Source organism: Ruegeria sp. AA3 (assembly GCF_056542905.1).
Genome location: NZ_JBQGAQ010000006.1, coordinates 55,285 through 169,496 on the forward strand (window position 1 = coordinate 55,285; position 114,212 = coordinate 169,496).

General features: G+C 57.1%; 109 protein-coding genes, 1 tRNA gene and 3 pseudogenes (1 of these 113 running past the window's edge). 81 read left to right on the forward strand and 32 right to left on the reverse strand.

The window, feature by feature from the left end; all coding sequences use genetic code 11:
* Positions 1-34 precede the first annotated feature (34 nt).
* Both ACR0JR_RS12015 and pepN read right to left on the reverse strand, forming a co-directional pair.
* A complete protein-coding gene (locus tag ACR0JR_RS12015) occupies positions 35-421 on the reverse strand; it encodes a hypothetical protein (protein ID WP_480456329.1) in 387 nt (128 codons plus the stop codon).
* A 38-nt stretch (positions 422-459) separates the two neighbouring features.
* Entirely contained in the window at positions 460-3,012 is a 2,553-nt protein-coding gene (gene pepN, locus ACR0JR_RS12020) for an aminopeptidase N (RefSeq protein ID WP_480456331.1), read from the reverse strand.
* 205 nt (positions 3,013-3,217) lie between these two features.
* Here pepN and ACR0JR_RS12025 point away from each other — a divergent pair, with 205 nt between their 5' ends.
* The 3 genes from ACR0JR_RS12025 (at position 3,218) to ACR0JR_RS12035 (ending at position 6,814) form a co-directional block, all read left to right on the forward strand.
* Entirely contained in the window at positions 3,218-5,392 is a 2,175-nt protein-coding gene (locus ACR0JR_RS12025; RefSeq protein ID WP_480456333.1) for a malate synthase G, read from the forward strand.
* A gap of 81 nt (positions 5,393-5,473) precedes the next feature.
* The gene (locus tag ACR0JR_RS12030; RefSeq protein WP_010442816.1) at positions 5,474-5,899 is read left to right on the forward strand and encodes a GlcG/HbpS family heme-binding protein; all 426 of its coding nucleotides are present in this window, start codon (positions 5,474-5,476) and stop codon (positions 5,897-5,899) included.
* Positions 5,900-6,034: 135 nt separating this feature from the next.
* The gene (locus tag ACR0JR_RS12035; RefSeq protein ID WP_029622151.1) at positions 6,035-6,814 is read left to right on the forward strand and encodes a gamma-glutamyl-gamma-aminobutyrate hydrolase family protein; all 780 of its coding nucleotides are present in this window, start codon (positions 6,035-6,037) and stop codon (positions 6,812-6,814) included.
* A 39-nt stretch (positions 6,815-6,853) separates the two neighbouring features.
* On the opposite strand, the gene ACR0JR_RS12040 is transcribed toward ACR0JR_RS12035, so the two are convergent.
* Both ACR0JR_RS12040 and ACR0JR_RS12045 read right to left on the reverse strand, forming a co-directional pair.
* The gene (locus ACR0JR_RS12040; protein ID WP_480456335.1) at positions 6,854-9,094 is read right to left on the reverse strand and encodes a xanthine dehydrogenase family protein molybdopterin-binding subunit; all 2,241 of its coding nucleotides are present in this window, start codon (positions 9,092-9,094) and stop codon (positions 6,854-6,856) included.
* 3 nt (positions 9,095-9,097) lie between these two features.
* Entirely contained in the window at positions 9,098-9,562 is a 465-nt protein-coding gene (locus ACR0JR_RS12045) for a (2Fe-2S)-binding protein (protein WP_170476616.1), read from the reverse strand.
* Positions 9,563-9,661: 99 nt separating this feature from the next.
* On the opposite strand from ACR0JR_RS12045, the gene ACR0JR_RS12050 reads away from it, so the two are divergent.
* Positions 9,662-10,240: a TetR/AcrR family transcriptional regulator gene (locus tag ACR0JR_RS12050; RefSeq protein ID WP_480456337.1), complete on the forward strand. Its 579-nt coding sequence runs from the start codon at positions 9,662-9,664 to the stop codon at positions 10,238-10,240.
* Here ACR0JR_RS12050 and kynU read toward each other — a convergent pair.
* Positions 10,233-11,426, reverse strand: a complete 1,194-nt coding sequence (gene kynU, locus ACR0JR_RS12055; RefSeq protein ID WP_480456339.1) for a kynureninase — start codon at positions 11,424-11,426, stop codon at positions 10,233-10,235. The genes ACR0JR_RS12050 and kynU overlap by 8 nt on opposite strands.
* A gap of 218 nt (positions 11,427-11,644) precedes the next feature.
* Between kynU and ACR0JR_RS12060 the strand changes: the two genes are divergently transcribed.
* From ACR0JR_RS12060 to ACR0JR_RS12085, 6 genes are all read left to right on the forward strand, one after another.
* Positions 11,645-12,094, forward strand: coding sequence for a methyltransferase family protein (locus ACR0JR_RS12060; protein ID WP_480456341.1), 450 nt, complete (start codon positions 11,645-11,647; stop codon positions 12,092-12,094).
* A gap of 132 nt (positions 12,095-12,226) precedes the next feature.
* Positions 12,227-13,798, forward strand: a complete 1,572-nt coding sequence (locus ACR0JR_RS12065; RefSeq protein ID WP_480456342.1) for a Re/Si-specific NAD(P)(+) transhydrogenase subunit alpha — start codon at positions 12,227-12,229, stop codon at positions 13,796-13,798.
* A gap of 13 nt (positions 13,799-13,811) precedes the next feature.
* Complete coding sequence (locus ACR0JR_RS12070) at positions 13,812-15,266, forward strand: NAD(P)(+) transhydrogenase (Re/Si-specific) subunit beta (protein ID WP_170476605.1); 1,455 nt, start codon at positions 13,812-13,814, stop codon at positions 15,264-15,266.
* A 160-nt stretch (positions 15,267-15,426) separates the two neighbouring features.
* Positions 15,427-15,783 (forward strand): VOC family protein, encoded by a 357-nt coding sequence (locus ACR0JR_RS12075; protein ID WP_170780611.1) that lies wholly within the window; start codon positions 15,427-15,429, stop codon positions 15,781-15,783.
* A 106-nt stretch (positions 15,784-15,889) separates the two neighbouring features.
* Positions 15,890-17,167 (forward strand): DUF3422 family protein, encoded by a 1,278-nt coding sequence (locus ACR0JR_RS12080; RefSeq protein WP_480456344.1) that lies wholly within the window; start codon positions 15,890-15,892, stop codon positions 17,165-17,167.
* A gap of 69 nt (positions 17,168-17,236) precedes the next feature.
* Positions 17,237-18,373 carry an MFS transporter gene (locus tag ACR0JR_RS12085; protein ID WP_480456346.1) on the forward strand — a complete coding sequence of 379 codons (1,137 nt, stop codon included), beginning with the start codon at positions 17,237-17,239 and terminating at the stop codon, positions 18,371-18,373.
* A gap of 6 nt (positions 18,374-18,379) precedes the next feature.
* Here the strand turns inward: ACR0JR_RS12085 and ACR0JR_RS12090 are convergent, their stop codons facing one another.
* The 3 genes from ACR0JR_RS12090 to ACR0JR_RS12100 form a co-directional block, all read right to left on the reverse strand.
* The gene (locus ACR0JR_RS12090; RefSeq protein WP_480456348.1) at positions 18,380-19,360 is read right to left on the reverse strand and encodes an ABC transporter permease; all 981 of its coding nucleotides are present in this window, start codon (positions 19,358-19,360) and stop codon (positions 18,380-18,382) included.
* Positions 19,353-20,360: an ABC transporter permease gene (locus ACR0JR_RS12095; protein ID WP_480456350.1), complete on the reverse strand. Its 1,008-nt coding sequence runs from the start codon at positions 20,358-20,360 to the stop codon at positions 19,353-19,355. Before ACR0JR_RS12095 ends, ACR0JR_RS12090 begins: the two co-directional genes overlap by 8 nt.
* Before the next feature lie 94 nt (positions 20,361-20,454).
* Positions 20,455-22,161: a peptide ABC transporter substrate-binding protein gene (locus ACR0JR_RS12100; RefSeq protein ID WP_010442802.1), complete on the reverse strand. Its 1,707-nt coding sequence runs from the start codon at positions 22,159-22,161 to the stop codon at positions 20,455-20,457.
* Positions 22,162-22,446: 285 nt separating this feature from the next.
* Here ACR0JR_RS12100 and ACR0JR_RS12105 point away from each other — a divergent pair, with 285 nt between their 5' ends.
* From ACR0JR_RS12105 to ACR0JR_RS12125, 5 genes are read left to right on the forward strand one after another with little or no spacing between them, the layout of a single operon-like run.
* Entirely contained in the window at positions 22,447-24,267 is a 1,821-nt protein-coding gene (locus tag ACR0JR_RS12105; protein ID WP_319546594.1) for an ABC transporter ATP-binding protein, read from the forward strand.
* A 5-nt stretch (positions 24,268-24,272) separates the two neighbouring features.
* On the forward strand, positions 24,273-25,439 hold the full coding sequence (gene argE, locus ACR0JR_RS12110; RefSeq protein WP_480456353.1) for an acetylornithine deacetylase: 1,167 nt from the start codon (positions 24,273-24,275) through the stop codon (positions 25,437-25,439).
* A 20-nt stretch (positions 25,440-25,459) separates the two neighbouring features.
* A complete protein-coding gene (locus ACR0JR_RS12115; protein ID WP_480456354.1) occupies positions 25,460-26,626 on the forward strand; it encodes a M20 aminoacylase family protein in 1,167 nt (388 codons plus the stop codon).
* Between the two features lie 14 nt (positions 26,627-26,640).
* Positions 26,641-27,804, forward strand: coding sequence for a M20 aminoacylase family protein (locus tag ACR0JR_RS12120; RefSeq protein ID WP_480456356.1), 1,164 nt, complete (start codon positions 26,641-26,643; stop codon positions 27,802-27,804).
* Positions 27,805-27,821: 17 nt separating this feature from the next.
* Positions 27,822-28,985 carry a M20 aminoacylase family protein gene (locus tag ACR0JR_RS12125; RefSeq protein ID WP_480456358.1) on the forward strand — a complete coding sequence of 388 codons (1,164 nt, stop codon included), beginning with the start codon at positions 27,822-27,824 and terminating at the stop codon, positions 28,983-28,985.
* Positions 28,986-29,062: 77 nt separating this feature from the next.
* On the opposite strand, the gene ACR0JR_RS12130 is transcribed toward ACR0JR_RS12125, so the two are convergent.
* Together ACR0JR_RS12130 and moaA are read right to left on the reverse strand one after the other, a co-directional pair.
* Positions 29,063-30,358, reverse strand: a complete 1,296-nt coding sequence (locus tag ACR0JR_RS12130) for a 3-deoxy-D-manno-octulosonic acid transferase (protein WP_480456359.1) — start codon at positions 30,356-30,358, stop codon at positions 29,063-29,065.
* A 1-nt stretch (position 30,359) separates the two neighbouring features.
* Positions 30,360-31,367 (reverse strand): GTP 3',8-cyclase MoaA, encoded by a 1,008-nt coding sequence (moaA, locus tag ACR0JR_RS12135; RefSeq protein WP_480456361.1) that lies wholly within the window; start codon positions 31,365-31,367, stop codon positions 30,360-30,362.
* A gap of 91 nt (positions 31,368-31,458) precedes the next feature.
* On the opposite strand from moaA, the gene ACR0JR_RS12140 reads away from it, so the two are divergent.
* Complete coding sequence (locus tag ACR0JR_RS12140; RefSeq protein WP_480456363.1) at positions 31,459-31,875, forward strand: hypothetical protein; 417 nt, start codon at positions 31,459-31,461, stop codon at positions 31,873-31,875.
* On the opposite strand, the gene ACR0JR_RS12145 is transcribed toward ACR0JR_RS12140, so the two are convergent.
* The 3 genes from ACR0JR_RS12145 to glmU are packed head-to-tail and all read right to left on the reverse strand — an operon-like array spanning position 31,872 to position 35,732.
* On the reverse strand, positions 31,872-32,546 hold the full coding sequence (locus ACR0JR_RS12145; RefSeq protein WP_480456365.1) for a DNA alkylation repair protein: 675 nt from the start codon (positions 32,544-32,546) through the stop codon (positions 31,872-31,874). The two genes, ACR0JR_RS12140 and ACR0JR_RS12145, sit on opposite strands and share 4 nt — an antisense overlap.
* A gap of 6 nt (positions 32,547-32,552) precedes the next feature.
* Positions 32,553-34,376, reverse strand: coding sequence for a glutamine--fructose-6-phosphate transaminase (isomerizing) (gene glmS / locus ACR0JR_RS12150; protein ID WP_480456366.1), 1,824 nt, complete (start codon positions 34,374-34,376; stop codon positions 32,553-32,555).
* Between the two features lie 3 nt (positions 34,377-34,379).
* Positions 34,380-35,732 (reverse strand): bifunctional UDP-N-acetylglucosamine diphosphorylase/glucosamine-1-phosphate N-acetyltransferase GlmU, encoded by a 1,353-nt coding sequence (glmU, locus tag ACR0JR_RS12155; protein ID WP_480456367.1) that lies wholly within the window; start codon positions 35,730-35,732, stop codon positions 34,380-34,382.
* Between the two features lie 134 nt (positions 35,733-35,866).
* Between glmU and ACR0JR_RS12160 the strand changes: the two genes are divergently transcribed.
* The 3 genes from ACR0JR_RS12160 to ACR0JR_RS12170 all read left to right on the forward strand — a co-directional run bounded on the left by ACR0JR_RS12160 (position 35,867) and on the right by ACR0JR_RS12170 (position 39,095).
* A complete protein-coding gene (locus ACR0JR_RS12160; protein ID WP_480456368.1) occupies positions 35,867-36,538 on the forward strand; it encodes an HAD-IA family hydrolase in 672 nt (223 codons plus the stop codon).
* Positions 36,539-36,577: 39 nt separating this feature from the next.
* Positions 36,578-37,768 (forward strand): DegT/DnrJ/EryC1/StrS family aminotransferase, encoded by a 1,191-nt coding sequence (locus tag ACR0JR_RS12165; RefSeq protein ID WP_480456369.1) that lies wholly within the window; start codon positions 36,578-36,580, stop codon positions 37,766-37,768.
* Between the two features lie 163 nt (positions 37,769-37,931).
* Positions 37,932-39,095 (forward strand): isovaleryl-CoA dehydrogenase, encoded by a 1,164-nt coding sequence (locus ACR0JR_RS12170; protein WP_480456370.1) that lies wholly within the window; start codon positions 37,932-37,934, stop codon positions 39,093-39,095.
* A 46-nt stretch (positions 39,096-39,141) separates the two neighbouring features.
* Here the strand turns inward: ACR0JR_RS12170 and ACR0JR_RS12175 are convergent, their stop codons facing one another.
* Positions 39,142-39,747: an OmpW/AlkL family protein gene (locus ACR0JR_RS12175; RefSeq protein WP_480456372.1), complete on the reverse strand. Its 606-nt coding sequence runs from the start codon at positions 39,745-39,747 to the stop codon at positions 39,142-39,144.
* Between the two features lie 136 nt (positions 39,748-39,883).
* On the opposite strand from ACR0JR_RS12175, the gene ACR0JR_RS12180 reads away from it, so the two are divergent.
* The 33 genes from ACR0JR_RS12180 to ACR0JR_RS12340 all read left to right on the forward strand — a co-directional run bounded on the left by ACR0JR_RS12180 (position 39,884) and on the right by ACR0JR_RS12340 (position 68,797).
* A complete protein-coding gene (locus tag ACR0JR_RS12180) occupies positions 39,884-41,410 on the forward strand; it encodes an AMP-binding protein (RefSeq protein ID WP_480456374.1) in 1,527 nt (508 codons plus the stop codon).
* Positions 41,407-41,871, forward strand: coding sequence for a lysozyme inhibitor LprI family protein (locus ACR0JR_RS12185; protein ID WP_480456375.1), 465 nt, complete (start codon positions 41,407-41,409; stop codon positions 41,869-41,871). The genes ACR0JR_RS12180 and ACR0JR_RS12185 overlap by 4 nt, the downstream gene beginning before the upstream one ends.
* Positions 41,868-43,475 (forward strand): carboxyl transferase domain-containing protein, encoded by a 1,608-nt coding sequence (locus ACR0JR_RS12190; RefSeq protein ID WP_480456376.1) that lies wholly within the window; start codon positions 41,868-41,870, stop codon positions 43,473-43,475. Before ACR0JR_RS12185 ends, ACR0JR_RS12190 begins: the two co-directional genes overlap by 4 nt.
* A gap of 1 nt (position 43,476) precedes the next feature.
* Complete coding sequence (locus tag ACR0JR_RS12195) at positions 43,477-43,902, forward strand: ASCH domain-containing protein (RefSeq protein WP_480456377.1); 426 nt, start codon at positions 43,477-43,479, stop codon at positions 43,900-43,902.
* Between the two features lie 3 nt (positions 43,903-43,905).
* Positions 43,906-45,837, forward strand: a complete 1,932-nt coding sequence (locus tag ACR0JR_RS12200; protein ID WP_480456378.1) for an ATP-binding protein — start codon at positions 43,906-43,908, stop codon at positions 45,835-45,837.
* A 79-nt stretch (positions 45,838-45,916) separates the two neighbouring features.
* Positions 45,917-46,771 carry a hydroxymethylglutaryl-CoA lyase gene (locus ACR0JR_RS12205; RefSeq protein ID WP_480456379.1) on the forward strand — a complete coding sequence of 285 codons (855 nt, stop codon included), beginning with the start codon at positions 45,917-45,919 and terminating at the stop codon, positions 46,769-46,771.
* A gap of 2 nt (positions 46,772-46,773) precedes the next feature.
* Complete coding sequence (locus ACR0JR_RS12210) at positions 46,774-47,556, forward strand: crotonase/enoyl-CoA hydratase family protein (protein ID WP_480456380.1); 783 nt, start codon at positions 46,774-46,776, stop codon at positions 47,554-47,556.
* A gap of 182 nt (positions 47,557-47,738) precedes the next feature.
* Complete coding sequence (locus tag ACR0JR_RS12215) at positions 47,739-48,104, forward strand: NADH-quinone oxidoreductase subunit A (RefSeq protein ID WP_010442778.1); 366 nt, start codon at positions 47,739-47,741, stop codon at positions 48,102-48,104.
* On the forward strand, positions 48,095-48,628 hold the full coding sequence (locus ACR0JR_RS12220; protein WP_010442777.1) for a NuoB/complex I 20 kDa subunit family protein: 534 nt from the start codon (positions 48,095-48,097) through the stop codon (positions 48,626-48,628). Before ACR0JR_RS12215 ends, ACR0JR_RS12220 begins: the two co-directional genes overlap by 10 nt.
* A 12-nt stretch (positions 48,629-48,640) precedes the next feature.
* Positions 48,641-49,246, forward strand: coding sequence for an NADH-quinone oxidoreductase subunit C (locus tag ACR0JR_RS12225; protein WP_170780593.1), 606 nt, complete (start codon positions 48,641-48,643; stop codon positions 49,244-49,246).
* Positions 49,246-49,419 carry a hypothetical protein gene (locus ACR0JR_RS12230; protein ID WP_010442775.1) on the forward strand — a complete coding sequence of 58 codons (174 nt, stop codon included), beginning with the start codon at positions 49,246-49,248 and terminating at the stop codon, positions 49,417-49,419. The genes ACR0JR_RS12225 and ACR0JR_RS12230 overlap by 1 nt, the downstream gene beginning before the upstream one ends.
* Positions 49,419-49,544: a hypothetical protein gene (locus ACR0JR_RS12235; protein ID WP_255353504.1), complete on the forward strand. Its 126-nt coding sequence runs from the start codon at positions 49,419-49,421 to the stop codon at positions 49,542-49,544. The genes ACR0JR_RS12230 and ACR0JR_RS12235 overlap by 1 nt, the downstream gene beginning before the upstream one ends.
* Positions 49,544-50,767 (forward strand): NADH-quinone oxidoreductase subunit D, encoded by a 1,224-nt coding sequence (locus ACR0JR_RS12240; RefSeq protein ID WP_170780592.1) that lies wholly within the window; start codon positions 49,544-49,546, stop codon positions 50,765-50,767. Before ACR0JR_RS12235 ends, ACR0JR_RS12240 begins: the two co-directional genes overlap by 1 nt.
* Positions 50,767-51,867: an NADH-quinone oxidoreductase subunit NuoE gene (gene nuoE / locus ACR0JR_RS12245; RefSeq protein ID WP_480456381.1), complete on the forward strand. Its 1,101-nt coding sequence runs from the start codon at positions 50,767-50,769 to the stop codon at positions 51,865-51,867. Before ACR0JR_RS12240 ends, nuoE begins: the two co-directional genes overlap by 1 nt.
* 30 nt (positions 51,868-51,897) lie before the next feature.
* Entirely contained in the window at positions 51,898-52,119 is a 222-nt protein-coding gene (locus tag ACR0JR_RS12250) for a DUF5337 domain-containing protein (RefSeq protein ID WP_010442771.1), read from the forward strand.
* A 12-nt stretch (positions 52,120-52,131) separates the two neighbouring features.
* Positions 52,132-53,430 carry an NADH-quinone oxidoreductase subunit NuoF gene (gene nuoF, locus ACR0JR_RS12255; RefSeq protein WP_480456524.1) on the forward strand — a complete coding sequence of 433 codons (1,299 nt, stop codon included), beginning with the start codon at positions 52,132-52,134 and terminating at the stop codon, positions 53,428-53,430.
* A gap of 5 nt (positions 53,431-53,435) precedes the next feature.
* Entirely contained in the window at positions 53,436-53,852 is a 417-nt protein-coding gene (locus ACR0JR_RS12260; protein ID WP_010442769.1) for an MAPEG family protein, read from the forward strand.
* The gene (locus ACR0JR_RS12265; RefSeq protein ID WP_480456382.1) at positions 53,849-54,352 is read left to right on the forward strand and encodes a DUF3291 domain-containing protein; all 504 of its coding nucleotides are present in this window, start codon (positions 53,849-53,851) and stop codon (positions 54,350-54,352) included. The genes ACR0JR_RS12260 and ACR0JR_RS12265 overlap by 4 nt, the downstream gene beginning before the upstream one ends.
* Before the next feature lie 75 nt (positions 54,353-54,427).
* Positions 54,428-54,784 carry a hypothetical protein gene (locus ACR0JR_RS12270; RefSeq protein ID WP_170780589.1) on the forward strand — a complete coding sequence of 119 codons (357 nt, stop codon included), beginning with the start codon at positions 54,428-54,430 and terminating at the stop codon, positions 54,782-54,784.
* A gap of 98 nt (positions 54,785-54,882) precedes the next feature.
* On the forward strand, positions 54,883-55,287 hold the full coding sequence (locus ACR0JR_RS12275; RefSeq protein WP_480456383.1) for a DUF5333 domain-containing protein: 405 nt from the start codon (positions 54,883-54,885) through the stop codon (positions 55,285-55,287).
* Positions 55,288-55,290: 3 nt separating this feature from the next.
* On the forward strand, positions 55,291-57,312 hold the full coding sequence (gene nuoG / locus ACR0JR_RS12280) for an NADH-quinone oxidoreductase subunit NuoG (protein ID WP_480456384.1): 2,022 nt from the start codon (positions 55,291-55,293) through the stop codon (positions 57,310-57,312).
* Positions 57,309-57,524 carry a hypothetical protein gene (locus tag ACR0JR_RS12285; protein ID WP_480456386.1) on the forward strand — a complete coding sequence of 72 codons (216 nt, stop codon included), beginning with the start codon at positions 57,309-57,311 and terminating at the stop codon, positions 57,522-57,524. The genes nuoG and ACR0JR_RS12285 overlap by 4 nt, the downstream gene beginning before the upstream one ends.
* Positions 57,517-58,554, forward strand: coding sequence for an NADH-quinone oxidoreductase subunit NuoH (gene nuoH, locus ACR0JR_RS12290; protein WP_480456388.1), 1,038 nt, complete (start codon positions 57,517-57,519; stop codon positions 58,552-58,554). The genes ACR0JR_RS12285 and nuoH overlap by 8 nt, the downstream gene beginning before the upstream one ends.
* Before the next feature lie 3 nt (positions 58,555-58,557).
* Positions 58,558-59,052, forward strand: a complete 495-nt coding sequence (gene nuoI, locus ACR0JR_RS12295) for an NADH-quinone oxidoreductase subunit NuoI (protein ID WP_170543431.1) — start codon at positions 58,558-58,560, stop codon at positions 59,050-59,052.
* Complete coding sequence (locus ACR0JR_RS12300) at positions 59,049-59,459, forward strand: carboxymuconolactone decarboxylase family protein (RefSeq protein ID WP_010442761.1); 411 nt, start codon at positions 59,049-59,051, stop codon at positions 59,457-59,459. The genes nuoI and ACR0JR_RS12300 overlap by 4 nt, the downstream gene beginning before the upstream one ends.
* Complete coding sequence (locus ACR0JR_RS12305) at positions 59,456-60,058, forward strand: NADH-quinone oxidoreductase subunit J (RefSeq protein ID WP_170543433.1); 603 nt, start codon at positions 59,456-59,458, stop codon at positions 60,056-60,058. The genes ACR0JR_RS12300 and ACR0JR_RS12305 overlap by 4 nt, the downstream gene beginning before the upstream one ends.
* A gap of 4 nt (positions 60,059-60,062) precedes the next feature.
* Positions 60,063-60,368 carry an NADH-quinone oxidoreductase subunit NuoK gene (nuoK, locus tag ACR0JR_RS12310; RefSeq protein WP_005984024.1) on the forward strand — a complete coding sequence of 102 codons (306 nt, stop codon included), beginning with the start codon at positions 60,063-60,065 and terminating at the stop codon, positions 60,366-60,368.
* Between the two features lie 6 nt (positions 60,369-60,374).
* A complete protein-coding gene (nuoL, locus tag ACR0JR_RS12315) occupies positions 60,375-62,537 on the forward strand; it encodes an NADH-quinone oxidoreductase subunit L (protein WP_480456389.1) in 2,163 nt (720 codons plus the stop codon).
* Positions 62,537-64,081 carry an NADH-quinone oxidoreductase subunit M gene (locus ACR0JR_RS12320; RefSeq protein WP_260022805.1) on the forward strand — a complete coding sequence of 515 codons (1,545 nt, stop codon included), beginning with the start codon at positions 62,537-62,539 and terminating at the stop codon, positions 64,079-64,081. The genes nuoL and ACR0JR_RS12320 overlap by 1 nt, the downstream gene beginning before the upstream one ends.
* 15 nt (positions 64,082-64,096) lie before the next feature.
* The gene (nuoN, locus tag ACR0JR_RS12325; RefSeq protein WP_260022804.1) at positions 64,097-65,539 is read left to right on the forward strand and encodes an NADH-quinone oxidoreductase subunit NuoN; all 1,443 of its coding nucleotides are present in this window, start codon (positions 64,097-64,099) and stop codon (positions 65,537-65,539) included.
* 53 nt (positions 65,540-65,592) lie between these two features.
* Entirely contained in the window at positions 65,593-66,342 is a 750-nt protein-coding gene (locus ACR0JR_RS12330) for a biotin--[acetyl-CoA-carboxylase] ligase (RefSeq protein ID WP_480456390.1), read from the forward strand.
* 11 nt (positions 66,343-66,353) lie between these two features.
* Positions 66,354-67,133, forward strand: coding sequence for a type III pantothenate kinase (locus ACR0JR_RS12335; protein ID WP_010442755.1), 780 nt, complete (start codon positions 66,354-66,356; stop codon positions 67,131-67,133).
* On the forward strand, positions 67,130-68,797 hold the full coding sequence (locus tag ACR0JR_RS12340; protein ID WP_480456391.1) for a ribonuclease J: 1,668 nt from the start codon (positions 67,130-67,132) through the stop codon (positions 68,795-68,797). Before ACR0JR_RS12335 ends, ACR0JR_RS12340 begins: the two co-directional genes overlap by 4 nt.
* Here ACR0JR_RS12340 and ACR0JR_RS12345 read toward each other — a convergent pair.
* The gene (locus tag ACR0JR_RS12345) at positions 68,794-69,495 is read right to left on the reverse strand and encodes an NUDIX hydrolase (RefSeq protein WP_480456392.1); all 702 of its coding nucleotides are present in this window, start codon (positions 69,493-69,495) and stop codon (positions 68,794-68,796) included. The genes ACR0JR_RS12340 and ACR0JR_RS12345 overlap by 4 nt on opposite strands.
* The gene (locus tag ACR0JR_RS12350; protein ID WP_480456393.1) at positions 69,492-69,890 is read right to left on the reverse strand and encodes a DUF983 domain-containing protein; all 399 of its coding nucleotides are present in this window, start codon (positions 69,888-69,890) and stop codon (positions 69,492-69,494) included. Before ACR0JR_RS12350 ends, ACR0JR_RS12345 begins: the two co-directional genes overlap by 4 nt.
* Positions 69,891-70,111: 221 nt before the next feature.
* Between ACR0JR_RS12350 and ACR0JR_RS12355 the strand changes: the two genes are divergently transcribed.
* From ACR0JR_RS12355 to ACR0JR_RS12370, 4 genes are read left to right on the forward strand one after another with little or no spacing between them, the layout of a single operon-like run.
* Positions 70,112-70,567 carry an EF-hand domain-containing protein gene (locus ACR0JR_RS12355; RefSeq protein WP_480456394.1) on the forward strand — a complete coding sequence of 152 codons (456 nt, stop codon included), beginning with the start codon at positions 70,112-70,114 and terminating at the stop codon, positions 70,565-70,567.
* Between the two features lie 6 nt (positions 70,568-70,573).
* A complete protein-coding gene (locus ACR0JR_RS12360) occupies positions 70,574-71,188 on the forward strand; it encodes an RNA polymerase sigma factor (protein ID WP_480456395.1) in 615 nt (204 codons plus the stop codon).
* The gene (locus ACR0JR_RS12365) at positions 71,181-71,525 is read left to right on the forward strand and encodes a hypothetical protein (protein WP_480456396.1); all 345 of its coding nucleotides are present in this window, start codon (positions 71,181-71,183) and stop codon (positions 71,523-71,525) included. Before ACR0JR_RS12360 ends, ACR0JR_RS12365 begins: the two co-directional genes overlap by 8 nt.
* Positions 71,522-71,995 carry a periplasmic heavy metal sensor gene (locus ACR0JR_RS12370; RefSeq protein ID WP_170780580.1) on the forward strand — a complete coding sequence of 158 codons (474 nt, stop codon included), beginning with the start codon at positions 71,522-71,524 and terminating at the stop codon, positions 71,993-71,995. Before ACR0JR_RS12365 ends, ACR0JR_RS12370 begins: the two co-directional genes overlap by 4 nt.
* A gap of 4 nt (positions 71,996-71,999) precedes the next feature.
* Here the strand turns inward: ACR0JR_RS12370 and ACR0JR_RS12375 are convergent, their stop codons facing one another.
* On the reverse strand, positions 72,000-73,400 hold the full coding sequence (locus ACR0JR_RS12375; RefSeq protein WP_480456397.1) for a diguanylate cyclase: 1,401 nt from the start codon (positions 73,398-73,400) through the stop codon (positions 72,000-72,002).
* 89 nt (positions 73,401-73,489) lie between these two features.
* Here ACR0JR_RS12375 and ACR0JR_RS12380 point away from each other — a divergent pair, with 89 nt between their 5' ends.
* From ACR0JR_RS12380 to ACR0JR_RS12400, 5 genes are all read left to right on the forward strand, one after another.
* Positions 73,490-73,774: a DUF3572 domain-containing protein gene (locus ACR0JR_RS12380; protein WP_480456398.1), complete on the forward strand. Its 285-nt coding sequence runs from the start codon at positions 73,490-73,492 to the stop codon at positions 73,772-73,774.
* Between the two features lie 19 nt (positions 73,775-73,793).
* Positions 73,794-74,486: an HAD family hydrolase gene (locus tag ACR0JR_RS12385; RefSeq protein ID WP_480456399.1), complete on the forward strand. Its 693-nt coding sequence runs from the start codon at positions 73,794-73,796 to the stop codon at positions 74,484-74,486.
* Between the two features lie 120 nt (positions 74,487-74,606).
* Entirely contained in the window at positions 74,607-76,166 is a 1,560-nt protein-coding gene (locus ACR0JR_RS12390; RefSeq protein WP_010442744.1) for a trimethylamine methyltransferase family protein, read from the forward strand.
* A gap of 123 nt (positions 76,167-76,289) precedes the next feature.
* On the forward strand, positions 76,290-76,877 hold the full coding sequence (locus ACR0JR_RS12395) for a heme NO-binding domain-containing protein (protein ID WP_170775727.1): 588 nt from the start codon (positions 76,290-76,292) through the stop codon (positions 76,875-76,877).
* Positions 76,874-77,872, forward strand: a complete 999-nt coding sequence (locus ACR0JR_RS12400; RefSeq protein ID WP_480456400.1) for a diguanylate cyclase domain-containing protein — start codon at positions 76,874-76,876, stop codon at positions 77,870-77,872. Before ACR0JR_RS12395 ends, ACR0JR_RS12400 begins: the two co-directional genes overlap by 4 nt.
* A gap of 11 nt (positions 77,873-77,883) precedes the next feature.
* Here ACR0JR_RS12400 and ACR0JR_RS12405 read toward each other — a convergent pair whose 3' ends face one another.
* From ACR0JR_RS12405 to ACR0JR_RS12440, 8 genes are all read right to left on the reverse strand, one after another.
* Entirely contained in the window at positions 77,884-78,570 is a 687-nt protein-coding gene (locus tag ACR0JR_RS12405) for a CbiX/SirB N-terminal domain-containing protein (RefSeq protein ID WP_480456401.1), read from the reverse strand.
* A 72-nt stretch (positions 78,571-78,642) separates the two neighbouring features.
* Complete coding sequence (locus ACR0JR_RS12410; RefSeq protein ID WP_480456402.1) at positions 78,643-79,575, reverse strand: AEC family transporter; 933 nt, start codon at positions 79,573-79,575, stop codon at positions 78,643-78,645.
* A 44-nt stretch (positions 79,576-79,619) separates the two neighbouring features.
* Positions 79,620-80,417, reverse strand: coding sequence for an MBL fold metallo-hydrolase (locus ACR0JR_RS12415; RefSeq protein ID WP_480456403.1), 798 nt, complete (start codon positions 80,415-80,417; stop codon positions 79,620-79,622).
* On the reverse strand, positions 80,414-81,220 hold the full coding sequence (locus ACR0JR_RS12420; RefSeq protein WP_170780574.1) for a TatD family hydrolase: 807 nt from the start codon (positions 81,218-81,220) through the stop codon (positions 80,414-80,416). The genes ACR0JR_RS12415 and ACR0JR_RS12420 overlap by 4 nt, the downstream gene beginning before the upstream one ends.
* A complete protein-coding gene (locus ACR0JR_RS12425; RefSeq protein WP_480456404.1) occupies positions 81,217-82,338 on the reverse strand; it encodes a DNA polymerase III subunit delta' in 1,122 nt (373 codons plus the stop codon). Before ACR0JR_RS12425 ends, ACR0JR_RS12420 begins: the two co-directional genes overlap by 4 nt.
* Positions 82,339-82,345: 7 nt before the next feature.
* Positions 82,346-82,972, reverse strand: a complete 627-nt coding sequence (gene tmk, locus ACR0JR_RS12430) for a dTMP kinase (protein WP_010442736.1) — start codon at positions 82,970-82,972, stop codon at positions 82,346-82,348.
* Positions 82,969-84,135 (reverse strand): D-alanyl-D-alanine carboxypeptidase family protein, encoded by a 1,167-nt coding sequence (locus tag ACR0JR_RS12435; RefSeq protein ID WP_170543484.1) that lies wholly within the window; start codon positions 84,133-84,135, stop codon positions 82,969-82,971. Before ACR0JR_RS12435 ends, tmk begins: the two co-directional genes overlap by 4 nt.
* Positions 84,136-84,154: 19 nt before the next feature.
* A complete protein-coding gene (locus ACR0JR_RS12440; protein WP_480456405.1) occupies positions 84,155-85,456 on the reverse strand; it encodes an SPOR domain-containing protein in 1,302 nt (433 codons plus the stop codon).
* Between the two features lie 204 nt (positions 85,457-85,660).
* Here ACR0JR_RS12440 and ACR0JR_RS12445 point away from each other — a divergent pair.
* A tRNA-Ser gene (locus ACR0JR_RS12445) sits at positions 85,661-85,750 on the forward strand.
* Between the two features lie 276 nt (positions 85,751-86,026).
* On the opposite strand, the gene ACR0JR_RS12450 is transcribed toward ACR0JR_RS12445, so the two are convergent.
* Positions 86,027-86,230: a hypothetical protein gene (locus ACR0JR_RS12450; RefSeq protein ID WP_480456530.1), complete on the reverse strand. Its 204-nt coding sequence runs from the start codon at positions 86,228-86,230 to the stop codon at positions 86,027-86,029.
* On the opposite strand from ACR0JR_RS12450, the pseudogene ACR0JR_RS12455 reads away from it, so the two are divergent.
* Positions 86,150-86,787: pseudogene (locus tag ACR0JR_RS12455) on the forward strand (IS6 family transposase). The gene ACR0JR_RS12450 and the pseudogene ACR0JR_RS12455 sit on opposite strands and share 81 nt — an antisense overlap.
* Positions 86,788-86,980: 193 nt before the next feature.
* Here the strand turns inward: ACR0JR_RS12455 and ACR0JR_RS12460 are convergent.
* Genes ACR0JR_RS12460 through ACR0JR_RS12485 form a run of 6 tightly spaced genes read right to left on the reverse strand, consistent with a single transcriptional unit; the run spans position 86,981 to position 93,110 of the window.
* The gene (locus ACR0JR_RS12460) at positions 86,981-88,117 is read right to left on the reverse strand and encodes a Gfo/Idh/MocA family protein (protein WP_480456406.1); all 1,137 of its coding nucleotides are present in this window, start codon (positions 88,115-88,117) and stop codon (positions 86,981-86,983) included.
* Between the two features lie 9 nt (positions 88,118-88,126).
* Positions 88,127-88,870, reverse strand: a complete 744-nt coding sequence (locus tag ACR0JR_RS12465) for a sugar phosphate isomerase/epimerase family protein (protein WP_480456408.1) — start codon at positions 88,868-88,870, stop codon at positions 88,127-88,129.
* Positions 88,871-88,895: 25 nt separating this feature from the next.
* Positions 88,896-89,984: an ABC transporter ATP-binding protein gene (locus tag ACR0JR_RS12470; RefSeq protein WP_480456409.1), complete on the reverse strand. Its 1,089-nt coding sequence runs from the start codon at positions 89,982-89,984 to the stop codon at positions 88,896-88,898.
* Between the two features lie 4 nt (positions 89,985-89,988).
* Positions 89,989-90,906: a carbohydrate ABC transporter permease gene (locus ACR0JR_RS12475; protein ID WP_480456410.1), complete on the reverse strand. Its 918-nt coding sequence runs from the start codon at positions 90,904-90,906 to the stop codon at positions 89,989-89,991.
* Positions 90,899-91,822, reverse strand: a complete 924-nt coding sequence (locus tag ACR0JR_RS12480; RefSeq protein WP_480456411.1) for a carbohydrate ABC transporter permease — start codon at positions 91,820-91,822, stop codon at positions 90,899-90,901. Before ACR0JR_RS12480 ends, ACR0JR_RS12475 begins: the two co-directional genes overlap by 8 nt.
* 58 nt (positions 91,823-91,880) lie before the next feature.
* Positions 91,881-93,110, reverse strand: a complete 1,230-nt coding sequence (locus ACR0JR_RS12485) for an ABC transporter substrate-binding protein (protein WP_480456413.1) — start codon at positions 93,108-93,110, stop codon at positions 91,881-91,883.
* A gap of 146 nt (positions 93,111-93,256) precedes the next feature.
* On the opposite strand from ACR0JR_RS12485, the gene ACR0JR_RS12490 reads away from it, so the two are divergent.
* From ACR0JR_RS12490 to ACR0JR_RS12575, 18 genes and pseudogenes are all read left to right on the forward strand, one after another.
* The gene (locus ACR0JR_RS12490; protein ID WP_480456415.1) at positions 93,257-94,291 is read left to right on the forward strand and encodes a LacI family transcriptional regulator; all 1,035 of its coding nucleotides are present in this window, start codon (positions 93,257-93,259) and stop codon (positions 94,289-94,291) included.
* Positions 94,292-94,315: 24 nt separating this feature from the next.
* A complete protein-coding gene (locus ACR0JR_RS12495) occupies positions 94,316-95,371 on the forward strand; it encodes a sugar phosphate isomerase/epimerase family protein (RefSeq protein ID WP_480456416.1) in 1,056 nt (351 codons plus the stop codon).
* Entirely contained in the window at positions 95,368-96,477 is a 1,110-nt protein-coding gene (locus tag ACR0JR_RS12500; protein ID WP_480456417.1) for a Gfo/Idh/MocA family protein, read from the forward strand. Before ACR0JR_RS12495 ends, ACR0JR_RS12500 begins: the two co-directional genes overlap by 4 nt.
* Before the next feature lies 1 nt (position 96,478).
* Entirely contained in the window at positions 96,479-98,260 is a 1,782-nt protein-coding gene (locus tag ACR0JR_RS12505) for an IlvD/Edd family dehydratase (protein WP_480456418.1), read from the forward strand.
* 33 nt (positions 98,261-98,293) lie between these two features.
* The gene (locus ACR0JR_RS12510; protein ID WP_480456419.1) at positions 98,294-99,214 is read left to right on the forward strand and encodes a sugar kinase; all 921 of its coding nucleotides are present in this window, start codon (positions 98,294-98,296) and stop codon (positions 99,212-99,214) included.
* Positions 99,215-99,327: 113 nt separating this feature from the next.
* Positions 99,328-100,035 (forward strand): annotated as a pseudogene (locus ACR0JR_RS12515) (IS6 family transposase).
* A gap of 64 nt (positions 100,036-100,099) precedes the next feature.
* Positions 100,100-100,471, forward strand: coding sequence for a cupin domain-containing protein (locus tag ACR0JR_RS12520; RefSeq protein WP_480456420.1), 372 nt, complete (start codon positions 100,100-100,102; stop codon positions 100,469-100,471).
* Between the two features lie 137 nt (positions 100,472-100,608).
* Positions 100,609-101,082 carry a VOC family protein gene (locus tag ACR0JR_RS12525; RefSeq protein WP_480456421.1) on the forward strand — a complete coding sequence of 158 codons (474 nt, stop codon included), beginning with the start codon at positions 100,609-100,611 and terminating at the stop codon, positions 101,080-101,082.
* Complete coding sequence (locus tag ACR0JR_RS12530; RefSeq protein WP_170477177.1) at positions 101,079-101,429, forward strand: hypothetical protein; 351 nt, start codon at positions 101,079-101,081, stop codon at positions 101,427-101,429. The genes ACR0JR_RS12525 and ACR0JR_RS12530 overlap by 4 nt, the downstream gene beginning before the upstream one ends.
* A gap of 130 nt (positions 101,430-101,559) precedes the next feature.
* Positions 101,560-102,528: a carbon-nitrogen hydrolase family protein gene (locus tag ACR0JR_RS12535; protein ID WP_170780550.1), complete on the forward strand. Its 969-nt coding sequence runs from the start codon at positions 101,560-101,562 to the stop codon at positions 102,526-102,528.
* A 42-nt stretch (positions 102,529-102,570) separates the two neighbouring features.
* Positions 102,571-105,303, forward strand: coding sequence for an aminotransferase class I/II-fold pyridoxal phosphate-dependent enzyme (locus ACR0JR_RS12540; RefSeq protein WP_480456422.1), 2,733 nt, complete (start codon positions 102,571-102,573; stop codon positions 105,301-105,303).
* A 17-nt stretch (positions 105,304-105,320) separates the two neighbouring features.
* Positions 105,321-106,769 carry a biotin carboxylase gene (locus ACR0JR_RS12545; RefSeq protein WP_480456423.1) on the forward strand — a complete coding sequence of 483 codons (1,449 nt, stop codon included), beginning with the start codon at positions 105,321-105,323 and terminating at the stop codon, positions 106,767-106,769.
* Between the two features lie 8 nt (positions 106,770-106,777).
* Positions 106,778-107,770 (forward strand): C45 family autoproteolytic acyltransferase/hydolase, encoded by a 993-nt coding sequence (locus ACR0JR_RS12550; protein WP_480456424.1) that lies wholly within the window; start codon positions 106,778-106,780, stop codon positions 107,768-107,770.
* Between the two features lie 61 nt (positions 107,771-107,831).
* Positions 107,832-108,562: pseudogene (locus ACR0JR_RS12555) on the forward strand (IS6 family transposase).
* A gap of 271 nt (positions 108,563-108,833) precedes the next feature.
* Entirely contained in the window at positions 108,834-110,933 is a 2,100-nt protein-coding gene (locus tag ACR0JR_RS12560) for a hydantoinase/oxoprolinase family protein (RefSeq protein WP_480456425.1), read from the forward strand.
* On the forward strand, positions 110,930-112,579 hold the full coding sequence (locus ACR0JR_RS12565; protein ID WP_480456427.1) for a hydantoinase B/oxoprolinase family protein: 1,650 nt from the start codon (positions 110,930-110,932) through the stop codon (positions 112,577-112,579). Before ACR0JR_RS12560 ends, ACR0JR_RS12565 begins: the two co-directional genes overlap by 4 nt.
* Positions 112,576-113,658, forward strand: coding sequence for a pyridoxal phosphate-dependent aminotransferase (locus tag ACR0JR_RS12570; protein WP_480456428.1), 1,083 nt, complete (start codon positions 112,576-112,578; stop codon positions 113,656-113,658). Before ACR0JR_RS12565 ends, ACR0JR_RS12570 begins: the two co-directional genes overlap by 4 nt.
* Positions 113,655-114,212, forward strand: partial view of a maleate cis-trans isomerase family protein gene (locus ACR0JR_RS12575; RefSeq protein ID WP_480456429.1) — the 5' portion only. It continues 186 nt past the right edge of the window; the window shows 558 of its 744 coding nt (coding positions 1-558); its start codon is at positions 113,655-113,657; its stop codon lies beyond the right edge, outside the window. The genes ACR0JR_RS12570 and ACR0JR_RS12575 overlap by 4 nt, the downstream gene beginning before the upstream one ends.

Genomic DNA, 114,212 nt, shown 5'->3' on the forward strand with positions numbered 1-114,212 from the left:
AGGCACCAATCGTGTTCAGATTCGATGAATCGTTTCAAAATACTCTAAAATGATGACGTTCAACGGCGATTCCCGCCTTTTGCAGAACCTCTTCAAGCTGTTTGTGTGGAGGAAGTGATTCATCTGGCAGACGCAGTCGTTTTTCGGATTTCAGTATCGCTGAGACCCGTACCGAAAAGTCCCATCGCGTGTCGAACCGAAAGCGTATCACTGTAGAAAGATCCAGCGTGCCCCGACGCTGACCTGTATGCCAGCGTAAGGTGCCATCTGACAGTTCCATCCCCGCGCTGGTATCGTGGAGTACATCCCAAAGCGCGGGCAGAGTGGTCAGGGCCAGCAGGCCTATCAGCCACCAGACCGCATCGAACAGGACGATCAGCCCCGTCAGAACCGCATAGATGCCAATTAGAATCAAAACCATTCGCAGATTTCGGTTCTGTCGTGTGAATGTGAAAGCGGTCATGCGCCCAGGATGCGCGAGACCATTTCGGTCGAGTCGCGAGACAGGCCTGGAGTTTCGGCGATGCGGTTCAGTTGTTTTTGGATCAGGGCCTGACGGTCCGCGTCATAGCGTTTCCAGGTCTGGTACGCGCTGCACATCCGGGCGGTGGTTTGCGGGTTCACCGGGTCGAGTCGGATCAACCAGTCTGCCAGCAATGCATAACCTGCGCCATCGGTCTGATGGAACCCCGCATGGTTTCCGACCAGAGATCCCATCAACGCTCGGAAGCGGTTGGGGTTTTTCCAATTGAAATCCGGGTGCTCAGTCAGTTTGCTCGCGGTTTCGACCGTAGTTTCTGGACCAGCCATCGAAACCTGCAGGGCGAACCATTTGTCCATCACCAACCGATCATGTCGCCATTGATCATAGAATGCGGCCAATTCAGCCTCACCTTTACCCGCGCGCAGCAGACAGGACAAAGAGGTGAGTTGCTGGGTCATGTTGTTGGCGCGCGCATACTCTTCGGCCGCCTTGATGCCTCCATCCAGGCGCGAGGTCAGGGCCAGCGCTGCGCTGCCCAAGGCGCGCTTTCCTGATTGTTCGGCGTCTGGTTGGTAGGGCGCATCCACCAGCGTTTCACTGTGAAGCCGGGGCAGCAGGTCTTGTACGTACTGGGCCGTGGCTTGACGCAGAGTTTCAACCGCCCTCCAGATCGCCATCGGATTGGGGGTGATCCCCTTTTCATGCAGCGCCGCAGCCAGTTCTGATTGCGTTGGCAGACCCAACATGAGCGCCCGGTAAGCAGGGTCCAGCGTTTCATCGCGAAGGACTGACAGCAAACCGTCGAGGTAGTCGGCCTCTGGTGTTGCTTCCTCGGTTATCATGCGCAGAAGGGTGTCTTCGGCCAGCGACCTTCCCGCTTGCCAGCGGTTGAACGGGTCGGTGTCATGGGCAAGTAGGAATGCGCGTTCTGCATTCGTTGAATCGTGTTCCAGGATCACCGGAGCCGAGAAACCCCGCAAGATCGAAGGCACAGGTTTCGCGGCGAGACCGGTGAACTTAAAGGTCTGTTCGGCTTCGGTCAGTTCCAACACTTCGGTTACGCGTACCTCATCGCCGTTCGGGCCGAGCAGACCCACGGCGACAGGAATGACCTGAGGCTGCTTGTCCTCCTGCCCCGGCGTAGGTTCGGTGCGTTGGCTTAGAGTCAGGGTGTAGGTGCCATCGGCCCAATCCTCAGCGACCGAGACCCTTGGCGTTGCCGATTGACTGTACCAGCGCTTGAACTGGCTCAGATCGCGACCAGTGGTCTCTTCGAACACTTGCAGCCAGTCCTCGATCGTGCAGGCCTGTCCATCATGGCGGTCGAAATAGAGATCCAGCGCCTCTGAGTAGGCCTCGTCACCCACTAGACATTTCAGCATACCGATTACCTCAGCGCCTTTCTCATATATGGTTGAGGTGTAGAAGTTGTTGATTTCCTGAAAACTCTCGGGCCGCACCGGGTGCGACAAAGGCCCGTTGTCCTCGGGGAACTGTCGCGCGCGCAGGTCGATGGCGTCGTGAATACGTTTTACCGGGGCCGAGCGCATGTCCGAGGTGAACTGCGCGTCGCGGAACACCGTCAGCCCCTCCTTCAGACACAGCTGGAACCAGTCACGGCAGGTGATGCGGTTGCCGGTCCAGTTGTGGAAATACTCATGCGCGATAATCGCCTCGATCCGTTCGAAATTCGCATCGGTCGAGGTTTCTGGGCTTGCCAGAACGGCGGAGGAGTTGAAGATGTTCAGCCCCTTATTCTCCATCGCGCCCATGTTGAAATCGTCGACCGCCACGATGTTGAACACGTCCAAATCGTATTCGCGGCCATAGACATCCTCGTCCCATTTCATGGATTTCTTCAACGCTTCCATGCCAAAGGCGCATTTGCCTTCATCTCCTGGACGAACCCAGAGGTTCAATTCAACGTCGCGACCAGATTTGGTGGTGAACTGGCCAGGGTGGGCAATCAGCTCCCCGGCGACGAGCGCGAACAGATAGGCGGGTTTGGGCCACGGATCGACCCATTCCGCCCAGCCTTCCCCTTTGTCCGAGGGGTTGCCGTTGGACAGCAGCACCGGCAGGTCTCCGTTGATGCGCACCGTAAAGGTGGACATCACATCCGGGCGGTCAGGGTAATAGGTGATCTTGCGAAAGCCTTCGGCCTCGCATTGGGTGCAGTACATGCCATTCGACATGTAGAGACCTTCAAGCGCGGTGTTGTTAGCGGGATCAATCTCGACCACGGCCTCCCAGATGAAAGGTGCGTCAGGAACTGTAGCGGTGAGGCCTTCTGCGGTGATCTCGGGCGTGATCACGTCGCCATCAATCGCAGCTCGGATCAGGTTCAGTTCTTCCCCGTGCAGAAAGAATGTGTGGTCCGTCGCTTCGGGATTCGGACGGAATTTTATCCGAGAGGTCACGCGCGTGGCATTGGGTGCCAGATCAAAAGTCAGATGCACGTTGTCCACCAGGTAACCAAACGGGGTGTAGTCTTTCAGATAGATCGTGGTGGGGGCGGCGTCGCGCATCGGGGGCCTCATCATCTGGGAATCTGGCGTGACGTTAGGGGCTTCGCGCTGGCGCTGCAACCAATGGGCAATTGTCCAGATAGATTTGAAACAGTTTCGTGTTTGGCCGAAAAAACTGAACCTATGGGCACAAGTTGCCTATCGGAAACAAACCACCTAATTGATGGGCGCATACAATGGCACACAATCGTAGGGGATTCGGAACATGAGCAGCAGAGAGATCCGCAGCGGACTGCAGATCGACCCGGTTCTGGTGGACTTCATCGAACAGAAGGCACTGCCGGGCACAAAGGTCACGGCTGATCAGTTCTGGTCGGGTCTGGAGCGTTTGGTGAATGAGCTGGGCCCGAGGAACCGCGCGCTGTTGGAAAAGCGTACTGACATTCAGGGGCGCATCGACGGTTGGCATGCGGCGCGGCGCGGCCTGCCCATCAATGCTGGCGAGTACCAGTCTTTCCTACGTGAGATTGGGTATCTGGTTGATGAAGGCGAGGATTTCGAAATCGAAACCACCAATGTCGACCCCGAAATCGCTCTGACACCAGGCCCGCAGTTGGTTGTGCCGATCACCAATGCACGCTTTGCGCTGAACGCGGCGAATGCCCGTTGGGGCAGTCTGTATGATGCGCTTTATGGTACAGATGCGTTGGGCGATCTGCCTGCTGGCAAAGGCTATGACGCAGAACGTGGCGCAAGGGTGATTGCGTGGGCCAAACACCATCTTGGCTTATTCTGCACGCCAGCGATTGACGATTGGTCAAGTGTTGTAGGTTTTTCCGTCGAGGACGGGGACCTAGTCGTCACAATGGACGATGACGAAAGAGCGTACATATATGGATCGCAAAAGCATGGGGCGGGGCGTTTTGTAGGCTACAAAGGCGACCCGGATTCGCCGTCGTCGATCTTGTTAGAGAAGAATGGCCTCCACGCTGAAATAGTGATCGACCCGTCCAGTATCATTGGTACGTCTGACCCTGCGGGCATCGCGGATGTACGATTGGAATCCGCCCTGTCGACGATCATGGACTGCGAAGACTCAGTCGCTTGTGTCGATGCCGAGGACAAGGTTGTGGCCTACGGCAACTGGCTGGGCTTGATGAAAGGTGACCTGACCGAAGAGGTCACCAAAGGCGGCAACACCTTCACCCGCAAATTGGCGGGTGATGTGGACTACACCACTGCCAGCGGCGATCAAGCCGTGCTGAAAGGCCGCTCGCTGATGCTGGTGCGAAATGTGGGCCACCTGATGACCAACCCCGCCGTTCTGGATGCCGAAGGGCGCGAGATTGGTGAGGGTCTGATGGATGGGCTTTGCACCACGCTGATCGCCATGCATGATTTGCAGCGTGAGGGCGGCAACTCGGTCACCGGCTCAGTCTATGTGGTCAAACCCAAGATGCACGGCCCCGAAGAGGTCGCGTTCGCGGTCGAGATTTTCGACATGGTCGAAGACATTCTGGGCCTGCCACGGAATACCGTAAAGCTTGGCATCATGGATGAGGAACGTCGCACCTCGGCCAACCTCAAGGAATGCATCCGCGCCGCGAAATCACGCGTGGCATTCATCAATACCGGCTTTCTTGATCGCACAGGGGATGAAATTCACACCTCAATGGAGGCGGGTCCGATGCTGCCCAAGGGCGATATCAAGGAGACGCCTTGGATTGCGTCCTACGAGGATCGCAACGTCGATATCGGATTGGCCTGTGGCCTCAAGGGTAAGGCACAGATCGGAAAAGGCATGTGGGCAATGCCGGATCGAATGGAGGATATGCTGGCGGCCAAGATCGGTCACCCTCAAGCGGGCGCAACCTGCGCCTGGGTGCCTTCGCCCACTGCCGCAACCTTGCACGCAACGCATTACCACAAGGTCGATGTGCTGGCGCGTCAGGACGAGTTAGCCGCTGGCGCTGCTCGGGGGACGCTGGATGATCTGTTGACGGTGCCACTGTTGGGTGGTCGCAATCTCAGCGCTGAGGAGATTACCCGTGAGATCGAGAACAATGCTCAGGGCATATTGGGTTATGTTGTGCGCTGGGTCGATCAAGGCGTCGGCTGCTCGAAAGTGCCGGATATCAACGACATTGGTCTGATGGAAGACCGCGCGACCTGCCGGATTTCGTCTCAGGCGTTGGCGAACTGGTTGCATCATGATCTGATCAGTCAGGAGCAGGTGATGGCAGCGCTGCAGAAAATGGCTGCTGTAGTGGATCGGCAGAATGCGTATGATCCGTCCTATAAGCCGATGGCGCCGGGTTTTGACGGGATCGCCTTTCAGGCGGCGTGTGATCTGGTATTCCGTGGGCGAGTGCAGCCCTCAGGATATACTGAACCGGTGCTGCACGCGCGCCGGTTAGAACTGAAGGCAAGCTTGCGCTAAGGGTAGGGGCGGGAACGAGGGGGCTGTCTACCCCCTTGCGCTCTCCAGAGTATATTTTGGGCCAGATGAAAGGGATCGGGCATGGTTATTTCATTGCGCAAAGCGCGGACCATCATTCGAAAAGCGCTGGAAAAAGGGCGTGAGATGGAGCTGAAGCCCCTCTCGGTTGTGGTTCTGGATGCGGGCGGTCACGTGATCGCTTTTGAACGCGAAGACGGTGCCGCGCCGGGGCGGTTTGCAATTGCGCATGGCAAAGCATACGGATCGGTGATGCTGGGCATGGCGGGTACTGCGCAGATGCAGCGCGCCGAAGGGCAGGCCTATTTCATGGCGGCGGTGAACGGGGTTTACGGCGGTCAGGTTGTACCAGTCCCAGGCGGAGTTCTGGTGCGTGACCGTAAGGGTGCAGTGATTGGTGCCGTGGGCGTCACTGGCGACACGTCCGACAATGACGCCCAAGCCGCGCTAGTTGGCATTGAGGGTGCCGGGCTCGTGGGCGAGATCTAAAACCCTCGGATCGATTTTACAGGGGATGTGCGCGGCTGAACACGCGCTTGCGCTGCCATGCAGGGTCTGTGTCGTTGCGCGCGGCTCGGGCTGCCGATAGGTTTTGCAGAATACCTGCGAAACAAAGGACTTGGAATGGCGCGCCCCGTTGTTGGAATTATCGGCAACTCTTACTTGATGAATGATCAGTACCCGACGCATGCGGGCGGGACGATGAATTCTGATGCGGTGTCCAACGTATCGGATTGTCTGCCTTTGCTGATACCTGCTGATCCGCGCTATGTATCGGTCGACGAATTGCTAGAGGTTTGTGACGGGTTTTTGCTGACAGGCGGGCGCCCCAATGTTCATCCTGAGGAATATGGCGAGCCCGCAACCGAAGCGCATGGTGAGTTCGACCGCGCACGGGATGCGATCACGCTGCCTCTGGTCCGGGCTTGTGCCGAGCGGGGGCAGCCGTTTTTTGGGATCTGCCGAGGATTTCAGGAAGTGAACGTCGCCTTGGGTGGCACGCTTTATCCTGAAATTCGCGATCTTCCTGGGCGCCAGAACCACCGCATGCCACCCGATGGCACGTTGGAGGAAAAGTTTGCCCTGCGGCACGTCGTGAAGATGACCGAAGGTGGAGTTTTCCACCGCTTGTTGGGGGCGGCTGAAGTGATGACCAACACACTTCACGGGCAGGGGATCAAAACATTGGGCGAGAATGTGGTGATTGACGGCCACGCCCCTGATGGAACGCCCGAGGCGATTTATGTCAAGGACGCGCCCGGATTTACCCTGTCGGTCCAGTGGCATCCAGAGTGGGATGCGGCGAATGACCCAGTCTCACGGCCGCTGTTCCAGGCGTTCGGACGCGCTGTTCACGCTTGGGCCGAAGGGAATGAGGCGGCCCGTTTCCAGCGCACGGCCTGAAGGTGAATTGGCCCGACGCGGCGCCGGACCAAATCGTTCTTAGACCATTAAGTTGAACTGTTTGTTCAGCGGCAGGCTGCGCGCGCGCTCTCCGGTCAGATCAAACAACGCGTTCCCCAAAGCGGGCATCGAGGGAGGAGTACCCGGCTCACCGACACCACCCAGATGTTTCTGGGTTTCGAGTACCCGGACTTCTGTTACCGGAGTGCTGTGCATCCGCAGCCCGTCATAGTCCGGGAAGTTCAGTTGTTCGACTTCCCCATCCGAGAAGGCGATCTCGCCTGAGGTCGCGGCCGAAAGGCCATAGATCATGCCGCCAATCATCTGCGCTTCAACTGTTGCCGGATCGAGCGCGAGGCCGACATCGCAGGCGATCCAGGCCTTGCGGATGCGGATGGTTCCATCCTCGTCCACCACCTCGATCACCTGCGCGACCGGGGTCCCAAAGCTGTAAGTCATCGCCACGCCACGTCCGACACCATTTGGGGTCTTGCCGGTCCAACCTGACATCTCCTTGACGGCTTCAAGACATCCCGCAGCTGGGGCGAATTCGGTCTTGGTCAGTTCAATCCGAAAGTCCAGCGGGTCACGCCCGGCGGCATGGGCCATCTCGTCCAAAAAGGTCTCGTGAAAGAAACCATTGTGGCTGTTGCCGACCGAGCGCCAGAAACCAACCGGTACGGCCAGATCAGCGATGTGGCCGCTCATGCGATAATTCGGAACGGCGTAAGGTTGGTTGAAGAAACCTTCGACAAGGACTTTGTCGGGTCCCCCGCCGGAAAAGCCGGTATATCGCTTCACGGCTTGCTGGGTTGGGGATTGGGAGGCGACCTTGCCGTCGATCAGAACGGCTTTGCTGTCCTTCACCGCACCACGCATCCGGGCCTTGGCACCTGGACGGTAGTAATCGTGACGCATATCCTCTTCACGGCTCCAGGTGGTCTGAACCGGGGTGCCGGGCATCGCCATGGCGATTTTGGTTGCAATCTCGCCGAAATCCAGCTCGCCCCGGCGGCCGAAGCCTCCACCCAAATAGGTGGTGTGAATCTGAACTGCCTCGGTCTCAAGCCCGGCGGTGTTGGCCACCCGCATCTGGATCAGCGTCGGCGCCTGATTGCCGCACCACAGGTCCAGCTTGTTACCGGTATAGAGCGCCGTGGCGTTCATCGGTTCCATCGTGGCATGGGCCAGATAGGGCACGGTGTATTCCGCCGTGATCTCGGTCGCACCTTCGGGTAGGGTTTCGACATCGCCATCATCGCGCATGGTCGAGTTCGGCGCGTCATCGAACGCCTTGGCAATTTGCGCGAATATCGCGTCGGTTTCGGGCGGATAGGGGGCTTCACCCCAATCCACGTCGATCGCCTCGACCGCCTGCATGGCAAGCCATGTGTTGTTGGCAATCACCGCAACGCCGGTGCCCAGATCGACGATCTTTTCAACACCGGGCATGGTTTCGGCCGCGCTGGCGTCAAAGCCGTTCATGGTGCCGCCCAGTTTGGGGTTCATGCGGACCGAGGCGAATTTCAGACCCTTGGGGCGCACGTCGATGCCAAACTCGGCGGTGCCGGTGGATTTACCCGGAATGTCGATGCGGGGCAGGGATTTGCCGATCAAACGCCATTCGGACGGGGCACGCAGGGTGACCTCGGGTGGCTCGATCTGGCCTGCGGCCTCGGCCAGTTCGGTATAGGGAATGTGCGTGCCATCCGGGACAACGACCGCGCCATTTTCAGTCTTGAGCTGGTCGCGTTCGACGCCCAACTGATCCGCTGCAGCCTGTTTCAGCGTCTCGCGCGCTGTGGCACCGGCCATCCGCATCCGCTCGAACCCGTCTTTCATCGAGGTCGAACCCCCGGTGACCTGCAGGCTAAGCGTTCGACCCAGAACACCCAGTGCTTCACCTAGATTGTGCTGGAAATCCGAGATGTCATAGCCCTTGCCCGGCAGGCTTTCGCCCATAAGGGCGTGGTTGTAATAGGCCGCAGCAGCAGGACCGTGCAGCACGCGGATATCGTCCAGTTCGACATCCAATTCTTCGGCGATCAGCGCCGCCCAGGTGGTCATCACGCCCTGACCCATCTCAGCACGCGGCGCGAACAGGGTCACGCCCTGCTGATCGATCAGAACAAAGGGGCTGAGCGCGGTTTCACCTTCACGCGGCTTCAGCGGATTCGCGGCAGGACGAGTGACATAATAGGCGCCAAAGGCCACGCCACCGACAATGGCGGCTGATCCGATCAGGAAGGTGCGGCGCAGGATTTTTCCGATGCTTGCCATGGATCAGGCCTCCTTCAGCTTAGATGCGGCGTCGTGGATGGCAGCGCGGATGCGGGGATAGGTTCCGCAGCGGCACAGGTTGCCCTGCATGGCGTCGTCGATATCAGCGTCCGATGGGGCTGGGTTTTCGGCCAGAAGGGCTGCGGCCTGCATGATCTGGCCCGACTGGCAATAGCCGCATTGGGCCACTTGATGATCAACCCAGGCCTTCTGGATCGTTGCCATGGCGTCAGGTGTACCAAGCCCTTCGATCGTGGTGACATCTCCCCAAACATCCGAAAGTGCCACCTGGCAGGACCGCACGGCCTCACCATCAATATGAACTGTGCAGGCACCGCAGGCGGCCACGCCGCAACCGAACTTAGTGCCGGTCAGTCCAACCTCATCTCGCAGCACCCACAGCAAGGGCACATCATCAGGCAGATCAACCTGATGGGTCTTTCCGTTGATCTTTAGGGCCGTCGCCATGGCGCACCTCTCTTAGCTTTGGCTGGTCTCTGACATATTTAATGGAAAGTGTCAGCTTGTCAATTGACAAAATATACAAGAAATGTCAGAGGTTCTCTCATGACGAGTGCAAATGAAGAATCCAAGACTGCGGCCATTCTGAGTTCGGCTTTTCGAGCCTTCGCAGCTTATGGGTTTCGCAAGACGTCCATGGATGACATCGCCAAAGGGGCAGGGATGTCGCGGCCCGCAGTATATCTGCATTACAAAAATAAAGAGGCCATCGTCCGCGAGCTGACTCAGTATTACTACGACGAAAAAGTCATACTGGTGACTGAGGCATTGGCCGGTGAAGGCTCTTTGTCGGAAATTCTTGCAGGCGCCGTCCAAGCACAATCCCAAGGGATGGCCGAGATTTTGGCATCGCCACATGGGCTTGAAATGCTCGATGCAACAAAGTCCATGTCGACCGACATCGTTCAGGAGGGTGAGGCCAAACTAACGCGTCTTTACGCGGATTGGTTGCGTCGTGAAAATTCTGCTGGTCGTGCGCATTTGCCGGTTGGCCCGGATGAGGCCGCAAAAACGATAACAACATCGCTGAAGGGCATCAAAATGACGGCCTCCAGCGCTGAAGAATTCGAGCAGGGCATTTCGCAATTGGCCACGCTGTTGGGCGCGGCACTGGAGATCAGGTAACGCGCTGACGGATCTTGTATTCCGGCTTGTCCCACAATTTGTTGGTGATGATGTCGGCAAGAATTTGGGCGGCCTGTTCCACATCACCTTCATCGATATACAACGGCGTGAAGCCGAAACGCATGATGTCGGGCGCTCGGAAATCACCGATCACGCCACGCGCGATCAAGGCCTGCATGGCAGCGTAGCCTTCATTAAAATGAAACGAGACCTGACTGCCGCGCTGGGCAGGATCACGGGGGCTCGCCAGGGATAAGTCGGGGCAGGTGGCTTCGACGCGAGCGATGAACAACTCGGTCAATTCGATGGATTTGGCACGCACATCGGCCATTTCGGCCATATCCCAGATATCCATCGCCGCCGACAAGGCGGCCATCTGGATGACCGGTGGGGTGCCGACCCGCATCCGCTCGATCCCGGCACCGGGGCGATAGTCGAGATCGAAAGCAAAGGGGGATTCATGCCCCAACCAGCCCGAAAGCGCCGGGCGCACTTTTCCAGACAAGCGTGGGGCCACATAGATAAAGGCGGGCGCACCCGGGCCACCGTTGAGATATTTGTACGTGCAGCCAACAGCGAAATCCGCATTGCAGTCGGACAGATCAACCGGGACGGCCCCCGCAGAGTGTGCCAGATCCCAAACCGTCACGACGCCATTGGCATGGGCGAGTTCGGTCAGTGCTTTCATGTCATGCATACGACCCGAGCGGTAGTCGACTTCGGTCAGCATCAGAACCGCGACCTCTTCGGTGATATGCTCGGCAACATCCTGAGGGTCGACCACGCGCAATTCATAGTCGGGCCCCAGTGACTGCAGCAGACCGTCGGCCATGTATAAGTCAGACGGGAAATTGCCGTTGTCAGACAGGACTACTCTGCGAGTAGGGTTCAGTTCTAGCGCTGAGGCAACCGCCTGATACACCTTGATCGACAGAGTATCGCCCACCACAACGCTGCCAGGCTCAGCACCGATCAGCCGTCCGATCCTGTCGCCCAGTCCGGTCGGCATACCCATCCAACCGGCCTTGTTCCACCCGGTGATGAGCATCTGCCCCCACTCATCCTTCAACATGCCCTCGACGCGGTTCGCTGCCGATTTCGGCAACGGACCCAGGGAGTTGCCGTCCAGATACAACACGCCTTCGGGTAAATGGAACATGGATTTGGTTGTGGCGAAATCGGTCATGGATTTTCTTTTCTACAGCTTTGGTTCGGATGTTTGACTTTGGCCTATCTGATCTGAACCAACCTGTCCATTCTTGGCACCTCGTGCCTTGTTGGCTTGAACGTGCGCCTACTTTTCAGGATGCGACAACCTTTGCTTTTGCCTTCAAAGTCAGAAAGCGATAACACAGCGCCCAGAAACGACATGCGTGGGTGTGTGTCACCGCTTTGGGGAAGGCCATGCGCTGGATCGATCTTCCACCTGTTTGGCTTGTGGGTTTTGCCGCGTTGGCTTGGGTGCAAGCGCGCGTGCTGCCGGTGGGGCTGTCTTTGAACGGGGCGTTGACGGATTTGCTCAGCGGCATTCTTGTCGGAGGCGGCATTATTCTTGCGATCATGGCTGTGGTCGAATTCCGCCGTCACCGCACCACTGTTCTTCCGCATGAAACGCCGTCAACGATGGTTCAATCAGGTATCTATAAACGCAGCCGCAACCCGATTTATTTGGGCGATGTGCTGATATTGGCGGGATTGATCTTGCGCTTCGACGCGGTGTTGTCGTTGGTGTTGCTTCCGATCTTTGTCTGGCTTTTGGAGCGCCGTTTTATCATTCCCGAGGAAGACAGGTTGCGCCGCACATTCCGCGCCGATTTCGCGCGCTACGAACGCAAAACACGGCGATGGATTTAAGGGTGTGGTCATCATGACACAGCACTATAATTGCTGCGCTTGCGAAATAATCTTGCGCAGGATACATGTCTGCTTGTCATTCTATGCTGAACACCCACCTGGCCTGAATCTAAAATTAGGGGGAACCGACTGGTGAAAATTGGGACGCCAAAGGAAACGTATAAGGGCGAGAACCGGGTCGCGATGACTCCGGACTCGGCCGTGCAGTTGCAGAAACTGGGTTTTGAATGCCTGATCGAAAAAGGCGCGGGCGCTGCTGCGGGGTTTTCGGATGCCGCTTATGAAGCTGCTGGCGTTGAGGTCATGAAGACCGCAGCCTCGCTTTGGAAGGCGGCAGATATCATTGCCAAGGTTCGTCAGCCTGATGCCACCGAGCTGAAGCGGCTGAACAAGGACAAGACCCTGATTTCTTTCTTCAACCCTGCCGGCAACGAAGAGGGAATGGAGGCCGCAAAGTCCAAGGGCGCGACTGTCATCGCGATGGAGATGGTGCCGCGTATTTCGCGCGCGCAGAAGATGGACGCGCTGTCTTCGATGGCCAATATCGCCGGTTACCGCGCGGTGATCGAGGCGGGCAACAACTTTGGCCGATTCTTTACCGGTCAGGTGACGGCGGCCGGTAAAGTTCCGCCTGCCAAGGTGCTGATCGTAGGCGCTGGCGTGGCGGGGCTGGCGGCGATCGGGACGTCGACTTCGTTAGGTGCGATCACCTATGCGTTTGATGTGCGCCCGGAAGTGGCCGAGCAGGTCGAATCCATGGGGGCCGAGTTCGTCTATCTGGACTTCGAGGAAGAACAGCAAGACGGAGCGGCGACCGGTGGTTACGCCTCGGTCCAGTCTGAAGAATTCCGCGAGGCACAACTGGCCAAGTTCCGCGAGCTTGCTCCGGAAATGGATATCGTCATAACCACTGCGCTGATCCCAAACCACGAAGCACCCGAGCTTTGGACCAAGGACATGGTCGAGGCGATGAAGCCGGGTTCGGTCATCGTTGATTTGGCTGCAGAAAAGGGCGGCAACTGTAAGCTCACCGTGCCGGATGAGAAGATCGTGACCGACAACGGCGTGACCATCATCGGCTATACTGACTTCCCCAGCCGGATGGCAGCGCAGTCTTCTTCGCTGTATGCGACCAACATCCGACACATGATGACCGACCTGACTCCCGAGAAGGACGGCAAAGTCAATCACGACATGGAAGATGACGTGATCCGCGGCGCGACCGTGACCCACGAGGGTGAGATCACCTTCCCTCCGCCACCGCCCAAGGTGCAGGCGATTGCGGCGCAGAAAAAGCCTGAAGTCAAAGAACTGACCCCTGAAGAGAAAAAAGCGCAGGAAATCGCGGCCTTCAAGGCGCAAACCAAGCAGCAGTTCACTCTGCTTGGAGTCGGTGGCGCGCTGATGCTGCTGGTCGGGCTGGTTGCTCCGGCCAGCTTCATGCAGCACTTCATTGTCTTTGTTCTGGCGATCTTCGTGGGATTCCAAGTGATCTGGAACGTCTCACACAGCTTACACACTCCGCTGATGGCGATCACTAACGCGATCTCGTCGATCATCATCGTCGGGGCCTTGATGCAGATCGGATCGGGGTCATTCCTGGTCATTCTGCTGGCAGCGCTTAGCGTCTTCATGGCCGGGATCAACATCTTCGGCGGCTTCCTCGTAACCCGGCGCATGCTCGCCATGTTCCAGAAATCTTAAGGAGGCCGGGCACATGGAATTTGGCTTCACTACTGCCGCCTACGTTGTTGCGGCTGTTCTGTTCATCCTTTCGCTCGGCGGTCTGTCGAACCAAGAAAGCGCAAAGCGCGCGGTTTGGTACGGCATCGTCGGTATGGCGCTGGCGGTCTTTGCCACGCTGGTTGGCCCGGGTTCCGGCCTGTGGCTGCTGTCGCTACTGCTGATCGTCGGCGGCGGTCTGATCGGTCAGTACGTGGCGCAGCGCGTCCAGATGACCGAGATGCCGCAGCTTGTGGCCGCGATGCACTCGCTGGTCGGTCTGGCGGCTGTGTTCGTGGGTTTCAATGCGCATTTTGAGATTGGCAACGTGGCGCAAGTCATGGCTATTGCTGACAGCGCGAAAGAAGCGGACCTGTCCAATCTGGGCGCCTTTGCCAAGCTGATTGCTAAGAAAACATCGGCCGAGCTGGCGATCCTGCACGTAGAACTGTTCTTGGGCATCTTTATTGGTGCGATCACCTTTACTGGCTCAGTCGTGGCCTATGGCAAGCTGGCCGGGAAGGTGACTTCGGCTGCGACCAAGCTACCCGGCGGCCACGCGCTGAACGCGGCGGCTGCGGGTCTCTCGCTGATCTGCTTGGTGTGGTACACCTCGACCGGTGGCTTCTTTCCGTTGTTCCTGATGACGCTGGCGGCGCTGTTTATCGGCTATCACCTGATCATGGGCATCGGTGGTGCCGACATGCCGGTGGTTGTGTCGATGCTGAACTCGTATTCGGGCTGGGCAGCGGCGGCCATTGGTTTCTCGCTGGGCAACGACCTGCTGATTGTGGTTGGTGCGCTGGTGGGCTCGTCTGGTGCGATCCTGTCTTACATCATGTGCAAGGCGATGAACCGTCACTTTGTGAGCGTGATCTTGGGCGGCTTTGGCGGCCCGCAGGGTGAACAGATGGCTGTTGAAGGCGAGCAGGTCGCGATTGAAGCTGACGGCGTGGCTGCGGCACTGAACGACGCCGATAGCATCGTCATCATCCCCGGTTACGGCATGGCCGTGGCACAGGCGCAGCAATCGGTCAGTGAACTGGTCCGTAAGCTGCGTGCCAAAGGCAAGAACGTGCGCTTTGCGATCCACCCAGTCGCGGGTCGTCTGCCCGGCCATATGAACGTTCTGCTGGCCGAGGCAAAGGTGCCGTATGATATTGTTCTGGAAATGGACGAAATCAATGATGACTTCCCTGATACGGATGTCGCCATCGTCATCGGCTCGAACGACATTGTAAACCCTGCGGCGCAGGAGGACCCCAATAGCCCGATCGCCGGGATGCCGGTTCTGGAATGCTGGAAAGCGAAGCAGGTGTTCGTGTCGAAACGCGGTCAGGGCACAGGGTATTCAGGTATCGAAAACCCGCTGTTCTTCAAGGAAAACACCCGCATGTTCTATGGCGATGCAAAGGCGTCCTTGGACAAGCTGTTGCCAATGATCGATTGATCACGGGACATGACCAAATTGCAAAGGGCGCCTTGGGGCGCCCTTTTCTTTTTTGATTGAGGGGGCTTTGCCCCCTTGGACCCCCTGGAGTATTTGGGGCCAGATGAAGCAAGCGGATATGGTATTACAGTGACGTTGGGCGATTGTTGGGAGGATTCAGATGCAGAAAGTGAATGGCATAGGTGGCGTGTTTTTTCGCGCTAAAGATCCGGAGGCTCTGAGTGCGTGGTATGAGGAGCATCTGGGAGTTAATCACTACGACCCCGTCCCCTGGAAACAGCGTGAAGGCTATACCGTGTTTGCGCCGTTTGCGCAGGATACCGACTATTTCGGCAGGGCTGATCAGCAATGGATGATCAATTTTCGTGTCGATGATTTGGATGCCATGATTGCACAGCTAGAGACTGCCGGAATTACAGTTGAAACGCATCCTGATTGGGATAGCGAGGTTGGTAAATTTGCACGTATTCACGATCCCGAGGGGAACCCCATCGAGCTCTGGCAGCCAAATCAATGACATAGCGGGTTGTATACCATTGTATCCTCGTAACTATATGAAATAAAAAGATAATTGATGTATTCCGTGGGCTGCGTATAGTGCCGGAAGCCTTGGGGAATGATCCATGACTCCGATAGATGACCATCCGCTGCGCTATGCGCTGGCCAATGAACTGCATGCGCGACCCTTTCCGGTGGCTTCAGCACCCTGCACCGTGGTATTTCTGGCGATCAAGAAAACGGATGCCGCAGCGGCCCGGGATCGCAATCTGGATATGGCGCATCTGATCGACTTGCTGAATCGCCACGGTGCGCAGCACCCGCAGCCAGGCGCGACGCATTATGCTGGTCAAATCGGGCGCCATTGGCTGAAATGGGAACAGCATACCGAGTTTGTGACATACACGGCCATTGCGCAGAATGTCAGTGATCGGGCTTTTAATCCCGCGGATTTCGAAGTGTTCCCGCCCGATTGGTTGATGGCTAGCCCGGGACGGCGGATCACATCGATCATGATGCGTGTGGTCGAGCGGTCAGAGGATGCCCTGGTCACGCAAGCGCTGTCGGACTGGTTCGAGCCTGAAAGCCTGGCTGTGGCTAGCGTTCTGGATGACTCGGCGATTTGCGCCAGCGATTTTCGTATCGACCCGGCCGGTCACATGCGGTTTGCGCTGTTTGTTTCGAAATTTGCCGGTCAACGCAGAACAGGTCGAATTCTCCAGCGTCTTTGCGAAATCGAAACCTATAAAGCGATGTCCATGCTCGGCTTCGCCCGCGTCAAAGACCTGATGCCACGCATCGGTGAACTTGATAAGAAACTGTCCGATCTGATGGTCCAGATGACCGATGAATCCGCAGCCCCTGACGATCTGTTGCTGCAATTGCTGTCGACTTCGACCGAGTTGGAAACAATATCCGCGCGCACTTCGTTCCGTTTTGGGGCGACCGGAGCCTATGAGGCGATCGTCAACCAGAGGATAACGGTTCTGCGCGAGGAACGGTTTCAGGGTCGTCAGAACTTTGCTGACTTCATGATGCGCAGGTATGACCCTGCTATCCGAACAGTGAAATCCACCGAACGTCGCCTGCAAGCCTTATCCGACCGCGCCATTCGGGCGGGTGAGCTGTTGCGTACCCGGGTGGATGTTGAGCGTAGTGCGCAGAACCAGGCTTTGCTGGAAAGCATGGACCGACGCGCCGATCTGGCGTTGCGGTTGCAGCACACCGTCGAAGGGCTTTCAGTGGTTGCGATCAGCTATTATGCGGTCTCGCTTGTTAGCTACTTTCTGTATCCACTGACGAAGATCGGGATCAGCAAGGGGATGCTGACAGCAGCGGTGACAGTCCCGGTTGTACTGGGAGTTTGGCTTGCCATACGTCAAATTCGCAAGCGGTTGGAATAGACGGTATTTGCCAAATGCCGAAGGACCTGTAGAACCGTCATAATTTGGCAAAATTCTCGAGGGTAATCCGTGATCGGTATATTGGCAGCATGGCGCGCAGTCGCCGCCATGTTCATCCTAAATGGTGCTTTGTTTGGCATTTGGGCCTCGCGCATTCCAGCGGTACGCGACCGGCTGGAACTAAGCCACGAGGCACTAGGGTATGGCCTACTGTTTATGGCAGCGGGAGCGGTTTGTTCTTTTCCTATCACCGGGAAACTGACGGATCGGTTCGGGGCTGTGGCGATCACGCGGATTATCGCGGTTCTTTATACTGCCTCGCTGATCCTGCTGGCGTTTGCGAATGGGTTCTGGGCGCTGGCCGCGTTCCTGTTCTTATTTGGTGCATTTCACGGTTCGATGGACGTAGCCATGAACGCTTGGGCCGCAGAAGTTGAGCAAGCCTATGACAAACCAGTCATGTCATCATTCCATGCAATGTGGAGCCTCGGCGCAGGGCTAGGGGCTCTCAGCGGCTATGCTGCGGTTCAAATGGGGCTGAGCGTGGTTCAGCATTTCCTGCTGGCAGGGGGCATCGTTGTGGGGCTGGCATTGGCTTTGTCTTGGGTGCAATGGACGTCTCGCCGGTCGGAGGCCAAGAAAGGATCGGTTTTTGCATTGCCTTCCGGTGCTTTGGTGCTGGTTGGATTTACGGCACTCTGTGGAGCTTTGGGTGAGGGCGCGGTGGCAGATTGGAGTGCGATCTTCCTGCGCGACGTGATAGGCGCCGCTGAGAGCATTGCAGCTCTAGGTTATGCTGTTTTCTCGGTAACAATGGTGTTGTTTAGATTGGCGGGCGGTTTTGTAATTTCCCGATTTGGACCCGTGGCAACGGCACGTTTTGGCGGCATCTGCGCTGCACTGGGGGTCTATACCGTGGTATCAGCCAGTGAGGCAGGGCTCGCTCTGGCAGGGTTTGCCCTGATGGGGCTCGGCTATGCTGTGATCATGCCTTTGGCGTTTAGTCGTGCCGCAAATGATCGGCGTGTCCCACCGGGTCAGGCGATCGCTAGTGTCGCGACTTTGGGGTACGGAGGATTGTTGATCGGGCCGCCTCTGATCGGTTTCTTGGCGGAATTGATGACCTTGAGATTGGCGTTTGCGGTTCTGTTGCCGCTGGCCGTCCTGATCATTGTGCTAGCCGGCGCGCTGAAGCGCGCCGACTGAAGTTGCTTAGCGTCCGCGAATACGCGGATCAAGCGCGTCGCGTAGCCCGTCGCCCAGATAGTTCACGCTCAACACGGTCAGCGAGATTGCAAGTCCGGGCCAGAACACGCGCTCGGGGTATTGCTGCAAATAGTCGACGCCGTCGAAAAGCAGGCGACCCCATGTCGGGAAGTCCGGCGGGAAGCCGAGGCCGAGGAAGGACAGAGCGCTTTCTGTGATGATCGCCGTCGCGATACCCAAGGTTGCAGACACCATGATTGGAGACAACACGTTCGGCAGAATATGCCGAGTAATGATCTGCGTGTTGCTGGTGCCGATGGACCGGGCAGCAAGAACGAACTCACGTTCCTTGATTGCCAGCACGTCACCGCGCACGATCCGGGCGGTGGGCATCCATGAGGTGATACCGATGGCACAGACGATCAGGATGAAGATCCCGCGTTCCAGTCCGAATGCAGCGGACAAAGGCTCGCGGAACAGCAGCATCATCACCAACAACAAGGGCAACAGAGGCAGGGCCAGGAACAAATCGGTCAGGCGCATCAGCGGCCCATCAAGGCGTTTGAAGAACCCGGCAACAACTCCGATCAATGACCCAAGGAACAGAGCCAGAAGCATCGCAGTGATGCCCACTGAAACCGAGGTCTGCCCACCCGACATCATGCGCGCCAGAATATCGCGACCCAACTGGTCGGTTCCAAAGGGGTGCGCCCAACTGGGGCCTTGATTGCGCGAACGGATGTCGATCTGAGTGGGATCAATGCTCCACAAGTAAGGACCCAAATAAACACCGGCTACGATGAAGATGAACAGAATCGCTCCAATCATCGCGCCTTTGTGGGTTTTGAACTGGTCCCAGACATCGCGCCACTGGCTGCGGGGTGGTGTAGCCAGCTCTTCCATGACGTCAGTGGTTGGCAGAGCGGTCGAGGCGGGCGCAAGTCCTTCGTCCGGGACCAGCGTATCGGTACGATCATGATCAGTCATAGCGAATCCTCGGGTCCAGAATGCCGTAGAGCACATCGGCGATCAGGTTGAACAGCACGATTAGCACCGCAAAGATGAAGGTTAGCGTCTGCACCATCGGCAGATCATTGGCCTGGATGGCCCCGATCAGCAATTGGCCGATACCGTTCACCTTGAACACCTGCTCGGTGATGATGGCGCCGCCGAAGATGGCCGGGATACCCAGTGCAATCACCGTGACCACGGGGATCATCGAGTTGCGCAGGACATGGACCATGACCACGGTGTACTCGCTGAGGCCCTTGGCACGCGCGGTACGGACGTAATCCTGATTGAGATTGTCCAGCATCGAAGCGCGCATGAACCGGCTGAGTTGTGCGGTGATCTGCAACGCCAAAACCATGACCGGCATGATCATCTGTTTCAGTTGCAACATGAAACTGTCCCAACTGTTCACCACCAGGGTGGTATCGTAAATCGACGGAAACCAGCCGAGCTGAACCGAGAAGATCACGATCACCAGCACGCCCGAGAAGAAGGGCGGGACCGAGAAGCCGACCATCGACACGAATGTGCCCATTTGGTCGAACCAGGAATACTGGCGGTACGCGGAATAGATGCCGATGGGCAGGGCGATCAGGATGGCGACCACATAGGCGGTGCCAACAACCCACAGGGTCTGCGGGATACGCTGAACGACGATGTCCATAACGGGCGAACGCGTCTGCCACGAAATCACACGCAGATCACCTTCGGAAAAGGTCGTGCCAAACATCGCATCGATTAGCACCTGCGGTTCAATCCAGAAGAATTGCACGATCCATTTCCAGAACCGGATATGCATCGGCTGACCGAGGCCAAGTGCCTCGCGCATCTTCTCTTTGACTTCGGGGGGGACGGTGAGCGGGACCTGCGCCATCGGGTCGCCAGGTGCGAGTTCGAGAAGCAGGAAGATGACGAGGCTGATGAACAGAAGCGTCGGAATCGCCAGCACCAGTCGTCGAATGGTAAAGTTAAGCATTAAGAGGCGCCTTTATATGCGTCTTCTTGTTGGAGTGGTCTGCAAATGACCGCGCCCCGAAAGTGATCGGGGCGCGGTTTTGCAAGGCTAACGCTTAGGAACCTGTCTTGCGGTACCAGTCCGCAATGTTCCACAGCTCGCTGTCCCAAACATTCAGGACAACACCACCCAGAGTGTTTGCGTGCGCTGACAGACGACCGCGGTGAACCAGCGGGATCATACCGCCGTTTTCGACCATGATGTCATTCAACTGACGCGCGATCTGCGCGCGCTCATCCGCACCAGCGGTTTCGGCCAGCTGTGCGTGCAGCTTGTCATAATCCGCGTTGCAGAAACGGCTGATGTTTTCACCCTGCCACTGGCTTTCCGGCTTGGGTGCCTTATCGCACAGGCCGTTGCCCAGATAGGACTGCGGATCGGTGCCATTGAAGGTGTTCGCATACATCTCAACGTCTGCGTAGAACTTCTGGAAGGTATCGGGCGAGCCCGGATCACCGCCGAAGAAGACAGATGCGTTGATATTACGCAGCTCGGTTTCGATGCCGATCTGGCTCCACCACTCCTTGATCAGCGCTTGGAAGTCCTGACGGACGGCGTTGGTCGAGGTCTGATAGACCACTTTCAGTGGCACACCGTCTTTTTCACGAACGCCGTCGCCATCGGAATCGACGATGCCCGCATCATCCAGCAGCTTTTTCGCGCCTTCTATGTCCTGCGTGTCGCAGCTGAAGGTGTCGGAATTCACCGCTGCAGGTGCGGGAACCCAGTTACAGGTGACCTTACCGGCCTGACCGTATCCGATTTCAACCAGCAGTGGCCGGTCGATGGCCAGCGACATCGCCTTATATACAGCCGGATCCTGCAGGAACGGATGCGGATGCGTTGCAGTTGAACGCTCGCCTTCCGGCAGATCTGGCGACGGGTTGGTCTGGTTCAGCATGATGCGTTCAACCAACGGACCAAAGCCTGCAACCGGAGTACCTTTGCCGCCTTCCTGCATCTGCGCGATGACTTCAGGTGCCAGCTGCAGGTTCCAGGCATAGTCAAACTCGCCGGTTTCCATCACCGCACGGCCAGCTGCTGTCGCGTCGCCGCCGCCTTTGAAGGTCACGGTTGCAAAGGCTGGTTTCGCCGGGTCGCGATAGTTGTCGTTAGCCTTGAAGGTGATCACGTCATTGGGCTTGAATTCGGTGACAACAAATGGGCCGGTGCCGATCGGGTTAAAGTTCTGCTCGGTGCATTCGGGTGCTTTGGCCCCCATGCAATCCGCGAACTGGGCCGCCTGGATGATCGGGCTCTCGCCACCCACGAACGGGCCATAGGGGAACGGAGTCGGCGCATCAAATGTGACTTTGACAGTCAGATCATCGACAGCCTCAACATTGGTGACGCCTTCAAATTTGGTCACCTGCGCACAACCGCCTTCTGGGTCCATGCAATAGTTTGCGGTAAACACAACGTCAGCTGAGGTGAACGGTGTGCCGTCTGACCAAGTGATTCCCGGTGCGATTTTCCAGGTGATTGAGGTCAGGTCTTCGCTGACACCACCATTTGCAACCGTTGGGATCTCGGATGCCAGGAACGGAACCATTTCGCCGTCTTGATTGTACCGGGCCAGGGGCTCAATCACCAACGAAGCTGATTCCACATCCTTGGTGCCGCCCGAAAGGAACGGGTTCAGGATTGACGGTGCTTGCCAGTAAATGATGCTGACATTGCCGTCCGATCCACGCTCGGCCATGGCCATCGGGGCCATTGCCGTGCTTGCAATCGCACCAAGCAAAAGGGTTTTGATTTTCATCATACACTCCATGTTGGACACGTACGTGTCTCGATTATCTCCGCGATGCCCGCGGATTTGGCGTTGCCGTCAAAGGGGGTAAGAGTATGGAAACAAACGAAAACGATAGTTTCGCCCACGTGTTTTCCGTCCTCTCCCCAGAACGGTTACGCGGCGTATCGAAACAGAGTTTTGGAAAATTGCAAGCCTTGCCGTGCGAATTTTGACCAATCGGTTTGACTTTTCACATCCCTCGGCCTTAGCGTTTGGCACTCAATCCGAAAAGCCGCCAAGGGGAGAGCGCGCGTGCTGGATCAGCCAATTGCCCAGATTAAAAAACTACGGGTCGAATTCCAAACAAAAGATGGCCCGGTGGTCGGGGTCGAGGATGTCTCGTTCGAGGTCAATCCGGGCGAAACCGTCTGTATCGTAGGCGAATCGGGGTCGGGCAAGTCGGTCTCATCCTTGTCGTTGATGCGCCTGGTCGAGTTCGGCGGTGGCGAAATTGCGGGCGGGCAATTGCTGTTCGACCGCCGCGATGGCGAAGAGATGAATTTGGCCGGTGCAGATCAGGATCTGATGAAACAGATTCGCGGAAACGAGATCGGAATGATCTTTCAGGAGCCGATGACGGCCTTGAACCCGGTGTTCACCGTTGGACGGCAATTGACTGAAGGATTGCGAATCCACAAGGACATGACCAAAGCGCAGGCCGAGGACCGCGCGCTGGAGCTGCTGCGGCAGGTGAGAATCCCCGAACCCGAGCGGCGCCTGAAACAATATCCGCATGAACTGTCCGGCGGTATGCGCCAACGCGTGGTAATCGCCATGGCGATGGCATGTGAGCCGCGCCTGCTGATCGCGGATGAGCCCACAACAGCACTGGACGTGACCATTCAGGCCGAAATCCTGGCGTTGATGGATCGCCTCAAGCGTGAAACCGGCACAGCGGTCATGTTCATCACCCACGATATGGCTGTGGTTGCACAGATGGCGGATCGTGTTGTGGTCATGTTCAGGGGTAACAAAGTCGAAGAGGGTACGGTCAAAGAAATCTTCGAGAACCCGCAGCACGACTACACCAAGGCACTGTTGGCAGCGGTTCCGAAACTGGGTGAGATGCAAGGCAAAGCCGCACCTGAGCCAATGAAACTGCTGGGTGAGGAAGGCCAGACCATCGCGCCGATCCCGGGCACCAACGAGGTTCTGCTGACGGTCAAGAACCTAACCACGCGCTTTGCGGTGAAAGGCGGATTGCTGCGCCGGACCATCTCGAACGTGCATGCGGTCGAAGATGTCTCGTTCACGCTGAACCGGGGGCAGACCCTCAGCCTTGTGGGTGAATCAGGTTGCGGCAAGTCGTCGGCAGGGCGCTCGATCCTGCGGCTGGTCGAACCGATGGCGGGTGAGGTTGATCTGGACGGGGTCGACATCATGAAGCTGGATCAGGCAGGGCTGCGCAAAGCGCGGCTGGACATGCAGATGATCTTTCAGGACCCGTTCGCCTCGCTCAATCCGCAGATGCAGTTGGTCGATCAGGTGGCCGAGCCTATGCGCAACTACGGCGTTGCGTCTGGATCCGAATTGCAGGATCGCGTGGCGCAATTGTTCGACAAGGTGCAATTGCCGCGAAGTTTCATGCGCCGCTTCCCGCATGAGATGTCCGGTGGTCAGCGTCAACGGATCGCAATTGCACGCGCCTTGGCGCTTAACCCCAAATTGATCATCGCGGATGAGGCTGTATCGGCGCTGGACGTCTCGGTTCAGGCGCAGGTGCTGAATCTGATGATGGAGCTGCAATCCGAACTTAGCCTCAGCTATCTGTTTATCAGCCACGATATGGCAGTGGTCGAGCGGGTCAGTCACCATGTCGGTGTGATGTATCTGGGGCGTATTGTCGAACTGGGTCCGCGTGCCCGTGTTTTCGAAAACCCGCAGCATGCATATACGCAAGCCTTGATGAAAGCGGTTCCGATTGCGGACCCGAACAAGCGCAAGTCTGAAAAAGATCTGAACTTCAAGCCTATTCCGTCCCCGATTCATCCAATCGGTTACGAGCCGGAGCCATCGGAGTACAATGAGGTCGAGCCCGGTCACTTCGTGTTGACGACTGACAGCGGATATTGACTCCCATGGCCGAACGCCTGACGCCGCTTGAAATCATGACCCGGCTGATTTCGTTCCCAACGGTCAGCCGTGACACAAACCTTCCGCTGGTGGATTGGGTCGAGGGGTATCTGCAAAGCCATGGAATCGACTCCGATCGCTGGCCGGATCCGGACCAACCACACAAGGCGGCAATTTTCGCGCATGTCGGCCCTTGGGAAGAGGGTGCTATCGTGCTGTCGGGGCACACGGATGTTGTGCCGGTCGATGGCCAACCCTGGGATACAGATCCTTTTGTCGTAACCGAGAAAGACGGAAAGTATTACGGGCGTGGCACCTGCGATATGAAGGGCTTTGACGCACTGGCGATTTGGGCTCTGGTTGAGGCGCACTACGCTGATGTGAAACGCCCCCTGCAACTGGCGCTGAGCTTTGATGAAGAAGTGGGATGCACAGGTGCGCCGCCGATGATTCAGGCTATGCAGAAGGTCTTACCCAAGGGCTCGGCAGTGATCGTGGGCGAGCCGTCAACGATGCAGGCCGTTACCGGACACAAAGGCGGGTTCGGCTACGACACACATGTGGTGGGGTTCGAAGTTCACAGCTCGATCATGCATACCGGTGTTAATGCGATTATGGCGGCCGCACCGCTGATCGATTGGGCCAATCAGCGTAACGCTGAAAATATGGCGGCGGAACCATCAGACATTGCCGCCGTATTCGACCCGCCATGGACGACATGTCATGTTGGCATGATCGAGGGTGGCACCGCGCATAACATTACCGCCAAGGATTGCCGGTTCATGATGGATTTCCGGGTTGTGCCCGGCGAACAAGCTGCACAATGGCGCGACGCCTATCTTGATCAGGTTCGGCAGGCTGAGGTGCAGATTCAGGCCGTTCATCCCGAAGCACGCATAGACGTGTCCGATCATTTCGCTGTGCCTGCATTGGTGCCTGAAACCGAAGGTGAGGCTGAGATACTTGTACGCTCTCTGACTGGCGACAACGCGACTCATGTCGTCAGCTACGGCACAGAGGCGGGACAATTCCAAGAGGCCGGGTACTCGGCGGTAATTTGCGGCCCCGGCGATATAGCGCAAGCGCATCAACCAAATGAATTCATAGAAGTTTCTCAGTTCAATGCGGGTCACAAATTCATGGAGCGTCTGGTCCAGCGTCTCTGCAAATAACACCTGAAGGGAGATCTAAGATGCCCGTCAAGAATCGGCTTGCCGAAATGCATGGTGAAATCACCAAGTGGCGCCGCCATCTGCATATGCACCCAGAGTTGTTGTACGATGTCGAAGAAACGGCGGGTTTTGTCGTTGATCGTCTACGCGAGATCGGAGTCGATGACATCACGCCCGGCATCGGCAAAACTGGTGTTGTCGCGGTGATCAAAGGGCGCGAAGATACGAAGGGTCGGGTTATCGGACTGCGTGCCGATATGGATGCTCTGCCGATCGAAGAGGCGACCGGGCTTGATTATGCCTCGACCGTTACGGGCAAGATGCATGCATGCGGCCATGACGGGCATACCTCGATGCTGCTGGGGGCGGCGCAATATCTCGCTGAGACGCGGAATTTCGATGGCACCGTGGTTCTGATCTTTCAACCTGCCGAGGAAGGCGGGGCAGGTGGTCTGGCGATGTGCCAGGACGGACTGATGGACCGTTGGGGCATTCAAGAAGTCTATGGAATGCACAATATGCCTGGGATGCCGGTTGGGGAATTCGCCATCCGCCCAGGCGCATTGCTGGCCTCATCAGACGAGTTCGAAATCGTTGTGACGGGCAAAGGCGGCCATGCCGCTGCCCCGCATGATGCGGTGGACACGACGCTGGTTGCATCGCATATTGTCGTTGCACTGCAATCGGTTGTGTCGCGTACGGTCGATCCGATCAAACGTGTCGTGCTGACCGTCGGAACATTTGAAACCGACAGCGCTGCTTCGAATGTGATCGCCCATACGGTACGTCTGCAAGGCACGGTTCGCACGCTTGATCCCGAATATCGCAAGATCGCGGAAGAGCGCGTGCGACGGATCGCGGAAGACACCGCCTCGGCCTTTGGGGCAACCGCGAGAATAACATGGACACCTGGGTATCCGGTGACCGTGAACTCCGAGGCTGAAACGGTTTTTGCTGCGGAAGCCGCAGAGGCGGTCTCAGGTAAGGTCAACGACAGTACCGATCCGATCATGCCATCAGAAGATTTCGCTTACATGCTTGAAGAACGGCCCGGAGCCTACATCTTTATCGGGAATGGGGACACGGCCATGTGCCATCACCCAGAATACAATTTTGACGACGACGCCATACCCGCCGGCTGCAGTTGGTTTGCAGAACTGGTGGAACGACGAATGCCCGTCGCCTGATTTGGGAGGATCAGATGCCAATCAAGAACCGACTTGCCGAAATGCACGAAGAAATCACCGGTTGGCGGCGGGATATCCATCAACATCCCGAGATCCTCTATGACACCCACCGCACCAGCGCCTTGGTGGCCGAAAAGCTGAAGGAGTTCGGTTGCGATGAGGTCTTGACCGGCATTGGCCGGACCGGTGTTGTTGGCGTGATCAAAGGTAAAACCGACACACAGGGCCGCGTGATCGGGCTGCGCGCCGATATGGATGCGCTGCCAATGCAAGAGCAGACTGGTCTCGACTATGCGTCGAAGACTGATGGCGCCATGCATGCCTGTGGGCATGATGGCCATACCGCGATGGTTCTGGGGGCGGCGAAATACTTGTCCGAGACGCGCAATTTCGACGGTACGTCAATCGTGATTTTCCAACCCGCCGAAGAGGGCGGAAACGGGGCTGAGGCGATGTGCAAGGATGGTCTGATGGACCGTTTCGGCATTCAGGAAGTCTATGCCATGCACAATGTACCGGGTGTGCCGACGGGCCAGTTCGCCATCCGATCCGGCCCGCTGCTGGCAGCAGCGGATGAGTTCGACATTCATCTAGAAGGCCGGGGCGGCCACGCGGCTAAACCTCATGAAACCATTGATACTACGGTGATGCTGTCGCAGCTGATCGTCGCGCTTCAGACCATCGTATCGCGGAATGCCGACCCGATCTTGCAAGCGGTTCTGTCTGTGACCTCGGTCGAGACCTCATCCAAGGCCTTCAACGTGATCCCGCAATCGGCGCAGGTGCGCGGTACGGTGCGGACGCATTCGAACGAAATGCGTGACCTGATCGAGACGCGGCTGACCGAGGTCGCTCAGGGTATTGCCGACACCTTCGGTGGCACTGTCAAAGTGACCTACACGCGCGGTGTTCCGGTAACGATCAACGCCGAGGAACAGACGGGTTATGCCGCCGAGGCCGCAATTTCGGTGGGCGGAAGTTGCGGCGAAGCACCGATGGTAATGGGGGGCGAGGATTTCTCGTTCATGCTGGAAGAACGCCCCGGGGCCTTCATCGTGTTGGGCAATGGCGACAGCGCCGGGCTGCACCACCCCGAATACAATTTCAACGATGAGATCATCCCGATGGGATGCTCATGGTTTGCCGAAATGGTCGAGCGCCGGATGCCGGCGGCTTGAGTTAGGAGAGAAAAGACATGCCAGTTAAGAATCGCTTTGCCGAATTGCAGGCCGAAATCACCGAATGGCGACGTGATATTCATGAAAACCCTGAGATTCTGTTTGAAACTCACCGCACCAGCGCCCTGGTCGCGGAAAAGCTAAATGAGTTTGGCTGTGACGAGGTCGTCACTGGGATCGGGCGCACCGGTGTAGTTGGTGTGATTAAGGGCAAATCTGATTCCAACGGAAAGGTCATCGGCCTGCGTGCTGATATGGATGCGCTGCCGATTCTTGAGGCGACGGGGCTGGATTATGCCTCAAAGACCGATGGCGCGATGCATGCCTGTGGTCATGATGGTCATACAGCAATGCTGCTTGGTGCAGCGAAATATCTGTCGGAGACGCGTAATTTCGACGGCACAGTCGTTGTGATTTTCCAACCTGCCGAAGAAGGTGGCGGCGGCGGTCGTGAGATGTGCGAAGACGGCATGATGGAGCGTTGGAATATCCAAGAGGTCTACGGCATGCACAACTGGCCGGGCCGTCCGGTGGGTAGTTTCGCCATCCGTCCGGGTTCGTTCTTTGCTGCGACTGATCAGTTTGACATCACCTTTGAGGGCCGCGGTGGCCATGCCGCGAAGCCACAGGAGACCATCGACACGACCGTCATGACCGCACAGGCGGTTCTGGCGTTTCAGACAATTGCTTCGCGCAATGCGGACCCGATCGATCAGGTTGTGGTGTCAGTGACGTCGTTCGAGACGTCTTCGAAGGCGTTCAACGTGATTCCGCAAACGGTGCAGATCAAAGGTACCGTGCGTACCATGAGCAAAGAGATGCGAGATTTGGCGGAAAAGCGGATCAATGAGATTTGCAATGGTGTCGCGGCAACGTTCGGTGGAACGGCAGATGTGACCTATATTCGCGGGTATCCTGTCATGGTGAACAGTGACGAACAGACGGATTTTGCCGCTGAGGTGGCTAAATCGGTCTCGGGAAGCTGTGATGAGGCCCCTCTGGTTATGGGTGGTGAGGATTTCGCGTTTATGCTCGAAGAACGCCCGGGCGCTTATATCCTGGTGGGCAATGGCGACACGGCGATGGTTCATCACCCGGAGTATAACTTCAACGACGAGGCCATCCCTGCCGGGTGTAGTTGGTGGGCTGAGATTGTTGAGCAGCGGATGCCTGCTGCTTGAAGGTGAGAGGCGAGGGGCCAGCCCCTCGCGCTCTCCGGGATATTTTTAACCAGAAAAAGCGGGATCGGTGCCCAATGTCAGTGGAGTGAAAGGCGGTTGCACAGCGTGTCGATCACCTCGTCCAACGCGGATTTTTGCGTGTTGACGCAAGCTTGGGCTGCGGTTTGCGCTGCGGCAAGAACATCCTTTTCCGACAGCCATAGGGCGACCGAATCTGAAAGGTCACTGGCAGAATTGACCAAGACCGCGCCGCCGGTTTCGATCAAGGGTGCAAATGTTTCGGCAAAATTGAAGAAGCCCGGACCTGTGATTACCGCGGCCCCAGCTTGCGCAGGTTCGAAAGGGTTGTGGCCTCCGATCTCTTTCAGCGAGCCACCCAGGAAGACCATCGGGCAAAGTGCGTACCAGGTTCCGGTTTCGCCTAATGTATCTGCGACATAAACCTGAGTGTCTGACCTGATCGGCTGATCCGTGCTGCGTTGAGCCGTCGACAGGCCGGCATCGCCTGCGAGTTTAATGACATCATCCCTGCGTTCAGGGTGGCGCGGGATCAGTAGCAGCAGAAGATCAGGCCAACGCTGCAACAACAACCTATGAGCCGCCAGAACGATTTCTTCCTCACCTGAATGCGTCGAACTGGCGATCCACATTGGGCGTCCGGCGATCTGTGACTTGATCGCGTCTAGTGTTTCCTGGTGGACGGGCAGCGGATCAGACATGGCTTTGAGGTTTGTGCCGGGTTGGACGCGATCAGCATCAGCGCCCATGGCAATCAGGTTGTCGGCTGTTTTGCTGTTTTGAGTTAGAAACAGCGTGAACTGATCCAGAATGAAGCGTGCGGTTTTGGGGCGTTTCTTCCATCCAGTGGCTGACTTGTCTGACAGACGGGCATTGAGCAGCGCCAGTGGCGCGCCCTTGTTGGTGGCTTCAACAATCAATCGTGGCCAGATTTCGCTTTCAACGAAGATACCTGCACTGGGCTGCCAATGGTCCAGAAACCGGCGCACCGGAGTCGCGCTGTCCAGCGGTGGGTATTGATGGCGGGCGCGCGCAGGAAGGCGTTTCCCGATCAGTTCGGCGGAAGTCGGGGTACCTGAGGTGATCAGAAATTCGGCTTCCGGCAAGCGATTTCCCAATCGATTGATCAGGCTTAGGACTGAAAGGCTTTCACCTACACTGGCGGCGTGGAACCAGATCAGTTGCCCTTGCGGGCGAGGCAGACTGGCATGGCCCAGCCGTTCCTGCTGGCGAGTATTGGAGACGCCTGCAGCCTGCAGTTTTCCACGGACTTTACGCCAGACCAGCGGCTCGACGGCGGTCATCAGACCGCAGTACAATTTGTACAGCAGGGTAGGCTGTGGGCTTTCGGGCATTTCAGCCGCCTGTATGGCTCATATGACGGCTCATTTGGCCGTCGATCGACTGCCTTGAGTAATCGAAGTCATGACCCTTGGGCTTGAGGTTGATAGCAGCCCGGATCGCGTTCTCAAGCGGTTGCTCTGTGTCGGGATGGTCGCGCAGAGCGCCGCGCAGATCCGCCATGTCTTCTTGACCCAGGCACATATACAACTCGCCCGTGCAGGTCAGGCGTACCCGATTGCAGCTTTCGCAGAAATTATGCGAAAGGGGCGTGATGAAACCTATTTTCTGACCCGTTTCCTCAAGTCTCACATAGCGCGCCGGGCCGCCGGTGCGTTCAGCCAGATCGGTGACGGCATAGTGGTTTTCGTATTCCTTGCGGACGTCCTTGAGCGACCAATATTGATCTAGGCGGTCCTCGTTGCCGATATCGCCCATGGGCATGACCTCGATCCAGGTCAGGTCCATGTCGCGCTCGGCACACCAGTCAGTGATCTTGGGCAGTTCCGGTTCGTTGAAACCTTTAAGCGCAACAGCGTTGATTTTGACACGCAGCCCGGCCTTTTGCGCTGCGTCGATGCCGTTCAGTACCTGTTTGAGGCGGCCCCAGCGGGTGACCTTTGCGAATTTGTCCTCGTCCAGAGTATCCAGCGATACATTCACACGTCGCACACCCGCCGCATAAAGATCTTCGGCGAAACGATGCAGCTGTGATCCATTTGTGGTCAGTGTCAGCTCTTTCAGGGCGCCGCTGTCCAGATGCCGTGTCATGCTGTGGAAGAAAGACATGATGTTCCGGCGCACCAGAGGCTCTCCTCCGGTGATGCGCAGCTTTTCGACGCCCAGGTTCACGAACGTGGTACACATACGGTCCAGTTCTTCCAGCGTCAGAAGGTCCTTTTTGGGTAGAAACTTCATATCTTCAGACATGCAATAGACGCAGCGAAAATCACAGCGGTCCGTGACGGAGACGCGGAGATAGGTGATGGCGCGGGCAAATGGGTCGATAAGCGGAGCTGTCATGGCTCATAGGTAAAGCGGAGGCCCGTTCGCGGCAAGGGCGAACTGTGTTTTGGGCTGGAACAGTTCGGTGTAGGGGCATAGGGTTTTCAGCATGCGATATGCTTTGATTTTGGTTTGTGTTTTTGTTTCTGGCTGCGATGCCATCCGGACCACCACGGACCGGGTTTTTAGTGGCTCATCCACCGCACGTGAGACTGCGCCTGCCGCGCCAGAGATTGCCGAGGAGGTGTCGGAACCTGTCGTCGCTACGGTCGGTTGGACGGGCGCCAAAAAAACGGTTGCCGGCCTAGGCGATCCAAATACGCCAGGACGTTGGCTGCAAACACCTCTGGTTCAGACTGAAATCAACGGTCGCGTGGTTGTACCGCGTACAGGCGCGCAGGCCTATGTTGCGCTTATCCCCGCGCCGGGCCCCGAGGGCGGCGGCAGTCGGTTGTCGCTTGAGGCGATGCGCGCATTGCTTGTGCCGTTTGATGAGCTGGTAGAACTGGAAGTCTATTCCGACTAAGCGCTCAGGTATTTGCCCGCTTCTTTACGGGCAAATGGTTTCATGTTTGCGCCGTGCGTTTCAAGAAATGCGACTACGCGCTCTGGATCATGCTTTGACAATTCGCGCAGCCACCATGCGATGGCCTTCTGGATAAACCATTCCCGATCGGAGACATACTTGGCAGCCCAGCCGAGAATACGGTCGCGGCACGCCAGTTCTTCCGGTTTGGGATGGTTCTGTTTGGTCCAGGGCAAGGTGGCGACCAGCGCGGCGCGTTTGGTCCACATGTGGTCCGACGTGGTCCAGCGTTCGACCTGAACCAGCCGGGTTGGATCAGCCGACAGGCGTTTTTGCATCGCCATGCAGGCGTGATCGGCCACGGCCCAGGCATCAAAATCCGGTAACCAGCTTTGCAACAGGTCCCATACTGCGTCATCTGGTCGGATACGGGCTTGGGTCAGAAGCTTTGCCGCTGCGACCCGCGCCTCGTGAATGTTGGTCAGCCACAAACCGTCGGCGACGGCGATGCGGTCAGCGACCTCAAGTTCTCGTCGCCACGCCTTGGTCAGATCGTTCAGAACCGGGTTTGGAACACCCAGATAGGGGCGGTCTACCTTGTGGTAGGCCGCCACCTGTTCTGCGCGTTCAGGATCGGCATGTGCTTTGATCTGATCCAGATAAGCCTGCATGTGCCGTCACTCGACCGTGACGGATTTTGCCAGATTGCGGGGCTGATCCACATCTGTGCCTTTGGCCACAGCCGTATGATAGGCCAGCAGCTGCGCGGGCACCGAATAGAGGATCGGGGCAAGGCTGGTGTGGACATGCGGCATACGGATCGTACTCCAAACCCCCTCTTCAGCCTCAGCGATACCATCGTCGTCCGAGACAAGGATAACCTTGCCCTTACGCGCCATCACCTCCTGCATGTTCGAAACTGTCTTGTCGAAAACTGCGTCGCGCGGTGCCATGACAACAACCGGCATATGCTTGTCGATCAGGGCGATCGGGCCGTGCTTCAACTCACCCGAGGCATAGCCTTCGGCGTGGATATAGCTGATTTCCTTGAGTTTCAGCGCGCCTTCCATCGCCAGCGGGTACATGAGGCCACGGCCCAGGAACAGCACGTCGCGCGCTTCGGACAGGCGTTGGGCGGATTGGCGAATAGCGTCGTTCTGATCCAGCGCAGCATTCAGCACAGTCGGCAAACCGCGAAGGGCGGCCGCGTGATCCGCGATCTCTTCGTCGGACAGTGTGCCTCGATCTGCAGCAGCTTTGAGGGCAAGCATCAGCAACACGCTAAGCTGACAGGTGAACGCCTTGGTCGAGGCAACACCGATTTCAACACCCGCATGGATCGGCAGTGCCACATCGCTTTCGCGCGCAATCGAGCTTTCCGCGACATTGACAATCGACACGATTTTATCCGCCTTGCCTTCGCAATAGCGCAATGCCGCCAGCGTATCGGCGGTTTCGCCCGACTGGCTGACAAACAGCGCCAGCGTCCGGTCCGAGATCGGAGGTTCGCGGTAGCGGAACTCGCTGGCGATATCGACTTCAACCGGCATTTTGGCCAGCTGTTCGAACCAGTACTTTGCCGTCAGGCAAGCATAGAATGCCGTTCCGCAGGCCACCATGGTCAGACGATCCAGCTTGGTGAAATCCAGATCGTCACCGGGCAACACCACCTTATCGCCTCCGGTCGGAAGATACGAGCGGATGGCTTCGGCCACCACAACAGGCTGCTCGGCAATTTCCTTGGCCATATAATGCTTGTGGCCGCCTTTGTCGGCGCGGGCCTGATCGATCTGGATTTGCCGGACTTCGCGGTTGGCAAGCTCACCGGTTTCGGTTCGAATCTCCAGCGAAGTGCGGGTCAGTACCGCCCGATCGCCTTCTTCAAGATAGGTGATGCGATCGGTTAGCGGGGCCAATGCGATAGCGTCCGAGCCGACAAACATCTCACCATCGCCATGACCTATCGCCAGAGGCGAGCCCTTACGCGCTGCGACGATCAGATCTTCTTGCCCGTTGAATAGGAAGGCGAGTGCGAATGCGCCTTTGAGCCGGTCGATGGTATTGAACGCGGCGTCAATCGGCGATTGTCCTTCGGACATGTACCGTTCTGTCATCAAGGCAACGGTCTCGGTGTCAGTGTCCGTGACGAAGTCAACACCATGTTCAGCCAACTCTGCCCGCAGTTCGCGATAGTTTTCGACGATACCATTGTGCACAACAGCGACAGGTCCCGCCTTGTGTGGGTGCGCGTTGTTTACTGATGGCGCCCCATGGGTCGCCCAGCGGGTATGACCGATGCCGGATTTGCCGGCCAATGGCTCATGCACCAAAAGGTCGCTCAGGTTCACCAGCTTGCCGACAGCCCGACGACGCCCAAGCGCGCCATCATTAACCGTAGCGATACCCGCACTGTCATAGCCGCGATACTCAAGTCGCTTCAGTGCTTCGACCAGAATAGGGGCGGCTTCGTGGCTGCCCAGAACACCAACAATTCCACACATAATTCAGGCTCCTTTGTCGCGGCGAGCCTTCTTCGCCTTCAACATTTCAAACAATTTGCACGCGTAGCCGGGCTTATTCTCTTGCTTGGCACGCGCCACGGCCAATGCGTCTGGCTCAACATCCTTGGTCACTACGGTTCCCGTGGCGGTCATCGCGCCGTCACCCAGAATGACCGGGGCCACCAGCATCGTGTTCGATCCGATAAACACGTTTTCCCCGATGGTCGTTTTGTGCTTCATCACGCCGTCATAGTTGCAGGTGATGGTTCCAGCACCGATATTTGTAGCCGCCCCAACCGAAGCGTCGCCGATATAGCTGAGGTGATTCACCTTTGCGCCTTCTGCGATCTCGGCGTTCTTGATCTCAACAAAGTTGCCGATTTTCGCGTTTTCAGCCAGCTCTGCACCCGGGCGTAGGCGGGCATAGGGTCCGACCACGGAACCTCGGCTGACATGGCAGCCTTCGAGATGCGAAAACGCCCGGATCGTTGCGCCGCTTTCCACGGTTACGCCGGGGCCAAAAACCACATTTGGTTCAATGACAGTGTCGCGACCAATCACGGTATCTGCTGCCAGATACACCGTATCAGGTGCCATCAAAGTGACCCCCAGATCAAGTAGTTCGGAGCGCGCCTGTTCTTGGAACACTGCATCCGCTGCCGCCAGATCCGCGCGGGAGTTCACACCCAATGTCTGCGCTTCATCGCAGGCCACGGCAGTTACGTTCAGACCCTTGTCGCGGGCTATCTCAACGACGTCGGTCAAATAATATTCACCCGAGGCATTGTCGTTTCCAACCGCATCGATAAGTGAGAAAAGGGTTTCAGCGTCACACGCCAAAAGGCCTGAGTTACAGAAGGTTATGGCGCGTTGTTCGTCAGTGGCATCCTTGAATTCAACAATCCGCTCGAGCGAGTCACCATCCATGACCAAGCGACCATAACGGGCGGGATCTGCAGCTTCGAACCCAAGAATGACCAGATCGTTTTTTGTGCGCGCTTCAATCATTCGCTGCAGGGTGTCGGGCTGCAGAAACGGGGTATCGCCATAGAGGACGACCACGTCCCCCTGAAAACCATCCAGCGCGGCACGCGCATGCGCAACCGCGTGGGCGGTGCCAAGCTGCTCTTCCTGCACCGCAATGCTGGCGTTTTCATCTTCGGCTTCAGCGACGCGTGCAACGGCTTCCGCGCCGTGGCCGGTAACAATCACGGTGTGCTCGGGAGACAGGACAGCACCGGCACGCATGGCATGAACCAGCATCGGCACCTGGGCAATCGGGTGAAGGACTTTGGGAATATCAGAGTTCATCCTTGTGCCTTTTCCTGCGGCAAGAATGACAAGGGCAGTGCTCATGAAATCATTTTCTCTTTTGTTTTGTTGTGGCCCGTTTTATCCGCTGTGGTCAAAGGCGCAAGCGGTTCGGCCATCAAAGAAGATTGCCGTTTGCAACACGACATGGCGGAATCCCGCCGGTTCAGGAGGTAAGAATGCGTACGGTAATCTTCGATTTGGATGGAACTTTGGCAGATACGTCCGGTGATTTGTTGGCTGCTGCAAACCACTGTTTTCGTGAGATGGGCCATGGAGATGTACTGATGCCCGAGCTTGATGCGGCGGTTTCGGTGCGCGGTGCACGCTTGATGTTGTCCCATGGATTGAAGCGGGTCGGCGCCTATGATGCGGATGTTGTCGAAGCCTATTATCCGGTCTTTCTGGAGGTCTATGGGCAAGCGATCGATACGCATACCTATTTCTATCCCGGTGCGCTCGAAGCCGTCGAAGCACTGAAAGGTGCGGGTTATGGAGTGGGTATCTGCACCAACAAGCCCGAAGGTCTTGCTGATCTGCTGCTGTCCCGGATGGGCGCGCGCGATCGTTTCGCTTCGCTGGTAGGGGCCGATACGTTGCCGGTGCGCAAACCTGATCCTGAGCCTTTGCGTGAAGCGGCGCGCCGCGCCGGGGGGCATCCCGATCATTGCGTGCTGATCGGCGACTCGGACACTGACCGGAATACGGCGCGGGCTGCAGGCGTGCCTTCGGTTCTGGTGACTTTCGGCCCGTCAGGCGATGAAATGGCCGCGCTGCAGCCCGAGGCGTTGCTGCATCATTTTGATGATTTACCGAACCTGGTCTCCGATTTGTTCGGTGCGGCCGCGTGATCCCTTGACCCGCTGGAGACTCCGCACCAAAACAGGCCTATGACCGAGACATTCACGGGTAATTTCACCCAGCAAGAGCCCATCCCCGAAGTCGCCATTGAGGCTGCCGTGGCCGTCCTGCGCCATGGTCGGTTGCATCGTTACAACGTTGCACATGGCGAGTTGAGCGAAACTGCGCTGTTGGAACAGGAATTCGCCGCCCAGATGGGGGCGAAATACTGTCTGGCGGTCTCATCGGGAGGCTACGCTCTGGCCACAGCGTTGCGGGCAGTTGGCGTAAAGCCGGGCGATCCGGTTCTGACCAACGCGTTCACTCTGGCGCCGGTGCCGGGGGCGATTGCGTCGGTAAGCGCAAAGCCGGTCCTTGTTGGTGTGACCGAAGCCCTGACCATCGATCTGGATGATCTTGAGGCCAAGCTGGATCAGGCGAAGGTGTTGATGCTGAGCCACATGCGAGGGCATCTATGCGATATGGATCGCCTGATGCAGATGTGTGATGCGGCGGGTGTGATCGTGATCGAAGATTGCGCCCATACCATGGGTGCTGCATGGCGCGGGCAGCTGTCTGGTCGGCAGGGGGCCATCGGATGTTACTCGTGCCAGACCTATAAACATGTCAATTCGGGCGAGGGCGGGTTGCTGATCACGGAAGATCCGGAACTGGCCGCCAAGGCTACGATGTTGTCCGGGTCTTACATGCTTTATGAACGCCATCTGGCAGCGCCCGGGCCGGAGGTTTTCGAGCAGATCAAATACACCACCCCCAATGTCTCGGGCCGGATGGACAATTTGCGTGCGGCGATCTTACGTCCGCAGTTGCGCGATCTGGACCGGCAGGTGCAGCGCTGGAATGAACGATATGATGAAATCGAGCATGGTCTGCGGGGAACACCCGGTTTGAAAATCGTAGAGCGGCCCGATGCTGAGACCTATGTCGGTTCGTCGATCCAATTCCTGTTGCTGGACTGGACGCCCGAGCGTATTGCCGAGGTCATCCAGCGCTGCGCCGCGCGCGGGGTTGAACTGAAGTGGTTCGGAGGGGCCGAGCCGTCGGGCTTTACCTCACGCTATGACAGTTGGCGCTATGCCGACAGTACCCCTATGCCGGTCAGTGATCGGATATTGGCCGGGATCATGGATATGCGCGTTCCGCTGACCTTCTCGCTAGAGGATTGTAGCCAAATCGCGCGCATTATCCGGGCTGAGGTTAGCGCGGTTTATCAATCGTAATCCAGCGGAGTGCGCTTTCAGCGCACGCTCGGTTTATTTGAATACGCCGTCCCTTGCCGGGCGGCGTTTTGCGTTGGCCTGCGCGTCGTCGTTGACCGTAGGGGGAATCGCTGCTATTTGATTATTGAACACTTGTTCATTAATGCAATCGGAGGAGCCCTGCATGTTTATGGCCACAATGCAATTCGATCTGGGCGAGGACGTGAATGCCCTGCGTGAGATGGTCCACCGTTGGGCGCAGGAACGGGTCAAGCCGATGGCGGCCGAGATTGATGCCTCGAACGCCTTTCCGAATGAGCTGTGGAAAGAGATGGGTGACCTTGGCCTGCTGGGCGTCACAGTGCCAGAAGAGTATGGCGGGGCGGGAATGTCGTATCTGGCGCATACCATTGCAGTGGAAGAGGTGGCGCGCGCCTCGGCCTCAGTCTCGTTGTCCTATGGGGCGCATTCGAACCTGTGCGTGAACCAGATCAAGCTGAATGGGACGGATGAGCAGAAACAGAAATATCTGCCGCGCCTGATTTCGGGCGATCATGTGGGCGCTCTTGCTATGTCTGAGCCTTCGGCCGGATCGGATGTGGTGTCGATGAAATTGCGGGCGGAAAAGCGCAATGATCACTATCGTCTGAACGGCAACAAATATTGGATCACCAATGGGCCGGACGCGGATACTCTGGTCGTTTATGCCAAGACGGAGCCCGAGGCCGGATCGAAGGGGATCACGGCCTTTTTGATCGAGAAAGAGATGAGGGGATTCTCGACCTCGCCTCATTTCGACAAGCTGGGGATGCGCGGATCTAACACAGCTGAGCTGATTTTTGATGATGTCGAAGTGCCGTTCGAGAATGTTCTGGGCGAAGAGGGCAGGGGTGTTGCCGTTTTGATGTCTGGACTGGATTACGAACGTGTTGTGCTGGCTGGGATCGGGACAGGTATCATGGCGGCCTGTCTGGACGAGGTCATGCCCTATCTGGCCGAGCGCAAACAGTTCGGCAAGCCGATCGGCAGCTTCCAACTGATGCAGGGTAAGATCGCAGATATGTACACCGCGATGAATTCGGCGCGGGCTTATGTCTACGAAGTCGCTAAGGCCTGTGATCGGGGAGATGTGACCCGACAGGATGCGGCAGCGTGCTGCCTATATGCCTCGGAACAGGCGATGGTGCAGGCGCATCAAGCGGTGCAAGCGCTGGGCGGGGCCGGGTTCCTTTCCGACGCGCCGGTCAGCCGCATTTTCCGTGATGCAAAGCTGATGGAGATCGGCGCGGGCACCAGCGAAATCCGTCGGATGCTGATCGGCCGTGAGATGATGAACGAAATGCTGTGAGGGAAGGCCCCGCAGTTTCACGAACTCCGGGGCTTTGGTGATTGGATCAGAACGTATGGACGTAGGACAGGCCAATCAGGAACGGGTCGATTTCGGCTTTGCCGATGTCGTTGCCGTCCAAAGTGACGTCCGAGTCGATGTCGAACCAACGCACGTTCAGACGCACAGCGCCTTTGTCGGTGACCATGTAGTCCAGACCGGCCTGCAGCGAGACGCCGAAGGAATTGTCCAGATCCAAATCGCCCAGGGGCGAGTCCTCTTCGAAGAAGATGGTGTAGTTCAGACCCGCGCCGACATAGGGTTTCCATGCGCTATTGGTCGCGAAATGATAGTTCAGCGAAAGGGTGGGCGGCAGGTGTTTGACGCTTCCGGCATCAACGCTGCCACCAAGAGTGACGTCATGTTTGTAGGGGGTCGAGGCCAGCAATTCGATCCCGAGGTTGTCCTGAACGAAGTACTCGACGGTGAAGATGGGGCGCGTGTCCGAGTCAACGTCGGCGTCAAACCCAGCGAGCGAGCCGTTATCGGATTTGGGATCCAGATAACCGACACCAACACCGACCGTCCAATCACCCTGCGATTGGGCGAATGCGGGGGCAGCCAGCGCGACAAGCGCGGTGGAAAGGGTCAAAGCGGCGAGTTTCTTTGTCATATTCATGCCTTTGGTTGCGTCAATGTGGACCTTGTGGATGGCGCGATGCCGCCAAACTCTGATCTGCATCAATTTCGCATCGAAATTGCACCGATGAAGCATGGATCAACTGTCAGTAAAATAAGGGAGAATCTGAGTGTCTCCTGCTAGGGTCATACCGGGTCTTCGCAGTGATCAAAGCTGGGCCATACCGGATCGATTGAATATGGCGCGACAGTGCCTTTCTCAGCCTTCAGAACAGGTTGCAATACTGGACCTGACGGCTTCTGATCCGCGTGAAGTTACGTTCGGCGATCTGGGTGAAATGGTAGATGGTATTGCGCGTGCTCTGATCAACGACGTCCGACCCGGCGATCGAGTGGGCGTGTTGCTGAGCCAGTCGCCCTGGTGTGCGGCGGCACATTTGGCAATCTGGAAAATCGGCGCGATTTCGGTACCCCTGTTCAAGTTGTTCAAACACGATGCGCTATCATCGCGTGTCGGTGACGCGGGCTTAAAATTTGTTCTGACAGATCCCGAAGGGGCCGCGCTTGTCGGTGATCTGGCCAAACCGGTTCTCATCGATCAGATCGGGCAAGAGGGACTACCTGTCCCGTTTGCCGACACCAGCCCCGAGGACCCTGCGGTATTGATCTACACCTCAGGCACCACCGGTAGCCCAAAGGGGGCACTGCACGGGCACCGGGTACTGACGGGTCACCTGCCGGGCGTATCGATCAGCCACAATCATCTGCGTCAGGGGGATTGCCTGTGGACACCGGCGGACTGGGCTTGGATCGGCGGTCTGTTCGATGTGCTGATGCCCGGTCTAGCGCTGGGTGTACCGGTCGTTGCGGCGAGGTTGGATAAGTTCACTCCCGAGGCCTGCACGGATCTCGTCATGCGTGGCGGGGTACGGAATGTGTTCTTCCCGCCGACCGCCCTTCGCATGTTGAAAGCTGCGGACCAGACGATCCCCGGTTTGCGCTCGGTCGCGTCCGGAGGGGAGCCTCTGGGGGCCGAGATGCTGGCTTGGGGTAAAAAGGCGTTTGGCCTGACGATCAACGAATTTTACGGCCAGACCGAATGCAATATGGTCGTGTCCTCCTGTGCCGAGGATTTCCCAGTGCACCCCGGCTGTATCGGAAAGCCGGTGCCCGGGCATGAAGTTGCGGTGATTGATGGCGACGGCCGGCCAACCAATGAAGAGGGCGACGTCGCTATCCGGCGCGGCTCGGCCTCGATGATGCTGGAATACTGGAACCGGCCCGATGCGACCGCTGAGAAATTCCGGGGTGGCTGGCTGATCACCGGAGACCGTGGCGTGTGGGAGGGCGACTATCTGCGCTTTGTCGGTCGCGATGATGACGTGATCACGTCGGCCGGATACCGCATCGGACCCGCTGAGATCGAGGATTGCCTGCTGACCCATCCGGCAGTGGCAACTGTGGGTGTAGTCGGCAAGCCTGATCCGCTGCGGACCGAGATCGTGAAGGCCTATGTGGTGTTGAAACCGGGCGCTGAGGCTGCGGAGCAGGAGTTGCAGGATTGGGTCAAGGACCGTCTGGCTCAGTACTCCTATCCGCGCGAGGTGGCGTTTCTGGACGAGTTGCCGATGACGGTGACGGGGAAGGTGATCCGCAAGGAGTTGAAGGCGCGGGCTGCGGGGGAGGCAATTACATGATGCGAATTGCAGTTGCTGCGATACTGGTTCCATCGCTTGTCTACGCTCAGGGCGCTTGGGTAGACCAGTCGTACATTCAACAGTGTTTTTCCCAGTCGCAGCAGGGCGATAGCTTGTCATCATGTCTAGGCGCAGCTGCCAATACCTGCCAAACGATACCGGGAAATGAAACAACCATTGGCATTACCGAATGTATTCAAGCTGAAACCCAAGTTTGGGATTCATTTCTGAACGAACAGTATAGACTGCGTAGAGCGGAACTGGCTGAGCAAAGTCCCGAACTTTCGGACCAGTTGCGAGATGCACAACGCGCATGGATCGGGTTTCGGGATGCTGAATGTGCTCTGGCCTACGGCATATGGTCTGGAGGAACGATACGCTCGATTGTAGCCGCAAATTGCTTGCTGACCGAAACCGCTGAACGCGCTGTGGAATTGCGCGACTTAGGGAAGATGGAATGAAACTAAAATCCAAAGCCATACCAACCTCCGAGGGGTTCAAGGCGAACCGAGCTGCACATCTGGATGCGCTGGCACGTATCTCTGAGGCCGCCGAAGCCGCCCGCATGGGCGGAGGTGAGAGATCCCGCGCGCGGCATGAATCTCGGGGCAAGATGCTGCCGCGTCGCCGGGTGGCAAACCTTCTTGATCCGGGCTCTCCGTTTCTTGAAATCGGCGCAACGGCGGCGCATGGGATGTACGGGGGCGCCGCACCTTGTGCCGGGGTCATCGCCGGGATTGGCCGGGTGCAGGGACGCGAGGTCATGGTGGTGTGCAACGATGCCACCGTGAAGGGCGGCACATATTATCCAATGACCGTCAAGAAACATCTTCGGGCGCAGGAGATCGCCGAGGAAAACCATCTGCCCTGCATCTATCTGGTCGATAGCGGCGGTGCGAACCTGCCCAATCAGGATGAGGTCTTTCCCGACCGCGATCATTTTGGCCGCATTTTCTATAACCAGGCGCGGATGAGCGCGAAGTGCATCCCTCAAATCGCGGTTGTCATGGGGTCGTGCACGGCGGGCGGAGCTTATGTGCCCGCGATGTCCGATGTGACGATAATCGTAAAAGAACAGGGGACGATCTTTCTGGCCGGGCCACCTCTGGTCAAAGCCGCGACGGGAGAGGTTGTGACAGCCGAAGATCTGGGCGGTGGCGATGTGCATACGCGCCTGTCCGGCGTTGCGGATTATCTGGCCGAGGATGATGCGCATGCGTTGGCTCTGGCCCGGCGCGCCGTCGGGTCGTTGGGCGGTGCCGGGCTGAAGCCCGGCCTACAGTTTGAGGCACCCGAAGAGCCAGCTTACGACCCTGAAGAGATTCTGGGCGTTGTTCCGGCTGATCTGCGTACGCCCTATGATATCCGCGAGGTGATTGCGCGTCTGGTCGATGGCTCCCGGTTTGATGAGTTCAAGCCGCGTTTTGGCGAGACGCTGGTGACCGGTTTCGCCTATGTCAAAGGCTGCCCGGTTGGGATCATCGCCAACAATGGCGTGCTGTTTTCCGAGGCCGCGCAGAAGGGCGCGCATTTTGTCGAGCTGTGTTCTCAGCGCAAAACACCGCTGGTATTCCTGCAGAACATCACCGGCTTCATGGTTGGCCGCAAATACGAAAACGAAGGCATCGCGCGGCATGGGGCCAAGATGGTTACGGCGGTGGCGACGACGAGCGTTCCCAAGATCACCATGCTGGTCGGCGGTTCTTTCGGAGCTGGAAACTACGGCATGGCAGGTCGCGCCTATCAGCCTCGTTTCCTGTGGACCTGGCCGAATTCACGCATCTCGGTGATGGGGGGCGAGCAGGCTGCGGGCGTTCTTGCCACCGTCAAGCGCGACGGGATCGAACGGCAGGGCGGCACGTGGTCGGCTGAAGAGGAAGCCGAGTTCAAACGTCCGACGCTGGACATGTTCGAGGAACAATCCCACCCGCTTTATGCTTCGGCCCGGCTCTGGGATGACGGCATCATCGACCCACGCAAAAGCCGCGACGTGTTGGCCTTGTCGCTGAGTGCTGCACTGAACGCCCCGATTGAGGAGACACGTTTCGGCGTGTTCAGGATGTAAGATGAGCGTTTCATTGAATGACGTCATGGCCCGCTATCCGGGTGCTCAGACTTTCAAGTTTGGTGACAACGCATCGCTGAGTGCTGAGCTGCTGGCGTTGGTGCGATCAGGCCGAAAAACGGCAACCTGTGGTGCGTTGCGTGACTACCCTGATGGCAGTGCTGATACCCCCATTGTTGGGCGGCAGGATATTGCGCTGGACTGGGATGATCGCCCGGCCTTGGTGATCGAAACGGTCGAGGTCTCGATCTGCCGATATTGCGATGTGACCGAAGACTTCGCATTGGCCGAGGGTGAGAATGAAACGCTTGAGGGCTGGTGCGAGGATCATCGCCGGTATTTCGAACGAAATGGCGGATTTGATCCCGAGATGGAATTGCTGTGCGAACGGTTCCGCCTTGTCGAAGATCTGGCGGCTGAGGGGTAAGCTATGTTTAATAAAATCCTGATTGCCAACCGTGGCGAGATTGCTTGCCGTGTGATGGAAACGGCTCAGAAGATGGGCCTATCCTGCGTGGCTGTTTATTCGGATGCCGATGCCTTGGCCAAGCATGTGCAGATGGCCGATGAAGCTGTGCATATCGGCGGCGCGGCCCCGGCTGAGAGCTATCTGAAAGGTGATGTGATCATTCAGGCGGCGCTGGATACTGGCGCGCAAGCGATCCATCCGGGCTATGGCTTTCTGTCCGAAAATCCAGACTTCGTGGATGCGGTTGAGGCAGCAGGCCTGACCTTCATCGGCCCATCGGCGGACGCAATCCGAAAGATGGGCCTTAAGGACGCGGCCAAGGTGTTGATGGAGAATGCAGGCGTTCCGGTTGTGCCTGGTTATCATGGCGACAATCAAGACCCCGAACACCTGGCAGGCGCGGCGGATACCATTGGTTATCCTGTTCTGATCAAGGCCGTTGCAGGTGGCGGTGGCAAGGGGATGCGGTTGGTTGAGAAGCCCGAGGAATTTTCGGCTGCTTTGGACAGCGCGCGCGGTGAGGCCAAGACGGCCTTTGGTAATGACGCGGTACTGGTCGAGAAATTCGTCGCCAAGCCGCGTCATATCGAGGTGCAGGTGTTCGGCGATGGCACCCATGCGGTGCATCTGTTCGAACGCGATTGCTCGTTACAGCGGCGGCACCAGAAGGTGATCGAAGAGGCTCCGGCCCCCGGCATGACCGTTGAAATGCGCGATGCAATGGGTCAGGCGGGCGTGCGTGCGGCTGAGGCGATTGGATACAAGGGCGCAGGGACGGTTGAGTTCATCGTCGATGCTTCGGACGGGTTACGCCCGGATCGGTTTTGGTTCATGGAGATGAACACGCGCCTGCAAGTCGAACATCCGGTGACCGAGGCAATAACGGGTGTCGATCTGGTCGAATGGCAGTTGCAGGTAGCTGCGGGCGAAAGCCTGCCGAAACAGCAGGGTGATTTGTCGATCAACGGGCATTCCTTTGAGGCGCGGCTTTATGCCGAGGACGTTCCCAAGGGTTTTCTGCCCGCGACGGGTACGCTGGCCCATCTGCACTTCCCGCCAGAGTGCCGCGCCGATAGTGGCGTACGGGCTGGGGATACGATCAGCCCTTGGTACGATCCCATGATTGCCAAGGTCGTGGTGCATGGCCCGACGCGAGCGGTTGCTTTGGAAAGCCTGCACCGCGTCTTGCGCCAAACCGAAGTTGCCGGGACGGTAACCAACCTTGCGTTTCTTGGGGCTCTGACGCGGCACAGCGGGTTTGCGTCGGGCGACGTGGATACCGGGCTGATCGGGCGAGACCTTGACGATCTTGTGCAGGAAGCTGGCGCAAGCAACGCGTCAGCCGTGGCTGCGGCGATGACGGCGCTGGGTCTGGCCGAGACGGCCTCAGAATCGGGCTTTACGCTATGGGCACCGTTACATCGCGCTGTGCAATTGCTGCGGGATGGAGAAGTGGTTGATCTGGATGTACAGGTCGAGGGCCCGGATCGGCAGATTTGGGAGATCGAAGACGCGCAGCTAATCGCGCAGCGCCATGGCGCTGGCTGGACCATCGATGGGACACCTGTGCCCAATGTTGTCATGGCCGGGTCCCACGTCACAGTATTCGACGACTATGGGCAGGTGTTTGAGGTTGTTGACCCTCTGGACCGCGACGCCAGCGCGGGGGGCGACACCAATGTGATCGAAGCGCCGATGCCAGGTCTGGTCAAGGCCGTCTTTGCCTCGGCAGGGCAGCTGGTGAAAAAAGGCGACCGGCTGGCCATTCTGGAAGCGATGAAGATGGAGCATTCTCTGCTGGCCGCCCGCGATGGCGTGGTCGCAGAAGTGCTGGCCGAAGCGGGCGCACAGGTCGAGGCTGGGGCAGCGCTGGTTCGGTTGGCCGAGGATTGATCTGTTCGGCCTGTGGATTGCGTGGCACAGTCGGGCCATCCGTAATTGAAACGATAAGAAACCGGGAAGGGATGCGCTGATGAAAGAACGGGTCGAGATTTTCGAGGTCGGGCCACGCGACGGCCTGCAGAACGAACAGCGCGAGATCCCGGTGGCCGAGAAAGTCGCCTTGGTCGATTGCCTCAGCCGTGGCGGGTTCAACCGGATTGAGGTTGCAAGCTTTGTCTCACCGAGATGGGTGCCGCAAATGGCAGGCAGCGGTGAGGTTCTGGCCGAGATCAAGCGGGCAGAAGGCGTTCGTTATGCGGCTCTGACGCCGAACATGCGTGGGTATGGGGACGCGCTGGCGGCCAAGGCGGATGAGATTGCAGTGTTTGCCTCGGCCTCCGAAGGATTTTCGAAGGCAAATATTAACGCGACCATCGCCGAATCCATCGAACGGTTCGTGCCGATCCTTGAGGCCGCGCGGCATATCGATCTGCCCGTGCGTGGTTATGTGTCCTGCGTGACTGATTGCCCCTATGACGGCCCGACCCCGCCTGAAAAAGTGGCTGAGGTCGCGGATGCTTTGTTCGCGCATGGCTGCTACGAGATTTCGCTGGGCGATACGATTGGGCAGGGGACCCCGGACAAGATCGCGCATATGCTGTTGGCCGTGCGCGAACGGGTCCCGGTCACCCGGCTTGCGGGACATTTCCATGACACCAACGGGCGGGCGATCGACAATATCGATGCTTCTCTGGCGCTGGGTGTACGGGTGTTTGATGCCGCCGTGGGCGGGCTTGGGGGGTGCCCCTATGCGCCAGGTGCAGCTGGTAATGTGGCAACTGAAGCGGTGGCCGCGCATCTGGAACGGTTGGGATATGAAACCGGGTTGGACGCGTCTGTGCTGGAAGAAGCAGCAGACATGGCGCGGGCTATGCGAGCGGAATAGAAATGTACGAAACGATAACTTTAAAGACAGATGGTCGCGGCGTAGCCACGTTAACGCTGGATCGACCAGAGAAGCACAATGCGCTGTCGGCGCAGATGATTGCTGAACTGACACAAGCCGCCGGGCAACTGGCCAGTGATGAAGCTGTCCGGGTGGTGGTTCTGGCCGCGTCAGGCAAAAGCTTTTGCGCCGGGGGTGATCTGGGTTGGATGCAGGCGCAAATGGCCGCCGATCCCGATACGCGCTTCACCGAGGCGCGCAAGCTGGCCGAGATGCTGAATGCCCTGAATACGCTGCCCAAGCCTCTGATTGGCGCATTGCAGGGCAATGCGTTTGGTGGTGGATTGGGAATGGCCTCGGTCTGTGATGTGGCGATCGGGGTGGATAGCCTGAAGATGGGCCTGACCGAAACGCGACTTGGCCTGATCCCGGCCACGATTGGCCCCTATGTTATTGCTCGTATGGGTGAGGCAAGGTCGCGGCGGGTCTTCATGTCCGCACGTCTCTTTGATGCAGCGGAGGCTGTCGAGCTGGGCTTGTTGACGCGCGCGGTGCCCGCTGATGCCTTGGCAGAGGCGGTCGAGGCCGAAGTGCGTCCCTATCTGTCCTGCGCGCCAGGCGCTGTTTCTTCGGCAAAGCAATTGATCCAATCGCTGGGACCACGCATTGACGATGCTGTGATCGACCACACCATTCGACAGCTGGTAACGCGATGGGAAACCGACGAGGCGCAAGAGGGAATCAGGGCCTTCTTTGACAAACGAAAACCTGCATGGAATAGGTAGGTTTAGCCGCGTCGGGCCGTTGCAAGGTATTCTAAGCCATAGCCTGCTGGGCGATTGTAATAATGCCCATCTGCGCGTTTCTGTTCGGTTGACCCTCTGACCCCACAGAGATAGAGAATGTCCAGTCAACACGCCAATTGACGGCGCGCCCCTTCGGGACATGCGCAGGAAAGGAGCTATACGTGGAAGACCTGTTGCGGGAGTACCTCCCGATCCTGGTGTTTCTGGCCGTCGCTGTAGGCCTTGGAATCGTCTTGATTCTCGCTGCTGTAGTGCTTGCCGTCCGCAATCCAGACCCTGAAAAAGTCAGTGCATATGAATGTGGCTTTAACGCATTCGACGATGCGCGGATGAAATTCGACGTCCGATTCTATCTGGTCGCGATTCTCTTCATCATCTTCGATCTGGAAATCGCCTTCCTGTTTCCCTGGGCCGTTGGCTTCAAAGACATTAGCGATGTTGGGTTTTGGTCCATGATGGTGTTCCTGGCGGTGCTGACCATCGGCTTTGCCTATGAATGGAAGAAAGGGGCCCTGGAATGGGAGTGATGACGGGCGCAAACACCGCGGGCGTCGACAAAGAAGTCGCCACCCAGGCCCTGAATGCCGAGCTGCAGGACAAAGGTTTCCTGCTGACTTCGACCGAAGACATCATCAACTGGGCCCGTACCGGTAGCTTGCACTGGATGACCTTTGGTCTGGCCTGCTGCGCGGTTGAGATGATGCACACGTCGATGCCGCGCTACGATGCGGAACGGTTTGGTATTGCGCCCCGCGCGTCCCCGCGTCAGTCGGATGTGATGATCGTGGCCGGAACCCTGACCAACAAGATGGCCCCTGCGCTGCGCAAGGTCTACGACCAGATGCCCGAACCGCGCTATGTGATCTCGATGGGCTCCTGTGCGAATGGCGGTGGTTATTACCACTATTCCTATTCTGTCGTGCGCGGTTGTGACCGGGTTGTGCCCGTGGACATCTATGTGCCCGGCTGCCCTCCGACCGCAGAGGCGCTACTTTATGGGTTGATGCAGCTGCAACGCAAAATCCGCCGCACCGGCACGATTGTTCGCTGAGGGAGAGGGCAGATGAGCGAAGCACTCAAAGAACTCGGCGCGCAGTTGGAGCTAAAACGAACCGATTGCGTTCTGTCCTGGGACGTGACGCATGGTGAGCTGAACGTCGATGTGGCCCCGTCGAATCTTGTGGAATTCATCGAATTCCTGAAGTCTGACCGCAGTTGCCAGTTCTCAACGCTGGTGGACATTACCGGTGTCGACTACCCCGAACGCGCCAAGCGGTTTGACGTGGTTTATCACTTCCTCTCGATGTACCAGAACCAGCGCATCCGCCTGCGGGTTTCGATCCGCGAGGATGACATGGTGCCCTCGATCGTTGACGTTCACCCCTCGGCCAACTGGTTCGAGCGTGAGGTGTTCGATATGTTCGGGATTCTATTCTCGGGCCATCCGGACCTACGGCGCATCCTGACCGACTATGGGTTCCGCGGCTATCCGCTGCGCAAGGATTTTCCGACCACCGGTTATACCGAAGTTCGCTACGACGAGGCTCAAAAGCGCGTGGTCTATGAACCTGTGTCGCTGGTGCAGGAATACCGTCAGTTTGATTTCATGTCCCCGTGGGAAGGTGCGAACTACATTCTTCCGGGGGATGAAAAACAGGAGACTGAATAATGGGTGGCATCTGGTGGCTGATCCTGTCTGCACTGACCATCATTCCGATGGTGAAGATATTGCCGTTTTTCGGGATCAACAAATACTGGTGCCTGCTCTGTCTGGTTCCTTTCGGCACGATCGCGTTGCTGTGGTGGGTCGGGCTTAAACTGCAAGAGTTGGAGCGCCGCTGATGGGTCTGGGGGAACTGATCGCGTTGGGGGCGCTGGGGGTTCTGCTGGCCGGGGCCGCTGCCAAAGCGGCTGATGCGGAAAAGGTCCGGGTTCGGGCCGAAGCGAAGAAGAAACGAGGGCGTTGATGGACGGCTCAAGATACGATGACGGCAGCACGGACGCGCTGAGCGGGGAACAGAAGATCCGCAACTTCAACATCAACTTCGGCCCGCAACACCCTGCGGCGCACGGGGTTTTGCGTCTTGTGCTTGAGCTGGACGGCGAGATTGTCGAGCGCTGCGACCCGCATATCGGCCTGCTGCACCGTGGCACCGAAAAGCTGATGGAGAGCCGGACGTATCTGCAGAACCTGCCGTATTTCGATCGTCTGGATTACGTCGCGCCGATGAACCAGGAACACGCCTGGTGTTTGGCCATTGAAAAGCTGACCGGTGTGGAAGTACCACGTCGCGGTTCTCTGATCCGGGTCCTCTATTCCGAGATCGGCCGTATTCTTAACCACCTGTTGAACGTGACCACTCAGGCCATGGACGTCGGCGCGCTGACCCCACCGCTTTGGGGCTTTGAAGAACGTGAAAAGCTGATGGTGTTCTACGAGCGTGCCTGCGGTGCCCGTCTGCACGCTGCCTATTTCCGCCCCGGTGGGGTGCACCAAGACCTGCCGACCGAGCTGCTGGACGATATCGAAGCTTGGAGCCACGAGTTCCCTGCCGTTCTGGACGACATTGACGGGCTGCTGACCGAAAACCGCATCTTCAAACAGCGTAATGCCGACATCGGTGTGGTGACCGAGGATGACATTCAAAAATACGGCTTCTCGGGCGTGATGGTCCGTGGTTCGGGTCTTGCATGGGACCTGCGTCGCGCGCAGCCCTATGAATGCTATGACGAGTTCGAGTTTCAGATCCCCGTCGGCAAGAACGGTGACTGCTACGATCGCTATCTGGTGCGCATGGAAGAGATGCGCCAGTCGCTGCTGATCATCCGCCAGGCCATCGCCAAAATTCGCGACTGCCCAGGCGACGTTCTGGCACGCGGCAAGATCACCCCGCCGAAACGCTCGGATATGAAGACCTCGATGGAGAGCCTGATCCATCACTTCAAGCTTTATACCGAAGGCTTCCACGTCCCCGCGGGCGAAGTCTACGCCGCCGTCGAGGCCCCCAAGGGCGAATTCGGCGTCTATCTGGTCGCCGACGGCACCAACAAACCCTATCGCGCTAAACTCCGCGCGCCGGGGTTCCTGCATCTACAAGCCATGGACCACGTTGCCGGAGGCCACCAACTGGCCGACGTCGCCGCGATTATCGGTACCATGGACGTCGTATTTGGAGAGATTGACCGCTAATGCTCCGCCGTCTTCACGCCGAACAACCCGAAAGCTTCGCCTTCACCGCTGCTAACCAGCAATGGGCCGAAGCGCAAATAACCAAATACCCCGAGGGCCGTCAGGCCAGCGCGGTCATCCCGCTGCTGTGGCGCGCGCAGGAACAAGAGGGCTGGCTGAGCCGTCCGGCGATTGAATCCGTCGCCGACATGCTGGGTATGGCCTATATCCGCGTGCTTGAGGTCGCCTCGTTCTATTTCATGTTCCAGCTGCAGCCGGTTGGATCGGTGGCGCATATTCAGGTGTGTGGCACGACCTCCTGCATGATCTGCGGCGCCGAAGATCTGATTGCGGTCTGCAAGGAAAAGATCGCTGCAAAGCCGCATGAGCTGTCTGCTGACGGCAAGCTGAGCTGGGAAGAGGTGGAATGCCTCGGTTCCTGCACAAACGCTCCGATGGCGCAGATCGGCAAGGATTACTACGAAGATCTGACGACCGAGAGCTTTGGCAAGATTCTTGATGATCTGGTGGCAGGCAAAGTGCCAACTCCGGGTCCGCAGAATGGTCGGTATGCGGCGGAACCTCTGAAAGGGCTGACCAGCCTGACGGAGTATGACAGTGGCCGGACGCAATACAACGCCAGTGTTCAGCTTGCGAGCGAACTGGGCGATACCGTCAAGCGTATTGACGGAATCGAGGTTCCAATCCTGACCCCGTGGCTGGGCAAGGATGGCAAAGCTGCTGCAACCAAAGCTGCTCCGAAACCGCCAAAAGCGCCAGCCCCGGCGAAACCTGCAGTGAAACAGGCCGCTGAGGCGAAAGCGGCGAAAGAGGAACAGCCCGAAACGCTGACTGGTGCGCGGGATGGCAAGCCTGATGATCTGAAAATGCTGAAGGGCGTAGGTCCAAAGCTGGAAGAGACCCTGAACGAGCTGGGCTTTTTCCACTTCGACCAGATTGCCGCATGGACATCAGAGCATGTGGCCTGGGTCGACACGCGCCTGAAATTCAAAGGCCGGATCGAACGGGACGGATGGATCGAACAGGCTGCAAAACTGGCAGCTGGTGAAGAAACCGAATTCGCTAAACGTGCCAAGGAAGATGGCACTTACGAGGACTAAGCAGGTGCCCGTGCGGGGCACCAGGACGAGATGGATAAAGACAGGGAACACGCCATAGCCCGCAAGGGTCGTCACATAGGCATCGTCATCGCCGTGACGATGGTGCTTTGGCTTGGCATGACCTTGTTCATAGGCCCCGCAATGGGTTTGCCGGGGCGCTATGCGCTGCTGTTTGATTTCGCTGCTCTTGCGGGATTCATCTATGCAGGTGTGAACATATTTCAACTCTGGCGCATGCGTCAGGACAGCTGAAGGTAAGACATGATGCTGAAGGATCAGGACCGGATCTTTACCAACATCTACGGGATGCATGAGCGCACGCTGAAAGGCGCGCAAGCCCGCGGGCATTGGGACGGCACAGCTGGCCTGATCAAAAATGGCCGTGACTGGATCATCCAGACAATGAAGGATTCGGGGCTGCGCGGTCGCGGCGGGGCGGGCTTCCCTACCGGCTTGAAATGGTCGTTCATGCCCAAAGAAAGCGACGGACGTCCGGCCTATCTGGTTGTGAACGCAGATGAATCCGAGCCGGGCACCTGCAAAGACCGCGAGATTATGCGTCATGATCCGCACACGCTGATCGAGGGGTGCCTGATCGCGTCTTTCGCAATGAACGCGCATACTTGCTACATCTACCTGCGCGGCGAATACATCCGCGAGCGCGAGGCGCTGCAGGCTGCGATTGATGAGGCTTATGACGCGGGTCTGCTTGGCAAGAACGCTGCTGGCTCGGGCTGGGATTTCGACTTGTTCCTGCATCACGGGGCGGGCGCGTATATCTGCGGCGAGGAAACAGCTCTGATCGAAAGCCTTGAGGGCAAGAAGGGCATGCCGCGCATGAAGCCCCCGTTCCCGGCTGGCGCGGGCCTTTATGGCTGCCCGACCACGGTGAACAATGTGGAATCGATTGCGGTTGTGCCGACCATCCTGCGCCGGGGCGCGGATTGGTTCGCGGGCTTTGGCCGCCAGAATAACGCGGGCACAAAGCTGTTTGCGATCTCGGGCCATGTGAACAACCCCTGTGTCGTCGAAGAAGCGATGTCGATTTCCTTTGAAGAACTGATCGAAACCCATTGCGGCGGTATTCGCGGCGGCTGGGACAATCTGCTGGCGGTGATCCCCGGTGGCTCGTCGGTGCCGTGCGTGCGCGGCGAAAACATGCGCGATGCGATCATGGATTTCGATTATCTGCGCGGAGAGTTGGGTTCGGGTCTGGGTACAGCCGCTGTGATTGTGATGGACAAGTCCACGGATATCATCAAAGCGATCTGGCGGTTGTCGAAGTTCTACAAGCACGAAAGCTGTGGTCAGTGCACGCCTTGCCGTGAAGGCACTGGCTGGATGATGCGTGTGATGGAACGTCTTGTACGTGGCGAAGCCGAGCTGGAGGAGATCGATATGCTCTTCGACGTCACCAAACAGGTCGAGGGCCACACAATCTGCGCGCTTGGCGATGCCGCCGCTTGGCCAATCCAAGGCCTTATCCGTAATTTCCGGGAAGAGATCGAAGACCGCATCAAGGCTCAGAAATCGGGCCGTATGGGTGCGATGGCAGCGGAGTAAACCTGATGGAAGCCTACGCCGAATATTCCCACGCAATTGCGTCATTGGTGATTTTCACCCTGATCGTATTGTTCATGTCGCCGTTTTCGGCGCTCGCAAAAGCCGGCAAGGGGCTGGCACCAGGGGCGACCCCGGATCAGGACTATTCTGACAAGGCTTATCGTTTGAACCGCGCGTATCTGAACGGTACTGAAACGCTGCCTGCGTTTTTGACCGTTACAGTTGCGGCAATTCTGCTGGGTGTCAGCCCGTTCTGGGTGAACCTGCTGGCCTCGGTCGCGCTGTTAGCGCGGGTGGTCATGCTGGTGATCCACCTGCGCGGGATCGGCAAACCGCATAGCGGGGTTCGCTCTGTGTCTTATGTAGTTGGGTGGGCCTGCATGGCCGTTCTCGGCCTTATGGCATTGGTGGCTGCGTTTTGATCCAGCCCGACGGATATCACTTGGCCGAATTGAATGTTGGTCGTCTGTTGGCACCTACCGACGATCCACGCGTGGCCGAGTTTATGGCCAACCTGGACCGCGTTAACGGACTCGGCAAGCGGATGCCGGGCTTTGTCTGGATGATGGAAGGTTCAGGTGAACCAGGAACCGGAAATACCGCAAATAGCATCGGAAGCGATCCGCAGTTCGTCGCAAATCTGACGGTCTGGGAAGATGTCGCCAGCCTTGAGAAATTTGTTTGGGGTACCATCCACAAGCAGTTCTACGAACGTCGGCAAGAATGGTTCGAAATACTCGGCGAGCAACATTTTGTCATGTGGTGGGTGCCCAAAGGTCACCAGCCTAGTTTGGAAGACGCGCTGGAACGACTAGAGACGTTGCGCACAAAAGGTGCGAGCGAAAGTGCCTTTGGATGGGCAGAATTGAAACAGGCCAGCAAGTGGCGCGACCACCGTTGCGTTCAGGTCGCGGCAGAGTAAGGGGATGGTGATGGACACGATATCCCAGACGCACCGGCAGATACCGCATGCGCCAGCCACGATGCAGGAGTGGTCATGATGGCGAAACGAGGAATTTTGGTGATGTCGGTTTTGGTGGGGGCACTGGTCTCCGCCTGCGGAGAGGCGCCATCACAGGCGACGCGGGTTGCGTTTGACGGCATTTATTTCAGGGCCAGCGCGAAACACGTGGACAAGAGAACCACACCTTCCGAGTTTACCGTGACAGTAAACGGCGTTTCGCAATCGTTCGACGGTGCGCGTGAAGCTGGCCGCTACGAAGCCACCAAGTTCTGCGTTCAGAATTTTGGCTCTTCCAGGATTGCCTGGAAGGTTGGACCGGATACGGAACCGCAAAACCTGCGTATTGAGAACGATAAACTGACCTTTGCCGGACGCTGCCAACGACCATGAGCAACCGTATCGTATATCACGGCAGGACCGGTGGCTTGTTATTGCATAGCAAGCGCGTCGACCATCGTCTTGGGAATCCCAAGACGAAAGGAAATGTTATGTCTTTGATACGACTGGTCGCCGCGATTTGCGTAATATCTGTCCCGGTTCTGGCTGAGGCGAAGCCACCCTTGCGCGAAGTCAAAGAGATCGACAACGAACTCTATTACATCGCGATCGCAAACGAGATTTCGGAGTATTGCCCGTCAATAAGCGGGCGTCGGCTCAAGGCGATTGGTGTCATGTGGGATTTGCGCTCGAAAGCGAACAAACTTGGATATTCGGACAAGGAAATCCGGGCTTATGTGGATTCGGATTCTGAAAAAGATCGTATGCGCGCCAAGGGCGAGAGCTATCTGGCGCAGAACGGCGTTTCTTACGAAAATCCCAAAACCTTCTGCGCGTTGGGCAAGAAGGAAATTGAAAGAAACAGCGCCATCGGCGTGTATTTGAGGGCGAACTAGACCATGTCTGACCTCCGCAAAGTCAATATCGACGGACAGGAAATCGAAGTCGATGGCGCGATGACACTGATCCAAGCCTGTGAGCAGGCCGGGGTCGAGGTGCCGCGCTTTTGCTATCACGAGCGTCTGTCGATTGCCGGGAACTGCCGGATGTGTCTGGTCGAGGTCGTGGGCGGCCCGCCGAAACCGGCGGCCTCCTGCGCGATGCAGGTGCGCGATCTGCGTCCGGGTCCAGAAGGGCAGGCACCGGTGGTCAAGACGAACTCGCCCATGGTCAAGAAGGCCCGCGAAGGGGTGATGGAGTTTCTGCTGATCAACCACCCGCTGGATTGCCCGATCTGCGATCAAGGCGGTGAGTGTGACCTGCAGGATCAGGCCATGGCCTATGGCCTGTCAGGCACGCGCTTCAAAGAAGCCAAGCGTGCCGTGGATGATCTGGACCTTGGTCCGCTGGTTGGCACCGCGATGACTCGCTGCATCAGTTGTACCCGTTGCGTGCGCTTCACCACAGAGGTCGCTGGGATCACCCAGATGGGTCAGACCGGGCGGGGCGAGGATGCCGAGATCACCTCGTACCTGAACCAGACGCTGGATTCGAACCTGCAGGGCAACATCATCGATCTGTGCCCTGTCGGGGCGCTGACTTCGAAGCCGTATGCATTCACCGCCCGCCCTTGGGAACTGACCAAGACCGAAAGCATCGATGTCATGGATGCCATGGGCTCGAACATCCGCGTGGATACCAAAGGTCGCGAAGTGATGCGCTTCTTGCCGCGCAATCATGATGGTGTGAACGAGGAATGGATCAGCGATAAGACCCGCTTTGTCTGGGATGGTCTGCGCCGTCAGCGCCTGGATCGGCCTTACGTGCGGGAAAACGGCAAACTACGCCCGGCGTCGTGGCCAGAGGCACTGAACAAAGCCGCCGAGGCGCTGAAAGGGGCTGATAAACCTGCAGGCATCGTGGGCGATCTGGCCCCGGTCGAGGCCGCATTCGCGCTGAAACAGATGATCGAAGGGCAGGGCGGTGTTGTCGAATGTCGCACCGATGGTGCCAAGCTGCCGGCGGGTAACCGTGGGGCATATGCCGGTACAGCCGCGATTGAAGATATCGACAGCGCCGAGCGTATCCTTCTGGTTGGCACCAATCCACGTGATGAAGCGCCGGTTCTGAACGCCCGCATCCGCAAGGCATGGGCACACGGTGCCGAGGTAGCTTTGGTCGGGCCCGCCATCGATCTGACCTACGAGTATCACCATGTAGGCGACGACCGTGCTGCGCTGCAAACCGTCGTTGATATGGGTGGCGATGATGAGATCAAGGGCAAGTGCTCTCTGGTCATCGTCGGGCAAGGCGCGCTGCAAGAGGCTGATGGCTCTGCCGTTCTGGCCGCCGCACAAACCATTGCAAGCAATACCGAAAGTGGGCTTATCGTTCTGCACACCGCAGCATCGCGCGTGGGTGCCATGGATGTGGATGCGACCAGCGAAGGCGGCATGGATGCGGTAAGCGCGGCCGATGTGATCTATAATCTCGGTGCCGATGAGGTCGAGATCGGCGAGGGCGCATTTGTGATCTATCAGGGCAGTCACGGCGATCGTGGAGCGCACCGCGCCGATGTGATACTGCCGGGTGCGGCTTACACAGAAGAAAACGGCCTGTTCGTCAACACGGAAGGTCGACCTCAACTCGCGATGCGTGCAGGGTTCGCCCCGGGTGAGGCCAAGGAGAACTGGGCCATCCTGCGTGCCCTTTCTGCCGAGCTTGGTGCAACACTGCCCTACGACTCTCTGGCGCAACTGCGCACTGCTCTGATCGAAGCGGTTCCGCATCTGGCGCGTATCGATGAAGTGATCGAGAATGACTTTCGGGCTCTGGACGCAGGCCCGTTGGGCAAGGCGACATTCCGCTATGCCGTCAAAGATTTCTATCTAACCAACCCGATAGCACGCGCCTCGCAACTGATGGCCGAGCTATCGGCACAAGCGCAGGCCCGCAAGACTGAGAAGATTGCGGCGGAATGAACCAGACACGTTTCATATCGCAGACAAACGCGGTGCCCGGGTGGCAGTTAGCCGCGCCGGAATTGCGTGTGAAATCGAAGATTAAGGGTGGCGTAATGACGGCAGATGCTGTTTACACCAACGCGCCGACCCAGCCGCAGATTGCGCAGGCAACTGGCCTTTGCATCGCACGCGGAAAACGGAATACCCACGGTGTGAGGACCAATGGCTGAATTCTTTAACACCCCAGGCGGAATAGCCGTCATTATTCTGGCGCAAGTGCTTGCAGTTGTGGCCTTTGTGATGATCTCGCTGTTGTTCCTCGTTTACGGCGACCGCAAGATTTGGGCAGCAGTTCAGATGCGCCGTGGACCCAACGTGGTGGGCGTCTACGGATTGCTGCAATCGGTGGCAGATGCCCTAAAATATGTGGTCAAAGAGGTTGTTATACCCGCCGGTGCCGACCGCACGGTGTTTATCCTCGCACCATTGACCAGTTTTGTTCTGGCGATGATCGCCTGGGCGGTGATTCCGTTCAACGATGGCTGGGTTCTGTCGGATATCAATGTCGCCATACTCTATGTCTTTGCCGTGTCCTCGCTGGAAGTTTATGGCGTGATCATGGGCGGTTGGGCGTCAAACTCAAAGTACCCATTCCTGGGATCGCTGCGCTCAGCCGCGCAGATGATTTCCTACGAAGTGTCGATCGGCCTGATCATCATTGGCATCATCATCTCGACCGGATCGATGAACTTCGGTGATATCGTTCGCGCGCAGGATGGCTCGTTTGGCTTCTTCAGCTGGTACTGGTTGCCGCATTTCCCGATGGTCTTCCTGTTCTTCATCTCGGCGCTGGCCGAGACCAACCGGCCACCCTTCGACCTTCCCGAAGCGGAATCGGAGTTGGTTGCCGGTTACCAGGTCGAATACTCAGCCACACCTTTCTTGCTGTTCATGGCCGGTGAGTACATCGCTATCTTCCTGATGTGCGCCCTGACCACGCTGCTGTTCTTCGGCGGTTGGCTGTCGCCGATCCCGGGCTTGCCCGATGGCGTGTTGTGGATGGTCGCTAAGATGGCGTTCTTCTTCTTCATCTTCGCGATGGTCAAGGCGATTACGCCCCGCTACCGCTATGACCAGTTGATGCGTTTGGGTTGGAAAGTGTTCCTGCCGTTTAGCCTCGTCTGGGTCGTCTTCGTATCTTTCGCGGCAAAATTCGACTGGTTCTGGGGCGCGTTTGCCCGTTGGAGCGTAGGAGGCTGACCCATGACCCAAATCGATTACACCCGCGCTGCCAAGTATTTCCTGCTACAGGACTTCTGGGTTGGCATGAAGCTTGGGTTGAAGTATTTCTTCGCTCCCAAAGCCACCGTGAACTACCCTCATGAAAAGGGCCCTCTGTCACCGCGTTTCCGGGGTGAACACGCCCTGCGCCGCTATCCGAATGGCGAGGAACGCTGCATCGCCTGCAAACTCTGCGAGGCGATCTGCCCGGCTCAAGCCATCACCATCGACGCCGAGCCACGCGAAGACGGCAGCCGCCGCACAACGCGATATGACATCGACATGACCAAATGCATCTATTGCGGCTTCTGTCAGGAAGCCTGCCCGGTCGATGCCATCGTCGAAGGCCCGAATTTTGAATTCGCCACGGAAACCCGCGAAGAGCTGTTCTATGACAAGGAAAAACTCCTGTCGAACGGCGAACGCTGGGAGGCCGAGATCTCCCGCAATTTGGAAATGGACGCGCCGTACCGATGAGCGACAGCCCGACAAATCCGTTCGAGCTGATGATGAAGCAGGCTCAGGACATGGCCAAGGCGATGAACCCGGCGATGGAGAATTTCTCGCCCAAGGGGTTCGAGGCGCTGTGGCCGACCATGCCCAAAGAGGTCATGGAGATGATGTTTGGCAACACCGTCAACAAAGACGGTCTGGACGCCAAGACCCGCCTGCTGCTGACGCTGGCCGGGCTGACCTGTCAGGGCGCGCAGGCGGACTCAGCGGTACGCCAGACCGTGCGCCACGCGTTGGAGGCTGGTGCCAAGAAACAAGAGATCGTGGAAACGATCGGTCAGATGTCGGTTTTCGCCGGCATCCCGGCCATGACCCGCGCGCTGGATCTGGCGCAAGAGGTCATGGGCGACAACGAGGATGAGGATCAATGACCGTCTTTGCCTTCTATCTGTTTGCCATCAGCGCCATCACCGGCGGACTGTTCACTGTGATCAGCCGTCAGCCGGTGCACTCGGTGCTTTGGCTGATCCTGTCCTTCCTGTCCTCGGCTGGGCTGTTCGTGCTGTTAGGGGCTGAGTTCGTGGCGATGCTGCTGATCATCGTCTACGTGGGCGCGGTCGCGGTGCTGTTCCTGTTCGTGGTTATGATGCTGGACGTGGACTTTGCCGAGCTGAAGGCCGAGATGGCGCGCTATATGCCGTTGGCCTTGCTGATCGGTCTGGTCATTCTGATGCAGTTCGTCATGGCCTTTGGCGCATGGGATAGCGCTCAGGGCGCGGCGGCCAATCTGGCGCAGCCGGTCCCGATCGACCGCCACAACACCGAGGCGTTGGGTGTCATCCTCTATGATCAATACTTCCTTCTGTTCCAATTGGCGGGCCTGATCCTGCTGGTGGCCATGATCGGCGCAATCGTGCTGACGCTGCGCCACCGTCAGGACATCAAGCGTCAGGACATCATCGGTCAGATGATGCGCGACCCGGCCAAGGCGATGGAACTGAAGGACGTGAAACCGGGGCAGGGACTTTAAGACGATGATCGGACTTGAACACTATCTTACGGTCGCGGCGACACTGTTCGTCATCGGCATCTTCGGTCTCTTCCTGAACCGCAAGAACGTCATCATCCTACTGATGAGCATCGAACTGATGCTGTTGGCGGTGAATATCAACCTCGTGGCGTTTTCCAGTTTCCTTGGCGATCTGGTCGGGCAGGTGTTTACGCTGTTTGTTTTGACCGTTGCGGCCGCCGAGGCGGCGATTGGTCTGGCCATTTTGGTCTGCTTCTTCCGCAACCGTGGGACCATCGCGGTTGAAGACGTCAATATGATGAAGGGGTAAGAGAATATGGAAACCACCATCCTCTTTGCCCCGCTGGTGGGCGCGCTGCTCTGCGGGTTTGGCTGGCGCTTTATCGGTGAGAAGGCGGCCATGTGGACCGCAACAGGCCTGCTGTTTCTGGCCTGTCTGCTGTCGTGGATCGTATTCTTCGCGTTCGACGGGGTTACGCAACAGATCGAGATCATGCGCTGGATCGAGAGCGGATCTTTGTCGACAAGCTGGGCTATTCGGCTGGATCGTCTGACCGCGATCATGCTGATCGTGGTGACGACTGTTTCGGCGCTGGTTCACCTCTATTCCTTCGGCTACATGGATCATGATCCGCAGTGGCGCGAAGGCGAAAGCTATAAGCCGCGTTTCTTCGCCTATCTGTCCTTCTTCACTTTCGCCATGCTGATGCTGGTGACGGCGGATAATCTGGTGCAGATGTTCTTTGGCTGGGAAGGCGTGGGCGTTGCCTCGTATCTGCTGATCGGTTTCTACTATCGTAAGCCTTCCGCCAACGCGGCGGCGATGAAAGCGTTTATCGTCAACCGAGTGGGTGACTTTGGCTTTGCGCTTGGCATCTTCGCGCTGTTCTTCCTGACGGACAGCATCAATTTCTCGGACATCTTTGCGTCTGCCCCGGCCTTGGCAGAGGAAAAACTGCACTTCCTGTGGGGGGAGTGGACCGCTATTGAAGTGATCTGTGTTCTGCTGTTCATCGGCGCGATGGGTAAATCAGCGCAGTTGATCCTTCACACCTGGTTGCCCGACGCGATGGAAGGCCCAACACCTGTGTCGGCGCTGATCCACGCGGCGACCATGGTGACTGCGGGTGTGTTCCTGGTCTGCCGTATGTCGCCGCTGATGGAGTTCGCTCCAGGTGCGACCGGGTTCATCACTTTCCTTGGCGCATCGACCGCGTTCTTCGCCGCGACTGTGGGTCTGGTTCAGACCGACATCAAACGCGTCATCGCCTATTCGACCTGTTCTCAGCTGGGATACATGTTCGTGGCCGCTGGCGTCGGTATGTATTCAGCGGCGATGTTCCACCTGCTGACACACGCATTCTTCAAGGCGCTGCTATTTCTTGGTGCAGGTTCGGTCATCCATGCAATGCATCACGAGCAGGAAATGACCGAATATGGTGGCCTGCGGAAGAAGATCCCTTATACGTTCTGGGCGATGATGATCGGAACGCTTGCGATTACTGGCGTGGGTATTCCGCTGACCACTTTCGGCTTCGCCGGTTTCCTGTCGAAAGACGCAATTATCGAAAGCGCGTATGCCGGTGGCACTGGATATGCCTTCTGGATGCTGGTCATCGCTGCGATGTTCACATCGTTCTACAGTTGGCGCCTGATCTTCCTGACCTTCTATGGCGAAGAGCGTGGCGACAAGCATACTCATGAACATGCGCATGAAAGCCCAATGACCATGTTGGTACCGCTGGGCGTGCTGTCGCTGGGTGCAGTGTTTGCCGGGATGATCTGGTACGGCAATTTCTTTGGCCATGCGGATAAGGTGGGCAAGTTCTACGGGATTCCAGTGGCCGAGGCATCAGAGCATGCAGCGGCGGGCGATCACAGCAAAGCGGATTCGCATGGCGAAGATAGCCACGCGAACGACAGCCACGCAGACGATAGCCATGCCGATACCGCCCATGTGGATGACGGGCATGGTGAGAAGGACTCGCATGGCGGCGATCACCACTATGTCTTTGCCGGAGAACCGGGTGAAGGTGCGCTTTATATGGCACCCGACAACCATGTGCTGGACGATGCGCACGCAGCCCCGAAATGGGTTAAGGTCTCACCCTTTGTAGCGATGTTGCTTGGGTTCATCGTGGCTTACTGGTTCTACATCGTGAACACCTCGCTGCCTGCACGTTTGGCCGCGAACCAGCGTCCGCTCTACCTGTTCCTGCTGAACAAGTGGTACTTTGACGAGATCTACGACGCGATTTTCGTCAAACCCACTGTGGCGCTTGGCCGGTTCCTGTGGAAGCGCGGCGACGGCAACACGATTGACGGCTTCCTGAATGGGGTTGCGATGGGCGTTGTGCCCTTCTTCACGCGCCTCGCCGGGAAAGCTCAAACCGGTTACATCTTTACTTACGCCTTCTGGATGGTCTTGGGCATCGCCGCCCTTGTCACCTGGATGTCTATCGGCGGAGGCGCTCACTAATGGACAATATCCTATCTATTGTCACCTTCATCCCCGCCATCGCTGCAGGCATTCTGGCCCTGTTCTTGCATGGTGAGGACGTAGCCGCGCAACGCAACGCGAAATGGGTCGCGTTGGTTGCAACAACCGTGACCTTCCTGGTCTCGATCGGCATCTATACCGGCTTTGATCCGTCCAACACCGGCTTTCAGATGGTGGAAGAGGGCGAGTGGCTGCTGGGTCTGAAATACAAGATGGGTGTCGACGGCATCAGCGTTCTGTTCGTGCTGCTGACCACCTTCATCATGCCGCTGACCATTTTGGCCAGTTGGAACGTCACGGATCGTGTCAAAGAATACATGATCGCCTTCTTGCTGCTGGAAACGCTGATGCTGGGCGTGTTCATGGCGCTGGATCTGGTGCTGTTCTACCTGTTCTTCGAGGCGGGCCTGATTCCGATGTTTCTGATCATTGGTATCTGGGGTGGCAAAGACCGGATTTATGCCAGCTTCAAGTTCTTTCTCTACACTTTCCTTGGCTCGGTGCTGATGCTGGTGGCGATGGTCGCGATGTACGCGGATGCGGGCACCACGGATATCGAGGCGCTGATGAGCCATCAGTTCTCGTCCGAAGGGTTCAGCGTTCTGGGCGTGTATATCGTCGGCGGCATGCAGACGCTGATGTTCCTTGCCTTCTTCGCGTCGTTCGCGGTGAAGATGCCGATGTGGCCTGTCCACACCTGGCTGCCGGATGCGCACGTTCAGGCGCCAACGGCGGGATCTGTCGTACTGGCGGCGATCCTGTTGAAGATGGGCGGCTACGGCTTCCTACGGTTCAGCCTGCCGATGTTCCCGGTGGGTTCGGCGGTGATGACCGATGTGGTGCTGTGGATGTCGGCGATAGCCGTTGTCTACACCTCGCTTGTGGCGCTGGTGCAGGAGGATATGAAGAAGCTGATCGCCTATTCCTCGGTCGCACATATGGGCTTTGTGACCATGGGTATCTTTGCAGCGAACCAGCAGGGCATTGACGGCGCGATCTTCCAGATGCTCAGCCACGGGTTCATCTCGGCCGCGCTCTTCCTTTGCGTCGGTGTGATCTATGACCGAATGCACACCCGCGATATTGAGGCGTATGGCGGTTTGGTAATCCGGATGCCCGCCTATGCGCTGGTCTTCATGTTGTTCACCATGGCAAATGTTGGCTTGCCGGGTACGTCCGGATTCATAGGAGAATTCCTTACCCTGATGGGCGCCTTCCAGGTCAACACATGGGTAACGGCTGTGGCCGCGACCGGTGTGATCTTCTCGGCCGGCTATGCGCTTTGGCTGTACCGCCGTGTGGTGTTTGGCGACCTGATCAAGGAAAGCCTGAAAGCCATTACCGACATGAGCTCGCGCGAGCGGCTGATCTTTGCGCCTCTGATCGTGATGACCATTCTGCTGGGTGTTTATCCTTCGCTGGTGACCGATGTGATCGGCAACTCGACGGCTGCGTTGATTTCGAACTATGACACGGCTCTGGCCGCGGCTGAGACCGCGACCCAGTCAGCCGCATCGCATTAAGGAGGCTTTGGAGACATGATCCAGGCTGATCTGACAATTATCCTGCCGGAAATCGTTCTGGCGATCTATGCGATGGCGGCGCTGATCGGGGCTGTCTACACAACAAAAGATGGGCTGGCACCGGTGTTGGTTTGGTCAACAGCGGGGCTTATGGCGTTGCTGGCGATTTGGATCGCGACCAATGGCGATGGCACGAATGTTGCTTTCAACGGCATGTTTGTAGATGACGGCTTTGCCCGGTTTGCCAAAGTTGCAATTCTTCTTTCTGCAGCCGCTGTCCTGCTGATGAGTCAGGATTACATGGCACGCCGTGGTCTGTTGCGTTTCGAATATCCGCTTCTGGTGGCTCTGGCCGCTGTTGGCATGATGATGATGGTCAGCGCGGGCGATCTGATGTCGCTTTATATGGGCCTCGAGTTGCAATCACTGTCGCTCTACGTCGTGGCCGCGCTGCGTCGGGACAGTGCCAAATCGACCGAGGCGGGACTGAAGTATTTTGTTCTAGGCGCGCTCAGTTCTGGCCTGCTGCTTTACGGCGCGTCGCTGGTCTATGGCTTTACCGGAACGACTTTGTTCTCGGGCATCATCCAGACCGTGCATCACGACGACGTATCACTCGGCCTCCTATTTGGCCTTGTTTTGCTGATCTCTGGCCTTGCCTTCAAAGTTTCTGCTGTGCCGTTCCACATGTGGACACCGGATGTGTATGAAGGTTCACCGACACCCATTACCGCGTTCTTCGCCACTGCCCCGAAAGTGGCCGCGATGGCCCTGTTCGCGCGTGTTTTGCACGATGCCTTTGGCGGAGTTGTCAAAGACTGGCAGCAGGTGATCGTTCTGTTGTCGGTTCTGTCCATGCTGCTGGGTGCAGTCGCGGCGATTGGGCAGCGTGACATCAAACGCCTGATGGCGTTCTCGTCGATTGCACATATGGGCTATGCCCTGATTGGTCTGGCCGCTGGTACCGAGATGGGCGTCAAGGCCATGCTGATGTATCTGGCGATCTATGTGACAATGAACATCGGCACGTTCGCCTTCATCTTGATGATGGAGCGGGATGGCAAGCCAGTGACGGATATCGATGCACTGCGTCAGTATTCAAAACGTGATCCCGGGAAAGCTCTGGCTGTTCTGATCCTGATGTTCAGCCTTGCGGGCGTGCCACCGATGCTGGGCTTTTTCGCCAAGTTTGGCGTCTGGCAAGCTGGTGTAGAGGCAGGGTTGACCGGTCTGGTCATTGCCTCGGCCATCGCTTCGGTCATCGGTGCGTTCTATTACTTGCGGATCGTGTTCTACATGTATTTCGGGGCTGAGAACGAGGACCCAATCGAAACGCGTTCGTCACCAGTTCTGTGGGGTGCTCTGATGGGGTCTGCCGCGCTGATGCTGATCGGTGTGTTTTATCAGTTCGGAATCGAAGGCGCTGCAGCTGCAGCGGCGACAACGCTTGTCAACTGATCTTGGTTCCGTAAACAGAAAGGGGCTCGGTCACTGTACCGGGCCTTTTTGACATGAGTGATTGGCCGCAAGGATACGGGCTGCATGTACTGCAGGAAGTGGACAGCACCCTAAACGAAGCCGCGCGACTCGCGCCGACCGCCTCGGGACCCGTCTGGATTTTGGCGCATCGCCAGACCGCAGCGCGCGGTCGGCGTGGTCGTGTCTGGACCAACCCCAAGGGTAATCTGGCCGCGACCTTGCTGATGCGACCGCCCGGAGATCCGGAACAGGCCGCGCTTCGCAGTTTTGTCGCGGCCCTCGCACTTTACGATGCCTGCGCCGCGGTGACCGGTCGAGCGGCGGGTTTGTCACTGAAGTGGCCTAACGATGTGTTGCTCAACGGTGGCAAGCTGGCTGGTATCTTGCTGGAAAGCACTGGGCAGGGACGAGGTGTTTCGCATCTGGCAATCGGCATTGGCGTCAATTTGTCCGAGGCTCCCAGCGCTGACAGCGTCGAACCCGGCGCCGTGCGGCCGGTGTCGTTACTGTCGGAAACCGGTTCCCATGTCACGCCTGAGGATTTTCTGGCAGAACTGGCTTCGGCCTATGCCCACTATGAAACCCAGTTCATGACGTATGGTTTCGATCCGATCCGCACCGCGTGGCTCTCTCGCGCAGCACGGCTGGGTGAGGTTATTACCGCCCGTACCGCAGCGTCCGAGACGGTAGGAACCTTCGAAACGGTAGACGCGGGTGGCAGCCTTGTCCTAAACACCGCTAAGGGCCGTGTCAGCATTCCTGCCGCGGATGTCTATTTCTAAAGGGGGCACAAATGCTTCTGGCGATTGATTGCGGCAATACCAACACCGTTTTCTCGATCTGGGATGGCGAGAAATTTCTGTGTACCCTGCGCACCTCAACCCACCACGCGCGCACCGCGGATGCGTATTTCACGTGGTATTCGACATTGGTAAAGCACTACGGAATTGAGGTGGACATTACAGATGTCATCATCTCTTCGACTGTGCCACGTGTTGTTTTCAACCTGCGGGTATTTGCAGACCGTTTCTTCGGATGCCGCCCTCTGGTCGTTGGTAAACCCGACTGTCTGCTGCCCGCCAACCCTCGTGTCGACGAAGGCACGCAAGTCGGACCGGACCGTCTGGTTAATACAGCAGGGGCCTTTGACCGATTTGGCGGTGATCTGGTTGTGGTGGATTTCGGTACGGCAACGACATTTGATGTCGTCGCTCATGACGGTGCATATGTCGGCGGAGTTATCGCGCCTGGCGTCAATCTTAGCCTTGAGGCACTGCACCTCGCAGCAGCCGCGCTGCCACATGTAGACATATCGAAGCCACAAAAGGTGATCGGGACCCACACGGTAGAGTGCATTCAATCCGGTGTCTTCTGGGGCTATGTCGGTTTGGTACGCGAGATCTGCGAGCGTATAAAAGCCGAGGCCGGGGTGCCTATGAAAGTAATCTCGACCGGGGGGCTTGCGCCCCTGTTTCAGCAAGCCGCTGACCTGTTCGACGAGTTTGAAGATGATCTGACGATGCACGGCCTGACCGTGATCCATCGCTATAACAAGGAAAATGGCTCAACATGAGCAGTGAACGACTGATCTATCTGCCGCTGGGCGGTGCAGGCGAAATCGGCATGAATGCCTACGTCTATGGCTACGGCAAACCTGGGCATGAGCGATTGATTCTTGTGGACCTCGGGGTTGCTTTCCCGGACATGGATACCTCGCCCGGCGTTGATCTTATCTTTGCCGATATCACATGGCTAAAGGAGCGTGCCGATCAGCTTGAAGCGGTCTTTATCACTCATGCGCATGAGGACCACGTCGGAGCGGTCGCGCATTGCTATGAGTCACTGGGTGCACCCGTTTATGCGCGTGCCTTCACGGCGAATATTGCGCGCCGCAAGATGGAGGAGCATGGCCATCCGACCGAGACGGTGCGAACCGCATCTCCGTGGCCCGAGCAGATCAATGCCGGACCATTCACAGTTGGTTTCTTGCCGGTATCGCATTCGATCCCGGAAAGTGCAGGGCTGGTCATCGACACTCCGGCTGGACGCGTTGTGCACACAGGTGATTTCAAACTTGATGCCAACCCAATTGTGGGTGAGCCGTTTGATCCTGACTTGTGGTCCGAGGTGGCCAAGTCGGGTGTCAAAGCGTTGGTGTGTGACAGTACTAACGTCTTTTCATCCCACCCCGGCCGCTCGGAATCCGAGGTCGGGCCTGAAATCACGCAGCTGGTGCAGGATGCCAATGGCATGGTTATCGCAACCACATTTGCATCGAACGTGGCGCGCGTGAAAACGCTTGCCGAGGCTGGCCAGAAGGCTGGGCGTTCGGTCGTATTGCTGGGCCGTGCGATGCGCCGGATGATCGAGGCGGCCACTGAAACGGGCATTCTCAGCGACTTCCCGAAAGTCATAAGCGCGGAAGAGGCGCTGGATGTCCCGCGCGCAAACCTGATGCTTATCGTGACTGGCAGTCAGGGAGAACGCCGTGCGGCCAGCGCCCAACTGGCGCGCGGTAAATATCGCGGGCTTGAGGTGAAAGAGGGGGATCTGTTCCTGTTCTCGTCCAAGACTATCCCTGGAAACGAACGCGGCGTGATCCGCATTATGAACCAACTCAGTGAAAAGGGCGTGGATGTGGTCGATGACAGCTCGGGGCTGTATCACGTCTCGGGACACGCGAACCGGCCTGATCTGGAAAAGGTTCATGCTCTGGTTGATCCGCAAATGGTCATCCCGATGCACGGCGAGCACCGACATCTGCGTGAACATGCCAAACTGGCTGAGGCGGGTGGTCGAACCGGAATTTTAGCCGTGAATGGCACCATGTTGGACCTGACCGGAAATGCTCCGAAAGTGGTAGACTACATCGAGACGGGTCGGACCTATCTGGATGGTACGGTCAAGATTGGCGCATTGGATGGTGTTGTGCGTGACCGTATCCGCATGGCATTGAATGGCCATATCACAATCACAGTCATTCTGGACGAAGAAGACGAACCGTTGGGCGAGCCATGGTGCGATACGATGGGACTGCCCGAGATGGGATCGTCCCGTGCCGGGCTGGTCGAGGTGTTGGAAGAAGATTTGAACCAGTTCCTGTTGCGCGCTGGTGCAAAAACGCTGCGCGATGACGACAAGCTGGAAGAGGGGTTGCGCCGGATTGCGCGCCAGACCGCTCAGGCTGAGATAGGCAAAAAACCCGAGGTGACAGTGGTCGTCAGCCGGATGCGTTAACTCGTGTAGGGCATTGGAAAGCCGCGCAATTGCAGGAACAAGCTGGCTTCTTCATTGTTGAGGAAAAAAGGCACTGTGTCCGGCGGGCTTGGGTCTGCAGCGCGCGCGGCGATTTCGGCCAGAACGACTTCGGTGATGAAAGGCAGATCGAATTCGCGCGCCTGGCTGATTTTGACCCACTGCAAATGCGATAACTCGTCCGAGGCATGAGTGAAGTCATCCAGATCGCCTTGAATCGCGTTTGCATCGACCAAAAAGAACCGAGCATCAAACCGGCGTGAGCGACCGGGTGGCGTGACCGCCCGGAACACGAATTGCAGCGCTTCTGCGGAAGGTTGGTAGCCCATAGCGGCAAAGCTCTGCCAGTCGTTCGGGGCCGTACTCTGCCATTCGCCCGGTTGCCCAAGGATCAATCCGGTTTCTTCCCACAATTCCCGGATCGCGGCAGCCGCCAGCGCATTCTGCAACCCTGGTTCGGATCGCTGTGACAGACGTTCGGAGCAGAGATCGGGTAACTGAGTGCTCAGTGGAACGTGCGCGTCTTCAGGGTCGACAGCACCGCCGGGAAAGACAAATTTGTTTGGCATAAACGCGGCTTTCGCACCACGCTGCCCCATCAGGATCGAGGGATCGCTGAGCCTGTCACGCAGAACGATGACGGTCGCGGCATGGCGAATGGCGGTTTTGTCCGCGCTCATGCAGATTTGCCGAACCCGTGCATCCGACGCGCCCATTGATATGCGACCACAGCCCCTTTCAAGCGGGGCAGAAGGTACAGCGAGAGGGCAACGCAGGCGATCGAGAAGCCAATGGCCATGACCCAAGGGTCAGGCCGCCAGTGTACGTATGAGACGTGCAGCGCAGGTGCCAGAAGGTGCCCGACAATCAAAATGGTAAGATAGGCCGGGCCATCATCGGCACGCTGGTGAAACAATTCCTGGCCGCATTCCGAGCAACTATCATTCACCTTGAGATAGCTGTGCAACAGCTTGCCCTCGCCGCAATTCGGGCATTTGCAACGAAACCCACGGATCAGTGCGGGTTTGGTCGGGCGGTCTTCTTCGACCGCAGTGTCGATAGTCTGATCAGTCATTTAAATCTCGCGCGTTTCTATTCGGGCGATATAGGCCGTTTCGAACCCGTCGGAAAAGGGGGGTGCGTCGCTTTGTGGCGATTGCTTACAGCGTATCAGCAACTGATCGAATTTCAAACATGACGAAAAAAGTTGTGCGCGATGCGACGGAAAGCTGCCCGGGCTGCGTTTTAAGAAGTATCAACAGCGGCGAGGTGCCGCTAAATTCAGGGAACTTTGTAATGAAAACCAAAACTTTCATCTCGGCCATCGTTCTTGCGGCAGTTGCAGTATCCGGCAGCTCAGCACTGGCCAAAGGGCCGCGTCCGACGTTTCAGGAACTGGATGCCGACGGAGACGGGCAGGTAACGCAGGCCGAGATCGCGGCGCATCGCAACCAGAAATTCACGGCTGCTGACACGGACGGAGACGGGCAGCTGAGCGTTGAGGAAATGCAGGCAGCAGCACAGGCGAAAGCCGACGAGCGTGTCTCTAAGATGTTTGAAAAGCACGATGCTAACTCCGATGGTTTCCTCAGCGAAGATGAATTGCCGAAACCGCGCCGTGCCTCCAAGATGTTCGAGCGTATCGACGCCGATGGGAACGGATCGATATCAGAACAGGAATATGCGGATGCGAAAGACAGGATGGGTCGGAAACACAAGCGGCACCAGAAGTCGGACACAGACAACAACTGATACGGGATGGAGGATCTGACCTCTTACCCAAACGAGGCGCACGGCGGTTTTTCTGCCGTGCCCGAGCTCAGCGACGAGGAGTTGCTGGGCCAGTTTGCTGATGGCAATGCGGCTGCGGCCCGTCTGCTGACCGGACGGCTTGGACCGCGCAGCTATTCTGTGGCCTTGCGAATGTTGGGAAATCAGGCGGAAGCCGAAGATGTGACACAAGAGGCGATGATGCGCCTGTGGAAAATGGCGCCCGACTGGGTGCCGGGACAGGCGCAGATTTCGACCTGGCTTTATCGTGTGACATTGAACCTGTGCCTGGATCTGCGCCGAAGAAATAGGCCTGATGCGCTCCAAAATGTTGCCGAGCCAGAAGATGAATCCGCCAGCGTGGTTGATCGGATGCAAGATACCGAGCGTAAGGATGCGTTGCAGGCGGCATTGGATCAGTTGCCGGATCGGCAACGGCAAGCGGTGGTTCTGCGGCATATCGAAGAGTTGTCCAACACTGAAATCGCAGGGATTATGGATATCTCGGTTGAGGCGGTTGAAAGCCTGACTGCGCGTGGAAAACGATCACTGGCCACACTACTTGCGGGGCGTCGGGATGAACTGGGGTACGAACATGGCTGATCATGACAAAAAACTCGAACACCTGTTTGCGCAAGCGCGCGACGCTCGGGATGTGTTCCCGGACAATCTTGCCGTCCGAATTGAAACCGATGCAGAGGCGGTTCGGTTGGCTCGATCCGCACGCAAACGGCGTGGAACATGGCGGGACCGGATGAATGTCATCGGCGGCTGGCATGGGGTAAGTGGCCTTGTGGCCGCAAGTGCAGCTGGCATCTGGATCGGGTTTTCTGCGCCTGCTTTTCTACCTGACCCTGCAGACTATTTTGTCTCGCAGGATGCAACCTATCTGATGGCTGATCTCAACTTAGATGAAAACTATCTGGAGGACGCGGAATGAGCGATAATCCTGCACCCAAACGCAAATGGATGCCTGTTCTGCTGATCGCTTCGCTTGCTCTGAACCTGCTGATTGCAGGAGTCGTCCTGGGTACAGCCTTGCGTTTCAAAGGCAGTGATCGTGCCGCCATACCGCCAGGATTTGGCCCAGCATTGTACTATGCCCTGCCCAAATCTGATCGCAAATCTCTCAAAGGTGAATTGTCAGATCTGCGTGGCAAAGGATCGCATCGACGCAAACAGGATTTTGGTGCGCTTAGCCAGGCCTTGCGAGCCGTGCCATTTGATCCGTCTGCGGTTGAAGATTTGCTTGAGAAGCAGGCGCAGGCTACGGCAGAGCTGCAAACAGCGCTGCACCAGCAATGGCTTGCTCAAGTCACGCAAATGAGCGCGGAAGAGCGGGTCAAATATGCAGATCGGCTGGAGGAGGTCGTCAGACGTGGCCCAGGTAAACACAAGAAACGAAACTGAATCGTCAGGCTGCTGAACTACGGATATGCACCTGATTGCGACCCGCATTTTTCGCCGCATACAAAGCTTGGTCGGCTGAACGGATCAACTGACCGGCGGCATTTCTGCGATCTGCAATATTCAGATCAGGTGAGGAACACCATTTTACGCCTACGCTGATCGTGACCGAGGTCAATACGGATTCGTCGGGCAGGCAAAACGGTTTGTTGCAAATGCTTCCGCAGATCATGTCCGCGTGTTTTAACGCCTGCTCTGCCGAGCAATGAGGAAGCCCAATCATGAATTCCTCTCCGCCGATGCGTGCGACAAAGCCGGCCTTTCCTGTTGCTGCTTGAAGCCTGCGCGCTGTTTCTGTCAGAACGATGTCGCCGCCAGAATGACCAAAACGATCATTAATCGCCTTGAAGTGATCTAAATCCGCCAGCATCAGTGCAAACCCACGCCCTGTTTCCAAGGCCTGGTGGGCGATCTGATCAAGTGCCCTCATGGCGAATCGACGATTGTGTAACCCTGTCAGAGGATCGGTCAGCGATTCGGATAGATCTTTACGTATCGACGCGCGCAATTTGTCGTCGCGGGTTTTGCGGGCGATCTGGGTGTCGAGTCGGAGCGAGATTTCGTCCGGGTGGAACCCTCCCATACAAATTGCATCCGCCCCTTTATCCAAAGCTTCGGCGGCGAGGGTCGCATCCTCGTTTGACAGAACGCCGATTAATACGGTGTTTCGGGTGGCGCTGCGGGATTTTAGATCGGCCAGGATGTGCCCTCCAGATCCGCCGGGCGCAATCTCGACGACAATGGCATCAGGAGCAGGTTCAGAGAAAACGCCGTGCAGATCGGGCAGCGTGTAATTGGACAAGCGGTGTCGTGTTTGCTGCGCCAACGCACTGCCCCATAGCGCTCCGGCGCGTGGGGTCTGGGTCAACAACGCAATCTGCGTGATCGCAGGTGGCGCAAGCGGTATTTGTGCCGCCTCACCAAAACCAATGGATTGGCTGGCGTCCCCAAGGCTCAGTTCCTGCCGATCGGCACGTGAGCGCAACAGGCTGCGAACACGCGCGAGAAGCAAAGTATCCTTAAATGGGTAACCCAGCACGTCGTCTAAACCATCCGATAAGGCCTTTAATCGCGCCCCCCTATCATTTTGCGGCGTGATGGCAACAATCGGTACATCAGCCAAAGTGGGATCAACCGCCATTAACTTCTTAACATCCGAGGCGGTCCCGTCGGGCAAGGTTTGGGCGGTCAAAACCAAGTCAGGACGCGTGCGCCTTAGTAAAGCACCCAATCCGGCCAGCTTTTCCCCTTGTACAACATGATACCAGGCCGCGGTGAGCTGGACCTTAAGCATAATGCGATTGGTCGAGACCCCGTCGAGGACCAGTATGGTACCCTGTACAGACATTGTCGTTCACCGTTAGATTGCATGCGCTACCAAAGTGTTTATGAGTCTGGTTAACAAACCCTTTCTAAGAGCGTCGTCGAGGCCAGATAATGCCGATCTCTGTCCATTCTGCTGAAACATTGGCCCTGAGGGTGCTGAATTGGTTGGTTGGAAATGATGAGTTGCTCCCAGTTTTTCTGGGTGCAACCGGCGCTTCCATAGAGGATTTGCGTGCTCGGGCAGGAGAAAGCGAATTTTTGGGATCGGTACTGGACTTTCTGATGCTTGACGATTCCTGGGTGATCGCCTTTTGTGACGCCTATTCCGTGCCCTACGAAGAACCGGGCCGCGCCCGCGCTGTGTTATCCGGCACTTCTGATATGCACTGGACCTGACCAATAGGAGCCTAAATTTATGAACATTGACGCCCTCGTCTTCGACAAGGACGGCACGCTTTTTGACTTTGCGTCTACATGGGGTGCGTTCGGACGTATCGCGCTTGAACGCCTATCCGACGGCGATACGCAGCGCGCGGCTGAACTTGGCCAGGTCATCGGTTTTGATTATGCCGAGGAGAGATATAGCTCTGATAGTATCGTTATCGCGGGAACCGTCGATGAAATTGCGCGTGCCCTGACGCCGTACTTGACTGGCATCGCTCAGCATCAAATCGTCGAAACTCTCAATGACGCATCCGCAGCGTCAGAGCAAATGCCTGCTGTTCCTCTCGCACCTTTTCTTGAAAATATGCGAAAGGCCGGGCTTAAACTGGGTGTTGCGACCAATGACGCCGAGATACCGGCGCTGCGTCATCTCGAATCGGTCGGAGTTCGGGGCCACTTCGATTTCGTTGCAGGGTATGACAGTGGCCATGGCTTCAAACCCGGTCCAGGACAGCTTTTGGCATTTGCCAAACATGTCGATGTTGATCCGTCGCGCGTCGCCATGGTTGGTGACAGTCTTCATGATCTTGAAGCGGGTCGCGCCGCAGGCATGGTGACGATTGGTGTTCTTACGGGGCTGGCTACAACAGAAACGCTCGAACCTTTGGCAGATGTAGTTTTACCCGACATCGGCCATATTCCCGGCTGGTTGTCAGAAATCTGATTGTTCGGTGTTCTGAAACGCCAATTTGAACGACAAAACCGACACCACTTGTCGCAGATAGAGCGGCCAGAGCTAATTCTTCGGGGCTTTCTTGAGAAAGAGAGCGCCAGGAGGACAGCTATGGAAGACAGCAGGACACGCAGACGCCGCAGCGGCGGCCGCGCTGGTGCAGCCACCCGTCGCGGAAGTGAAGTCATCGATCAGATGCCGTGGAATCCGCCTGTGAACTTAGACCGGCCAACAGAACCGTTGGGATCAGAGGGGATTGAGGCGATCCACGAAGGAGCTATGCGCATCCTCGAAGAGATCGGTATCGAGTTCTATAATCAAGAAGCTCTTGGCATTTTGCGCGAAGCTGGCTGTACGATCTCTGGTGATAACGTCCGTATGGGGCGGGACTTTGTCATGGAAATGGTGCGCAAAGCCCCAAGCTCATTCACCATAACGCCACGCAATTTGGACCGTCAGATCGAGGTTGGAGGCAAAACCATGTTGTTCGGCAATGTTTCGTCACCGCCGAACTATTGGGACATGGAAATTGGTAAAAAAGTACCCGGCACCCGACGGATGTGTCAGGATTTGCTGAAACTGACGCAGTATTTCAACTGCATCCATTTTGCCGGAGGTTATCCGGTTGAACCTGTCGATATCCATGCCAGCGTCCGACATCTTGATGTGCTTTATGACAAGCTCACGCTGACTGACAAGGCGATGCACGCCTACTCACTGGGTAAGGAACGTGTCGAAGATGTGATGGAAATGGTCCGTATCGCAGGCGGCTTGAGTCACGAAGAGTTTGAGGCATCGCCTCGGATGTATACCAACATCAACTCGACGTCACCGCTCAAGCACGACCATCCGATGATCGATGGTTGTCTGAGGTTGGCGCGGCGCGGGCAAGCGATCGTAGTAACTCCGTTTACGCTGGCAGGCGCAATGGCCCCAGTGACGATGGCGGGTGCGGTCGCCCAATCGCTGGCTGAGGCATTGTGTGCGATTGCGCTGTTCCAATATGTCAGGCCCGGCATTCCGTGCGTGATTGGGACGTTCACCTCTAATGTTGATATGAAGTCCGGAGCACCCGCGTTCGGGACGCCGGAATACATGCGCTCGACGCAGATGACCGGACAAATGGCGCGGTTCTATGGATTGCCGATGCGCTCTTCGGGTGTGTGCGCTGCGAATGTGCCAGATGGCCAGGCCATTTGGGAGACATCAAATTCACTGTGGGCCGCTGTTCAATCTGGAACAAATATGGTCTATCACGCGGCTGGTTGGCTTGAAGGCGGTCTGATCGCGAGTCCTGAGAAATTCATCATGGATTGCGAAATCCTGCAACAGATTCAGCGATATATGCAGCCGGAATTGACAGCAACAGGACCGGACGAGATCGCCCTTGAAGCAATCCGTTCAGTGGGAAATGACGGGCATTTCTTTGGCATTCAACACACACAGGATCGCTATACCACGGCGTTTTATCAGCCGTTTCTGAGCGATTGGAAAAACTTTGAGGCCTGGGAAGTCGCTGGCGGTATCTGGACTGCGGAACGGGCCCATCGAATGTTCAAAGAAATCGTTAACAATTTTGAAGCGCCGGCATTGGACGAGGCGATCCGCGAAGAGCTTGAAGACTTTGTTGCCCGCCGCAAGGCTGAAGGGGGCGCGCCGACAGATTTCTGACCTAACCGTACCACGGGGATTAGGTCATGAATGTTTAACATTCTCATGATCTCGGCCAGGATATTGGGTGTTTGTTAAGTTTTCTGGAGTCACCTGAAGCAGATATCCAATTCGAGTTGTTTCATGCATGGGCTGATTAACAGGGCGATCCAATCATTCGTTTGTGCCACTTATGGGCGCCAATGCTGGCTGCAGGCGACCCAAGCCGCAGGATTGGATTTCGTCGAATTCGAGGCGATGCTGATCTATGAGGCAGAGGTTTCAGATCGTGTGCTGGACGTGCTTTGTACCGAATTGAACCGTCGAAAATCCGAGTTTCTTGAGGACTTGGGAACCTACCTCGTATCACATGCGAATATGGAGGACCTAAGGCGATTGCTGCGTTTCGGGGGCGTAACGTATGTCGAGTTTCTGCACTCGCTAGATGATTTGTCTGATCGAGTGCGCCTTGCTGTTTCGGATCTCACGCTGCCGGACCTTGAATTGCAGGAACATTCATCAGCGGAATACCAACTATATTGCTCTCCCGGGCTGCCGGGATTTTCCAGTGTTATGACTGGTGTTTTGCGGGCTATGGCGGATGACTACGGCGCACTTGTTGTTCTTTCGAACGAAGAGCGTCGAAATGGGTCAGAGCTCATTTCGATTACACTGATCGAAAGCGCCTTTGCCGAAGGGCGTCATTTTGAGCTTGGGGCGCGGAAATCATGATCGAAACCGAAGATCTGGGTTCCCTTCTCGATACTTTGTGCCCCATGTATGTTCTTATCAATGATGAGGGGCGAATTGTTCAAGTGGGCCCCACAGTGCAGAAACTGCGCCCGGAGCAACCCATGGCAGGGCGGCGTTTTCTTGACGTCTTTGAGTTGCAGCGCCCGCGTTCTGTCACTGAGTTTCCAACGTTGCTTTCGACGCCAGGCGCGCGGTTACGTCTTCGTTTCCAAGATCAACCGCAAACAGCCTTTAAGGGCCTGATCGCGCCACTTTCTGGAAAGGGTGCATCGGTTGTTAACCTGTCATTCGGAATTTCAATATTGGATGCGGTGCGAGACTATGCACTGACAAGCGCAGATTTCTCAGGCACCGACTTGGCGATCGAATTGCTGTATTTGGTCGAAGCTAAATCTGCCGCGATGGAGGCTTCCAGATCATTGAACCTGCGTCTGCAAGGTGCAAAGCTGGCGGCTGAGGAGCAGGCCTATACAGACACGCTGACCGGGCTAAAAAACCGGCGTGCAATGGACCATATACTCGGGCATTTGATATCAACGAAATCGTCATTTGCATTAATGCATCTGGATTTGGATTTTTTCAAATCGGTCAACGATCGTCTGGGCCATGCCGCAGGGGATTTTGTGCTGCAGCAAGCCGCAATGATCATGCTTGATGAAACGCGGAGTGATGATACGGTCGCTCGTGTCGGCGGGGACGAGTTTGTCTTGATTATCAAAGGGGTGACCGACCGGAAAAAACTCGACAGCATTGCCCGGCGCCTGATCGCGCAACTTTGCCAGCCGATGAAATTCGAGGGAGCGGCCTGCAGTGTATCAGCGAGCGTTGGTACTGCTTTGTCGACCCAGTTCGAAATGCCAAAAGCGCAGGATGTACTGCATGCCGCTGACCTAGCGCTATACGCCGCAAAACGAAACGGACGATCTTGCCACCGGTTCTACTGTGAGTTTTCGAATGCACAACAATCCGGATAGAATGCGCTTGCCTAAATGGCGTCCAATATCGCAGCGATATGTTGTTCGACTTGGGGTAGCTCAGAAATGACTGGCATAACTTGGCCGGCGAAGTTTGCGCGGGCCAATTCTTGCGGCACATCTTCGAGCACATGGCCTCCGGTGCAGGCAAAGAAGGGCAGGCAAAGTGCCTTTTCACCACATCCTGATGCTGCCTCGGCAATGCTTGGAGATTGCTCAACAAAGCCGGTTCGGGTGCTTTTGAATGTGACCAATTGGCCCAGCGTATCTGCAAACCCATGGGCCACCGTTGCCGGGTTATTGCTGCGCCCTGAACCATGGGCTGCGATTAACAGATCAGTGTCAGGTGCTGACCATCCTAGATTTTCAAGTTTTTGATGCAGGGCGCTTTTAACTAAAAATGACAACTGCGGGTCGATACCTAGAGGATCCAGAATTCTGACCGACCGAGAACCAAGTCGCTTAGGTAAAGCCTTGGTCACAAACCAACCCTTCGCCATGAACAACGGATAGATCGCTAATTCGCCGTGCAATTCGTCAAGGCACGTCTCAAGCGCGTCAGGTGCAGCCAAAGTGGCGGAATGAACCGAGACCCGATGACACAGTGAATCTATTTGCCTGGCAAAGCGCGCCAGCGCCGCCTCGGCGGGTGCCGGATTTGACGGTTGTCCATGTGCGACGATAACGGCGTGTGGCATGCGGTGCTCCGAGATGGTGCTGCGAAAGATGTCCTGCTTGTTTGCAGAGTCAATGCAGGATTTTTGATCTGGCTATCCAAGTAGGGTCAACCAAAGCCAGACAGTCAGTATGGATGATGCGGTGCCGATCAAAACTGAAGAAGCAGCAACCCGTTTGGCGCGCCCATACATATTTGCAAAGATATAGGCGTTGAAGCCCGGAGCCATCGCAGCGGTAAGAACACCTGAGCGAAACAGATCTTGCGGTAGCGCCAGTGAAGTTCCGAATAGCCATACGAGGCTTGGATGTAGCAACAGCGAGATGCAACAGACGAAGACAATGGCGCGCAAATCGCCTTCGGGTCGGTACTTCACCAACACGCCCCCCAATGCGAACAGTGCGCCGGGTAGGGCTGCGCGTGTGATCAGGTTCAACGCGTCATCAACCACGCCCGGTATTACAAACCCGGTAAGATTGACAACAAAGCCCAATGAGATGCCCAGTATCAACGCATTCTTGAACATTGCGGACAATACGGATTTCACCATCCGCGTCCCACCATGGCCACGGTTTCGAAAGATCTCCATCACGGTGATACCAACGCAATAGCAAAACGGTGAATGGAAGGCGATGATCGCAAAATTTCCCGTCAAGTTGTCCGGTCCGTAGGCACGTTCCGTGATGGGCAGCCCTAAGAGCACCGAATTTGAGAACAAGCAGCAAAAGCCAATCGCGATCGAGTCCTCCCACTCGCGTCCAAATATGAGGCGAGCGCCAACCATTCCGGCGATAAAACAGAGGCCAGCTGCCGAATAGAAACTGGTTAATAGTCTGGGGTCGAAGCTTGCGCTGAGATCGAGATTGGCGATGGCCAGAAACAACAAACAGGGAATGGCGAAGCCCTGCGTGAATTTCATCAACCCGTCGATATGGTCTTCGCGGAAATATCCGAACCGGGTTGCCGTATACCCGGCGCCGATGACCAAAAACACCGGCAGGATGACATCGATCAGGCTTTGGAACATGTCGCTGCCATCGACGGTATCGCGCGCGCGAACAGCGTCTTGCCCTACAGAGGTTGCCGGATCACCATGCCGTCAAAAGCAGGCGTAATATGATCCGGTGTTTCCGCATTAACCGTGGCATAATCCAGATCGATATGCATGTTGGTCAGAACGGCACGTTTTGGTTTCAATTGCTCAATCCAGCCCAGCGTCTTCTCCAGATGGGCATGGGTTGGATGCGGGGATCGGCGTAGGGCATCAATGATCAGGCAGTCGAGGTCTGAAAGCTCAGCCATGCTCTCATCATAAAGTTCTGCAACATCAGGCAGATAAACGAGATTTCCCATCTTGAAGCCAAGGGCATCAATCGACCCATGGTTCACACGGAATGGTCGAAAGGGGATCAGGCCGCCGGGGCCGGAAATCTCAAACGGGCCATTGATTGTCTTTAGGTCCAGGATGGGCGGATAGGGTGAGCCTTCGGGTTGAACAAACGCATAACCAAAGCGACCGAGTAGATCGTTCTGGGTATCGCCGTCCGCCCATACAGGCACGCGGGTTTTCATGTTGAAAACAATCATCCGCAGATCGTCGATGCCATTGGTGTGATCGGCATGGGAATGGGTGTAGATCACGCCATCCAAACGCCCCGTTCCGGTGCCCAGCAATTGGCTGCGCATATCAGGAGACGTATCGATCAATGCCGAGGTTGTACCCTCTGGCCCATCGCGTTCGACCAACAGTGAGCAGCGACGCCGGATGTTTTTGGGGTTCTCCGGATCGCATTCACCCCAATGCCCCCCAAGTCGAGGTACACCGCCGGACGAACCGCAGCCAAGTATTGTAAAGCGCAGCTCGCTCATGCAGCGGCCTTGTAGCAAGCGGCTTTGGTGAACAGCCGGTCAAAATTGGCCTGTGTTTGGGCGGCGAAATCGGCGTACTCCAAACCGAATACTTCGGCCCCTTTGCGCGCTGTATGCGCGGTGTAGGCCGGTTCGTTTCGTTTGCCGCGATAGGGCGGTGGCGCCAGATAGGGCGCGTCGGTTTCAACTAGGATACGATCGATGGGCGCGGCGGCGAAGATATCACGCAGCTCCTGACTTTTGGGGAATGCTGCAATGCCGGACATGGATAGATAGAAGCCAAGATCAAGGGCGGCTCGGGCCAGCTCGGCTGAGGAAGAAAAGCAATGCATGACACAGGAATACGGAGCGTTTCTATGCTCATCTGCCAAGATTCGCGCCATGTCCTCATCCGCGGCACGCGCATGAATGATCAGCGGCAACCCGGTCCGCTGCGCCGCTTCGATATGGATACGCAGCGAACGCTTTTGCACATCCGCCGACTCAGCCGTGTAGTGATAATCAAGCCCGCTTTCCCCAATGCCCACGAATTTCGGATGCTTGGCGAATGCGAGCAGTTCATCGACTGTTGCCATCGGCTCGTCAGCGGCGCTCATCGGGTGGGTGCCTGCGGCATAAAAGACAGGGGCATGAGCCTCAGCGATGGCGCGTACCGTGGGCTCGTTACGCAACCGTGTGCAGATGGTCACCATGCGTGTCACGCCAGCGTCGGCAGCGCGTGAAACGATTTCTTCCAGCTGACCGTCAAAATCCGGGAAATCCAGATGGCAATGGCTGTCGGTAATTTCGGGAGTGGGGCTCATCTGTTGTGACCGGCGGTTTCCTGTATCTTGAACAGCGTATCTAGGACAAGCGAGGCAGGGTCAAGGTTCACCGCCTGCCCATGCCGCGCACGCGCCGTGATGGGGGCGGCGATTTCGGCCCATTGGCGGGCCTTTTGCGGTGAGCTGGAGAGACGCGATAAAGTTTCGGCCTCATTCGGGGCGGCCTCGGGCATCAGTGCGGTGCCGGTCGCACCAGTCAGAGCCAGGCGCGAGAGAGCCACGTCTATCAATGAAAGCAGCAGATCGAACCGTTCGGCCGCCCCCCGCTGCGCAGCCGTTTCGGCCAGTTTCAGAGCGCGCTGGCGGTCAAGCCGGGGCAGGGTTCCCAAAATTGCAATCAGTTCGGCATAAAGTTCCAGCCCGCCGAGGTTTATTAAGCGAACGGCGTCGCCCACTGATCCAGCTGCGAGCGCTGCGAGATGGTCAGTCTGGCTAGGAATTTCCGTATCGGTTTGCGACAGCGCAGCCTGCATGTCGTCAAGCGAGAGAGGGGATAGCCGCAGTGTGCGGCAACGCGACCGGATGGTCGGCAGCAGGCGCGAGGGTTGGTGCGAAATCAGCAGCAGAGTTGTGCGCGCGGGGGGCTCTTCGAGCATTTTCAGCAGCGCGTTTGCGGCGCTGACGTTCATTTCATCCGCCGAATCCACGATGACAACCCGCCGCCCTCCATCAGCAGAGGACAAGCCGAAGAACCGCCCAAGTTTGCGGACGTCATCAACAACGATTTCATTGCGCAGCCGTCCCTGATCGTTGACAGAACGGGTAATTGCGGCAAGGCCGGGTTCGGCCCCGGCAAGAATGCGATGGGCGACCGGGTGTTCCGGGTCGATGTCCAGAGTGTCAGGCGGAGGTGGAGCGCCGAACAGCCCGCCATCATCAGATGGCGGCGTGGCCAGCAAGAACTGCGCGATCCGCCATGCTAGTGTTGCTTTGCCCACTCCACGAGGACCGGTCAGCAACCAACCATGGTGCAATCGATCCGAATTGTACGCGGTCAGAAAGGCCTGTTGTGCTGAGTCCTGCCCGATAAGCCGGGTGGTTTCTCGCGGATGTGGTGCGCCAGAGGCCTGATCCGGAGTTGGGGTGTCGTCGCTCATGTCTGGTCTATCGCAGAGAAGTCATAACAATGTCTGTCACATCCTGCGCGACGCTGTCCATGTCCCTATTGCCGTTCACCACTCGAAAACGATCCTGGAATTCGTCCGCCAGAGCGAGAAAACCTGCACGCATCTGCAGTTGAAGATCGACACCGAAATCTTCGAACCGTTCTTCGGCACCTTGCCGACCCTTAGCGCGTGATAGACCGGTTTCCGGATCCATATCGATCAGTAGTGTTAGGTCAGGCTCGCGCCCGATCATCAAATTGTGCAGCTGATCCACGAGGCTGCGAAGATCGCCACGCGACATCCCCTGATACATGCGAGTGCTGTCGGCAAATCGGTCGCAGATGACCACTTTTCCAGCGGCCAGTGCGGGTTCGATTGTGCGTTCCAGATGGTCACGCCGGGCTGCAGTGAATAGCAGAATTTCCGTTTCGGCCGACCAACGATCCGGGTCGCCCTGCAAAACCAGATTGCGAATTTCTTCGGCGCCGGCAGACCCACCCGGTTCCCGAGTCAGAATGACATCGCGGCCTTCACGTCGCAGGTGATCGGCCAGCAGACGGGCCTGTGTAGACTTGCCTGATCCGTCAATGCCTTCGAAGGTAAGAAACGTGCCGCGCGCCGTCACATTTGCTCCAGCGGATTGTTGATCACGTCTTTTAGAACGATGCCGCCCACTGTCATCATGCGGACGACAAACCCGCCGAGGGGGACATCCCTGTCTGCCACCAACGGGCGGCGGATTTCCGGCAGGCCTTCGGGTTTGATCACCAACTCAGCCAGCTGTTGGCCTTTACTTACCGGCGCATTGATCGGGCCTTCGTAGACGACTTCGGCCTGAATGTCCTTGTTGCCCAGGACTGGAAACAGCAGGGTCAGATCACCTTCGGGCACCAAACCCACAGTTTTTTCCGCACCCATCCAAAGCTTGGCCTGCGCTACCGGTTCTTCCGATTTGGCAACTGTCCTCTCGACAAAATTTCGAAACGACCAGTTAACCACGGCCTCAGCCTCCTCTGCCCGCTTGCCGACGCTGTCGAGCCCGGAGAGCACAAAGACAACCCGGCGATCCCCTTGTTTGGCCGAACCAACCAGACCATATCCTGCTTCTTGCGTGTGACCGGTCTTGAGACCGTCGGCCCCGATATCCAGTTTCAGTAGAGGATTGCGGTTGCGTGCGTTCGACGGGGCACGACCGTCGAATTCGAAAACCTCTTCCGCAAAGAGGGGATAGTATTCAGGGAAATCAGTGATCAATCGATCGGCCAGAACTGCCAGATCATGCACAGACATCATGTGCCCCGCAGCAGGCCAGCCATTAGAATTGGCAAAGTTCGAGTTGTTCATACCCATCTGTTGCCCGCGTTGGGTCATAAAGCGGGCAAACCCGGCTTCGGTCCCGTCGGGGCTCAATGCCTCGGCAATCACGACGCAGGCGTCGTTTCCAGATAGCACAATGATCCCGCGCAGAAGGTCTTCGACCCGCACACGGTCCTGCGTGTTCAGGAACATGGTCGAGCCACCATAGCTCATGGCGTGTTCAGATACCGGCAGAGTTTCGTCCAGCGTAAGGCGACCATCGCGCAGCGCTTCAAACGCAACATAAAGCGTCATGAGTTTCGACATAGAAGCCGGGGGCAGAGGCTGATCAGCGTCTTTCGACAACAGCACAGTGCCGGTTTTCTGATCGATCACATAAGCAGCGCGCGCGGTGGTGTCGAACGCATAGGCCGGCAGCGCCATTAGTGCCAGCCCGATGGCAAGAGAGGTTGATCGTAAAGCGGAAAGCATCATTCGCCTCCTAGTTCAGTCAGTTCTTGGCCGTGAAGGCATCAGTAAACCCAAGGTCTTTGACGTCATTCAACAATGCCCGGCGTTCGCTGCGTGTTGCAACGGGTCCAACCAGAACGCGCCATACTGATTTGTCTTCACCTTTCAGTTCAAACACGTCAGCATTCATCCCATTCCGACGTATCTTTTCCGCTGCGCTCTTGGCATTGGATTCAACGCCAAAAGTTCCAGCCTGAACATACGGCTTGGATAAGCCTCCTGCCGTTGCAGTGCTTGCTGCCACCGGTGCCGCTGCAGCGGTCGGTTCGGATGCTTCAATTGCTGCCGCAGCACCTGCGATCGGGTCCAATGGCGTTTCGGTGATCTCGTTAGGGTTTTTCTTTTGCCACCACTTGCGCTTAGCGGGCTTCTCAGTTGGCGGTGTTATCTCTGGGTCTGACAATGCCGCCGACTGCACCTCGGTCGGGGCGGCATCAGCCTCTGTGACGGCGGCAGCAGCTGCTCCTGCTGCCGCAGCGTTGGCTTCATCCGTTGGTTTTTTCTGCCACCATTTGCGTTTGACTGGTTGCTCAGTCGCTTGTGGATCTGCATCGGCAATCTCGGTGCTTTGCACTTCGGCGGGGGCCGACTCATCGTCCGAAGATGCGACGACGGCGCCAGCGGCTGCCCCAGCAACGACTGCAGCACCAGCATTCGTGTCATTGGTTGGTTTTTTCTGCCACCACTTACGTTTAACGGGCTGTTCGACTGCTTCGCCTTCAGCTGTTTCCGTCGCCGCTTCGGTTCCTTCCGCAACCTCTCCGTCCTCGGTCGCCTCTGTCTCTTCAGGGGCAGGGGGCACCTCAATCGCCTCGCGGCGCAGTGCTACGACTTGAACCTTGGTTGGGGCCCCGGCCAGCATGCCAAGCTGTTCTGCGGCCGAGGAAGAGACCTGTAGCGCAGGTCCAGGTAAAGCCCGTTCGCGGCGGAACAATGCGCCCGTAACTGTCTTGTTGTTGGCTGTGTTCTTGATCCGCACCCGCTCGGGTTGAGTAACATCAGGGTGTGCCACCCAAATTCCACCCAGAGAGGGGCGTCCATCCCAAAGTCCGGCTTCGGTCACCTGAAATACATCGGGTGCCTCAACATCACGCTGGTTCGCAGGAGCCGCATCCGGGAACAACTCGAACCTGTTGGTATTGTCTGCCTCTTCGGTCGCAACTTCCTCTTCCGGGGCCTCTTGCAGGCTGAACCCTTCTTCGCACCCGGCCAATGCGGCCAAACCCACGACCAGAATTGCCAGCCGTTGTGGCCCTAAGCGTGTGCCCGTAGCTCGCTCCATTGTCTCAATCCCTTGCCTGACAAAGCCATATTGGCCGCGCCCCACCGCGTGATTGCTGGTTCTTCTTGCCAGTCTCTAGCGGTCTTGTCCGCGAATAATAACGCGGGCACGGGGCTAAGGAAAGACTGCTGCTGAAGCTTAGGCAAGATTTCCCGCTTTATGGCTTGCCTCTGCCTCAAACACAGCTTAGACCCTGCGGCACGCGGGGAGGTGGCAGAGTGGTCGAATGCGGCGGTCTTGAAAACCGTTGAACGTGAGAGCGTTCCCAGGGTTCGAATCCCTGTCTCCCCGCCACTCATACAAGTCTCACCTCGGTTGTGTTTTCTGATCCGGAATTGTGCCGCAATTCCCGCGCGTTGGCGCATGCGCTTTCAATCAGAGACGAAGCAGACTGTACATTGATAGGACAATTCAGGCGCCAGTCTCAGTGTCGCATTTTAGCGGGGTTGCTTTGGGCCAGATTTCTCTGATACCCGGCAATTTACAGGGAATTTTCACAAACCGGCACTGATTTCCGTCATTTCTCCTGTCAGAACTGCATGTTATACAGAGGTTTATCCTGCAAATTCCCTAAATGGTCTTGTCAGAAGAACTTGAGTTGAGGCGGGTAGGGGTGTTGTGTAGCTTTTGCCCATGACCAATCCTGCCTCTATTAAGTACTTCAAAACCAGCCCCGAGATCATCCGCCTTGCGGTGAGGCTGTACATCCGTTTCCCGCTCTCGCTTCGGAATGTTGAAGATCTGCTGCACGAATGCGGGATCGACGTGAGCCACGAAACTATCCGATATTGGTGGAACAGGTTCTGTCCGATATTTACCTCTGAGATCCGCAGAAAGAGGGTTCAACAACTGCGCGCATCCTCCAAATGGAAGTGGCACGTGGATGAGGTTTTGGTGAAGGTGAATGGCAAGAGGCATTACCTTTCGCGGGCTGTTGATCACGAGGGCGAAGTGTTGGGAGCAGTCGTCACCGAACGTCGAAACAATCAGGCAGCATTAAATTCCTCAAGAAGTTACGCGGTAAAGTGGAAACCGTCGTCACGGATCGCTTCGCCTCATACAGAGCCGCGCTCAGAGAACTGGGTGTACTCGAAAAACAAAGAACGGGCAGGTGGCTCAACAACCGCGTCGAGAATTCGCACCTGCTGTTTCGACGGCGCGAACGCGCGATGCAGCGTTTCAGGCGCATGCGAAGTTTGCAGAAATTCGCCGCCGTCCACTCCTCGGTCTACAACTACTTCAACCAGGAAAGATCGCTAGCCAGCAGAGATACCTTCAAGCTGGCACGCACCGCCGCTCAGGCCGAGTGGCGCGAACTTGGTGCGGCATAAAGGGCAGCTCAACTGGCCTAGCTGAGACTGGTTCGAATTTGTCTGACAGCACCGCCCCATTTAGTCGCTGAATTGATCGAGCACCACGCAGACTAGGGAAAGGCCATCGGCGCCCCTGACATGCATGATCTCTTCCAGATCACGGACATGTCATACCGAACATAGAACAAGACCGCGAACTGGATAGCGTCGTCTATGGGACAAGCAATAAACGAGCGTCATTCTCGGTCAGTGGATCGGGCCTGGTGCATGTCGTCGAGGTCTCGACCCAGCGCCGACCTTCCCCGGCGTCCAGTATCGACGTCATGACATCAACGGCATGTACGGCCAGACCGATATTGCAGCGGTGGGGCCGCCCTTCAGAAATGGCTTGTACCATGTCTGCCAATCCAGCGGTGCGATAGTTTGCCTGCTGCGTGTCTTCGCCGTGGATTTCGTTCGGAACGCCAAATGGATGCTCAGAGCCAGGCAAAGGATGCAGGTCGCCAGCTTGATCGGAAACCAGTACGTCTCCGCCGAAGAAGTTTGGGTCGGGCACCTGCATCGTGCCCTCGGTGCCGTATAGCTCCATATTTGGATGCGTGTGAGCGCGGATGTCCCAACTGGCCCCCAAGGTTACGATTGCGCCATTCTCAAATTCAAGAAGCGCGTGGATATTGGTTGGCGTATTGACCGGGATCTCTTCGCCTTCGCGGGTGCCATTGCCGATTGTACGCGTGGGAAAACTTGCAGCAGTCATGGCGCAGACGGCCTTAACCGGACCGATCAGCTGGATCAAATTGGTGATGTAGTATGGGCCGAGATCAAGGATAGGCCCTGCGCCCGGTTGGAAGAAGAAGTCTGGGTTTGGGTGCCAATGCTCCATGCCGCGTGACATCACGTGGCAGGTTCCGCCTATCACGCGGCCGATCTGGCCGTCATCGATGACCGCGCGTGCTTGCTGGTGCGCACCACCCAGAAACGTGTCCGGTGCCGAGCCCACGCGTAGCCCTTTGCTTTCGGCCAGATCCCGCAGGGCTTTGCCTTGATCCAATGTCAGGACCAGAGGTTTTTCTGAATAGGCGTGTTTTCCGGCCTCGAGAATACGCTTGGTCAGGTCGAAGTGGGCCTCGGGGATGGTCAGATTGACGACAACGTCAATGTCGTTGGCGGACAGCAGGTCATCCACTGTCTTGGCGCGGATATTATACTCGTCGGCGCGGGACTGCGCCGCGCTCATATTGATGTCAGCGACCGCACGGACTTCCAGCCCTTTAAAAAGGGGCGCAAATTTTAGGTACGTAGTAGAGATGCTGCCGCATCCGATGATGCCGACGCCAAGAGTGCTCATGGAATATCCTTAAAGGGCTTGTACGGTTGCCAGCGAACGCGACGCAAAACGGTGGTGGTCGTTGGGGTTGTCGTGTTCAATGACATAACGAGAGACACCGGCGTCCTGCAGCGCGTCGTGGATCGCGGTCCAGTCCATGACCCCATAACCAACATCGGCCCAACCATCTTCGTCAACACAGTCGCCTTGCGGTGCAAGGTCCTTGATATGCGCCGAATGTATCTGATCGCCGTAGGTTCGGATGAGGTGTACCGGGTCCAGCCCGGCGCGTACGACCCAGCCGAGATCAAGCTCGAGCTTCAGATCGGGCGAGGCCCCGGCGATGATGTCCAGCGGTGTTACGCCATCACCCAGATCGACCAGTTCGAAATCGTGATTGTGCCAGCCGAAGATCAGCCCGGCCTTTTGCAGTGGTTTGCCGGCTGCTACCAGACGTTCGGCAAATACTTCCCAACCGGCGCGATCCGTCGGGCGGTTTTCGGCATCTAGAAAGGGTGCGAACACCGCTTCGGCTCCAACAGCCTGGGCGAGATCAATCGCAGCGCCCGGGTCGCGTTCAAGGTCGGCGAGGCCGTAGTGCAATGTGGGCATGCTCAGCCCCGCCGTTGCGAGGTCTTCCGTGAGCGAAGGTGCTTGGGCGAACAGGGCACCATATCCTTCGACCTCGTTAAATCCTGTTGCGTAAAGCATGGCGAGCGTGTCCGGCAGGGGCCAGTTTCGCGAACCGTAAAGCTGATATGAAATAGCAGGCATGATATGTCCTTTCATCTGACGCGGGTTACAGTCGCGTCTCGGTCGCGGCGTCAAACAGCGAAGCGCGTGAAGTATCGAAACCAATTCGCAGGCGATCGCCTTCGGCCACGCGGCTAAGCCCATCCATGCGGAAACGTAGATTGTGTGACCCAAGGGTGGAGTGAACCAGGGTATCCGAACCCAGTTTCTCGACGATCTGAACTTCGACCTCTGCCTGTGCTGCAGCAGTCTCAACCGCGTCGCCGGTCAGAACATGTTCGGGGCGAATACCGATGACAACGGGTCCGGCGTGGTGGTCTGTTCTTTCGAATTCGTAGCCGTCCAGCGGCAGCGACAGGTCGTGTCCGGCGAAATGGCCATTGTCGATGCGGCCTTCGATCATGTTCATTGCCGGGCTGCCGATGAAACCTGCGACATAGATGTTTTGTGGCCGGTTGTAGATTTCGTCCGGGCTGCCCAATTGCATGATTTTGCCCCCTTTCATGATGGCAATCCGGTCCGCAAGTGTCATCGCTTCGACCTGATCATGCGTCACATAGATCATGGTGTTCTTGAGCTGCTGATGCAGACGTTTGAGTTCAACTCGCAGATCGGTGCGCAGCTTGGCGTCAAGGTTCGAGAGCGGCTCGTCAAACAGGAACACATCGACATCACGTACCAGTGCCCGGCCGATGGCGACGCGCTGGCGCTGACCGCCGGACAATGCGCCCGGCTTGCGTTTGAGCAAAGGTTCGATCTGCAATATCTCGGCGGCCCGCGCCACGCGCTTGGCGATCTCATCTCTGGCAACGCGCGCGTTCTTGAGGCCGAAGGACAGGTTTCCTTCGACAGTCATCTGCGGGTACAGCGCATAAGACTGAAACACCATGCCGATGCCACGGTCTGATGGCTCCTTCCAGGTTACGTTCTGACCTTTGATGAAAATCTGCCCGTCGGTCACGTCTAGCAGCCCGGCGATACAGTTCAACAGGGTGGATTTGCCACAACCGGACGACCCCAGCAGCACAAGAAACTCGCCTTCATGGATGTCGATGTTCAGCTCTTGCAGAACTTTGACTTCGCCAAAGTGCAGGTCCAGATCGCGGACTTCGACGGAATGGGAATGAATGTTCATAGGGTCAACCTTTCACGGCGCCGGCGGCGATGCCGCGTACGAAGAGTTTGCCGGAGACAAAGTAGATGACGAGAGGGACAAGGCCGGTCAGTAACGTCGCGGCCATGTTGACGTTGTATTCCTTGATGCCCTGGACCGAGTTCACGATGTTGTTCAGCTGCACCGTCATGGGGTAAGTTTCGGGCTTTGTATAAATCACGCCGAACAAGAAGTCGTTCCAGATGCCGGTGACCTGCAGGATCATCGCGACCACGAAAATCGGGATCGACATGGGCAGCATCACCCGGAAATAGACGCCCCAGAACCCAGCACCGTCGACGCGGGCGGCCTTGAACAGCTCTTCCGGCAGCGAGGTGAAGTAGTTTCGGAACAGCAAGGTCAGGATCGGCATCCCAAACACCGTGTGCACCAGAACCAGCCCCCAGAGCGAGCCCATCAACCCGATCTCCCGCAGGATGATCACGATGGGATAGAGCATGGTCTGGTAGGGGATGAAGGCCCCGATGATCAGGATGGTAAAGAACACTTCGGACCCTTTGAACCGCCAGTTGGCAAGCGCGTAGCCGTTCACGCTTGCAATCGAAATAGACAGGATAAGCGATGGGATCAGGATCTTCACCGAATTTCCGAACCCACGGCTCAGGCCATCGCAGTTGATGCCCGTGCAGGCCTCTGCCCAGGCCTTTACCCAAGGTTCAATGGTGATTTCGACAGGTGGCGCAAAGATATTGCCCAACCGGATTTCGGGCATCCCCTTCAGCGAGGTTACGATCATGACATAGAGCGGCAGCAGGTAGTAGATCGAAACCAACAGCAACGTCCCATAGAGGAATATGTTGCGGCGCGAGAGACGCGATTTCGGCTTGCTTCCGCGTGGGCCCTCGAGAATCCGTCCAGCGGTTTGGGATGTCGCATCAACCACGTTTCTTTCCTCCGAATTCCAGATAAGCCCACGGGACCAACACGATGATGACCGACAGCAACATCATGGTTGAGGCAGCAAAGCCCTGCGCAAGGTTCTGCGCTTCGAACATGTAGTTGATGACGTATTTGGCCGGGACTTCGGATGCGATGCCTGGGCCGCCATTGGTCTGCGCGACCACAAGATCGTAAAGCTTGATGATGCCGCTGGCGATGATGACCAAGGCGGTCACGAAAACAGGGCGCATCATTGGGATGATCACGCGGACATAGGTTTTGGTGATGCCGATGCCATCGACACGTGCGGCTTTCCAAATGTCTTCATCTATTCCGCGCAGGCCGGCCAGCATAATGACCATTACAAAGCCGGTGCCCTGCCAGAGGCCTGCGATCAGGATGCCGAAGATAACGATATCCGGATCGTTGAGCGGGTCGAAAGTAAAGCTCTCCCAACCCATGTTGCGCACAACGCCCTGAATGCCGAAATCGGGGTTCAGGATCCATTGCCAGGCCAGACCGGTAACGATGAAGGACAGGGCGAAGGGATATAGAAAGATGGTGCGAAACGCGCCCTCGAACCGGATCCTGCGATCCAGAAGGGCCGCGAGGGTAAAACCCAAGACCATGGTCAGAACCAGCGAACACACACCATAGATCAACAGGTTTTCGACCGAAATGATCCAGCGATTGCTGTTCCAAAGCCGTTCATATTGGTCCAGTCCAACAAAGTCCCACTTTGGCAGCAGGCGAGACTTGGTGAAGGAATGTGCGACTGTCCACGCCGTGCCGCCAACGAACACCACCAGCGCCGTGAGGATCATCGGGATCGAGGCGAATTTGGCGCTCAGGTTGCGAAACAGTTGTTTTGGACGGCGTACCGGGTTGTCGGATACGCGTGCGGTATCTGCAAGTGTCATAGGAAACCCCGTTAAGGGTCGGGGCGCGGGGGGAGAGGCGCGCCCCGACATGTCGGGCTCAGTCGGCAGACGCGATAATCGACGCGTACCGGGCCTGTGCATCTTCGGCGGTCATGTCCGAAGCCCAGAACTCGGCCATCAGATCCTTGATCTGAGTTTGAGTGTCTGCGGACAGAGTTTGGTCCGCATTGGGCAACACGCCGCCCGCTGCAAGGATCGCAAGACCCTTCTGCATACAGTCATTTGCCGTCGACAGATCAATGTCACCCCGGACGGGCAGCGAACCTTTTGCCAGATTAAAGGCGACCTGCGCCTCCTTCGAGATCAGGATCGAGGCCATCTCAAGCTGTGCGGCCTTGACATCAGGGTCGTCGACGACGGGGAAATAGAACGCGTCACCACCGGTGTCGATGACCTGGTTTAAGCCTAGACCTGGCAGGCAGGTGTAGTCTTCGCCTGCCACTTGACCAGCTACGGCAAACTCACCCTGAGCCCAGTCGCCCATGATCTGTCCACCCGCTTTGCCGGTGATCACCATGTTGGTAGCAAGATTCCAGTCCTGCACGTTGCTGTTGCGCGCCAGTTCGCGGGCATCAGCCGAAGCCTGGAACACCTTGGCGTATTCCGGTCCGCCGGCTACGTCGGCATCCTTTTCGACGACAACTTTGCTCCAGGTGTCGATCCCGACCACACTGATTGACAATGCGCCGAACGCGATCGCCTGCTGCCAGCCTTGCTGACCCTGTGCCATCGGCACCAATCCGGCTTCTTCCAGCTTGGGTGCGGCGGCGACGAATTCGAACCAGTCCTTTGGCACGTCAATACCGGCCTTTTCAAAGGCGTCGTGGCTGAGCCACAGCCATTGGGTCGAGTGAATGTTTACCGGAACGCAGTAAATACGCCCCTCGTAGGTGCAGCCCTCTAGCAGGGACGAAGGATAAACGAAGTCTTTCCAACCTTCGGCCTCGGCCAGATCGGTAAGGTCCGTCATCAGGCCTGCTTCGATCAGTTCTTCCGCCTGACGGCCATGGTTCAGCTGCGTCGCTGCCATTGGATCACCGCCCAGGATGCGACTGATGATGATTGGACGCGCCGTGCCGCCTGATCCGGCGATCGCGCCGTCCACCCAGTTATGCGCCGTCTTTTCGTTTACGGCCTTGGCGAATTCCGAAACTGCAACCGCTTCACCTCCGGATGTCCACCAATGGGTGACTTCAAGATCGGCTGCGCCAACAGCGCTAGCGCTAACAAATGCTGCAGTGGTTGCCAGTGCGGCTTTGATCTTCATAGCATTTTCCTCCCAGCTAAATCGTTGTAGATTTTCCTATAACGTTTTAGATTGTACTTGCAACAGTTTTCTTTCTGGATAGATTTGACGTCATCAGATGCCGCCCTGCAGTTCTGATCGGCCTCAGCAAAGCGAAGGTGAAAACGATGAAAAATAAAAGCCATGCGCCCAGATCAAGCTCTCGAAAGCCGACCCTGAAGACCATTTCGGAAGTGAGTGGAATGGCGGTTCCCACCGTTTCGCGCGCGTTGGCGGATGCGCCTGATATCCGCGAATCAACCAAGAAAAAGATCCGGCAGATCGCCAAAGACCTCGGTTATGTCCCGAACCGCGCTGGCGTTGGTCTGAGGACCGGACGCACCAATGTGATCTCACTGGTGATGTCGACTGAACGTGAAATGATGAATGTCACGGCGCGCCTGTTATCGTCGATCGGGGTTTCCCTTCGCGAGACCCCTTATCATCTGAACGTGATTCCGATCCTGCCCGATGATGATCCAATGGAGTCGGTGCGTTACATCGTCGAAAATCAGACTGCAGATGGAATCATCTTCAACCAGGTCCGGACCGAGGACCCGCGCGCCAGATACCTTATGGACCGCAAGTTTCCCTTTGCCACCCATGGTCGTACCAAATGGGCCGGACAGCACGCCTATTACGATTTCGACAATTTCACATATGCACGGCTGGGGGTTGATGAACTTGTTCGCAAGGGACGTCGGAATCTTGTGTTGGTCGCCCCTCCGCTTGACCAGAACTATGCAATGGAAATGGTGAACGGGTCAAAGGCGGCTGCTGAAAAGCAAGGTGTGAATCTGCATGTTGCACAACAGGTGCACAGCGATGCCACCACATTCGAAACCCGTGAATGGGCGACGCGAAAGATGGCTGCAGACCCCAAGATAGACGGGTTCATATGCGCCTCAACCAACGCGACCATGGCGGTTGTGGCTGGAATGGAAAGCCTGGATTTCCGGGTTGGGCGCGATTTCGACATCGTGTCGAAAGAGGCCATTCCAATGCTGCAATTTGTGCGCCCCGAGATCATTGTGGTGCACGAGAACGTGGATACGACCGGAGCATTTCTCGCCAAGGCCACAATTCAGGCGATCCAGAACCCCGATATTTCACCCATGCAATGTCTGGAAGTGCCCGACCGTAGCGCCCTTCACAGCCTTTAACGTCTGAACATCAAGGAGACCGAATTGAGCACTCAGATCAAAGGGCCAGCTCTGTTTCTGGCGCAATTCGCGGTGGATGACGCGCCGTTCAACTCACTTTCTGAAATCGCAGCCTGGGCCGCCGGGCTTGGGTACAAAGGGGTTCAGATACCGACCTTTGACGCGCGTCTTTTTGATTTGGATAAGGCCGCTGACAGTCAGACCTATTGCGATGAAGTCAAAGGTATTTGTACGGATGCAGGGGTCGAGATCACAGAACTGTCGACCCACCTGCAAGGCCAATTGGTCGCGGTAAACCCGGCCTATGACGCAGCATTTGATGCCTTTGCGCCGGAAGACTGCCGCGGTAACCCGGCCAAGCGTCAGGCATGGGCAGTGGATCAGATGAAGAAAGCCGCGATCGCTAGCGAACGGCTGGGCCTGAAACACACGGTCAGTTTCACCGGCTCTCTGGCGTTCCCGTTTCTTTACCCGTGGCCACAGCGGCCCGACGGGCTGATCGAGGAAGCCTTTGCCGAACTTGGTCGCCGGTGGACATCTATCCTGAACCACTATGCCGATCACGGCCAGGATATCGGTTTCGAAATCCATCCGGGTGAGGATGTGTTTGACGGTGCAACGTTTGAGATGTTTGTCGATGCCTGCGGTGGGCACGAGGCGGCGATGATCAACTACGATCCCAGCCACTTCCTGTTGCAGCAGTTGGATTATCTTGCGTTCATCGATCTCTACCATGACCGCATCAACGCATTTCATGTCAAAGACGCCGAGTTCAATCCGGACGGGCGGCAAGGTGTGTATTCTGGCTATCAGGGATGGGTAACCCGCGCGGGCCGGTTCCGGTCGCTTGGCGATGGCCAGGTGGATTTTGCCGGGATCTTTTCAAAACTGACCCAATACGGCTTTGACAGCTGGGCGGTTCTGGAATGGGAATGCTGCATCAAATCCCCCGAACAAGGCGCGGCCGAAGGCGCGCCATTCATTAAAAAACACCTGATCGAGGTCACACAGAAAGCTTTCGACGACTTCGCCGGTGGCGAGCGGGATGAGGCAATGATCAAGGGGATGCTGGGCCTATGACACGTTTGAAACTGGGCATGGTTGGCGGCGGGCAGGGGGCTTTTATCGGCGCCGTGCACCGGATTGCGTCCCGTATCGACGGGCGGTTTGAACTGGTTGCCGGGGCGCTGTCCTCGGATCCAGATCGGGCGGCGGCCAGTGCAGCGGAACTTGGAATCGCGCCGAACCGGTCATATGCCTCTTACGAGGATATGGCAAAGGCCGAGGCGGTGCGCCCAGATGGTATCGACGCGGTTGCCATCGTGACCCCCAACCACATGCATGCTGGTCCCAGCGCAGCGTTCCTTAATGCGGGTATCCACGTGATTTGCGACAAACCTCTTGCTGCCAGCAGAGAGGAAGCTGATGCGATCAAGGCTGCCGTCGAAACCAGCAAAGCCCGGTTCTTTCTGACCCACAACTACACGGGTTACCCGTTGATCCGGCAGGCCCGCGCCTTGGTTGAGCGCGGTGATCTGGGACAAATCAGGTTGGTACAGGCGGAATATGCGCAAGACTGGTTGACCGAACCGCTGGAACAGGACGGACACAAGCAGGCCGGTTGGCGCACCGATCCAACGAAGTCCGGCGCCGGTGCTATCGGCGACATCGGCACCCATGCGTTCAATCTGGCCAATTTTGTTGCCGGACAAAAGGTTCAGGCGCTGTCTGCGGATCTGCAAAGCTTTGGCGCTGGCCGAAAGGTGGACGACAACGCACATATCCTGCTGCGATACGAAGGCGGCGCGCGGGGAATGCTTTGGGCCAGTCAGGTGGCGGTGGGCTGCGAAAACGGTCTGCGCCTGCGCATCTATGGCGACAAAGGTGGGCTCGAGTGGGCACAGGAGAACCCCAACCACATGAGCTACACGCGCTTTGGCGAACCGAAACAGATTCTGACCCGGGGTGGGGCCGGAACGGGCCCGGATTGGACGCGCATCCCGCCAGGACATCCCGAAGGGTATTTGGAAGGTTTTGCAACGCTCTACAATGACATCGCCGATGTGATTTCCTCGGGCACCGATAATGCGCTGATCCCGAATTTGCAGGACGGTCTGGACGGGATGTGGTTTATAGCGGCGGCCCAATCTTCGTCCGCCAAAGACGGCGCATGGGTGGGGCGGTGACATGACCAAGCTGCGCTCGCGTGAGTGGTTCAACAATCCCGATGATCCCGAGATGACGGCTCTTTATCTGGAACGATACCTGAATTACGGGCTGACACTGGAAGAATTGAGGTCAGACCGGCCGATCATCGCGATCGCCCAGACCGGCAGCGACATTTCGCCCTGCAACCGTCATCATCTTGAGCTCGCGCAGCGCACGCGCGAGGCCATTCGAACCGCTGGCGGTATTGCGCTGGAAGTCCCGGTGCATCCGATTCAGGAGACTGGAAAACGCCCAACCGCCATGCTGGACAGGAACTTGGCCTATCTGGGCCTAGTGGAAACACTGTTTGGCTATCCTATTGATGGGGTTGTGCTAACTATTGGATGCGACAAGACAACGCCTGCGCTGTTAATGGCTGCGGCGACCGTGAACGTTCCTGCGATTGCGCTGTCAGTCGGGCCAATGCTAAATGGGTGGTACAAGGGTGAACGGGCCGGGTCGGGAAGTGTTATCTGGCAGGCGCGGCAACAACTGGCGGCTGGTGAAATCGACGCAGAAGAGTTTCTTGAGCTTGCCGCCTCATCCGCCCCTTCAGTTGGCTATTGCAATACAATGGGAACCGCATCCACCATGAACTCGCTCGCCGAGGTGCTGGGTATGCAACTTCCGGGTTCTGCCGCCATTCCCGCGCCGTATCGGGAACGTGGGCAAATGGCCTACTATACCGGTTTGCGCATTGTCGAAATGGTGCGAGAGGATTTGCGTCCGAGCAAGATCATGACCCGCGAAGCGTTCGAGAATGCCATCGTCATCAACTCTGCGCTGGGGGGATCGACCAACGCGCCGATTCACCTGAACGCAATTGCCCGCCATCTGGGTATCGAGTTGACCGATGATGATTGGGAAAGTCTGGGTCACGCCATTCCGCTGTTGGCAAATGTTCAGCCCTCAGGCCAGTATTTGGGTGAGGACTTTTTCCGCGCTGGTGGTGTGCCTGCTGTTGTCGCTGAGCTAATGCGCGCAGGATTGCTGCCGCATCCGGATGTGATCTGCGCCAACGGTAAGACGATCGCCCAAAACAACTCGGGGATTGAGGCCGCAGACCCCGATGTCATTCGCTCGGTGGAAAATCCTCTTTTGCAGGATGCCGGTTTTCTCAATCTGAAGGGCAATCTGTTTGACAGCGCCATTATGAAAACCTCGGTCATAGGTGATGCCTTTCGCCGGCGCTATCTTTGTAATCCAAACGATCCGAACGCGTTTGAAGGGCGCGCCATTGTATTTGACGGGCCAGAGGTATTTCACAAAACCATTGATGATCCGAAACTTGAAATCGATGAAAATTGCATTCTGGTGATACGGGGTGCAGGGCCTATTGGATATCCGGGTGGTGCTGAAGTGGTAAACATGCGACCGCCGTCCTACCTCATCAAACAAGGCGTTCACGCCCTTCCCTGTATCGGAGACGGGCGGCAATCGGGAACATCCGGTTCCGCTTCAATCCTGAACGCGTCGCCCGAGGCAGCCGATGGCGGTGGTCTCGCAATATTGCAGACTGGAGATCGTGTGCGGGTAGATCTGAACAAGCGGACGGTCAATGTATTGATCGCCGATGAAGAATTGGCTGACCGACGAAGGACGCTGGAAAACGCGGGAGGCTTCAAGGCCCCAGCAAGCCAAACCCCATGGCAGCAAATGTTCCGAGACTCTGTCCGACCCTTTTCGGAAGGCATGGTACTAGGTCAAGCACCTAAATTTCAGGACATCGAACGAAAGTTCGCCCTCAGACACAATCACTGATGCAAAGCAATGTTCCGGTAAGGAGTACGGCCGATGAAATCTTTGAAAGTAGCCTGCATCGGTGAAGTCATGATGGAACTGATTGCCACTACCATTCCCGGTACAGCCAGAATCGGAGTTGCGGGTGACGTGCTAAACACAGCGATCTATTTACGCCGCACCTTGCCTGCCAAACACAGTGTCAGTCTTGTCAGTCTGCTGGGAAGCGACCACTTCTCTGACGAAATCTCTCGATTTGTTCAGGCGGAGGGTATTGGCGTCAACGATTTAGGAAGGATCGAAGATCGATTGCCCGGCGCCTATGCTATCTCAACAGATGCATCCGGAGAGCGCAGTTTCCATTACTGGCGCAATCAATCCGCAGCGCGTCTGCTCTTTCAGCAGAATGAACGTCATCCATTTCAGTCCCTTGAAAAATATGACGTTATCTACGCCTCGGCAATCACACTTGCGATCCTCGATGAGAATATCCGCCACGCCTTTCTCGATTGGTTGCCGACCTATCGCACAATGGGTGGAAAGTTTGTTTTCGACAGCAACTATCGCCCGTCTTTGTGGCCATCTAGGTGTGTTGCGCTGACCGCGGTCGAAGCCGCTTGGCGACAATGTGACATTGCCTTACCGTCGTTGGACGATGAGTTGACCCTGTTTGACGAGATGACGGAACATCAAGTTGTCAAACGTTTCCAGACATATGGTATCGGAAATGGGGCTCTGAAACGTGGTCATCGAGGTCCGCGATGCTTGAAAGGCCCGCAACCAGATACGCAGTTTCGAGCGGTGGACAAAGTGGTTGACACAACTTCGGCGGGAGATGGTTTTAATGGTGGTTTTCTGGGCCGTATTCTGCAGACCGGGGATACTAGCGTAGCCATGAAGTACGGGCATTCTCTCGCATCGCAGATCGTGATGCATTCGGGGGCGATTATTCCAAAAGAATCTCAACCGGCTTGAGTTCTCACCTAGAGGTTAAAAAGGCTGTGTCCCTGCAGAACATCAATTGACGGCAATGTCTTGTCAGAAGAACTTGGCTTGAGCGGGGTAGGGGTGCTGCGTAGCATTTGCCCATGACCAATTCTGCCTCTTTCAAGTATTTCAAAAACAGCCCCGAGATCATCCGCCTTGCAGTGATGCTGTACATCCGTTTCCCGCTCTAGCTCCGGAATGTCGAAGATCTGCTGCACGAGCGAGGCATCGACGTGAGCCACGAAACTGTCCGGTATCGGTGGAACCGGTTCGGCCCGATGTTTGCCTCTGAGATCCGAAGAAAGAGGGTTCGACAACTGCGCGCATTCTCCAAATGGAAGTGGCATGTGGATGAGGTTTTCGTGAAGGTGAATGGCAAGCGGCATTATCTTTGGCAGGCCGTTGATCACGAAGGCGAGATGCTGGAAGCCGTTGTTACCAAACGCTGAAACAAAGCTGTAGCACTTAAACTCCTCAAGAAATTGATGAAGCAATACGATAAAGCGGAAAACGTCGTCACGGACCGCTTCACCTCATACACAGTCGCGCTCAGAGAGCTGGGCACCAATGAAAAACAGCAGACCGGCTGGTGACTCAATAACCGCGTCTAGAATTCGCACCTGCCGTTTCAACGACGCGAACGTGCGATGCAACGTTTCAGGCGTATGCGAAGTTTGCAGAAATTCGCCGCCGTCTATTCCACCGTCTACAACCACTTCAACCAGGAAAGATCGCTAGCCAGCCGAGACACCTTCAAGCTGACCCGCGCCGCCGCTCTCGCCGAGTGGGGCGGTCTTTGTGCCGAATAAAGGACAGCTCTACTGGCCTAGCTGAGACTGGTTCGAATTCGTCTAACAGCACCGCCCGATCAGCATGTCGGACTTTTTCTCGTCCGAGATCGAAAGTGAGCAGACAGCGTTCTACGCTGCTGAAGAACTGACCAAGAACGGCAAGGGCGGGCTGTCGCTGTGGCAGGTGGGATCAAACCTGCATGCGCGCGCGATGATGATCTTGCAGGAGACCTATGATTTTGGCGCCGACACAGGGCGGGCGATGTATGGCCACGAGGTGGAAGAGGGCGGCGTCGTGATCTCGGGCCGGGTCGAGATCACGGTGGGCGATCAACGCAAGGATCTGGGGCCGGTCGATGCCTATTACTTCAACAGTCGCACGCCGCAACGGTTCCGGCAGGTCGGCCCCGTAGTCTGCCGGATCATCAGCGCCTGCACACCGCCAACTTTCTGAGCATTTGGAGTGAAAAATAAGCACTATGCATCATAGTGTTGCAGGCCTCGCCGGAATGAGCCACAGTATGATGCATAGTGCGGGAAATTCCTGCATGTCACTTAGGGCGACCGTCGCCCAATTCGGAGAGGACCGGAATGATGAAGAAGCCTGCCACTCTGCCCCGTGGCTATCGTACCTGCACCGCGTCGCTTGCCGTTGGTGACGTACCCGCAGCGCTGCAGTTCTACGAAAGCGCCTTTGGTGCGAAGGTTCAGGCCTGTGACGTGGAAGAGGCTCCGAGATTTGCCACCATCAAGATCGGCAATTCGATGCTGTTTGTCACCGCCGGTTGGGGTGCGCATGGTCCCGCCGTTTCGGGCACGGTCACACCGGTTGGACATCACATGTATGTCGAAGACACTGACGCGACCCTCGCGACCGCGCTGGAAAATGGCGCCCGCCTGATTGCCGAGGCGACCGATACCTATTGGGGTGAACGCTGCTCTACAATCGCCGATCCCTTCGGCCATGTCTGGACGCTTGCGACCCGTATCGAAAACCTCAAGCCGGCGGAGATCAGTGAACGGCGCAAGGCGCTGCTCGACGCCGTACAGACCGAGGCTGCATGAGCGTCGCACCGTTCCCAACATTCACGATCCGTCAAAACGATCTGGCGATTCTTGCTGCTGAAAACCGCATCGGAGACTACCCTGTCGCAGTGCGCACGGCGCGCGAGGTGGTCAGCGGCGGCTTTGCCAATCACTCGACGCATCCCAACACCTGGACGGTGTATTTTCTGGTCGATGGCCAATGGGCGTTGGTCGAATCCACCCGCGGTCTGCGGCGGGAATGGTCCAGCCTGGACCGCCTTGAAAAATGGCTGCGCAGTTGTGGCTTTCGGTTCTTCTGGGTCCGCAACGATATCGATTTTGTGGAAACACTAACAGAGGATGCAGCCGAGGAAGAGGCTCTATGACGCCGGAATCTTCCAAAACAATTGGCCTGAGGACAGCAGGCTTGCGTGAATACACGATTTTGTGTTCCGATGAAGAGCGCCGGATCATAGCGGCGGTCGCAATCGGCGAGAAAATGAGAAGAAACGAAATATGACCCCCTTTGCGATAACCGGAATCCAGATGCATGTCGGCGCGCTGCAGTCGAATGTCGACGCTATGTTGCATCGGATCGACATCATGATGGCTCGGTTCCCCTGGACCCAGATGGCTTTGTTCAGCGAGCTGGCGCCTCATGGTCCGCTCGACCGGTTTGCCCAACCCTTCCCCAATGACGACCTGTCGCGCTTTCAGGACGCGGCGCGGCGTTACGGGATCTGGCTGATCCCTGGCTCGATGTTCGAGAAACGCGAGGATGGGCGGATTTATAACACTTCCGTGGTGATCAACCCGGATGGTGAGATCGTTTCTAAATACTCCAAGATGTTCCCGTTCAAGCCTTATGAACAAAACATCGCCTCAGGCACCGAGTTCTGCATATTCGACGTGCCGGAAGTGGGCCGGTTTGGCCTGTCGATCTGCTATGATATCTGGTTTCCCGAAACAACTCGGCACCTGACTTCTCAGGGGGTTGAGGTTCTTTTGCATCCGGTCCTGACCGGCACAACCGACCGCGAGGCCGAGCTGTCTATCGCCAAGGCGACCGCCGCGCAGTTCCAATGCTATGTGTTCGATGTGAACGGGCTGGCCGCTGGGGGCGTTGGCCGCTCGCTGGTCGTCGACCCATCGGCCACTGTGCTGCACCAATCGGCAGGGCAAGAGGACATCTTCCCCATCGAGATCGATCTGGATCAGGTCCGTCGCCAACGTGAAGTTGGACTGAAAGGTCTGGGGCAGGTTCTCAAGAGTTTCCGTGACCGCGAGGCGGACTTCCCGGTTTATGACCGTACCAGCGGGGCGGATGCTTATCTGCATACGCTGGGCCCACTGCGTATTCCGCAAAAAGGCGACGTTGCAGGTGTCGCTGCATCCGACCCCAGAACGGCGCTGGGATATAACGAAGACGCCGCGACCAAGCCCGACAATCTGTATCTCTACAAAGGGCGCTCCGGCACAGACTGATACCAGCCCAACTTTTCGGTATCGGCAGAAAGGAAAAATTTCATGCACGGCATTTCCGATAGCGAAAAGCTCCACACTATCTCGGACTACTACAGCGCCTCACAGCTGAGAGCAGACCGATGGAGCGCGCTGCGGGAAACGGCCGAATCTCTGGATCAGGGCGGTAGCGAAAAAGATCGGGACCGGGCACGGCAATTGTTGCAGGCGCTGGCCCCGATCGAAGTGTATTTTGCGTTTCCGGGCGGTTCTGCATTCGATTATCTGCGCCGGTTGTTGGATCATGGCAACTTTGGCGATTTTTCAACCGCCGTGCGCCGGGTGTCGCGTGCGCTTACATCGGGGGCGTATCGTCGCCGCTCGATCCCCCTGATCGCGGATGAAACCGAAGGCGATGAGTTCGAGGACGAAGCGGCCCAAAGCCACGAAGCCCGTGCACTGGGTCGGCCTTACTTCGAAGTGATGATCGTCGATAATGTCAACGAGCATCAAGAACGGTTCCTGCAATCCAGCCTGCAACGGATGCGCCGCAGCGAAGACCAGTTCATATATGAAACCGTCGTGGTTCCTAGTGTCGAGGACGCGTTGATCGGGGTTCTGTTCAACCAGAACGTTCAGGCTGTGATCGTCCGCCCGGGCCTGAGCCTGAAATCCAAGAACGAAACCAATGTTTTGGGCCGCTATATCAGCCTCTATGGCGAGGGCGCCGATCTAGATGCGCTGTCGCCCTCGGAATACGGACCAGAAACCTGCCGCCGGATCGGCATGCTTCGTCCCGAGTTGGATGCCTATTTGATCACCGACCGCTCGGCGGAAGATATCGCCGGTCTTGATCTCGGCCTGTGCCGGCGGGTGTTCTACAATCAGGAAGACTTTCTGGAACTGCACCTGAACATTCTGCGGGGGGTGCAAAGAAGGTACAAGACGCCGTTCTTCACAGCGCTCAAGGAATACTCCAAACAGCCCACAGGCGTGTTTCACGCAATGCCAATTAGCCGGGGTAAATCCATCAGCCGCAGCCATTGGATTCAGGACATGGGGGCGTTCTACGGATCGAACATCTTCATGGCTGAAACTTCTGCCACCTCGGGTGGGCTGGATTCGCTGCTGGAACCCAAAGGTCCGATAAAGGAGGCGCAAGAAGCCGCCGCTCGCGCATTTGGATCTAAACAGACCTTCTTTGCCACCAACGGAACATCGACCTGCAACAAGATCGTGGTGCAGGCGCTAGTCCGGCCCGGTGACATCGTGCTGGTCGACCGTGACTGCCATAAATCACACCATTACGGTATGGTGCTGGCGGGGGCGAGCGTGGTCTACATGGACAGCTATCCGCTGCACGATTACTCGATGTACGGTGCGGTACCGATCCGTGAAATCAAACATAAACTGCTGGCCCTGCGCGCTGAAGGCAAACTGGACCGGGTGCGCATGGTGCTGCTGACCAACTGCACCTTTGACGGCATCGTCTATAACGTCCAGCGGGTGATGCAGGAATGTCTGGCGATCAAGAAAGACCTTGTGTTCCTGTGGGATGAGGCGTGGTTTGGTTACGCCCGCTTTGCGCCCAATACCCGCGTACGCACCGCGATGCGTTCGGCCAATATTCTGCGAGAAGAGTTCCGCACCACCGAACACGCCGAGGCCTATGCGGCACAGCAAAAGGAACTGGAGGGCAAGGGAGATGACGCGTGGCTCGATACGCGCCTGATCGCACCACCGGACGCACGGGTGCGGGTCTATGCCACGCAATCAACGCATAAAACGCTGACCGCGCTACGGCAGGGCTCGATGATCCACGTCAACGACCAGCAGTTCAAAGGTGCTGTCGAAGAAGCCTTTCATGAAGCTTATATGACCCACACCTCGACCTCGCCCAACTACCAGATCATTGCATCGCTGGACGTGGGCCGCAGGCAGGTCGAGATCGAAGGGTATGAGTTCGTCCAGCGACAGGTCGAAAGCGCCATGGCAATCCGCCGGGCGGTTACAACGCATCCATTGCTCAAGAAATACTTCCGGCTGGTCACCGCAGGCGACATGATCCCCGAACAGTACCGCGAAAGCGGCATGACCAGCTATTTCGATCCCGATCAGGGCTGGGCCGATGTCTGGGATTGCTGGGCTAAGGATGAATTCGTTCTCGATGCGACGCGGATCACCCTGCATGTGGGCGCGACCGGCTGGGATGGCGATACGTTCAAGACCAAGATCCTGATGGATAAATACGGCATCCAGATCAACAAGACATCGCGTAATACCGTGCTGTTCATGACCAACATAGGCACCACGCGCAGTTCCGTCGCCTATCTGATCGAAGTGCTGGTCGAGATCGCCAAGGAACTCGACGATCTGATGGACGATGCGTCCAAGATGGAAAAACGGGCCTTTGAGAAGCGCGTCAGGAACCTGAGCGAACACGTCCCGCCGCTGCCCGATTTCAGCCGGTTCCACGATGCGTTCCGCTGTGAAAAAGGCACTGAGGCAGGCGACATCCGCACAGCGTTTTTCTTGTCTTATGACGAAGACAACTGCGACTATGTCGAGCCCGACAAAGACATGCTGAACCGGCTTGAAACAGGGGAAGAGATGGTCTCGGCCACATTTGTGATCCCTTATCCGCCGGGCTTTCCCATTCTTGTGCCGGGGCAGGTGATCAGTCCTGAAATCCTTAAATTCATGCAGGAACTGGACGTCTCGGAAATCCATGGATTCCGCGCCGATCTGGGCCTGCGCATATTTACCGAAGACGCTTTGAAAACAATCAAGAAATCATAAGGGACTGGGAGGACCATATGCCAAAGAAGGTGCTGAAAAACATCTCGGAAATCCGCCGGTATTTTCATACCAACAAGGACCCGATCTATTTTGTATCGGCGACCAATTTCAACTTGTTGGGGCTGGATGAATGGGTGATGAACTTTACCTATATCTGCTACATGGATTGCTTCGACGGTCGACACCCGAACGTGTTCGTGCCTTCCGAGATGCCGCATGACGAATTCCAGTCGATCGAAGACATCAATAACTATCTGTTGCAGCACAAAGAGGTCATTGATCTGATCAAACGGCGCGGCGGCAAGCCCAAGTTTGTCTTCTTGATGTTTGACGAAACCACCGAGGCGCTGGTTAAGGAGTTGGGTGGCCAGCTATGGTTTCCTAAGGCAAAGCTGCGCACCAAATGCGACAACAAGATCGAAACAGTTCGCATCGGCAATAAGGCGGGTGTACCTTCGGTGCCAAACACCCTGAGTGTGGTCAAAAGCTACGATCACCTGCGGAAAATCTGCGACAAGGCGGGTCTGGGCCACGATCTGGTGCTGCAATCGGCCTTTGGCGACAGTGGCCACACGACTTTTTTCATCAAGTCCGAGACCGATTTCAAAAAGCATGAGCACGAGATCGTCGGGGAAGGCGAGATCAAGATCATGAAACGGATCGATTGTCGCGGTGCAGCGATCGAGGCCTGTGCGACGTCCGAAGGCACCATCGTCGGCCCACTGATGACCGAGCTTGTGGGCTTTAAGGAACTCACCCCCTATCGCGGCGGCTGGTGCGGGAATGAGATTTTCTCGACGGCCTTCCCACCCAAGGCCCGCGAACAAGCGCGGCAGTTGACCTTCCAGTTCGGAGAAGAAATGCGCAAATCCGGTTATCGCGGGTATTTCGAGCTTGACTTCCTGATCGACAAGAAAACCGATGAGCTTTGGTTAGGCGAATTGAACCCCCGCATCACCGGCGCCAGTTCGATGACCAACCACGCAGCCTTTGCTCATGCCGATGCGCCACTGTTCCTGTTCCACCTGCTGGAGTTTTCGAAGAAACCGTTCGAACTGGATGTCGAGGAACTGAATGCCCGCTGGGCTGACCCGGACATGATCGACAGTTGGTCACAGATGGTGATCAAACATACCGATGACAGTGTCGACCGCATCACGCAGGCCCCGCAATCGGGGATCTACAAGATGCTGGAAGACGGGCGTGTGGTGTTTGACCGGTTCGACTATCACCGCCGCGCCGTGGGCGAGAATGAGGCGTTTTTCCTGCGTATCTCGAATGTTGGCGATTACCGCTATGAAGGGGCTGATCTGGGCATTCTGGTGACGCGCGGGCGGTCGATGACCAAAGGTTTCAAACTGACTGACAAGTCGAAAAAGTGGATCCATGGGATCACTTCGGCTTATACGGCTGAACCTCTGCCCGCGGCGCAACCGATGGAAGACCCCGCGTTCAAAATCATGTAGAAAGTCCTATGACGCTTGTTTTTCGTTCCATCGACGAGGCGCAGCCCGGTCCTAAGCTGGCCGGGCTGTTTGCCGAATACTGGCCCGCTTACCGCAAATGGTGGGCGCAAGAGGGGTATTCGGCCCGCCCCACCTATCGTGAATGCCTGCGCGCCCTGCAAAAACATATGCCCGAGATCATGCCGCTGTATGAAGAGGTAGTTGAACTGGTCGGCGGCAGCGACAGCCAAGCGCGGTTTCTCAGCTTTTACTGCCCGCCGAAATACCTGTCGGGGTGCAGTCAGGCGGTCTGGCGCGGCAAGACACCTATTCTGGTGCGAAACTATGATTACCACCCCAAGACCTTCGATGCCGCCTTGCTTAGAACCCGCTGGGGTGAGCGTGGCGTGATCGGGATGAGTGATGGCGTACTTGGCCTGCTCGACGGGATAAACGATGCCGGTCTGACAGTGTCGCTGACATTTGGCGGACGGCGCGAGGTGGGTGATGGGTTCGGCGTTCCACTGATCCTGCGCTATGTTCTGCAAACCTGCGAAACAACCGCTGAAGCGGTTGAATGCCTAAGTCGTATTCCCTGCCACATGAGCTATAACGTCACCGTATTGGACGCAAAGTACAATCATGGCACGGTGTTTCTGGCCCCCGACCGGCATCCGCAAATCTCTGACGTGCCGGTGGCGACCAACCACCAGGGCCAGGTCGAATGGTCGAAACATGCACGCTTTACCGCTACGCTTGAGCGGGAACGGTTCCTGCTGAACCGTCTCAACCAGCACCCCGAAAGCGAAAAGCGGTTTATCGACGCTTTCCTGCGTCCGCCTCTCTATTCCACGGCATTCAGCTCGGGGTTCGGAACGCTCTATACTGCTGTCTACCGACCAGCAACAAAGCAATTGCAACTGGTATGGCCAGGGACGAGCTGGGATCTGTCGTTTAGTAACTTCAGCGAAGGAAAGGTCAGCCTGATGTTGCCGAAGGCGGAGACTGAGTTCAGATACTAGCCCGGGGCTTGTCAGAAGAACTTTGCTTGAGCGGGGCAGGGCGGTTGCGTGGCTTTTGTCCATGACCAGGCCTGCTTCTTTCAAGTACTTCAAAACCAGCCCCGAGATCATCCGCCTTGCGGTGATGCTGTACATCCGCTTCCCGCTCTCGCTTCGGAATGTCGAAGACTTGTTGCACGAGCGAGGCATCGACGTGAGCCACGAAACTGTCCGGTATCGGTGGAACAGGTTCGGGCCGATGTTTGCATTAGAGATCCGAAGAAAACGGGTTCAGCAACTCCGAGCCTTTTCAAAATGGAAGTGGTAAGTGGATGAGGTTTTTGTAAAGGTGAATGGCAAGCGGCATTATCTTTGGCGGGCCGTAGATCACGAAGGCGAAGTGTTGGAAGCAGTTGTCACCAAACGTCGAAACAAAGCTGCAGCACTGAAATTCCTCAGGAAATTGATGAAGCGACACGGTAAAGCGGTAAACGTCGTCACGGGCCGTTTCGCATCGTACCGGGCCGCTCTCACAGAGCTTGGTGCTAACGAAAAACAGCAGACGGGCAGGTGGCTCAAAAACCGCGTCGAGAATTCACATCTTCCTTTCCTACGATGCGAACGCGCGATGCGGCGTTTCAAGCGCATGCGAGATCGGCAGAAGTCGCTGCCGTTCATTCCTTTGTCTAGAACCACATCAATTGGGAAAGATCGCTGGCCAACTGGGGTGTATTCAAATTGACGCGCACGGCCGCTCATACCGGATCGCGCGATCTACGCGTTTTCAAGGTACAGCCCTATTGGTCTATCTGAGGCTGGTTCGAATCTGGCTGACGCACCCGCATGCTTGCAGGACTTGTCCACATTTTTGTTGACAGCCAGTCCGGTACTCGGGCAGCGTTTTGGGCATGGAAAAGAGTAAGAGCGGCCAAACATGGCGCACATCATGATTGCAAAACTGGGACGCCGGGAAACCGGCTGTGATCTGGTCGTCTAAACTGACGCTGGTAATGAACCGATTTGGCTTTTGCTGGACCGGGCATCCTCAACTCTTCTGCCTCTCCTGATATTCTGGTTTTTCTAGATGCACAACAAGAACGGGTTGCGCCTTGCCGTTGATATTGGCGGTACATTTACCGATACGGTTTTGGTCGATGGGCAAGGTCATATCCTTGCCACTGCCAAAACACCGACCACCCCGAAAAACCCGACACTTGGGGCGCTTGCGGGTGCTAAGTACGTGTTGGACAAAACCGGGGCGGACTGGCCTCAGATCAGCGGCTTTATCCATGGCACGACACTGGCCACCAATGCGTTGATCGAGCGCCGTGGAGCAGTTGTGGCGACTGTGACGAGCGAAGGGTTTCGCGACATTCTCGAGATCGCCTATGAGCGCCGCTACAACCAATATGAGATCAATCTTGTTAAACCTGATCTGATCGTGCCGCGTGCGCGCGCTTTTACGATTAAAGGCCGAATGGACTCGCGCGGGCTGGAGTTACAGCCGTTCGATGATGGGGCTGTTTCCCAACTGGCTGAAGAGCTTTCTGCTTGCGGCGCTGAGGCCGTGGCCATTTGCCTTATGCATGCCTATGCCAACCCGACACATGAGTTGCGGCTGCGTGAACTTCTGCTGGCGGCGATACCCGATCTAACGATTTCGCTATCGCACGAGGTCAGCCCCGAGGCGCGCGAGTTCGACCGGCTCTCAACTACCATAGCCAACGCTTATATCCAGCCTCAGATGGAAAGCTACCTGGCCGATTTCCAAGCGCGGTTTAGCGATGAGGGGTTGCGATGCCCGATCCTGATGATGACTGCGGGTGGGGGCATGACCACGATGCAAACCGCCGCGCGCCTGCCGATCCGACTTGTAGAATCCGGTCCTGCGGGGGGCGCCATTCTGGCTGCGCGCATCGCCGCCGAGACCGGCGAGCGCGAAGTGCTGAGTTTCGACATGGGCGGTACGACTGCCAAGCTGTGCCTGATCGACCAATATCGCCCGCAGACAGCCCGAAAATTCGAAATCGCGCGTGCGGCGCGTTTCATCAAGGGTTCGGGTATGCCTGTACGTATTCCGGTGATCGAAATGATCGAGATTGGAGCAGGTGGCGGTTCGATCGCGCATGTGGATCGGTTAGGCCGCTTGCAGGTCGGGCCCGAAAGTGCGGGATCCGAGCCCGGACCCGCCGCCTTTGCCAAGGGTGGAACCAATCCGACGGTAACAGATGCTGATGTGGTGCAGGGGCTGATTGAACCGGGGCGTTTTGCTGAGGGACGGCTTGGGATCGATACGGACGCGGCTGAAACTGCGCTTGCGTCGGGGATCGGGCAGGCGCTGGAGCTAAACAGCGCACAGGTCGCCCATGGGGTCAGCGAGATCGTGGATGAGAACATGGCTGCCGCAGGGCGGATGCATGCGGTGGAATCTGGCAAGGATCTGGGCGCTCGGTTGATGATCGCTTTTGGTGGCAATGGCCCCCTGCACGCCACAAGGGTGGCGCGGCGTGCACAAGTCGATCGCATTCTGGTCCCGCGTGATCCAGGGGTAGGTTCGGCGGTGGGGTTCCTATTTGCTCCGGTCTCGTTTGAAATCATCCGCTCGCGCTATAGCACCCTTGAGGCGCTCGACCTTGAGGGGCTTAATGCCTTCTTCGACGCAATGATCAGTGAGGCTGAGGCCGTTGTGAGGGCTGGCGCACCAGAAGGGCGACTAACCCGGCAAAGGCAGGCTTTCATGCGCTATCACGGGCAAGGGCACGAGATTGAAATCACGCTACCTGACCGGGCCTTGAAAGAGGCGGACATTCCTGCACTTCGCAAGACGTTCGAGGAGGAATACAGCCACCAATTCAGCCGCGCAGTGCCAGGCATGACTATCGAGGTTCTGAATTGGGCGCTGGAGGTCACGTCAGCGCCACCCGCGCTGGAGCATTACCCCGAGACGCTTGAGAAAAAGCCTGCGCGGCCAGATGGGCAGCGGCGCATCCTGTGTGATGTCACCGGTGAGTGGCGCGAGGCGGAGATCCACGAGCGCGCAGCGCTCAGGCCCGGCGACCAAGTGAGCGGGCCTGCCCTGATTATCGAGCCGCAGACCACGACATTCGTCAGCGCAGATTTCTCAGCCCATTTGGATGGCGGCAGTAACATTTGGCTCATACGCAAACGGGAGGGCAACCGATGAGCACGTCGAATACTCGCCTGCAGGTCATGTGGAATCGGCTATTGGCCGTGGTAGAGGAACAGGGTCAGGCGCTGATACGCGCAGCTTTCAGCCCCATCGTGCGCGAATGCGGTGACATTTCCGCTGGCATATTCGATCTACAGGGTCGAATGCTGGCTCAGGCCGTGACCGGCACGCCAGGCCATATCAACACCATGGCTGAAGCAGTCAAAGCACTGCGCGGCCGCTTTCAGCTTCAGGATATGAGGCCCGGCGACATTTACTTAACGAATGATCCGTGGATAGCCTCTGGGCACCTGAACGATTTCCTGTTGATGATGCCGGTGTTTTTTCGGGATCAGGTGATCGGGTTTACCTCCTGCACCTCGCATTTAGTCGATCTGGGCGGGCTGGGAATGGGGCCAGAGGGCGCTGACATCTTTGACGAGGGGCTGCTCATTCCTCCTTGTAAGCTAGTGGATACGGGCAATCTAAACACACTTCTGATGGAGATAGTCAAAGCCAACTCTCGCGAACCCGTCGCCAATGAAGGCGATATCTATGCGCTGATCGCGTGTTGCGAGACTGGTGCCGCGCGACTTGCCAGCATGATGGATGAGTTCGGTATCGACCATCTGGACGAACTAGCCGACTACATCATTGATACTTCATATCGTGGCACCGTTGAGGCCATTGCCGAACTTCCCGAAGGGACGTGGCACACTATGCTGAAGGTAGACGGGTATGAGCAGGAGATTGATCTTCATGCGACCCTGACCATCGGTGAAGATTACGTTAATCTGGATTTCAGCGGCACTTCCGGCCTGTCAAAAAAGGGTATCAACGTGCCGCTCAATTACGCCACCGCATATTCGGTGTTTGCCCTTCGCTGTATTATCGGGCCGGACATTCCCAACAATGCGGGCTCGCTTGAGGCATTCCACGTTACGGGGCCAAAGAACTGTATTCTGAACGCCCAAGCACCCGCACCGGTCGCCATGCGCCATACACTGGGGCAGATGACACCCGATTTGGTCTATGGCTGCCTGTCGCAGGCGCTGCCGGATTCTGTCCCGGCCGAGGGGGCATCATGCATGTATGACCTGCCGCTGCGCCATACACCCGAGGCGGTGTCTCGCGGGGATGAGCAGTTTGCGCTGGAGCTTGTATTCAGCGGTGGAACCGGGGCGCGGCCTGATCTGGATGGGCTCTCGGCTACCGCCTTTCCGTCGGGTGTCTGGGGAAGTCAGGTGGAAACGACCGAAGCGGTCGCGCCTGTCCTGATCACACGGCGCGAGCTCATTCCGGACAGCGGCGGACCCGGGCGAACACGCGGCGGCTTAGGTCAACATATCGAAGTACGCTCGTCGCAGGACGAAGAATTCATGGTGTTTCTTTCGGTCGAGCGTGTCTTAAACCCTGCGCGCGGGCGTCAGGGAGGGGGTCCTGGCGCACCGGGGCGCATCCGCATCGGCCATGACGGACCAGATCTGCCTGGAAAAGGTGAGGTTCGAGTGAAGGCAGGAGAAAACTTGCTTTTCGAAACACCGGGTGGTGGCGGTTTTGGAGATCCGCATGAGCGTAGTCGGAACGACGTTCGCCGCGATCTGGACGAAGGACTGATCAGTCAAGAAGCTGCGCGCGATATCTATGGGTACAAACCATGATCCGTTCGGTTGGGCATATATCCGCGATGTCACCTTATGCGCTGGCTCAGCTTGATGCACCGAAGGGGAAGCCCCTGATTTCGCTCTCTCAAAATGAAAGCCTACGCCCTCCCAGTCCCCTCGCGATTGACGCGGCCGCAAAAGCGCTGGAAGCCGGAAATCTCTACCCCGACCCAGACTGGGGGGAGCTTCGCGCAGCGTTGTCGTGGCTCCATGGTATCCCTGCCGATGGCATCCTGTGTGGCTGTGGCTCGATGGAGCTGATCTCATGCATCACACAAGCGTTTGCGGATGAGCACAATTCGGTGCTGGCCCCGGCGCATGCCTACCCGTTTTTCCGAACTGCCGCGCAGATAGCACGAGCGCGCTATGACGACGCTCCGGAAGAAGACAAGCGCGTTTCAGTCGATGCGTTGCTTGCAGCTATCCGGGACGACACCCGTATCGTCTTCGTTGCCAATCCCGGCAATCCTACTGGCACCCGCATCCCGCGCGCCGAACTGGTACGTCTGCGCGAAGGCTTGCCGCGCGATACCCTACTGGTGGTCGACGAAGCATATGCCGAGTTCACAGATCATATAAGAGAGCCCGTGTTCGATCTGGTCGAACGCGGCGATACGGTGGTTCTGCGTACCTTCTCTAAGGCGTATGGTCTGGCCGGGATGCGCGTAGGTTGGGGCTTGTTTCCACTTGAAATCGCCCGAGAGCTTCGCAAGGTGATGAACCCCAACAACATCACGATAGCCAGCCAGGCGGCTGCAAAAGCTGCGCTCTTGGATCAAGGATATATGCGCGAAACCTGTCGGGAAACGGCGAGATTGCGCGACGGATTGCGCCAACGGCTGCTTCAGGCCGGGCTAAATGTGCCTGAAAGTTTTACCAATTTCGTCCTGATCCATATGGAAAGCCCTGAAGCGGCGCACCACGCCGATCATGCCCTTCGGGCAGAGGGCGTGTTTTTGCGCCCGCAAGCCGGAGCTGGGCTTGCCGATTGCCTACGTGTAACCATCGGTGTCGCGGATCAAATCGACATTGCTGTGAGCCTTCTGGAGCGCCTGGTAAAGGAGGGATTATCATGACGAATTCTCGTGGGCGTGCCCGATTCGGTGTTCTGGTGCCTTTCACCAATACAAATCTCGAACCCGACATGACACTGTTGCGCCCCGATGGCGTGTCGATGCATTTCGCCCGTATGGGGGGCTATGATCAGGACAAGGTCCCCGATGCAGACCAGATGCACGGGCTGGGCGCAGCGGATTTGGACGAGTCGCTGCATCTGTTGCAGGGTGTACGTCCGGATGTGATCCTTTATGGCTGTACCTCGGCTACGCTTACGCACGGCCCGGTATTTGACCGAGGGCTTTCTGAACGGATCAAAGCCACGAGTGGTGCCCAAACTGTGACGGCGGCAGGCGCTTTGGTACACGCGCTGACCACACTGGGGGTGGGGCGTATCGGCTTTGCCTCGCCCTATGTGCCTGCGATCAATGACATGGCCGTCGGATTTTTGGCACAAATGGGTGTTGAAACCTTGATCCGCTCAGAGGTGGACAGTGATTTGGACAACTACGGACAGGGCGAACTGGACCCGCAGGCGGTGTTCGATTTGGGCCTTGCCGCCAACCATCCCGAG

Coding starts and splice junctions, on each gene's coding strand:
- ACR0JR_RS12015 (WP_480456329.1), bottom strand. CDS start 421: ATGGTTTTGATTCTAATTGGCATCTATGCGGTTCTGACGGGGCTGATC.
- pepN (WP_480456331.1), bottom strand. CDS start 3,012: ATGCGCGACGCCGCCCCCACCACGATCTATCTGAAAGACTACACCCCG.
- ACR0JR_RS12025 (WP_480456333.1), top strand. CDS start 3,218: ATGAGCAGCAGAGAGATCCGCAGCGGACTGCAGATCGACCCGGTTCTG.
- ACR0JR_RS12030 (WP_010442816.1), top strand. CDS start 5,474: ATGGTTATTTCATTGCGCAAAGCGCGGACCATCATTCGAAAAGCGCTG.
- ACR0JR_RS12035 (WP_029622151.1), top strand. CDS start 6,035: ATGGCGCGCCCCGTTGTTGGAATTATCGGCAACTCTTACTTGATGAAT.
- ACR0JR_RS12040 (WP_480456335.1), bottom strand. CDS start 9,094: ATGGCAAGCATCGGAAAAATCCTGCGCCGCACCTTCCTGATCGGATCA.
- ACR0JR_RS12045 (WP_170476616.1), bottom strand. CDS start 9,562: ATGGCGACGGCCCTAAAGATCAACGGAAAGACCCATCAGGTTGATCTG.
- ACR0JR_RS12050 (WP_480456337.1), top strand. CDS start 9,662: ATGACGAGTGCAAATGAAGAATCCAAGACTGCGGCCATTCTGAGTTCG.
- kynU (WP_480456339.1), bottom strand. CDS start 11,426: ATGACCGATTTCGCCACAACCAAATCCATGTTCCATTTACCCGAAGGC.
- ACR0JR_RS12060 (WP_480456341.1), top strand. CDS start 11,645: ATGCGCTGGATCGATCTTCCACCTGTTTGGCTTGTGGGTTTTGCCGCG.
- ACR0JR_RS12070 (WP_170476605.1), top strand. CDS start 13,812: ATGGAATTTGGCTTCACTACTGCCGCCTACGTTGTTGCGGCTGTTCTG.
- ACR0JR_RS12075 (WP_170780611.1), top strand. CDS start 15,427: ATGCAGAAAGTGAATGGCATAGGTGGCGTGTTTTTTCGCGCTAAAGAT.
- ACR0JR_RS12080 (WP_480456344.1), top strand. CDS start 15,890: ATGACTCCGATAGATGACCATCCGCTGCGCTATGCGCTGGCCAATGAA.
- ACR0JR_RS12090 (WP_480456348.1), bottom strand. CDS start 19,360: ATGACTGATCATGATCGTACCGATACGCTGGTCCCGGACGAAGGACTT.
- ACR0JR_RS12095 (WP_480456350.1), bottom strand. CDS start 20,360: ATGCTTAACTTTACCATTCGACGACTGGTGCTGGCGATTCCGACGCTT.
- ACR0JR_RS12100 (WP_010442802.1), bottom strand. CDS start 22,161: ATGAAAATCAAAACCCTTTTGCTTGGTGCGATTGCAAGCACGGCAATG.
- argE (WP_480456353.1), top strand. CDS start 24,273: ATGGCCGAACGCCTGACGCCGCTTGAAATCATGACCCGGCTGATTTCG.
- ACR0JR_RS12115 (WP_480456354.1), top strand. CDS start 25,460: ATGCCCGTCAAGAATCGGCTTGCCGAAATGCATGGTGAAATCACCAAG.
- ACR0JR_RS12120 (WP_480456356.1), top strand. CDS start 26,641: ATGCCAATCAAGAACCGACTTGCCGAAATGCACGAAGAAATCACCGGT.
- ACR0JR_RS12125 (WP_480456358.1), top strand. CDS start 27,822: ATGCCAGTTAAGAATCGCTTTGCCGAATTGCAGGCCGAAATCACCGAA.
- ACR0JR_RS12130 (WP_480456359.1), bottom strand. CDS start 30,358: ATGCCCGAAAGCCCACAGCCTACCCTGCTGTACAAATTGTACTGCGGT.
- moaA (WP_480456361.1), bottom strand. CDS start 31,367: ATGACAGCTCCGCTTATCGACCCATTTGCCCGCGCCATCACCTATCTC.
- ACR0JR_RS12140 (WP_480456363.1), top strand. CDS start 31,459: ATGCGATATGCTTTGATTTTGGTTTGTGTTTTTGTTTCTGGCTGCGAT.
- ACR0JR_RS12145 (WP_480456365.1), bottom strand. CDS start 32,546: ATGCAGGCTTATCTGGATCAGATCAAAGCACATGCCGATCCTGAACGC.
- glmS (WP_480456366.1), bottom strand. CDS start 34,376: ATGTGTGGAATTGTTGGTGTTCTGGGCAGCCACGAAGCCGCCCCTATT.
- glmU (WP_480456367.1), bottom strand. CDS start 35,732: ATGAGCACTGCCCTTGTCATTCTTGCCGCAGGAAAAGGCACAAGGATG.
- ACR0JR_RS12160 (WP_480456368.1), top strand. CDS start 35,867: ATGCGTACGGTAATCTTCGATTTGGATGGAACTTTGGCAGATACGTCC.
- ACR0JR_RS12165 (WP_480456369.1), top strand. CDS start 36,578: ATGACCGAGACATTCACGGGTAATTTCACCCAGCAAGAGCCCATCCCC.
- ACR0JR_RS12170 (WP_480456370.1), top strand. CDS start 37,932: ATGTTTATGGCCACAATGCAATTCGATCTGGGCGAGGACGTGAATGCC.
- ACR0JR_RS12175 (WP_480456372.1), bottom strand. CDS start 39,747: ATGACAAAGAAACTCGCCGCTTTGACCCTTTCCACCGCGCTTGTCGCG.
- ACR0JR_RS12185 (WP_480456375.1), top strand. CDS start 41,407: ATGATGCGAATTGCAGTTGCTGCGATACTGGTTCCATCGCTTGTCTAC.
- ACR0JR_RS12190 (WP_480456376.1), top strand. CDS start 41,868: ATGAAACTAAAATCCAAAGCCATACCAACCTCCGAGGGGTTCAAGGCG.
- ACR0JR_RS12195 (WP_480456377.1), top strand. CDS start 43,477: ATGAGCGTTTCATTGAATGACGTCATGGCCCGCTATCCGGGTGCTCAG.
- ACR0JR_RS12200 (WP_480456378.1), top strand. CDS start 43,906: ATGTTTAATAAAATCCTGATTGCCAACCGTGGCGAGATTGCTTGCCGT.
- ACR0JR_RS12205 (WP_480456379.1), top strand. CDS start 45,917: ATGAAAGAACGGGTCGAGATTTTCGAGGTCGGGCCACGCGACGGCCTG.
- ACR0JR_RS12210 (WP_480456380.1), top strand. CDS start 46,774: ATGTACGAAACGATAACTTTAAAGACAGATGGTCGCGGCGTAGCCACG.
- ACR0JR_RS12220 (WP_010442777.1), top strand. CDS start 48,095: ATGGGAGTGATGACGGGCGCAAACACCGCGGGCGTCGACAAAGAAGTC.
- ACR0JR_RS12225 (WP_170780593.1), top strand. CDS start 48,641: ATGAGCGAAGCACTCAAAGAACTCGGCGCGCAGTTGGAGCTAAAACGA.
- ACR0JR_RS12230 (WP_010442775.1), top strand. CDS start 49,246: ATGGGTGGCATCTGGTGGCTGATCCTGTCTGCACTGACCATCATTCCG.
- ACR0JR_RS12235 (WP_255353504.1), top strand. CDS start 49,419: ATGGGTCTGGGGGAACTGATCGCGTTGGGGGCGCTGGGGGTTCTGCTG.
- ACR0JR_RS12240 (WP_170780592.1), top strand. CDS start 49,544: ATGGACGGCTCAAGATACGATGACGGCAGCACGGACGCGCTGAGCGGG.
- nuoE (WP_480456381.1), top strand. CDS start 50,767: ATGCTCCGCCGTCTTCACGCCGAACAACCCGAAAGCTTCGCCTTCACC.
- ACR0JR_RS12250 (WP_010442771.1), top strand. CDS start 51,898: ATGGATAAAGACAGGGAACACGCCATAGCCCGCAAGGGTCGTCACATA.
- nuoF (WP_480456524.1), top strand. CDS start 52,132: ATGCTGAAGGATCAGGACCGGATCTTTACCAACATCTACGGGATGCAT.
- ACR0JR_RS12260 (WP_010442769.1), top strand. CDS start 53,436: ATGGAAGCCTACGCCGAATATTCCCACGCAATTGCGTCATTGGTGATT.
- ACR0JR_RS12270 (WP_170780589.1), top strand. CDS start 54,428: ATGATGGCGAAACGAGGAATTTTGGTGATGTCGGTTTTGGTGGGGGCA.
- ACR0JR_RS12275 (WP_480456383.1), top strand. CDS start 54,883: ATGTCTTTGATACGACTGGTCGCCGCGATTTGCGTAATATCTGTCCCG.
- nuoG (WP_480456384.1), top strand. CDS start 55,291: ATGTCTGACCTCCGCAAAGTCAATATCGACGGACAGGAAATCGAAGTC.
- ACR0JR_RS12285 (WP_480456386.1), top strand. CDS start 57,309: ATGAACCAGACACGTTTCATATCGCAGACAAACGCGGTGCCCGGGTGG.
- nuoH (WP_480456388.1), top strand. CDS start 57,517: ATGGCTGAATTCTTTAACACCCCAGGCGGAATAGCCGTCATTATTCTG.
- nuoI (WP_170543431.1), top strand. CDS start 58,558: ATGACCCAAATCGATTACACCCGCGCTGCCAAGTATTTCCTGCTACAG.
- ACR0JR_RS12300 (WP_010442761.1), top strand. CDS start 59,049: ATGAGCGACAGCCCGACAAATCCGTTCGAGCTGATGATGAAGCAGGCT.
- ACR0JR_RS12305 (WP_170543433.1), top strand. CDS start 59,456: ATGACCGTCTTTGCCTTCTATCTGTTTGCCATCAGCGCCATCACCGGC.
- nuoK (WP_005984024.1), top strand. CDS start 60,063: ATGATCGGACTTGAACACTATCTTACGGTCGCGGCGACACTGTTCGTC.
- nuoL (WP_480456389.1), top strand. CDS start 60,375: ATGGAAACCACCATCCTCTTTGCCCCGCTGGTGGGCGCGCTGCTCTGC.
- ACR0JR_RS12320 (WP_260022805.1), top strand. CDS start 62,537: ATGGACAATATCCTATCTATTGTCACCTTCATCCCCGCCATCGCTGCA.
- nuoN (WP_260022804.1), top strand. CDS start 64,097: ATGATCCAGGCTGATCTGACAATTATCCTGCCGGAAATCGTTCTGGCG.
- ACR0JR_RS12330 (WP_480456390.1), top strand. CDS start 65,593: ATGAGTGATTGGCCGCAAGGATACGGGCTGCATGTACTGCAGGAAGTG.
- ACR0JR_RS12335 (WP_010442755.1), top strand. CDS start 66,354: ATGCTTCTGGCGATTGATTGCGGCAATACCAACACCGTTTTCTCGATC.
- ACR0JR_RS12340 (WP_480456391.1), top strand. CDS start 67,130: ATGAGCAGTGAACGACTGATCTATCTGCCGCTGGGCGGTGCAGGCGAA.
- ACR0JR_RS12345 (WP_480456392.1), bottom strand. CDS start 69,495: ATGAGCGCGGACAAAACCGCCATTCGCCATGCCGCGACCGTCATCGTT.
- ACR0JR_RS12350 (WP_480456393.1), bottom strand. CDS start 69,890: ATGACTGATCAGACTATCGACACTGCGGTCGAAGAAGACCGCCCGACC.
- ACR0JR_RS12355 (WP_480456394.1), top strand. CDS start 70,112: ATGAAAACCAAAACTTTCATCTCGGCCATCGTTCTTGCGGCAGTTGCA.
- ACR0JR_RS12360 (WP_480456395.1), top strand. CDS start 70,574: ATGGAGGATCTGACCTCTTACCCAAACGAGGCGCACGGCGGTTTTTCT.
- ACR0JR_RS12365 (WP_480456396.1), top strand. CDS start 71,181: ATGGCTGATCATGACAAAAAACTCGAACACCTGTTTGCGCAAGCGCGC.
- ACR0JR_RS12370 (WP_170780580.1), top strand. CDS start 71,522: ATGAGCGATAATCCTGCACCCAAACGCAAATGGATGCCTGTTCTGCTG.
- ACR0JR_RS12375 (WP_480456397.1), bottom strand. CDS start 73,400: ATGTCTGTACAGGGTACCATACTGGTCCTCGACGGGGTCTCGACCAAT.
- ACR0JR_RS12380 (WP_480456398.1), top strand. CDS start 73,490: ATGCCGATCTCTGTCCATTCTGCTGAAACATTGGCCCTGAGGGTGCTG.
- ACR0JR_RS12385 (WP_480456399.1), top strand. CDS start 73,794: ATGAACATTGACGCCCTCGTCTTCGACAAGGACGGCACGCTTTTTGAC.
- ACR0JR_RS12390 (WP_010442744.1), top strand. CDS start 74,607: ATGGAAGACAGCAGGACACGCAGACGCCGCAGCGGCGGCCGCGCTGGT.
- ACR0JR_RS12395 (WP_170775727.1), top strand. CDS start 76,290: ATGCATGGGCTGATTAACAGGGCGATCCAATCATTCGTTTGTGCCACT.
- ACR0JR_RS12400 (WP_480456400.1), top strand. CDS start 76,874: ATGATCGAAACCGAAGATCTGGGTTCCCTTCTCGATACTTTGTGCCCC.
- ACR0JR_RS12405 (WP_480456401.1), bottom strand. CDS start 78,570: ATGCCACACGCCGTTATCGTCGCACATGGACAACCGTCAAATCCGGCA.
- ACR0JR_RS12410 (WP_480456402.1), bottom strand. CDS start 79,575: ATGTTCCAAAGCCTGATCGATGTCATCCTGCCGGTGTTTTTGGTCATC.
- ACR0JR_RS12415 (WP_480456403.1), bottom strand. CDS start 80,417: ATGAGCGAGCTGCGCTTTACAATACTTGGCTGCGGTTCGTCCGGCGGT.
- ACR0JR_RS12420 (WP_170780574.1), bottom strand. CDS start 81,220: ATGAGCCCCACTCCCGAAATTACCGACAGCCATTGCCATCTGGATTTC.
- ACR0JR_RS12425 (WP_480456404.1), bottom strand. CDS start 82,338: ATGAGCGACGACACCCCAACTCCGGATCAGGCCTCTGGCGCACCACAT.
- ACR0JR_RS12435 (WP_170543484.1), bottom strand. CDS start 84,135: ATGCTTTCCGCTTTACGATCAACCTCTCTTGCCATCGGGCTGGCACTA.
- ACR0JR_RS12440 (WP_480456405.1), bottom strand. CDS start 85,456: ATGGAGCGAGCTACGGGCACACGCTTAGGGCCACAACGGCTGGCAATT.
- ACR0JR_RS12460 (WP_480456406.1), bottom strand. CDS start 88,117: ATGAGCACTCTTGGCGTCGGCATCATCGGATGCGGCAGCATCTCTACT.
- ACR0JR_RS12465 (WP_480456408.1), bottom strand. CDS start 88,870: ATGCCTGCTATTTCATATCAGCTTTACGGTTCGCGAAACTGGCCCCTG.
- ACR0JR_RS12470 (WP_480456409.1), bottom strand. CDS start 89,984: ATGAACATTCATTCCCATTCCGTCGAAGTCCGCGATCTGGACCTGCAC.
- ACR0JR_RS12480 (WP_480456411.1), bottom strand. CDS start 91,822: ATGACACTTGCAGATACCGCACGCGTATCCGACAACCCGGTACGCCGT.
- ACR0JR_RS12485 (WP_480456413.1), bottom strand. CDS start 93,110: ATGAAGATCAAAGCCGCACTGGCAACCACTGCAGCATTTGTTAGCGCT.
- ACR0JR_RS12490 (WP_480456415.1), top strand. CDS start 93,257: ATGAAAAATAAAAGCCATGCGCCCAGATCAAGCTCTCGAAAGCCGACC.
- ACR0JR_RS12500 (WP_480456417.1), top strand. CDS start 95,368: ATGACACGTTTGAAACTGGGCATGGTTGGCGGCGGGCAGGGGGCTTTT.
- ACR0JR_RS12505 (WP_480456418.1), top strand. CDS start 96,479: ATGACCAAGCTGCGCTCGCGTGAGTGGTTCAACAATCCCGATGATCCC.
- ACR0JR_RS12510 (WP_480456419.1), top strand. CDS start 98,294: ATGAAATCTTTGAAAGTAGCCTGCATCGGTGAAGTCATGATGGAACTG.
- ACR0JR_RS12520 (WP_480456420.1), top strand. CDS start 100,100: ATGTCGGACTTTTTCTCGTCCGAGATCGAAAGTGAGCAGACAGCGTTC.
- ACR0JR_RS12525 (WP_480456421.1), top strand. CDS start 100,609: ATGATGAAGAAGCCTGCCACTCTGCCCCGTGGCTATCGTACCTGCACC.
- ACR0JR_RS12530 (WP_170477177.1), top strand. CDS start 101,079: ATGAGCGTCGCACCGTTCCCAACATTCACGATCCGTCAAAACGATCTG.
- ACR0JR_RS12535 (WP_170780550.1), top strand. CDS start 101,560: ATGACCCCCTTTGCGATAACCGGAATCCAGATGCATGTCGGCGCGCTG.
- ACR0JR_RS12540 (WP_480456422.1), top strand. CDS start 102,571: ATGCACGGCATTTCCGATAGCGAAAAGCTCCACACTATCTCGGACTAC.
- ACR0JR_RS12545 (WP_480456423.1), top strand. CDS start 105,321: ATGCCAAAGAAGGTGCTGAAAAACATCTCGGAAATCCGCCGGTATTTT.
- ACR0JR_RS12550 (WP_480456424.1), top strand. CDS start 106,778: ATGACGCTTGTTTTTCGTTCCATCGACGAGGCGCAGCCCGGTCCTAAG.
- ACR0JR_RS12560 (WP_480456425.1), top strand. CDS start 108,834: ATGCACAACAAGAACGGGTTGCGCCTTGCCGTTGATATTGGCGGTACA.
- ACR0JR_RS12565 (WP_480456427.1), top strand. CDS start 110,930: ATGAGCACGTCGAATACTCGCCTGCAGGTCATGTGGAATCGGCTATTG.
- ACR0JR_RS12570 (WP_480456428.1), top strand. CDS start 112,576: ATGATCCGTTCGGTTGGGCATATATCCGCGATGTCACCTTATGCGCTG.